General features: G+C 71.9%; 95 protein-coding genes, 1 pseudogene and 1 riboswitch (1 of these 97 only partly in view). Of the genes and pseudogenes, 46 read left to right on the forward strand and 50 right to left on the reverse strand.

Annotated features, from left to right (window positions below; all coding sequences use genetic code 11):
• Positions 1 to 938 carry the 3' portion of a bifunctional phosphoribosylaminoimidazolecarboxamide formyltransferase/IMP cyclohydrolase gene (purH, locus tag BMY61_RS12660; RefSeq protein ID WP_042456383.1) on the forward strand. The gene continues 646 nt to the left of window position 1, outside the view, so the window shows 938 of its 1,584 coding nt (coding positions 647-1,584); its start codon lies beyond the left edge, outside the window; it ends in the stop codon at positions 936 to 938.
• Positions 939 to 1,039: 101 nt separating this feature from the next.
• Here purH and BMY61_RS12665 read toward each other — a convergent pair whose 3' ends face one another.
• Positions 1,040 to 1,726 carry an RDD family protein gene (locus tag BMY61_RS12665; RefSeq protein WP_042456386.1) on the reverse strand — a complete coding sequence of 229 codons (687 nt, stop codon included), beginning with the start codon at positions 1,724 to 1,726 and terminating at the stop codon, positions 1,040 to 1,042.
• A gap of 77 nt (positions 1,727 to 1,803) precedes the next feature.
• Entirely contained in the window at positions 1,804 to 2,262 is a 459-nt protein-coding gene (locus tag BMY61_RS12670) for a DUF2752 domain-containing protein (protein WP_201777635.1), read from the reverse strand.
• A 253-nt stretch (positions 2,263 to 2,515) separates the two neighbouring features.
• Here BMY61_RS12670 and BMY61_RS12675 point away from each other — a divergent pair, with 253 nt between their 5' ends.
• The 3 genes from BMY61_RS12675 to BMY61_RS12685 all read left to right on the forward strand — a co-directional run bounded on the left by BMY61_RS12675 (position 2,516) and on the right by BMY61_RS12685 (position 5,017).
• Positions 2,516 to 3,370 (forward strand): bifunctional methylenetetrahydrofolate dehydrogenase/methenyltetrahydrofolate cyclohydrolase, encoded by an 855-nt coding sequence (locus tag BMY61_RS12675; protein ID WP_042456389.1) that lies wholly within the window; start codon positions 2,516 to 2,518, stop codon positions 3,368 to 3,370.
• A complete protein-coding gene (locus tag BMY61_RS12680) occupies positions 3,354 to 3,803 on the forward strand; it encodes a DUF3017 domain-containing protein (protein ID WP_236656585.1) in 450 nt (149 codons plus the stop codon). The genes BMY61_RS12675 and BMY61_RS12680 overlap by 17 nt, the downstream gene beginning before the upstream one ends.
• A gap of 224 nt (positions 3,804 to 4,027) precedes the next feature.
• Positions 4,028 to 5,017 carry a malate dehydrogenase gene (locus BMY61_RS12685; protein ID WP_042456392.1) on the forward strand — a complete coding sequence of 330 codons (990 nt, stop codon included), beginning with the start codon at positions 4,028 to 4,030 and terminating at the stop codon, positions 5,015 to 5,017.
• Here the strand turns inward: BMY61_RS12685 and BMY61_RS12690 are convergent.
• Positions 5,010 to 5,456, reverse strand: coding sequence for a hypothetical protein (locus BMY61_RS12690; protein ID WP_042456396.1), 447 nt, complete (start codon positions 5,454 to 5,456; stop codon positions 5,010 to 5,012). The genes BMY61_RS12685 and BMY61_RS12690 overlap by 8 nt on opposite strands.
• A 26-nt stretch (positions 5,457 to 5,482) precedes the next feature.
• A riboswitch (ZMP/ZTP riboswitch) is annotated at positions 5,483 to 5,573 on the forward strand.
• A gap of 55 nt (positions 5,574 to 5,628) precedes the next feature.
• Between BMY61_RS12690 and BMY61_RS12695 the strand changes: the two genes are divergently transcribed.
• Complete coding sequence (locus BMY61_RS12695) at positions 5,629 to 6,882, forward strand: serine hydroxymethyltransferase (protein WP_042456399.1); 1,254 nt, start codon at positions 5,629 to 5,631, stop codon at positions 6,880 to 6,882.
• 28 nt (positions 6,883 to 6,910) lie between these two features.
• Positions 6,911 to 8,203, forward strand: a complete 1,293-nt coding sequence (locus BMY61_RS12700) for a hemolysin family protein (RefSeq protein ID WP_042456401.1) — start codon at positions 6,911 to 6,913, stop codon at positions 8,201 to 8,203.
• Positions 8,204 to 8,287: 84 nt separating this feature from the next.
• On the opposite strand, the gene BMY61_RS12705 is transcribed toward BMY61_RS12700, so the two are convergent.
• Positions 8,288 to 9,691 (reverse strand): glycosyltransferase family 2 protein, encoded by a 1,404-nt coding sequence (locus BMY61_RS12705; protein WP_052439282.1) that lies wholly within the window; start codon positions 9,689 to 9,691, stop codon positions 8,288 to 8,290.
• Between the two features lie 157 nt (positions 9,692 to 9,848).
• Between BMY61_RS12705 and trpS the strand changes: the two genes are divergently transcribed.
• The 4 genes from trpS to BMY61_RS12725 are packed head-to-tail and all read left to right on the forward strand — an operon-like array spanning position 9,849 to position 14,433.
• The gene (gene trpS / locus BMY61_RS12710) at positions 9,849 to 10,865 is read left to right on the forward strand and encodes a tryptophan--tRNA ligase (protein ID WP_269083985.1); all 1,017 of its coding nucleotides are present in this window, start codon (positions 9,849 to 9,851) and stop codon (positions 10,863 to 10,865) included.
• A 2-nt stretch (positions 10,866 to 10,867) separates the two neighbouring features.
• On the forward strand, positions 10,868 to 11,425 hold the full coding sequence (locus tag BMY61_RS12715; RefSeq protein ID WP_042456403.1) for a 2'-5' RNA ligase family protein: 558 nt from the start codon (positions 10,868 to 10,870) through the stop codon (positions 11,423 to 11,425).
• A 52-nt stretch (positions 11,426 to 11,477) separates the two neighbouring features.
• Entirely contained in the window at positions 11,478 to 13,661 is a 2,184-nt protein-coding gene (locus BMY61_RS12720) for a bifunctional glycosyltransferase/CDP-glycerol:glycerophosphate glycerophosphotransferase (RefSeq protein ID WP_042456406.1), read from the forward strand.
• 25 nt (positions 13,662 to 13,686) lie between these two features.
• Positions 13,687 to 14,433, forward strand: a complete 747-nt coding sequence (locus tag BMY61_RS12725) for a hypothetical protein (protein WP_143094304.1) — start codon at positions 13,687 to 13,689, stop codon at positions 14,431 to 14,433.
• On the opposite strand, the gene BMY61_RS12730 is transcribed toward BMY61_RS12725, so the two are convergent.
• From BMY61_RS12730 to BMY61_RS12760, 7 genes are all read right to left on the reverse strand, one after another.
• Positions 14,360 to 15,526, reverse strand: a complete 1,167-nt coding sequence (locus BMY61_RS12730) for a glycosyltransferase (RefSeq protein WP_042456413.1) — start codon at positions 15,524 to 15,526, stop codon at positions 14,360 to 14,362. The genes BMY61_RS12725 and BMY61_RS12730 overlap by 74 nt on opposite strands.
• Positions 15,523 to 18,408 carry a bifunctional glycosyltransferase/CDP-glycerol:glycerophosphate glycerophosphotransferase gene (locus BMY61_RS12735; RefSeq protein ID WP_143094305.1) on the reverse strand — a complete coding sequence of 962 codons (2,886 nt, stop codon included), beginning with the start codon at positions 18,406 to 18,408 and terminating at the stop codon, positions 15,523 to 15,525. The genes BMY61_RS12730 and BMY61_RS12735 overlap by 4 nt, the downstream gene beginning before the upstream one ends.
• A 206-nt stretch (positions 18,409 to 18,614) precedes the next feature.
• A complete protein-coding gene (locus BMY61_RS12740; RefSeq protein WP_042456419.1) occupies positions 18,615 to 19,454 on the reverse strand; it encodes a TylF/MycF/NovP-related O-methyltransferase in 840 nt (279 codons plus the stop codon).
• Positions 19,455 to 19,613: 159 nt separating this feature from the next.
• Complete coding sequence (locus BMY61_RS12745; RefSeq protein ID WP_042456422.1) at positions 19,614 to 23,537, reverse strand: bifunctional glycosyltransferase/CDP-glycerol:glycerophosphate glycerophosphotransferase; 3,924 nt, start codon at positions 23,535 to 23,537, stop codon at positions 19,614 to 19,616.
• A 64-nt stretch (positions 23,538 to 23,601) separates the two neighbouring features.
• Entirely contained in the window at positions 23,602 to 25,449 is a 1,848-nt protein-coding gene (locus BMY61_RS12750) for a hypothetical protein (RefSeq protein WP_075003875.1), read from the reverse strand.
• Between the two features lie 77 nt (positions 25,450 to 25,526).
• Positions 25,527 to 27,182: a hypothetical protein gene (locus BMY61_RS12755; protein ID WP_052439283.1), complete on the reverse strand. Its 1,656-nt coding sequence runs from the start codon at positions 27,180 to 27,182 to the stop codon at positions 25,527 to 25,529.
• Between the two features lie 140 nt (positions 27,183 to 27,322).
• Entirely contained in the window at positions 27,323 to 28,357 is a 1,035-nt protein-coding gene (locus BMY61_RS12760) for a decaprenyl-phosphate phosphoribosyltransferase (protein WP_236656586.1), read from the reverse strand.
• Positions 28,358 to 28,564: 207 nt separating this feature from the next.
• On the opposite strand from BMY61_RS12760, the gene dprE1 reads away from it, so the two are divergent.
• From dprE1 to BMY61_RS12775, 3 genes are read left to right on the forward strand one after another with little or no spacing between them, the layout of a single operon-like run.
• Positions 28,565 to 29,905 carry a decaprenylphosphoryl-beta-D-ribose oxidase gene (gene dprE1 / locus BMY61_RS12765; protein ID WP_042456433.1) on the forward strand — a complete coding sequence of 447 codons (1,341 nt, stop codon included), beginning with the start codon at positions 28,565 to 28,567 and terminating at the stop codon, positions 29,903 to 29,905.
• 15 nt (positions 29,906 to 29,920) lie between these two features.
• Entirely contained in the window at positions 29,921 to 30,676 is a 756-nt protein-coding gene (dprE2, locus tag BMY61_RS12770) for a decaprenylphospho-beta-D-erythro-pentofuranosid-2-ulose 2-reductase (RefSeq protein ID WP_042456436.1), read from the forward strand.
• A 19-nt stretch (positions 30,677 to 30,695) separates the two neighbouring features.
• Positions 30,696 to 31,613 (forward strand): YihY/virulence factor BrkB family protein, encoded by a 918-nt coding sequence (locus tag BMY61_RS12775; protein ID WP_042456439.1) that lies wholly within the window; start codon positions 30,696 to 30,698, stop codon positions 31,611 to 31,613.
• A 113-nt stretch (positions 31,614 to 31,726) separates the two neighbouring features.
• On the opposite strand, the gene BMY61_RS12780 is transcribed toward BMY61_RS12775, so the two are convergent.
• On the reverse strand, positions 31,727 to 32,803 hold the full coding sequence (locus tag BMY61_RS12780; RefSeq protein ID WP_042456441.1) for an LPXTG cell wall anchor domain-containing protein: 1,077 nt from the start codon (positions 32,801 to 32,803) through the stop codon (positions 31,727 to 31,729).
• A gap of 242 nt (positions 32,804 to 33,045) precedes the next feature.
• Between BMY61_RS12780 and BMY61_RS12785 the strand changes: the two genes are divergently transcribed.
• Both BMY61_RS12785 and BMY61_RS12790 read left to right on the forward strand, forming a co-directional pair.
• Complete coding sequence (locus BMY61_RS12785) at positions 33,046 to 33,327, forward strand: SCO4848 family membrane protein (protein WP_042456444.1); 282 nt, start codon at positions 33,046 to 33,048, stop codon at positions 33,325 to 33,327.
• Positions 33,328 to 33,374: 47 nt separating this feature from the next.
• Positions 33,375 to 34,151 (forward strand): hypothetical protein, encoded by a 777-nt coding sequence (locus BMY61_RS12790; RefSeq protein WP_143094306.1) that lies wholly within the window; start codon positions 33,375 to 33,377, stop codon positions 34,149 to 34,151.
• Between the two features lie 65 nt (positions 34,152 to 34,216).
• Here the strand turns inward: BMY61_RS12790 and BMY61_RS12795 are convergent, their stop codons facing one another.
• The 6 genes from BMY61_RS12795 to BMY61_RS12820 all read right to left on the reverse strand — a co-directional run bounded on the left by BMY61_RS12795 (position 34,217) and on the right by BMY61_RS12820 (position 39,484).
• The gene (locus tag BMY61_RS12795; RefSeq protein ID WP_042456447.1) at positions 34,217 to 34,999 is read right to left on the reverse strand and encodes a succinate dehydrogenase iron-sulfur subunit; all 783 of its coding nucleotides are present in this window, start codon (positions 34,997 to 34,999) and stop codon (positions 34,217 to 34,219) included.
• The gene (gene sdhA / locus BMY61_RS12800; RefSeq protein ID WP_042456450.1) at positions 34,999 to 36,753 is read right to left on the reverse strand and encodes a succinate dehydrogenase flavoprotein subunit; all 1,755 of its coding nucleotides are present in this window, start codon (positions 36,751 to 36,753) and stop codon (positions 34,999 to 35,001) included. The genes BMY61_RS12795 and sdhA overlap by 1 nt, the downstream gene beginning before the upstream one ends.
• Before the next feature lie 28 nt (positions 36,754 to 36,781).
• Positions 36,782 to 37,252, reverse strand: a complete 471-nt coding sequence (locus BMY61_RS12805; RefSeq protein ID WP_042456453.1) for a succinate dehydrogenase hydrophobic membrane anchor subunit — start codon at positions 37,250 to 37,252, stop codon at positions 36,782 to 36,784.
• A gap of 8 nt (positions 37,253 to 37,260) precedes the next feature.
• Positions 37,261 to 37,638 carry a succinate dehydrogenase, cytochrome b556 subunit gene (gene sdhC, locus BMY61_RS12810; RefSeq protein WP_042456456.1) on the reverse strand — a complete coding sequence of 126 codons (378 nt, stop codon included), beginning with the start codon at positions 37,636 to 37,638 and terminating at the stop codon, positions 37,261 to 37,263.
• A gap of 303 nt (positions 37,639 to 37,941) precedes the next feature.
• Entirely contained in the window at positions 37,942 to 38,478 is a 537-nt protein-coding gene (locus tag BMY61_RS12815) for a 2-oxo-4-hydroxy-4-carboxy-5-ureidoimidazoline decarboxylase (RefSeq protein WP_042456531.1), read from the reverse strand.
• A gap of 259 nt (positions 38,479 to 38,737) precedes the next feature.
• Positions 38,738 to 39,484, reverse strand: coding sequence for an SDR family NAD(P)-dependent oxidoreductase (locus tag BMY61_RS12820; RefSeq protein WP_075003876.1), 747 nt, complete (start codon positions 39,482 to 39,484; stop codon positions 38,738 to 38,740).
• Between the two features lie 123 nt (positions 39,485 to 39,607).
• Between BMY61_RS12820 and BMY61_RS12825 the strand changes: the two genes are divergently transcribed.
• The 8 genes from BMY61_RS12825 to BMY61_RS12860 all read left to right on the forward strand — a co-directional run bounded on the left by BMY61_RS12825 (position 39,608) and on the right by BMY61_RS12860 (position 50,389).
• A complete protein-coding gene (locus BMY61_RS12825) occupies positions 39,608 to 41,191 on the forward strand; it encodes an acyl-CoA mutase large subunit family protein (RefSeq protein ID WP_042456459.1) in 1,584 nt (527 codons plus the stop codon).
• 160 nt (positions 41,192 to 41,351) lie between these two features.
• A complete protein-coding gene (locus BMY61_RS12830; protein WP_082015498.1) occupies positions 41,352 to 42,596 on the forward strand; it encodes an amidohydrolase in 1,245 nt (414 codons plus the stop codon).
• A 313-nt stretch (positions 42,597 to 42,909) separates the two neighbouring features.
• Complete coding sequence (locus tag BMY61_RS12835; RefSeq protein WP_042456465.1) at positions 42,910 to 43,995, forward strand: BMP family lipoprotein; 1,086 nt, start codon at positions 42,910 to 42,912, stop codon at positions 43,993 to 43,995.
• Between the two features lie 170 nt (positions 43,996 to 44,165).
• Positions 44,166 to 45,767, forward strand: coding sequence for an ABC transporter ATP-binding protein (locus BMY61_RS12840; RefSeq protein ID WP_042456468.1), 1,602 nt, complete (start codon positions 44,166 to 44,168; stop codon positions 45,765 to 45,767).
• Positions 45,764 to 47,149: an ABC transporter permease gene (locus tag BMY61_RS12845; protein ID WP_063773375.1), complete on the forward strand. Its 1,386-nt coding sequence runs from the start codon at positions 45,764 to 45,766 to the stop codon at positions 47,147 to 47,149. Before BMY61_RS12840 ends, BMY61_RS12845 begins: the two co-directional genes overlap by 4 nt.
• Positions 47,146 to 48,462 (forward strand): ABC transporter permease, encoded by a 1,317-nt coding sequence (locus BMY61_RS12850; RefSeq protein WP_052439285.1) that lies wholly within the window; start codon positions 47,146 to 47,148, stop codon positions 48,460 to 48,462. Before BMY61_RS12845 ends, BMY61_RS12850 begins: the two co-directional genes overlap by 4 nt.
• A gap of 9 nt (positions 48,463 to 48,471) precedes the next feature.
• Complete coding sequence (locus BMY61_RS12855; protein WP_174514567.1) at positions 48,472 to 48,855, forward strand: cytidine deaminase; 384 nt, start codon at positions 48,472 to 48,474, stop codon at positions 48,853 to 48,855.
• 247 nt (positions 48,856 to 49,102) lie between these two features.
• Positions 49,103 to 50,389: a thymidine phosphorylase gene (locus tag BMY61_RS12860; protein WP_042456474.1), complete on the forward strand. Its 1,287-nt coding sequence runs from the start codon at positions 49,103 to 49,105 to the stop codon at positions 50,387 to 50,389.
• 13 nt (positions 50,390 to 50,402) lie between these two features.
• Here the strand turns inward: BMY61_RS12860 and BMY61_RS12865 are convergent, their stop codons facing one another.
• Both BMY61_RS12865 and BMY61_RS12870 read right to left on the reverse strand, forming a co-directional pair.
• Entirely contained in the window at positions 50,403 to 50,960 is a 558-nt protein-coding gene (locus BMY61_RS12865) for a Uma2 family endonuclease (RefSeq protein ID WP_042456477.1), read from the reverse strand.
• A gap of 27 nt (positions 50,961 to 50,987) precedes the next feature.
• Entirely contained in the window at positions 50,988 to 52,157 is a 1,170-nt protein-coding gene (locus BMY61_RS12870) for a phosphodiester glycosidase family protein (RefSeq protein WP_042456478.1), read from the reverse strand.
• A 138-nt stretch (positions 52,158 to 52,295) separates the two neighbouring features.
• On the opposite strand from BMY61_RS12870, the gene BMY61_RS12875 reads away from it, so the two are divergent.
• The gene (locus BMY61_RS12875) at positions 52,296 to 53,168 is read left to right on the forward strand and encodes a haloalkane dehalogenase (RefSeq protein ID WP_075003877.1); all 873 of its coding nucleotides are present in this window, start codon (positions 52,296 to 52,298) and stop codon (positions 53,166 to 53,168) included.
• Between the two features lie 28 nt (positions 53,169 to 53,196).
• Here the strand turns inward: BMY61_RS12875 and BMY61_RS12880 are convergent, their stop codons facing one another.
• A complete protein-coding gene (locus tag BMY61_RS12880) occupies positions 53,197 to 54,477 on the reverse strand; it encodes an MFS transporter (RefSeq protein WP_042456481.1) in 1,281 nt (426 codons plus the stop codon).
• 51 nt (positions 54,478 to 54,528) lie between these two features.
• Here BMY61_RS12880 and BMY61_RS12885 point away from each other — a divergent pair, with 51 nt between their 5' ends.
• The 4 genes from BMY61_RS12885 to BMY61_RS12900 all read left to right on the forward strand — a co-directional run bounded on the left by BMY61_RS12885 (position 54,529) and on the right by BMY61_RS12900 (position 58,858).
• Positions 54,529 to 55,509, forward strand: a complete 981-nt coding sequence (locus BMY61_RS12885; protein ID WP_082015499.1) for a LysR family transcriptional regulator — start codon at positions 54,529 to 54,531, stop codon at positions 55,507 to 55,509.
• Positions 55,510 to 55,608: 99 nt separating this feature from the next.
• Positions 55,609 to 56,955 carry a methyltransferase gene (locus BMY61_RS12890; RefSeq protein ID WP_236656587.1) on the forward strand — a complete coding sequence of 449 codons (1,347 nt, stop codon included), beginning with the start codon at positions 55,609 to 55,611 and terminating at the stop codon, positions 56,953 to 56,955.
• 163 nt (positions 56,956 to 57,118) lie between these two features.
• The gene (locus BMY61_RS12895; protein WP_042456484.1) at positions 57,119 to 58,240 is read left to right on the forward strand and encodes an adenosine deaminase; all 1,122 of its coding nucleotides are present in this window, start codon (positions 57,119 to 57,121) and stop codon (positions 58,238 to 58,240) included.
• A gap of 150 nt (positions 58,241 to 58,390) precedes the next feature.
• Positions 58,391 to 58,858, forward strand: a complete 468-nt coding sequence (locus tag BMY61_RS12900; RefSeq protein WP_042456487.1) for a hypothetical protein — start codon at positions 58,391 to 58,393, stop codon at positions 58,856 to 58,858.
• A 45-nt stretch (positions 58,859 to 58,903) separates the two neighbouring features.
• Here the strand turns inward: BMY61_RS12900 and BMY61_RS12905 are convergent, their stop codons facing one another.
• The 5 genes from BMY61_RS12905 to BMY61_RS12925 form a co-directional block, all read right to left on the reverse strand.
• A complete protein-coding gene (locus BMY61_RS12905; protein WP_042456490.1) occupies positions 58,904 to 59,095 on the reverse strand; it encodes a PspC domain-containing protein in 192 nt (63 codons plus the stop codon).
• 57 nt (positions 59,096 to 59,152) lie between these two features.
• Positions 59,153 to 59,776 (reverse strand): VanZ family protein, encoded by a 624-nt coding sequence (locus BMY61_RS12910; RefSeq protein ID WP_177240378.1) that lies wholly within the window; start codon positions 59,774 to 59,776, stop codon positions 59,153 to 59,155.
• Between the two features lie 119 nt (positions 59,777 to 59,895).
• Positions 59,896 to 60,627 carry a hypothetical protein gene (locus BMY61_RS12915; protein ID WP_075003879.1) on the reverse strand — a complete coding sequence of 244 codons (732 nt, stop codon included), beginning with the start codon at positions 60,625 to 60,627 and terminating at the stop codon, positions 59,896 to 59,898.
• 10 nt (positions 60,628 to 60,637) lie between these two features.
• Positions 60,638 to 62,182 (reverse strand): ATP-binding protein, encoded by a 1,545-nt coding sequence (locus tag BMY61_RS12920; protein WP_082015628.1) that lies wholly within the window; start codon positions 62,180 to 62,182, stop codon positions 60,638 to 60,640.
• A gap of 38 nt (positions 62,183 to 62,220) precedes the next feature.
• A complete protein-coding gene (locus tag BMY61_RS12925; RefSeq protein WP_143094308.1) occupies positions 62,221 to 62,898 on the reverse strand; it encodes a response regulator transcription factor in 678 nt (225 codons plus the stop codon).
• A 198-nt stretch (positions 62,899 to 63,096) separates the two neighbouring features.
• Here BMY61_RS12925 and BMY61_RS12930 point away from each other — a divergent pair, with 198 nt between their 5' ends.
• Positions 63,097 to 63,759: a SigE family RNA polymerase sigma factor gene (locus BMY61_RS12930; RefSeq protein ID WP_082015625.1), complete on the forward strand. Its 663-nt coding sequence runs from the start codon at positions 63,097 to 63,099 to the stop codon at positions 63,757 to 63,759.
• A 146-nt stretch (positions 63,760 to 63,905) separates the two neighbouring features.
• Here the strand turns inward: BMY61_RS12930 and BMY61_RS12935 are convergent, their stop codons facing one another.
• The 4 genes from BMY61_RS12935 to deoC all read right to left on the reverse strand — a co-directional run bounded on the left by BMY61_RS12935 (position 63,906) and on the right by deoC (position 67,985).
• On the reverse strand, positions 63,906 to 64,592 hold the full coding sequence (locus BMY61_RS12935) for a uridine kinase family protein (protein ID WP_042459228.1): 687 nt from the start codon (positions 64,590 to 64,592) through the stop codon (positions 63,906 to 63,908).
• 66 nt (positions 64,593 to 64,658) lie between these two features.
• A complete protein-coding gene (locus BMY61_RS12940; RefSeq protein ID WP_042459231.1) occupies positions 64,659 to 65,564 on the reverse strand; it encodes an aldehyde dehydrogenase family protein in 906 nt (301 codons plus the stop codon).
• Complete coding sequence (locus tag BMY61_RS12945; RefSeq protein ID WP_042459235.1) at positions 65,557 to 66,993, reverse strand: aldehyde dehydrogenase family protein; 1,437 nt, start codon at positions 66,991 to 66,993, stop codon at positions 65,557 to 65,559. The genes BMY61_RS12940 and BMY61_RS12945 overlap by 8 nt, the downstream gene beginning before the upstream one ends.
• 5 nt (positions 66,994 to 66,998) lie before the next feature.
• Positions 66,999 to 67,985 (reverse strand): deoxyribose-phosphate aldolase, encoded by a 987-nt coding sequence (gene deoC, locus BMY61_RS12950; RefSeq protein ID WP_082015626.1) that lies wholly within the window; start codon positions 67,983 to 67,985, stop codon positions 66,999 to 67,001.
• A 142-nt stretch (positions 67,986 to 68,127) separates the two neighbouring features.
• Between deoC and BMY61_RS12955 the strand changes: the two genes are divergently transcribed.
• Positions 68,128 to 68,805, forward strand: coding sequence for a PH domain-containing protein (locus tag BMY61_RS12955; RefSeq protein ID WP_042459241.1), 678 nt, complete (start codon positions 68,128 to 68,130; stop codon positions 68,803 to 68,805).
• 219 nt (positions 68,806 to 69,024) lie between these two features.
• Here the strand turns inward: BMY61_RS12955 and BMY61_RS12960 are convergent, their stop codons facing one another.
• The 8 genes from BMY61_RS12960 to BMY61_RS12995 form a co-directional block, all read right to left on the reverse strand.
• Positions 69,025 to 69,846: a tyrosine-protein phosphatase gene (locus BMY61_RS12960; RefSeq protein ID WP_042459244.1), complete on the reverse strand. Its 822-nt coding sequence runs from the start codon at positions 69,844 to 69,846 to the stop codon at positions 69,025 to 69,027.
• Positions 69,847 to 69,863: 17 nt separating this feature from the next.
• Entirely contained in the window at positions 69,864 to 71,576 is a 1,713-nt protein-coding gene (locus BMY61_RS12965) for a phospho-sugar mutase (protein ID WP_042459247.1), read from the reverse strand.
• Between the two features lie 230 nt (positions 71,577 to 71,806).
• Positions 71,807 to 72,637, reverse strand: coding sequence for a purine-nucleoside phosphorylase (locus tag BMY61_RS12970; RefSeq protein WP_042459250.1), 831 nt, complete (start codon positions 72,635 to 72,637; stop codon positions 71,807 to 71,809).
• 170 nt (positions 72,638 to 72,807) lie between these two features.
• Complete coding sequence (locus BMY61_RS12975; protein WP_042459253.1) at positions 72,808 to 73,584, reverse strand: LAETG motif-containing sortase-dependent surface protein; 777 nt, start codon at positions 73,582 to 73,584, stop codon at positions 72,808 to 72,810.
• Between the two features lie 143 nt (positions 73,585 to 73,727).
• On the reverse strand, positions 73,728 to 74,780 hold the full coding sequence (locus BMY61_RS48350; protein ID WP_042459255.1) for an NlpC/P60 family protein: 1,053 nt from the start codon (positions 74,778 to 74,780) through the stop codon (positions 73,728 to 73,730).
• Between the two features lie 16 nt (positions 74,781 to 74,796).
• Positions 74,797 to 75,279, reverse strand: a complete 483-nt coding sequence (locus BMY61_RS12985) for a poly-gamma-glutamate biosynthesis protein PgsC/CapC (protein WP_042459258.1) — start codon at positions 75,277 to 75,279, stop codon at positions 74,797 to 74,799.
• Complete coding sequence (gene pgsB, locus BMY61_RS12990; RefSeq protein ID WP_042459261.1) at positions 75,276 to 76,802, reverse strand: poly-gamma-glutamate synthase PgsB; 1,527 nt, start codon at positions 76,800 to 76,802, stop codon at positions 75,276 to 75,278. Before pgsB ends, BMY61_RS12985 begins: the two co-directional genes overlap by 4 nt.
• Positions 76,803 to 76,852: 50 nt before the next feature.
• A complete protein-coding gene (locus BMY61_RS12995) occupies positions 76,853 to 79,063 on the reverse strand; it encodes a HAMP domain-containing protein (RefSeq protein ID WP_042459264.1) in 2,211 nt (736 codons plus the stop codon).
• A 227-nt stretch (positions 79,064 to 79,290) separates the two neighbouring features.
• On the opposite strand from BMY61_RS12995, the gene BMY61_RS13000 reads away from it, so the two are divergent.
• Positions 79,291 to 81,171, forward strand: a complete 1,881-nt coding sequence (locus BMY61_RS13000) for a glycosyltransferase family 39 protein (protein WP_042459267.1) — start codon at positions 79,291 to 79,293, stop codon at positions 81,169 to 81,171.
• A 365-nt stretch (positions 81,172 to 81,536) separates the two neighbouring features.
• Here BMY61_RS13000 and BMY61_RS13005 read toward each other — a convergent pair whose 3' ends face one another.
• Positions 81,537 to 81,974 carry a gamma-glutamylcyclotransferase family protein gene (locus BMY61_RS13005; RefSeq protein ID WP_042459270.1) on the reverse strand — a complete coding sequence of 146 codons (438 nt, stop codon included), beginning with the start codon at positions 81,972 to 81,974 and terminating at the stop codon, positions 81,537 to 81,539.
• Between the two features lie 49 nt (positions 81,975 to 82,023).
• On the opposite strand from BMY61_RS13005, the gene BMY61_RS13010 reads away from it, so the two are divergent.
• Together BMY61_RS13010 and BMY61_RS13015 are read left to right on the forward strand one after the other, a co-directional pair.
• Positions 82,024 to 83,469 carry an NAD(P)H-quinone dehydrogenase gene (locus BMY61_RS13010; RefSeq protein ID WP_042459272.1) on the forward strand — a complete coding sequence of 482 codons (1,446 nt, stop codon included), beginning with the start codon at positions 82,024 to 82,026 and terminating at the stop codon, positions 83,467 to 83,469.
• Positions 83,470 to 83,649: 180 nt separating this feature from the next.
• Complete coding sequence (locus BMY61_RS13015; RefSeq protein ID WP_042459275.1) at positions 83,650 to 84,504, forward strand: DeoR/GlpR family DNA-binding transcription regulator; 855 nt, start codon at positions 83,650 to 83,652, stop codon at positions 84,502 to 84,504.
• A gap of 3 nt (positions 84,505 to 84,507) precedes the next feature.
• On the opposite strand, the gene BMY61_RS13020 is transcribed toward BMY61_RS13015, so the two are convergent.
• Positions 84,508 to 84,927 (reverse strand): DUF3224 domain-containing protein, encoded by a 420-nt coding sequence (locus BMY61_RS13020; RefSeq protein WP_052439472.1) that lies wholly within the window; start codon positions 84,925 to 84,927, stop codon positions 84,508 to 84,510.
• 146 nt (positions 84,928 to 85,073) lie between these two features.
• Positions 85,074 to 86,849: an acetyl/propionyl/methylcrotonyl-CoA carboxylase subunit alpha gene (locus BMY61_RS13025; protein ID WP_042459278.1), complete on the reverse strand. Its 1,776-nt coding sequence runs from the start codon at positions 86,847 to 86,849 to the stop codon at positions 85,074 to 85,076.
• A gap of 184 nt (positions 86,850 to 87,033) precedes the next feature.
• Between BMY61_RS13025 and BMY61_RS13030 the strand changes: the two genes are divergently transcribed.
• On the forward strand, positions 87,034 to 87,465 hold the full coding sequence (locus tag BMY61_RS13030) for a hypothetical protein (RefSeq protein WP_042459281.1): 432 nt from the start codon (positions 87,034 to 87,036) through the stop codon (positions 87,463 to 87,465).
• Here BMY61_RS13030 and BMY61_RS13035 read toward each other — a convergent pair.
• Positions 87,410 to 88,165 (reverse strand): hypothetical protein, encoded by a 756-nt coding sequence (locus BMY61_RS13035; RefSeq protein ID WP_042459284.1) that lies wholly within the window; start codon positions 88,163 to 88,165, stop codon positions 87,410 to 87,412. The genes BMY61_RS13030 and BMY61_RS13035 overlap by 56 nt on opposite strands.
• An 84-nt stretch (positions 88,166 to 88,249) precedes the next feature.
• The gene (locus tag BMY61_RS13040) at positions 88,250 to 88,849 is read right to left on the reverse strand and encodes a nucleoside triphosphate pyrophosphatase (RefSeq protein ID WP_042459287.1); all 600 of its coding nucleotides are present in this window, start codon (positions 88,847 to 88,849) and stop codon (positions 88,250 to 88,252) included.
• A 60-nt stretch (positions 88,850 to 88,909) separates the two neighbouring features.
• On the opposite strand from BMY61_RS13040, the gene BMY61_RS13045 reads away from it, so the two are divergent.
• Positions 88,910 to 89,692 carry an alpha/beta hydrolase family protein gene (locus tag BMY61_RS13045; protein ID WP_143094309.1) on the forward strand — a complete coding sequence of 261 codons (783 nt, stop codon included), beginning with the start codon at positions 88,910 to 88,912 and terminating at the stop codon, positions 89,690 to 89,692.
• Between the two features lie 3 nt (positions 89,693 to 89,695).
• On the opposite strand, the gene mmpB is transcribed toward BMY61_RS13045, so the two are convergent.
• The 3 genes from mmpB to BMY61_RS13055 all read right to left on the reverse strand — a co-directional run bounded on the left by mmpB (position 89,696) and on the right by BMY61_RS13055 (position 91,776).
• Entirely contained in the window at positions 89,696 to 89,821 is a 126-nt protein-coding gene (mmpB, locus tag BMY61_RS48355; RefSeq protein WP_269083993.1) for a morphogenic membrane protein MmpB, read from the reverse strand.
• 103 nt (positions 89,822 to 89,924) lie between these two features.
• A complete protein-coding gene (locus tag BMY61_RS13050; protein WP_042459292.1) occupies positions 89,925 to 90,134 on the reverse strand; it encodes an acyl-CoA carboxylase epsilon subunit in 210 nt (69 codons plus the stop codon).
• A 46-nt stretch (positions 90,135 to 90,180) separates the two neighbouring features.
• Entirely contained in the window at positions 90,181 to 91,776 is a 1,596-nt protein-coding gene (locus tag BMY61_RS13055) for an acyl-CoA carboxylase subunit beta (RefSeq protein ID WP_042459294.1), read from the reverse strand.
• A gap of 118 nt (positions 91,777 to 91,894) precedes the next feature.
• Here BMY61_RS13055 and BMY61_RS13060 point away from each other — a divergent pair, with 118 nt between their 5' ends.
• Together BMY61_RS13060 and BMY61_RS13065 are read left to right on the forward strand one after the other, a co-directional pair.
• Positions 91,895 to 92,776: a biotin--[acetyl-CoA-carboxylase] ligase gene (locus tag BMY61_RS13060; RefSeq protein WP_042459297.1), complete on the forward strand. Its 882-nt coding sequence runs from the start codon at positions 91,895 to 91,897 to the stop codon at positions 92,774 to 92,776.
• Between the two features lie 142 nt (positions 92,777 to 92,918).
• Positions 92,919 to 94,061 carry an adenylate/guanylate cyclase domain-containing protein gene (locus BMY61_RS13065; RefSeq protein ID WP_042459299.1) on the forward strand — a complete coding sequence of 381 codons (1,143 nt, stop codon included), beginning with the start codon at positions 92,919 to 92,921 and terminating at the stop codon, positions 94,059 to 94,061.
• Between the two features lie 38 nt (positions 94,062 to 94,099).
• On the opposite strand, the gene BMY61_RS13070 is transcribed toward BMY61_RS13065, so the two are convergent.
• A complete protein-coding gene (locus tag BMY61_RS13070; RefSeq protein ID WP_236656644.1) occupies positions 94,100 to 94,651 on the reverse strand; it encodes a barstar family protein in 552 nt (183 codons plus the stop codon).
• A gap of 63 nt (positions 94,652 to 94,714) precedes the next feature.
• A complete protein-coding gene (locus tag BMY61_RS13075) occupies positions 94,715 to 95,437 on the reverse strand; it encodes a WXG100 family type VII secretion target (RefSeq protein WP_042459302.1) in 723 nt (240 codons plus the stop codon).
• Positions 95,438 to 95,597: 160 nt separating this feature from the next.
• Here BMY61_RS13075 and BMY61_RS48765 point away from each other — a divergent pair, with 160 nt between their 5' ends.
• The 3 genes from BMY61_RS48765 (at position 95,598) to BMY61_RS13090 (ending at position 99,646) form a co-directional block, all read left to right on the forward strand.
• A complete protein-coding gene (locus BMY61_RS48765) occupies positions 95,598 to 97,337 on the forward strand; it encodes a GGDEF domain-containing protein (RefSeq protein ID WP_052439474.1) in 1,740 nt (579 codons plus the stop codon).
• 99 nt (positions 97,338 to 97,436) lie between these two features.
• Positions 97,437 to 99,278, forward strand: coding sequence for a hypothetical protein (locus tag BMY61_RS13085; RefSeq protein WP_042459305.1), 1,842 nt, complete (start codon positions 97,437 to 97,439; stop codon positions 99,276 to 99,278).
• 2 nt (positions 99,279 to 99,280) lie between these two features.
• Entirely contained in the window at positions 99,281 to 99,646 is a 366-nt protein-coding gene (locus BMY61_RS13090; protein ID WP_042459308.1) for a hypothetical protein, read from the forward strand.
• A 5-nt stretch (positions 99,647 to 99,651) separates the two neighbouring features.
• Here the strand turns inward: BMY61_RS13090 and fdhD are convergent, their stop codons facing one another.
• Positions 99,652 to 100,470: a formate dehydrogenase accessory sulfurtransferase FdhD gene (fdhD, locus tag BMY61_RS13095; protein ID WP_042459311.1), complete on the reverse strand. Its 819-nt coding sequence runs from the start codon at positions 100,468 to 100,470 to the stop codon at positions 99,652 to 99,654.
• A 102-nt stretch (positions 100,471 to 100,572) separates the two neighbouring features.
• Between fdhD and hutH the strand changes: the two genes are divergently transcribed.
• The 5 genes from hutH to BMY61_RS13120 all read left to right on the forward strand — a co-directional run bounded on the left by hutH (position 100,573) and on the right by BMY61_RS13120 (position 105,584).
• Positions 100,573 to 102,129, forward strand: coding sequence for a histidine ammonia-lyase (gene hutH, locus BMY61_RS13100; RefSeq protein ID WP_042459315.1), 1,557 nt, complete (start codon positions 100,573 to 100,575; stop codon positions 102,127 to 102,129).
• Between the two features lie 158 nt (positions 102,130 to 102,287).
• Positions 102,288 to 103,199 (forward strand): MurR/RpiR family transcriptional regulator, encoded by a 912-nt coding sequence (locus tag BMY61_RS13105; protein WP_042459321.1) that lies wholly within the window; start codon positions 102,288 to 102,290, stop codon positions 103,197 to 103,199.
• Positions 103,196 to 103,963, forward strand: a complete 768-nt coding sequence (locus BMY61_RS13110) for a GNAT family N-acetyltransferase (RefSeq protein WP_236656645.1) — start codon at positions 103,196 to 103,198, stop codon at positions 103,961 to 103,963. The genes BMY61_RS13105 and BMY61_RS13110 overlap by 4 nt, the downstream gene beginning before the upstream one ends.
• Before the next feature lie 66 nt (positions 103,964 to 104,029).
• The gene (locus BMY61_RS13115; RefSeq protein ID WP_052439476.1) at positions 104,030 to 104,584 is read left to right on the forward strand and encodes a hypothetical protein; all 555 of its coding nucleotides are present in this window, start codon (positions 104,030 to 104,032) and stop codon (positions 104,582 to 104,584) included.
• A gap of 49 nt (positions 104,585 to 104,633) precedes the next feature.
• Complete coding sequence (locus BMY61_RS13120; protein WP_042459324.1) at positions 104,634 to 105,584, forward strand: hypothetical protein; 951 nt, start codon at positions 104,634 to 104,636, stop codon at positions 105,582 to 105,584.
• A 13-nt stretch (positions 105,585 to 105,597) separates the two neighbouring features.
• Here BMY61_RS13120 and BMY61_RS13125 read toward each other — a convergent pair whose 3' ends face one another.
• Positions 105,598 to 105,936 (reverse strand): hypothetical protein, encoded by a 339-nt coding sequence (locus BMY61_RS13125; RefSeq protein WP_042459327.1) that lies wholly within the window; start codon positions 105,934 to 105,936, stop codon positions 105,598 to 105,600.
• A 180-nt stretch (positions 105,937 to 106,116) separates the two neighbouring features.
• Between BMY61_RS13125 and BMY61_RS13130 the strand changes: the two are divergent.
• Positions 106,117 to 106,430: pseudogene (locus BMY61_RS13130) on the forward strand (urocanate hydratase); the annotation flags it as partial.

The following is a 106,430-nucleotide window of genomic DNA, read 5'->3' on the forward strand; positions in this document are numbered from 1 at the left end:
TCCCGCAGTTCCTCGGCTCGACGTACCAGCGCGAGAACGTGCTGCGCTACGGCGAGAACCCGCACCAGGCCGCGGCGCTCTACGTGGACGGCAGCGGAAAGGGCATCGCCGCCGCCGAGCAGCTGCACGGCAAGGAGATGTCCTACAACAACTACGCCGACACGGACGCCGCGATCCGTGCCGCGTTCGACCACGCCGAGCCGTGCGTGGCGATCATCAAGCACGCCAACCCGTGCGGCATTGCCGTCGGCGCGGACGTCGTCGAGGCGCACCGCAAGGCGCACGAGTGCGACCCGGTCTCGGCGTTCGGCGGCGTCATCGCCGTCAACCGCCCGGTGACGGTGGCGCTGGCCGAGCAGATCGCGCCGATCTTCACCGAGGTCGTCTTCGCCCCGGACTTCGAGCCGGGTGCGGTCGAGGTGCTCGCGCAGAAGAAGAACATCCGCGTGCTGCGTGGCACCCCGGCGCTGCCGACGGTGGAGACGCGTGCGGTGACCGGCGGCGTGCTGCTGCAGCAGGCCGACCGGATCGACGCGGCCGGTGACGACCCGTCGACCTGGACCCTGGCCTGCGGCGAGGCGCTGTCCGAGGCGGAGCTGGCCGAGCTGGCCTTCGCCTGGCGGGCCTGCCGGGCCGTCAAGTCCAACGCGATCCTGCTGGCCAAGGACGGCGCCTCGGTCGGCGTCGGCATGGGCCAGGTCAACCGCGTCGACTCGGCGAAGCTCGCGGTGACGCGCGCAGGGGAGCGGGCGCAGGGTTCCTTCGCCGCCTCCGACGCCTTCTTCCCGTTCCCGGACGGGCTGGAGGTGCTGATCGAGGCCGGCGTCAAGGCCGTGGTCCAGCCCGGTGGTTCGGTCCGCGACGACCTGGTGGCCGAGGCCGCGAAGGCGGCCGGCATCACCATGTACCTCACCGGCACCCGGCACTTCTTCCACTGAGTGCGCGTGATCGTGTGAGGGCATGACGAAGGCCCGCCGCTCCTCCTCGGTGCGGCGGGCCTTCTGCGTTCCCGCGTTCGACAGTCCTGGGACCCTGAGGATCAGGAGGACTTGACGACCACGGTGCTCATGATCTTGTCAGCGAAGGTCTGCTTCTTCGCGTCCCACAGCGGCCACAGGTAGCCGAGGCAGCACAGGAAGTTGTCGAGGATGTGGGCCAGACGCCGGACGAAGGCCGCACCGAAGCCCAGGTACTGACCGTCCGCCTCGCGCACCACGCGGATGTTGACGGAGCGCTTGCCGATCGTCTGACCGGTGGTGCCCTCCATGTAGGCCAGCCACAGGCTGCCGGCGAAGATGATCAGGTAGCCGAGGATGACCAGCACGCCGCCGAAGCTGTTGCCACCGGTGGTGTCGTAGGTGCCGGTGTTGGGGTCGTAGGTGGTGGACCCGACCGACATCGCGCCACCGGCGATGATGAGGATGATCGGGACGATGCCGATGATCAGGCCGTCGATCAGCGTGGCCACGACGCGGGAGCCCCAGCCGGCGTAGGTGTTCTGCACGTAGCCCGCGTACGGGTCGGTGCCCGGGTAGCCGGGGTACTGCGGCTGCTGCGGGTAGCCGTAGGCCTGCTGCTGCTGGGCCTGCGCGTACGGGTCCACCGGCGGCTGCTGCGGGTACCCATAGGCCGGCTGCTGCGGCGGCTGCTGCGGGTAGCCGTAACCAGGCTGCTGGGGCTGCTGCGGCTGGCCGTAGGGGTTGTTCGGGTCGGGCGGGTAGCTCATGTTCGTGCCTCCGGGCAGGGATGCGTGGTGTGAGTGATGCGCTGACAGGCGGTGAGATTATCGGAGTGGGGTGACGCTCAGGAGGGCAGAAAGTCGAACCGGTGGAGTTGCCACAGCCAGGAGACCAGCAGCACAGGGATGATGACGGTCAGTCGGCTGCGGTTCGACAGGCGCTGCCATCGGGCGCCGCCCCCGAGCGGGGCGAACAGGAGGCAGAGACCGGCCAGCACCGTCACCGGATTGGCGGCGATCGCGGCGCCGACATGTCCGGCGCCGAGCTCCATGAACACCGTGGTGCTCCCGCAGAGGGGACACGGGACCCCGGTGAAACGCCTCAGTGGGCACAGCACACCGGGATCGTGGGTCCGGTGCACCTCCGCCGCGACGATTGCGACGACCGCGGCACCGGCGCCGCGGAGCAGCACGCGCAGCGGCCCCCCGTGGCGTCCGGCCGCGACCGAGGCCCAGCGGCGCTCCCACAGGGCGCGCCGGTCCAGGGCGACGGCCTGGTCGGCACTCGCGGCCCCCGTGTCCACAGCCGCGGCATGCACAGCCCCCGTGCTCACGTCCCCCCGTGCCCCCGTTTCTTGCCCCTTACCGCTCTTACCGGCACCTATCGTCGCGAGCGCCGGGCGTCATGTCCACCTCGTTCGCAGGTCCCGCACATGGTTGTGGCGGATTTGCAACCGGATCAGAACAGTCCATGTGCGACCATGTCGGGTCACCCGGTGCCGTCCGCGCACCCGCCCGGTGGCCACGTCCGCTTCCACGATCCGGGAGAATGGCGCCATGACCGCCCAGATTCTCGATGGCAAGGCCACCGCCGCAGCGATCAAGTCCGAGCTCGTCACCAGGATCGAGGCGCTGAAGGCGCGGGGCGTCAACCCCGGCCTCGGCACCGTCCTGGTCGGCGACGACCCCGGCAGCCACGCCTACGTGCGCGGCAAGCACCGCGACTGCGCGCAGGTCGGCATCGCCTCCATCCAGCGTGAACTGCCCGCCGACGCGACCCAGGAGCAGGTCGAGGACGTCGTGCGGGAGCTCAACGCCGATCCGGCCTGCTCCGGCTACATCGTCCAGCTGCCGCTGCCCAAGCACCTGGACGAGAAGCGGGTGCTGGAGCTGATCGACCCGACCAAGGACGCCGACGGCCTGCACCCGATGAGCCTGGGTCGCCTGGTGCTGGGCGTCGAGGCGCCGCTGCCGTGCACCCCGTACGGCATCGTGGAGCTGCTGCGCCGCCACAAGATCGAGCTGGACGGCGCGAACGTCACCGTCGTCGGCCGCGGCATCACGGTGGGCCGGTCGATCGGTCTGCTGCTGACCCGCCGCAGCGAGAACGCGACGGTCACCCTCTGCCACACCGGCACCCGCAACCTGGACGAGCACCTGCTCGCCGCGGACATCATCGTCTCCGCCGCGGGCGTGCCGCACCTGATCAAGCCCGAGCACGTGCGCCCCGGCGCGACGGTGCTGGACGTCGGCGTCAGCCGCGTCGACGGCGTCTACACCGGTGACGTCGACCCGGCCGTGGCCGAGGTGGCCGGCTGGATCTCCCCGAACCCGGGTGGTGTCGGCCCGATGACGCGCGCGATGCTGCTCGCGAACGTGGTCGAGGCGGCTGAGCGTGCAGCCCGCGGCTGAGGGCGCCGACGAGATGGCCCGCCGCAAGGCGAAGGCGCAGCACCGGCCGCCGGCGAAGACCACCGGGACGTTCCGTCCCGAGGGTGGTTCGGCGGCGGCCGGGCGGGACAAGCCGGTGCCGGTGCGGCAGTGGCCGATCGTGCTGGTGCTGACGATCGTCGGCGTCGGGCTGCTGGTGACCGCGCTGGACGCGTGGCGGGCGGGCATCGTCACCATCGGCGTCGGCATGCTGGTCGGCGCCGTGCTGCGGGCGGTGCTGCCGGAGGTCGGCATGCTCGCGGTGCGCAGCCGGTTCACCGACATCGTGGTGATGGGCGTGATGGGGGCGCTGATCGTCGTCCTCGCGCTGGCCGCGCTGCCCGATCCGGTGATTCACCTCCCGTTCGTGGGTCGGCTGGGCAGCATGGTTCACAGCGACAGCGGTGGCGACTGAGGGTTCACAGCCCGTCGCGCGGAGGCCGTGTCGGGCTCGCGCGGACGTGGTGAGACCGCTGTGAACTGGGTTGATGCCGCTTCGGCATGACCACGGCGGAAACGTGACGAAGGACTCCCGGAGGCGTGGTGACGCCGCGCCTCCGGTCCGGTCCGGTTGCGATAGCCTGACGCTGGTTCTCTCGATGTCGAGAGACGCGTCGGCGACTGCTGGAGAAGGTAGAAATGACCCGCACCCCCGTCAATGTCACCGTGACCGGCGCGGCCGGCCAGATCGGCTACGCGCTGCTGTTCCGCATTGCCTCCGGCCACCTGCTGGGCGCGGACGTGCCGGTGAAGCTGCGTCTGCTGGAGATCCCGCAGGGCGTCAAGGCCGCCGAGGGCACCGCCATGGAGCTCGACGACTGCGCCTTCCCGCTGCTCAAGGGCATCGACATCTTCGACGACCCGAACGCGGGCTTCGCCGGTGCCAACATCGGCCTGCTGGTCGGCGCCCGTCCGCGCACCGCGGGCATGGAGCGCGGCGACCTGCTCTCCGCCAACGGCGGCATCTTCGGCCCGCAGGGCAAGGCCATCAACGACAACGCCGCGGACGACATCCGCGTCCTGGTCGTCGGCAACCCGGCCAACACCAACGCCCTGATCGCCCAGAACCACGCCCCGGACGTCCCGGCCGACCGCTTCACCGCGATGACCCGCCTGGACCACAACCGCGCCGTGGCGCAGCTGGCCAAGAAGCTCGGCGTCGGCGTCGACGACGTCAAGCGCCTGACCATCTGGGGCAACCACTCCGCCACCCAGTACCCGGACATCTTCCACGCCGAGGTCGCCGGCAAGAACGCCGCCGAGGCCATCGCCGACGAGAAGTGGCTGTCGGACGACTTCATCCCGACCGTCGCCAAGCGCGGCGCCGCCATCATCGACGCCCGTGGCGCCTCCTCCGCCGCCTCGGCCGCCAACGCCGCCATCGACCACGTGTACACCTGGGTCAACGGCACCGCCGAGGGCGACTGGACCTCCGCGGGTGTCGTCTCCGACGGCTCCTACGGCGTGCCGGCCGGTCTGATGTCCTCCTTCCCGGTCACCGCGAAGAACGGCACGTTCGAGATCGTCCAGGGTCTGGACATCAACGAGTACTCCCGCGCCCGCATCGACGCCTCCGTGCAGGAGCTCGTCGAGGAGCGCGACGCGGTCAAGGGTCTCGGCCTCATCTGAGGTCCGGGTCTCGGCTGACCTTCCCCTGCCTGCGTTTCGAGGCCCGGCGGCTCATCGTCCGCCGGGCCTCGAACGTTCCCACGGGTGTGCCGTGGCCCTCGCCGACGCCGCGGCCGGCGCACCACCACAGCACCTGCTCGCCCTCGCTGCGCGGGTGCACGCCGAGCCCGTGCTCGGGGCAGACCGGCCAGGTGCGCCACAGGAACTCCATGGCCGACTCCTGCGCCGCGTCGGCGATCTGGTGCAGTCCGGCCTCCGGTTGCTCCGGCAGCGCGTTGCCTTGCGCGCCCCAGGAGGGGAAGCCGACGTAGACGCCGTACTCGTTCAGCAGCAGCGCGAACGGTTCGACGCCCGGCTCGCTCGCGGCCAGGTCCCGGTTGAGCAGGTCCAGCGCGTCGTGCCAGTCGGGGTAGAAGTCTCGATCCGTGAGCGTCTCCACCGGCGCAGACTAGCCCCCTTGTAGGCTGGGCGGGCCGCGACTGGCGCACGGGGAGGGAACCCCGAGGGAGCGGCGAGGCGCATCACCGCCGGACTGCCGTACGCCTGGGCAGCCGGGTCGGACTGGACCACGACGGACGTGGAGCCAGTGAGAGACCCGGAGGAGTGCCCTGATGTCGCATCTTGCCCACGTGGACCCCGAGATCGCCGCGCTGGTCGTCGCCGAGGAGCAGCTGCAGGCCGACACGCTGCGCCTGATCCCCAGTGAGAACTACGTCTCCCACGCGGTGCTGGAGGCGACCGGCACGGTCCTGCAGAACAAGTACTCCGAGGGCTACCCCGGCAAGCGCTACTACGAGGGCCAGCAGAACATCGACCAGGTCGAGACGCTGGCGATCGAGCGGGCGAAGTCGTTGTTCGCGATGGACCACGCCAACGTGCAGCCGTACTCCGGCTCGCCCGCCAACCTCGCCGTCTACCTGGCCTTCCTGCAGCCCGGCGACACCGTGATGGGCATGGCGCTGCCGATGGGCGGTCACCTCACCCACGGTTGGGGCGTCTCCGCGACCGGCACCTGGTTCCGCGGCGTGCAGTACGGCGTCGAGCAGACCACGGGCCGGATCGACCTCGACAAGGTGCGCGACCTCGCGCTCGCCGAGCGGCCCAAGGTGATCTTCTGCGGTGGCACGGCCGTGCCGCGCACCATCGACTTCCCCGGCTTCGCCGAGATCGCCCGCGAGGTCGGCGCGGTGCTGGTCGCCGACGTCGCGCACATCGCCGGTCTGATCGCGGGCGGGGCGCACCCGTCCCCGGCGGGGCACGCGGACGTCGTCTCCACCACCACCCACAAGACGCTGCGCGGCCCGCGCGGCGCGATGCTGCTCTCCACGGCGGAGCACGCCCGGGCGATCGACCGCGCCGTCTTCCCCGGCCTGCAGGGCGGCCCGCACAACCACACCACCGCGGCGATCGCGGTGGCGCTGAAGGAGGCGGCCGGTCCGGAGTTCCGCGCCTACGCCCACCAGGTCGTCGCGAACGCGCAGGCACTCGGCGAGCAGCTGGCGGCCCGCGGCTTCGAGCTGGTGTCCGGCGGTACCGACAACCACCTGCTGCTGATCGACCTCAGCGGCAAGGACGTCCCGGGCAAGGTCGCCGCCAAGGCGCTGGACCGCGCGGGCATCGTGGTGAACTACAACACCGTGCCCTACGACACCCGCAAGCCGTTCGACCCGTCCGGCATCCGCATCGGCACGCCCGCGCTGACCTCGCGCGGCATCCCCGCGAGCGCGATGACCTCGGTGGCGGAGTGGATCGACCTGGTCGTGGCAGCGGCGAAGGCCGGGGACGAGGAGACGATCACCAAGGTCCGCGCGGACGTCAAGGCACTGATGGACGCCTACCCCGCGCCGGGTCTCCCGGTCCGGTAGCCCCTCGCGTCATCCCTAGACTGGCCCGGTGAGCGAGACGTTGCGCGACGCCGGGCTGGTCCTTCTCTTCATCGTCATCGGCGGGATCTTCAACATCGCGGAGATCTCCCTGATCTCCCTGCGTGAGGGCCAGATCCGGGCGTTGGCCGAGCGCGGCACCAAGCGCGCCGCGCGCGCGGCGCACCTGGCCTCGGACCCCAACCGGTTCCTCGCCTCGGTGCAGGTCGGCGTCACGTGCATGGGATTCCTGTCGGCGGCGTTCGGCGCGGACACCCTCGCCAAGAAGCTCTCGCCGGTTTTCGTCAGCTGGGGCATGGACAGCGGCGTGGCGGACACCCTCTCGCTGGTGCTGCTGACGCTGTTGATCTCCTACGTCTCGCTGGTGCTGGGTGAGCTGACCCCGAAGCGGATCGGCCTGCAGCGGGCCGAGTCGATCGCGCTGGCGGCGGCGCCGCTGGTCGACGTGATCTCGCGGGTGCTGCGCCCCGTCATCTGGCTGCTGTCGGTCTCCACCAACCTGATGGTCCGCCTGCTCGGCGGCGACCCGAAGGCCGGCCGGGACGTGATGAGCCCCGAGGAGCTGCGCGGTCTGGTGGCCGCCAACACCGAGCTGGGCTCGGACGAGCGCCAGCTGATCGGCGAGGTCTTCGCGGCGGGCGAGCGGCAACTGCGTGAGGTGATGGTGCCGCGCACGGAGGTCACCTTCCTCGACGCCTCCCGCACGGTCGCGGAGGTCCGCGACGAGGTGCGGGCGTATCCGCACTCCCGGTACCCCGTCGTGGACGGCTCGTACGACCTGGTGGTCGGCTTCGTCCACGTCCGCGACCTGTACCGCTCGGACACCGTCGGCACGGTCCGCGACATCGCCCGCCCCGTGAAGCTGCTGCCCGCGACGAAGCGGGTGCTGCCGTCGATGTCGGAGATGCGACACGAGGGCCACCACCTGGCCATCGTGGTCGACGAGTACGGCGGCACGGCCGGCATCGTCACGCTCGAGGACCTCGTCGAGGAGGTCATCGGCGAGATCCGCGACGAGTACGACTCGCAGGAGCTGTCCACGACGCGGCGGCTGGCGGGCGGCTCGATCGAGGTGGACGGCCTGCTGAACCTCGGTGACTTCGAGGAGGAGACGGGCGTCGAACTCCCGGAGGGCCCCTACGAGACGGTGGCCGGGTACCTGGTCGCGGAGCTGGGACGCCTGCCGCTGGTGGGTGACCGGATCACGACGGGGGACGGCTACCTCCTCGAAGTCGCCCGCCTGGACGGCCGCCGGGTGGACCGTGTCCGAGTGACCGCTCCGCCCGCTGCGGCTACGGAGTAGCCGTCAGGGGCGCGAGGAACTGCGCGAGAAACCACCGGCGTGCGGATGGCCCTGCGCGTTCGGGGAGTCCGCTCCTGGGGTGGCTTATCGCGCAGTTCCTCGCGCCCCTGGATAGTGCAACTGTCTCTGGATGCGCAGCTTGATCACCCGGCGGAAGCTGATCCGGGCCGCCCACACCTCCAGCTCGCCGTTCGGGCCGGGCTTCGGGGTGAGCCGGTAGCAGTGGCCGCCGAGCCAGACCTTGCGTTGGGTCAGCGCGGCGTCCGGGGTGATCTGTGCCGGGACGCTGCGGCCGGCGAAGCTCGCCTCCAGGCGGACCGTGCTGCGCTGCCGCGGCAGGAGTTCCCGCAGCGGGATGACCGTTTCGTCGGCCGTGGCGACGCGCCCGACGGTGTCCGACAGCCAGGTCACCGGCTCCGGGACCAGGCCGGGCAACGCGCGGGAGGTGTGAACACGCAGGCCGTCCGCGGACCAGGACGCCGTCGCGGTCACCGGTTCGGGCAGTCCGCCGTGTTCACACTCGTGCCGGACCAGGGCCGTCAGCTCGTCTGTGAACCCGCCCTGCAGGCAGTGCAGCTTGAGTCGCTGCGGTTCGTCGCAGCGCGCGCGGATCGCGTCCGTGAGGTGTGAACGCACCAGCTCCCCCGCGGCCTGGACCAGCCCGGCACGCTCCTCGGCCTCCAGCAGCAGGAAGTCGCGGCCGAAGAGATTCACCAGGTCGCTGCGGATGTAGCGGTCGTTGACCTCGTCCCGGACCGGGCCGGGGACGGCGAAGCGGGTCGCGACGGCCACGCCCGCGGCCGTGCCGCGGAGGCGGTCGGCGAGGCGGGAGCGGGTGGTGATGTTGCTGCGGTCGTCGCGGGCCAGCAGGTAGTAGTAGTCGTAGTCGGCCAGGACCGAGATCCGGCGGGCCCGGAAGAAGGCCTCCAGGACGAACGGGGTGTCGCTGTAGACCGGCAGGTCCTCCGGGAAGCGCAGGCCGTGACGCTCCACCAGCTCGCGGCGGAACAGCTTGGCGGGGGAGAGGGACCAGACCAGCGAAGCGCCGGGGAAGCGCACGTCCTCGTCCGTCTGCCGGAACAGCTCGGGGGAGACCCAGCGGCCGTTCACGCCCACGACGCGGCCGACGACCACGTCCGAGCCGGTCCGATCCGCCGCCGCCGTCAGGCGGGCCAGTGCCTCGGGGCCGAGGCGGTCGTCGGAGTCGAGGAAGAAGACGTACCGGCCGCGGGCCTCGCGCAGCGCGGCGTTGCGGGCACGGGCGGGGCCGCCGCGGTCCGGCAGGGTCAGCACCGTGAGCGTCCCGGGCCAGGCCGCCGCCAGGCGGGCCAGCTCCGCGCCGCTGCCGTCGGTGGAGCCGTCGTCGACGGCCACGACCTGCAGCTCCACGGGGTCGAGCGTCTGGGCGCGCAGCGAGGCGTGCCAGGCGTCGAGATAGTCCCGCGTGTCGTGGACGGGTGTGATCACCGTCACCAGGGGTGGGGTCATCGGGCCGATCCTCCCGGCGTCGTCACAGGTCCACCGTTGGGAACAACGCGCGGGGCGGGTCGAAGGTCGCGCCAGGACTGGTGTCCGAACGAATCGGGGGCCGTCCGTCCCTCGGAGAGACGCGAAAGATCGCTTACGCACCTGCGAGAATGAGCGCATGGCCAACGACCGTCTCCGCGTGCTCTCGGGCATCCAGCCCACGTCCGGCTCCTTCCACCTGGGCAACTACCTCGGCGCCGTGCGCCAGTGGGTGGCCCTGCAGGAGTCGCACGACGCGTTCTACATGGTCGTGGACCTGCACGCGATCACCGTGGCGCAGGATCCGGCCGTGCTGCGTGAGAACACCCGCGTCTCGGTCGCGCAGCTGCTCGGTGTCGGGCTGGACCCGGAGCGCTGCACGCTCTTCGTCCAGTCGCACGTGCCGGAGCACGCGCAGCTCGCCTGGGTGATGAACTGCCTCACCGGCTTCGGCGAGGCCTCGCGGATGACCCAGTTCAAGGACAAGTCGGCCAAGCAGGGCAGCGACTCCACCACCGTGGGCCTGTTCACCTACCCGATCCTGCAGGTCGCCGACATCCTGCTGTACCAGGCCGACCAGGTGCCGGTCGGCGAGGACCAGCGCCAGCACGTCGAGCTGACCCGGGACCTCGCCGAGCGCTTCAACACCCGGTTCGGGCCGACCTTCACCGTGCCGAAGCCGTACATCCCCAAGGAGACGGCCAAGATCTTCGATCTGCAGGACCCTGCGGCGAAGATGAGCAAGTCCGCCTCCTCGCCCAAGGGCCTGATCAGCCTGCTGGACGACATCAAGGGCAGCGCCAAGAAGTTCAAGAGTGCCGTCACCGACACCGACACGGTGATCGCCTACGACGAGAAGGAGAAGCCGGGCGTCTCCAACCTGCTCTCCATCTACTCGGCGATCAGCGGCCGCTCCGTCGAGGAGCTGGTGGAGCACTTCGACGGCAAGATGTACGGCGCGCTGAAGACCGAGCTGGCCGACTACTACAGCGAGTGGGTCGCGCCCATCCAGGAGCGCACCCGCACCTACCTGGAGGACCCGGCCGAGCTCGACAAGGTCCTGGCGCAGGGCGCGGAGAAGGCGCGGGCCGTGGCCGCGCCGACGCTGGCGCAGGCCTACGACCGGATCGGCTTCCTGCCCCCGGTGGCGCTCTGAGCATGGGCGGCGACGGCGGGGTCATAGGCGGCAGCGTCCTGATCGGGGTCTCCCTCGCGGTGCCCGAGCCCTACGGCTCGCAGATCCAGGACGCCCGCACCGGCTACGGCGACACCCGGGCGCACGGCATCCCCACGCACGTGACGCTGCTGCCGCCGACCGAGGTGCCGCTCGCGGCCCTGGACGGGGTGGACGGCCACCTCGCCCGCGCCGCCGCCGGCCATCGGCCGTTCCCGGTGTCGCTGCGCGGCACCGGGACCTTCCGGCCGGTGTCGCAGGTGGTCTTCGTGCAGCTGGAGCAGGGTGTGCGGGAGTGCCGGGCGCTGGAGGCGTCCGTGCGCTCCGGTCCGCTCGCCCGCGAGCTGGCCTTCCCCTACCACCCGCACGTCACCGTCGCCCACGACGTGCCGGCCGAGGCCCTGGACCGGGCCTACGCCGACCTGCGCGGCTTCGAGGCGCGGTTCACGGCGGCGGGGTTCAGCCTGTACCGGTTCGGCGCGGACGAGGTGTGGCGCCCGGTGCGCACCTACGGGTTCCCGCAGGTGGCGACCGCGCGCTGAACGGGCGGTGAGCGTGCGGTGGCCGGCCCGGGGAGTAGTAGGGTCGGGAACCGTGCCCAGGTTCAGCGTCATCGTTCCCGCGTTCAACGTGCAGGCCTACCTCGGGGAGTGCCTGCAGTCCGTGCTCGACCAGTCCTTCCGGGACTTCGAGCTGATCGGTGTGGACGACGCCTCGCCCGACGGCTCGGGGCGGATCTTCGACGAGTTCGCCGAGCGGGACGCCCGGGTCCGGGTGCTGCACCTGCCCGAGAACGTGGGGCTCGGCCGGGCCCGCAACGCCGGCCTGGAGGTCGCCACCGGCGACTACCTGATCTTCCTGGACAGCGACGACACGCTGACGCCCGGCTCGCTCCAGGCCGTCGCGAACCGCCTGGACGCCACCGGCGAACCGGACATCCTCGTCTTCGACTACGCCCGCACCTTCTGGGACGGCCGGGTGGTCCGCAACCAGGACTCGGCGATGCTGCGCGAGTGCCAGGCCGCGCCGGACGCGTTCGGCACCGCCGAGCGCGAGCAGTTGCTGCGGATGCTGATGGTGGTCTGGAACAAGGCCTTCAAGCGTGAGTTCGTCGAGCGGAACGGCTTCACCTTCCCGCCCGGCTACTACGAGGACACCCCCTGGACCTATCCGACCACGCTGGCCGCGGACACGATCGCGCTGCTGGACCGGGTCGTCGTCCACTACCGCCAGCGCCGCATGGGCGGCAACATCCTGGCGACCACCTCGCGCAAGCACTTCGAGATCTTCGACCAGTACGACCGGGTCTTCGCCTTCGTCGACTCCCGCCCCGAGCTGCACTCCTGGCGTCCGTTCCTGCACCGCCGGATGGTCGAGCACCTGCGCGCGATCGGTTCACACCCGGACCGGGTGCCGATGGGCGACCGCCGCGCGTTCTTCGCGAAGGCCGCCGAGGCCGAGCAGCGGCACCGCCCCGAGGGCGCCGCGGCGATCGAGGTCTCGATGCCGTTCAAGGCGAGCGCCGTCGGCGACGTGGTGCGTCGCGCGAAGAACGCGGCGGTCGCGGCCCAGCCCGGAGTGAAGCGGGCCGTCTCGCGCCCGCTGGTCGGCGGCTTCGCGCAGGTGCAGCGGCAGCTGCCGATCGACGACGACCTGGCGGTCTTCGCCGCGTACTGGAACCGCGTCCCGGCGTGCAACCCCGCCGCGATCGAGGCGAAGCTGCGTGAACTGCGTCCGGAGATGCGGACGGTGTGGGTCGTCGAGGCGGGCCGCAAGCGGGACGTCCCGGCCGGGTACACGACGGTGGCGCCGGGATCGCGCGGGTTCTGGGAGGCCATGTCGCGGGCCCGCTACCTGGTCAACAACGTCAACTTCCCCGACAGCGCCAAGAAGCGCCCCGGCTCGGTGCACCTGCAGACGCACCACGGCACGCCGGTGAAGAAGATGGGCCTGGACCTGCGCGACTACCCCGCGGCCGGCCTGACGATGGACTTCGACAGGCTGATGGAGCGGATCGACCGCTGGGACTACAGCCTCAGCTCCAACCGCTTCTCCTCGCTGATCTGGGAGCGCGTCTACCCGGCGCACTACCGCACGTTGGAGTCCGGCTACCCGCGCAACGACGTCTACGTGACGGCGGGCGCGGAGCAGGTCCGCGCGGCCCGGCGGGAGCTCGGCATCCCCGAGGGCGCGAAGGCGCTGCTGTACGCGCCGACGATGCGCGACTACCGGGTGGGCTACGAGCCGCAGTTGGACGTGGCGAAGCTGGCCGCGCGGCTGGGCGAGGAGTACGTGATCCTGCACCGGGCGCACTACTCCTACGACTCGGGCGCCAAGCTGTCGGGCGCGCGGGTCATCGACGTCTCCCGCCACCCGTCGATCGAGCAACTGGCGCTCGCCGCCGACGCGTTGATCGCGGACTACTCGTCGCTGACGTTCGACTACGCGAACCTGGACCGCCCGATCGTGGTGTTCGCGGACGACTGGGACGTCTACAAGGAGACCCGCGGCGTCTACCTCGACCTCGTCTCCGGCAAGCCCGGAGAGACGCCGGGTGCGGTGGCCCGGACCGAGGGGGAGCTCGCGGAGGTCTTCCTCGGCGGCGCGTGGCGCGACCCGGAGTCGACGGCGCTGCGGCAGGCGTTCCGTGAGCGCTTCTGCGAGTTCGACGACGGCCGGGCGGCGGAGCGGGTCGTCCGCACCGTGTTCCTCGGCGAGCAGACCCCCCTCCCGGTCGTCCCGCTGCACCAGCGCACGCCCGCACCGCTGACAGCCTGACCCCGCGGCCCTACCCTCGAGAGCCATGGGGGGATTACGTGTTGTGGGCCGGTGGCTGCACCTGCTGCCGCTGCTGGCCGGATTGCTCGCGGTGGGCTACTACTGCTTCGCGCTGACGCATGTGGGCGAGCAGGACGCCCTGCTGCGGACGTACCGTCAGGCGCAGCCCTGCCGCGCGGACCAGTCGGTGGCGGACGGGTGTTACGCCTGGTTCCCCGGGCGGGTGACGCGGGTGCAGCAGCCCACGGCCCAGGACGCGGCAACGGTCGTCACCGTGCGGTTCACCGACGGGCAGTCGGCGCGGCTGGAGCTGTGGCGGCCTCCGGCGTCCTTCGACGGACTCGGGGTCGGGGAGGCCGCCTCGGTCGGGACCGTGCGCCTGGGGTGGTTCATGGACCTGCGCCGCGACGTCCCGGGCGCGGTGATGCACGGTCCGGACTATCCGGGCTTCTGGGACGCGGTGTTCGTCAACGACGCCGTGTTCGGGGTCGCGTTCGGTCTGCCGCTGGTGCTGTGGGGCCTGTTCGGGCTGCTGCGCCCGCGGGGGAGGTATCCGTGGTGGGCACTGTGCATGGCGGTGGCGTCCGCGCTGCCGGCGATCAACGCGGGGGCCGAGATGGACGACGCCCCGCACCTGTTCGCGTGGGGCGCCTACCTGCCCACGGCCGTGGCGGCGGCCGTGGGCCTGCTGGTCGGACTCATCGCTCCAGCAGTGCGAAGAGCTCTTCCCACTTCTCCAGGATGGTCTCCTTGGAGTAGCGGGCCACGTTGACCCGGGCGGCCTCGCCCATGCGGTCGCGCAGCTCCTGGTTCGACGTCAGTCGGACCAGCTGCCTGGCGAGTTCCGCCGTGTTGCCGGGCGCGGCCAGCAGGCCGTCGACGCCGTCGCGGATGATCTCGCGGACGCCCGGCGCGCAGTCGAAGGCCGCGCAGGGCACGGCGAAGGCCATGGCCTCCAGCAGTGCCAGCGGGAAGCCCTCGCCGCGGGAGGACTGGACGAAGACGCTGCTGTCGCGCAGCGCGCCCGGCACGTCGGAGGTCTGGCCCATCCACTCGACCGAGCCGTCCAGGCCCAGGCGCGTGCACTGGGCGCGCAGTTCGGCCTCGTCCTCGCCCTTGCCGTAGAGCTTGAGGGTCCAGCCCGGCGCCTGGGGAGCGGCGACCGCCCAGGCGTCGAGGAGCATGTCGATGCCCTTCTGGTCGTCCAGGCGGCCGATGCAGGCGACGGTCTTCGTCTCCCGCTTCGACGGCTCCTCGGGCCAGACCGGCAGGGGGTTGGGCATGAAGCCGACGTTGTTCAGCTTCTCGAGGATCCACAGGTCCGCGTCCTCCTGCGTGAGCAGCAGGAGACGGTCGGCCTCGGGGTAGTACTTCTTGACGCGGGCGAAACGCGAGGAGTCCTTGGAGTACTCGTACGACTCGTGGCTCATCCCGATGAGCGGGATGTCCTTGCGGTCGGCGAGGCGGACGAACTCCATCGCCCAGACCTGCGTGACGATGATCATCGCGCCGGGTCGGGCCGCCGCGAAGAGCGCGTCGAGCTTGGCCTTCATGCCGCGGATCGCGGCCTCGCGCTGCGCGTTGCGAGCGTAGCCGGAGACCTTCAGGCGCTGCTTGAGACCGTGCGGGCTGAAAGGCGAGGGGACCTTGCCCGGGTGCAGCGTCGTGGTCGGGTAGGGCAGGTTCGTGCCCAGGTCGGCGGGGGTGTCGGTGTCGCAGATGCCGAGCACGTGCACGTGGTGCCCGCGCTCGGTCAGCATCCGGGCCATCTGGTGGGACCAGGTGGTGACACCGCCGAGCTCGTCGACGCTGTTGGAGATGAGGAAGATGTCACGGCCGGTGGTCACGGCGGCGTCCGCGCTCATGCCTGCTCGCCCTTCTGCTGCGTGCCGGCCGCGGGGCCGAAGAACCTGTCGACGATCTGGGCCGCCGCGCGGCCCTCGTCGTACTCGCCGAACCGGGCCGCGAAGCCGCGGCGCTTCTCCGCGTACGCGTCGGCGCCCTCGCGGACCTCCTCGATCGCGTCGAAGAGCTGCTCCTGGGTCTCCACGAAGGGACCGGGCGCGGCCTCGCGCAGGTCGAAGTAGGTGCCACGGGCGGCGCCCGCGTACTCCTCGTAGTCGTACGCGTAGAAGACCATCGGACGGTCCAGCAGCGCGTAGTCGAACATGACGGAGGAGTAGTCCGTCACCAGCGCGTCGGCCAGGCCGAGCAGCGGGGTGATGTCGGGGTAGTCGGTGACGTCGACGACCTTGCCCTTGAGGGTGCGGGGCACGGCGAGGCGCTGCATGTAGTGCGAGCGCACCAGCAGCGTGGTGTTCTCACCGAAGCGCTCGGCGAAGGCGACCGGGTCGAGGACCAGCTCGGGGGCCTTCTCCCGGAAGGTCGGCGCGTAGAGCACGATGGTGCGGGCCGGGTCGATGCCCAGCTCCTTGGCCAGCGGGCCGCGCTCGCGCTTCCCGGTCAGCACCTCCTCGCGGCGGGCCGCGACGAGGGCGTCGTTGCGCGGGTAGCCGACGCGCAGCACCTTGGACTCGGGCAGCCGGTAGGCGCGCACCAGGGTGTCCACGTCGTGCTCGGTGCGGACCACGAAGTGGTCGAACCGGTCCAGCGCCTGCTGGTACTCGTCCTGCTTGTGGCGCGGCTGCATCCGGTACTCGGCCATGTCGAAGCCCATGCGCTTGAGCGCGGAGCCGTGCCAGGTCTGGATGTAGGTGGTCTCCGGGCGCTTGCGCAGCGCCAGCGGGTAGCCCTGGTTGTCGATCCAGTACTCGGCGCGGGCCAGCGCGTACAGGTACGGCCAGCTCCAGCGCTCGACGACCTCGACGTCCTTGCCGGGCTTGGGGAAGCCCTTGGGCGGCTTCTTGCCCTCGTAGGACCAGACGGCGTGGATCGGCAGACCGCGGCGGCGCATCTCCTCGTAGATGGCGCGCGGGCTGTCGCTGTACTGCTTGCCGAGGTGGCTCTCGAAGACGACCAGGCCCTTCTTGACGGGCATCCGGGTCATCGCGCGGTGGTACCAGCGCACCTTGCTGTCGGCGGCGTTGAGGTCGCGGCCGGCCTTCAGCACGCGCTTGGCGGAACGCTTGAGGGGCGCGCCGGCCGGGCTGCTCATCAGGTCGAAGAGCAGGCCGCGGCCCTTGGATGCGGCGGGGCCGACGGCGGTGAGCTGGAAGGCGAGGTGGCCCGGGCGGGACACCTCCGGCTCCAGGCGGTCGGCGAGCAGCCGGGTGAGCCGGGGCCGGGCGGCGAAGTCCCCGTCGAGGTCCAGCTGGTCGACCGACAGCGGCGGGCGGGTCTTCTTCTTGTCGACCTCGAGGTTCAGCCAGACGTCCCAGATGGTGTCGACCAGGCCGAGCGGGCGGACCGTCCTGCTGATGTCGAGGGTGGACTCCCACTCGACGTAGTCGCCCTGGTGCGTGAAGGAGGTCACCGGGAAGGTGAAGGTCTGCAGGCCCTTGCGGCGGGCCTTGACCTCCAGCCGGCCGGAGAGCTTCGCGCCGGCCGGGATCAGGCCGAGCGGGTTGACCGTGCGGGCGGTGACCTTGACCGAGTTGCCGTCCTGCGGAACCCAGCTGAGCAGCTGGGTGCGCGGCATGGACTCGGACAGGCTGCGCGCCTGGAAGCCGACCTCGGTGACGTCGAGCATGCGGCGCCCGATCTCGTCGTCGAGGTGCTCGGCGCAGAAGTAGATCCGGCCGTCCCGCTCGACCAGCGGCATCGGGGTCTTGCGCGGGTTGCGCAGCCAGTCGATGGCCGGGAGCAGGTTCGCCCAGTCCTCCTTGATCAGGAGGTAGGCGCAGACGCGGTGCACGGGCTGGCACTCGTCGAAGACGTCGTACGGGATGGTGGCCAGGTACTCGCGGCTCAGCTCGGCGAACTGGTGCTGCCACTTCGGGCCGTGCTGCGGGAACTCGCGCAGGTAGAGCGGGATGTCGTGCTTGAGGAACTTGAGGTCCTTGGCACGGCGCAGCCCGGTCTTGCCCTTCTCCTCGAGCAGGGCGTCGATGCGGCGGTGGATCTCGATGCGGTCCGAGAAGTTGCGGATCTCGTCGCGCCGGTTGGTGATCGACTTGTCGGCCTTGGCGACGTTCTGCCGCATGTACCACTTGTAGACCTGATTGGGGATCAGGGCGATGCGGTCGGCCGCCAGGTACGCCTGGGCCGAGTAGAGCAGGTCCTCGTAGAGCAGGCCCTTGACGAAGGTCAGCTTGTTGTCGAGGAGGAAGTCGCGGCGGTAGCACATGTTCGTCGACAGGGTGTCGAAGACGAACAGGTCGGGCAGCTCGGCGACGTCGTCCAGCACCTGGTGGCGCTGGTAGAGCCAGCGGTACCAGGGCTGCTCGCGCTGGTTGCGGGTGTCGATGTAGATCTGCGTGCTGAGACCCGACACCAGTTCGGCGCCGGTGCGCTCGGCGGCCTCGACCATGTTGCGGCAGGCGTTGAGCTCGAGCTCGTCGTCGCTGTCGAGATACATGACATAGGTGCCGAGCGCCTCGGCGATACCGCGGTTGCGCGGCTCGCCGCAGCCCTTGCTGTTCTCGGGCAGCTGGAACGCCCGCACCCGGCCCGGGTGCTGGGCGGCGAGCCGCTGGGCGACCTCGAAGCTGCCGTCGGTGCTGCAGTCGTCGACGATCACCGCCTCCACACCGTGGAGGGTCTGGTCGAGTACGGACTGGACTGCTCGTGGAAGGCGCTCGGCGTCGTTGAAGACGATGACGATGACGCTGACGTCGGGCGTACTCAAGGCGCTGATCATGACCTGTTCGTGAGGGTGCCGATCCCCGCTGCTGACTGCGGCACGCACGTTCGATTATGAGATTGCTTGCAGCTCATACCTTAATACATGCAAACATCAGCCAACGTGGCGGCGACATTCGACCGAACGGTCAGACAGAACAACCGGTAAGAAAAACGGGAACAGCGGGTAAGAAAAACCGGAACGGCAGCGGCTCAGGACGGCTTGACCGCGATGCGCCCCTCGTCCATGCGCGTCAGCAGAAGCCGGGCGCCGGTCTCCTCCAGGAACTCGTCCACCGCCTGGCGTGAGCCCTGCCAGTAACCGTAGTCGTCGAGCAGCAGCACGCCGCCGGGCACCAACCGGTCGTAGAGGTGGATCAGCTCGTGCTTGGTCGAGCTGTACCAGTCGGTGTCCAGGCGCAGGATCGCGATCTGCTCCGGGGCCTGCTCGGGGATGGTGTCCTCGACCTTGCCCTGGACGTAGTGCACGCGCTCGGCCGGGTAGTCGAGGCGGGAGAAGCCGTCCTGCACGTCGTCGAGGGTGGCCAGCGCCCAGATCGGGCGGTCCTTGGACTGGGTGGCGAGCAGATCGGCGGCGCTGGCGCCGTCGACGCGCTTGTCCTCCTCGGTGGGCTCGCTCATACCTTCGAAAGTGTCGAACAGGTACAGCTCGCGGTCGGTCACGCCCAGCGACAGCAGCGTGCGGGCCACCGCCTGCATCGATCCGCCGCGCCACACGCCGCACTCGACGATGTCGCCGGGCAGCTCGTGCCGGGTCACGTAGCGAACGGACTGGACGAGTGCGTTCAGGCGCTCGATCGAGGTCATCGTCCACGGCTTGACCGCGGTGATGATCTCCTTCGAGCTCTCGTCGTAGTCCGCGGGGAACTTCAGCGGCTTGGGCCCGGTCGGGGCGGCCGGCTGGGGCTGCTTCGGTGCCGCGTTCCGCGCCGCGTTCTGCGTCGCGACGACGGGGCGGTGGCTCTGGGCCCGGCGCAGTTCATAGCCGGTCAGCTGCCGCAGCGTGGTGTTCACAGTCATGCGCCAGGTCATGCATCCGGAGGCTACGCCTCCGTCCTGCCCCTGTCTGTAGGCCCGAGAACCTTTCCAGCGGGTTTTCACCGATCCGAGACTGGACGTTCACCCGCTTGTTCACTCACGCGCCGGTTCGGCACCCGGACCCCGCCGCGGAGCGGGGTCCGGGTGGACGGGTCAGCCGCCGAGCTCCAGCATCCGGTCGACCACGCGGGCGGAGGCCACGCCGTCGTCCAGGTCGCAGTAGGTCTTGCGGAAGACCTCGTACGCGCTGCGGTAGGCCTCGACCGCGGCGGGGAGGTCGCGCAGCGCGGCCACCACCTCGGCGGAGGTGCGCAGCAGCGGGCCGGGCGCCTGGGCCTCGAAGTCGAGGTAGAAGCCGCGCAGCGTGTCCCGGTACAGCTCCAGGTCGTAGGTGAAGAAGAGGATCGGGCGACCGGTGACCGCGAAGTCGAACATCGCCGAGGAGTAGTCGGTGATCAGGACGTCCGCGACCAGGTAGAGGTCCTGGATGTCCGGGTAGCTGCCGACGTCCCAGACGAAGCCGTTGCCCGCTCCCGGCACCGTGTCGACCACGTGCGCGTGCGGGCGCACCAGCAGCACGTGGTCCGGCCCGAGCGCGCGCCGCATGTCGACGACGTCGAGGTGCAGGTCGAGGTGGTGGCCGCCGTGGTGGAGCCGGACCTGGTGCTCGCGCCAGGTCGGCGCGTACAGCACCACCCGCTTGCCCGGCGGCAGGCCCAGTCGCTCGCGGACGACCTGCGCCCGCTGCTCGCGGTCGGCCGCGAGCAGCATGTCGTTGCGCGGGTAGCCGGACTCCAGGATCTCGCCCTCGTAGTGGAACGCCTGCCGCAGGATCGGCGTGCTGAACCGGTTGGGGGAGAGCAGCACCTGCCACTGCTTGGCCTCGTGCTCCAGCCGACGCAGGTAGTCGGTGTCGGTGAACCAGTCGTTGTCGAAGTCGAAGCCGATCCGCTTGAGCGGCGTGCCGTGCCAGGTCTGCACCACGACCTGGCCCTGGCGGCGCTCCAGCTCCTCGGGCAGGTGGGTGTTGCCGACGATCCACCGGCTGCGGGCCAGCGCCTCGTACCACTCGGCCGAACCGATCAGCACGGTGCGGGCGCCGGGCGGGGTGGGCATCCGGTAGTCGAGCACGGCCCACAGGTGGGCCACCCTCCCGTCGCCGCGGCGCAGCATCTCCTGGTGCACCGCGCGCGGGGAGCAGGAGTAGGAGCGGCCCTCGAAGACGTCGTAGAGGACCTGGGGCAGCAGCGGTCGGCGGCGGGCGGCGGGCAGCTCGCGGGTGTGCAGCAGCCGCTGGTGGTAGTCGCCGCGCTCCAGCGGGCTGAGCGCGGAGCCGACGTGCAGCAGCATCCCGTCGTAGCCCTGCCGGGTCAGCCGCACCGTCTTGCCGCGGGCCTGGACCGGGACGGGGGTGCCCGCGTGCGCGACGGGTGAGAGCCGGGCCTGGCACTCCAGCGGCTTGGGCGTTCCCGGGGCCCGGTCGACGGGCGCGGGACGGCGCACGAACAGCTGCCACTCGCCCCCGGCCAGCGGGACCTCCCCGGCGTAGCCGGAGACGGGCACGGCCGGGAGCAGGGTGTCGATCCGCCCGTCGACGGCCTCGAAGGGGTGGACCTCCGGCCGGGCCTGGGTCGGGTGACGCAGCACCAGCTCCAGCGGATGGCGGCCGGGGAGCGGGTAGCTGCCGGTGAGGCGGAACGCCTCCTTGGGCAGGTCGGCGACGATCTGCTCGAAGAGCGGCTGGGTGGGCTGGTCGACCAGCTGGAGGTAGCCGGTCGGCGAGCGCTTCACGCACACCACCCGCCGCGCGTCCCCGTCGCCGGGCAGCGGCACCTGGAACGCCTCGGGCTGGGTGCGCTCGTCGTGGACGAGCCGCAGCGACCCGCTCTCCTCGTCCTCCTCGTCGTCCGTGTCCAGCCGCAGGTCGACCGCCCAGCGGTGCCCGTGGTCCGCGGCGACGTGGGAGCGGACCGCCGTGTACTCCTCCCGCGCCGTGTCGAGCTCGGCCAGGTCCAGGGTGGCGGAGAACGGCACCCAACCGTCGAGCCCGTCGGGCCCTGCCGTGAGCCCCGCGTCGGGCAGGGACGGCGCCGCGTCGTTGTCCGCCGTGCCGTTGTTCGCCGCTCCGTTGCCGTTGACCGGGTTCACAGCCCCGGTGCGCAGGGGCGCCGTCGTCACGCCGGGGCCGCTGACGGGCCCGGCTCCGGCCGGGCCCGCGAGGGCGGTCCCGGCCGGGGTGGCCGTCCCGGTCACCGGTACGTTCACGCCCAGCGCGCGCAGGGCGTCCTCGCGGCCCGCGAGATAGGCGTCGGCCTCCGCGCCGGCCTCCTCGGCGGTGGTCGCGGTCGAGCCCGCGGCCGCGAAGGTCACCGGCAGCTCGATGACCGCGGCGGAGCCTTGCTCCAGGTGTCGGATGCGCAGCGACTGGACCCGGCGGGCGACGGCGGCCCGGATCCGGCCGGTGAGCTCCAGCTTGCCCGCGTGTTCGTGGACCGCGCCGGCCAACGCGTGCGCGTGCTCGACCCGCAGGTACAGGTGCTGGTCCCGGATCTCGGGCACCAGCCGCACGTCGTCGGCCACCCAGCTGGAGCGTGGGCTCTGCCCCGACGCGTGGTGCCCGGCCTTGATCCTGCTGCGGCGCGGACGGCCCGCGCCGACCACCGCGACGGTGACCCGCCAGGTGCCGTCCACCCAGCGGCCGTCCTGGCGCAGCCGCTTCGGGTCGACGCCCACGGCGAAGCCCGCCAGGTCGCAGTCGCGCAGCAGCTGACCGTGGTCGGCCGTCACCTCCGGCGTGCGGACCGTCTTCGCGGGCAGCAGCACGGTGCGGCGGCTGTGCGTCTCACGCAGCATCACCATCTTCAGTGCGCTGTGCCGCGCCGGGGCGCCCAGGTGTGTCGGGTAGGCGAAGCCGGTGAGCCGCAGCACGCCCTTGGCGTCCCAGTCGGCGCCGCCCAGCTGCGTGCGGACCACCAGCTCCGGGCCGAGCCGGAGCACGCTCGCCGGGATCGGCGCCCGGTCCTCCAACACCGGATAGGCGGCCCGCGGCCGCAGCGCGCCGCGGACCGGGATCGCGCCCTTGTGGTCCCACTGCCAGCGCAGCAGGGCGAGGAAGTCCTCGATCCGCCGCTCGGCGATCAGGTGGTAGCGCAGCCGGTGCGGCACCGGCAGCCGGTTGATCTGCGCCGGGCCGATCTCCGTCAGCAGCTTGCCCACGTGGTCGGCGAAGACCTGGTGCAGTTCCGCGTCGCCGTCGATCGCCGCGCCGAAGAAGAGCGGGATCTCCTCGGCCAGCGCGTTGCGGTCGTAGGCGCGCAGGTAGTCGCGGTACTCCTGGCCGGACTGCGCGATCAGGAACTCGCGGACCAGCCGCATCGAGGCCACCCGGTCCGTCAGGCCGCGCGGGTCGCTGCGGTTCTGGGTGATCGAGCGCTCGCCGGTCTCCCGCTCGCGCCAGTTGTAGATCGGGTCGCTGAGGATGTCGACCTTGTCGGCGAGGTAGTGCAGCGGCACGCTGACCGGGGCGTCCTCGTAGAGGATGCCCGGGTAGCGCAGGCCGTGGGCGTCGAAGAAGGAGCGCCGGTAGACCTTGTTCCACGCGGTGCGGTCGGTGATCAGCGCCGGGAACTCACTGATGTGGGTGCTCAGCCGGGTGCGGGCGAACGGCCGTGCGTGCACCGGCGACTGCCGCTCTCCGGCGATGCGGAACCGCTTGACGTTGCCGGCCACGAAGTCGGAGCCGGTCTGGTCGAGGGTGGTGAGCATCAGCTCGTACGCCGTCGGCGGCAGCGTGTCGTCGCTGTCGACGAAGGCCAGGAACTCGGTGCCCGGGGTCAGTTCGTCGATGCCGGTGTTGCGGGCCGGGCCGAGTCCGCCGTTCTCCTTGCGCACGGTCCGGAAACGGGGGTCGCGCATCGCCCACGCGTGCGCGATCGCGCCGCTGCCGTCCGTCGACCCGTCGTCGACCATGACGACCTCGAAGTCGCCCATGGTCTGGGCCGCCAACGAGGCGAGGCACTCGTCGAGATACCGCTCGACGTTGTAGATCGGGACGACGACGGAGAGACGCGGGGGCATCCGCTCGGGCCTTTCGGATCGGGGACGGGTCGTGAGGCGGGGTCGGCGGGGTGGGCCGTCGGGGTCAGGGGATCGGCGCGTTCTGCACCTGGTTCAGCCAGTCGGTGCTGTGCGCGGGCAGACGGATGTGGGTGCCGTAGTAGTCGTCGATGCAGGAGGCGACCCAGTCCGGGCGCCCGCTCCGGGTGTACGCGTCGCGCATCCGGCCGATGTAGGAGGGCACGTACGTCGGGTTCTTGGCGCCGGCCCGGATCTGGGCCTCCAACTGCCGCTGCTGCGCGTCCCAGTGGTGGGCGCGCACCCGCGTCTGGTGCACCACGGCGACGGCCGGCTGCGCCAGACCGACGAGCGCGAACCCGACCAGCGCCGACAGCAGCGCCGCGGCACCACGCCGCCGCGGTACGCCGGGCACGGGGGCGACGGCCTTTCCGAGCAGCCGTCCGGCGGCGACACCGACGCCGGCCAGGAGCAGGGTGTAGGGCAGGCGCCAGTCGTTCCAGGTGCGGACCATGTACCAGATCCAGGACCCGAAGACGGCCTGCACCAGCTCGGTCACCAGCAGGCTGCCCAGCAGGACGGCCGCCGTCGCCCACAGCAGCAGCCGGAGCGGCGAGCGCACGGCCAGCGCAGGCGGGGGAGCGTCACCGGTGGCTGCCACCGTGGCGGCACCCCCGGCGTCGGCGCCTGCGGCGCCGGCCGGGGCCGGGCCGACTGTGGGGGCGTCCGCGCCGCTGTCCGGGCTCCCCGCCGCTGCCGTCGGCGCAGCGCCGACGGCCTGGCCGGCCGCGAGCGCGTCCGCGTCCGCGGTCGCGGTCGCTCCCGAGTCGTCCGTTCCGGCTGCGACCCGGCCGCCCGCCGCCGCGCCGACGTGGGCCGGAGTCAGGTCCTCGGTGCGTTCCGGTTCCGTCGTGTCGGCCGCACCGGCCGAGAGCGCCGTGGGCGTCGGCCTGGCCCACGGGGTCGCGCCGCGGAGGAGGCGGGGGCGGGACGCCGTCTCGGCCGTGAGCCGGCGGCTGGTCAGGCCGAGGACGACGCCGGCCAGGACGACGGCGGCGTAGTCCCAGCTGGAGACGGTCGCGGCCAGGTCGCCGACCCAGGTGACCACGCCGTCGCGCAGGCGGTGCAGCAGTTCCGCGCCGTGCGGGACGCCGAGGCCGGCGCTGCGGGCGTGCATGCCGGGGGAGAGGTACTCCACGAGCAGGCCGCCCGCGGATCCGACGGCGGCGGCGAGCGCACCGAGGCGGGCCGCGCGGCGGGCGGGCCGGTCGGCGCAGACGTCGCCCGCACGCAGCCACAGGGCGACCGCCAGGACGCCGACGACCAGCGCCATCGCCTCGGAGACCAACGCGATGAAGGCGAAGCCCAGCAGCAGGACGAGCGCGGCCGTCCACCGGCCGAGCAGCCCGGCGCGCCCGCGGCGGCCGGGCAGGCAGAGCACGGCGGCGACCAGCGCGGTCGACAGCACCGCCGGGACGGTGTGCGAGATGCCGCCGGAGGCCCAGTAGGTGGTCTGGTAGGGCTGTGGGCAGACCAGCAGGAACACCAGCGACGCCGTGGCGGCCGTCAGCAGCTGCACGGCGACGGGCGCGTGACGACCGGCCAGTCGGGTGAGGCGGGCGACGAGCAGCCACAGCGAGCCGAGCAGCAGCGCGACGACCACGACGGGGTAGAGCTGCAGGCCGAGCGGCCCGAGTCCGTGCACCCAGGCCAGCAGGACGGCGTTGCCGGCCCGGCCGTTGCTGTCCTGGTAGAGGAAGTGGACGAACTGACGGACCGACATGGTGCGCATGTTCGTCTGGTAGCACCAGTCGTCGGCTGCGGGGCGCACCCAGGCGCCACCGACCGCGAGCAGGGCCAGCAGGGCTGTGGCGAAACCGGCGAGCGGGGCCGCGTATCGTGCGAGGGCTTTCATTTCGAAAAGCAATCCTGGGGTGGTCCGGCGCGAATTGCAAAATAGCCACGAATTCGCCGGGAAAAATAATTGTCCGACTATCTTGGAATCGTCGACGGAATGGCACAGGTCGTCAGCGGGGAGGTGGCCCGCTGCTGTTCGAGCACGGGGACCTCATGGTGCGCCCAGCTCTGCAGCGCCGCGAGTCGAGCCGGGGAGGTGACCGCGTCGGCGCGGACCCAGTCGCTGTCGAACGCGCTCGGGCCGGAGTCGGCGCCCGAGTCGTACAGTGGCAGGTAGCCCGCCGCGCGCAGGGTCCGCGGCAGCAGGCCGGGACTGCTCGCCCATGGCCCGTGCACGTGCACGAAGGTCGGCCGCACCTCGTGGAACACGTACGACCGCACCGCCGCCATGTCGTCGGCCCCGTAGGCACGGGCGATCACCGGGTCGGTCAGGCCGGCCAGGTCGACCACGCGCAGCCCGCTGGTCAGCAGCGTGCCGCCGAGGTCGGGCAGCAGCAGGCTGCTGGTCCGGCGGGGCAGGCCCAGGCGGTCGGCGTAGGTGTTGAACAGCAGGCCGTATCGCTGCGCCACACTGCACATCGACAGCGTCGGGTAGCGGCGGAACCCGGCCGCCGACGCGGCCTGCGGTACAGCGGAGACGGCGAGCGCGACCGACGCCGCCAGGGCGAGCAGGGCCCGGGCGGCCGGTATCGGCACCGCCGACGGCCACCGCGCCTGCCAGGCGCGGGTCAGCGCGAGCGCGCCGAACAGCGCGCCCGCCGTCCACAGCGGGGTGGCGAACCGGTACAGCGCCATCCAGTCCGGCCGCAGCACCGCGAATCCCACCAGCGCCAGCAGCGGCGGCACCCCGGCGGCCACCAGCTCCGCCCGCCCCGATCCGGGCCGCACCAGTACCAGGGCCGCCGCCACCAGCACCACCGCGACGCCGGCCCAGCCCGCATAGCCGAGCACGTCGACGGCGCGGTCCCACATCTCGCCCAGCCCCGGTGCCCCCTGGGACTTGGCCACGGCCGTGTTGGGCACCCACTGCCCGAACTCGGCCCGCCGCCAGAGCAGGAACACCCCGTAGGGCAGGCCGAACACGGCGACCTCCAGCGCGGTCGGACGCAGCAGCCGGGCGACGAGCCCCGAGCGCGTCAGCGCCGCCCGCGGCACCGTCAGCAGCAGTGCCAGCGGATAGGCGCCCGCGTACAGGACGCCGTCCGGGCGGGTCAGGGCGGCGACCAGGGCCAGCAGCCCGGCGCCGACCGCGGTCCGCACGCCCGGCAGCTCGTCGCGCGCTGCGGCACGGGCCAGCAGTGCCGCGAGGCCGGCCACGAGCAGTCCGTAGAGCGGGTTCTCCAGGCCGGAGAAGGCCCAGATGACGAACGACCAGTTGGTGGCCAGCACCGCCGCGGCCACCAGGGTGGCCACGGACGAGCCCGTCGTGGCCCGCACGCACCACAGCACGCCGAGGACGCAGAGCAGCGCCAGCAGCTTGGGGAACCAGACCAGGTCGCCGACCCCGAACAGCGATCCGTGGTCGAACACGCCGAGCCCGTGACCGAGGATCAGCACCACCAGCCAGCTCGGGTTCGAGTAGCCCTCGACAGGGGGCGCGCCGGCCTGCTGGACCGGTCCGAGGCCGTGCGCGACGCTGCGGGCGTAGGCGAAGGTGATCGCCGCGTCGTCGACGATCCAGGCCCGCAGCCGTGCCGCCTGCGCGGCGACCAGCGCGGTCCCCAGCAGCACCGACGCCGGCCCGGCCAGGCGCCGTTCCGCGTTCGGGCGTTCTGGTCGTGCTCCGCCTCGGCTCCGTTGCGGCCGGGTGCCTTCCTCGCCCGTGCCTCGTTCGGGCGGCCCGAAGCCTTCACTGCGCCTGGGCTCCGCGCTCACAGGCCCGCCACCGAGAAGCCGTACAGCACCAGCCAGGTCGCGGCGGCGATCTGCAGCGGACGGTCGCGCAGCACGACGTCCTCCGGGGCGCCCGACTCGGCGCGGTCCGCGAACACGGCGTAGCGCAGCAGCACCACCAGGAACGGGATGATCGACAGCGGCCGCCACGGCAGTACCGCGCCGGCGGGCACGTGCGGCGACTCGGGCGGGCTGCCGAGCGCCCACAGGCAGTAGCTGAGCATGGTCACCCCGGCCGCCAACTGCCAGACGAAGCGCAGGTACTCGGTGGAGTACGCGGCCAGCAGCGGCCGGGTGCGGCCGCTGCCGCCCTCGCCCGCGCGCTCCGAGTAGCGCTTGGCGGCAACCAGGAACAGTGCGCCGAAGCCCGCCGTGATCAGGAACCAGCGGCTGAGCGGGACGCCGATCGCGGTGCCGCCCGCCATCGCGCGCAGCAGGAAGCCGCTGGCCACCACCATCAGGTCGACCACCGGCAGGTGCTTGAACCAGGTGCAGTAGAGCAGTTGCATCACCAGGTACGAGCCGATGACCAGCGCCGTCGCCGTGCTGCAGACCAGCGTGGCGCCCGCGAGGGCGAGCGCGGCCAGCACCAGGCCGGTGCCGTACGCGAGCGGGACGGGCACCAGCCCGGCGGCCACCGGGCGGAAGCGTTTGGTGGGATGGGCCCGGTCCGCGGCCACGTCCTTGGCGTCGTTGACCAGGTAGATGGCGGCGGAGGCGCAGGTGAACAGGGCGAAGCAGGCGGCCAGCCGCGCGGGCACCCCGGGGGAGGCCAGCTCGCCCGCGGCGGCGGGGGCGGCGAGCACCAGCACGTTCTTGATCCACTGGCGCGGGCGGGCCGTCCGCAGCAGGCCGCGGGGGACCGCGAGGGGACCGCTCGGGAGGGGGCGCCCCGCTGCGCCTTTCGGGGGTCCGCCGTCCGGGGTACGGCTGCGGGCGCCGTCCGCGGCGCCGCCGGATTCGGTCACGGGTTCGGTCGCGGGTTCGAGAAGACCGGTGCGGGGGGTGGTCACGGGGGGCTCTTCCGTCATGCGCGTACCTCGCCGTCAATTCGCTGTCGCAGCTGTCACTCACCCGTTCGGGTGCGCTCCGCGACCTGCTCCCGCGCTCGGGACCGTGCGTATTCCGCGTGCCTAACCGGCCGGTTGGCGCTTTGGTCACGAATCACCGTGCCGCGCGCCCCCTGCGCGGTGTCGGTGGCCGGGCTTAGCGTCGCTGGCATGGAAGGACGACTCACGGGGTGGGGCCGCACCGCGCCCACGACCGCCCGGCTCAGCACGCCGACGACGGCCGCCGAGGCGCGTGCCGCCGTGCGCGCCGCCGACGAACGCGGCCTGCTCGCCCGCGGCCTGGGCCGTAGCTACGGCGACGCCGCACAGAACGCGGGCGGCACCGTCCTGGACATGACGGCGCTCACGCGCGTGCTCGCGCTCGACCTGGAGCGGGGCCTGGTCACCTGCGAGGCGGGGGTCAGCCTGGACCGGCTGATGCGCCTGCTGCTGCCCTTCGGCTGGTTCGTCCCGGTCACCCCCGGCACCCGCTACGTCACCGTCGGCGGCGCGATCGGCGCGGACATCCACGGCAAGAACCACCACGTCAGCGGCAGCTTCGGCCACCACGTCACCCGGATGCGGCTGCTGACGGCCGGCGGGGAGGAGGTCGAGCTCACCCGGGGCGAGGAGCTGTTCGACGCCACCACCGGCGGCATGGGCCTGACGGGCGTGATCCTCGATGCCACGATCGAGCTGCTGCCCGTCACCACCTCGCTGATGTCCGTCGACACCGAACGCGCCACCGACCTCGACGACCTGATGCAGCGCCTGGAGTCCACCGACCACCGCTACCGCTACTCGGTCGCCTGGATCGACCTGGTCGCGCGCGGCGCCGCCACCGGCCGCGCGGTGCTGTCGCGCGGGGAGCACGCCACGCCCGACCTGCTGACCCCCAGGCAGCGCCGGGACCCGTTGGCCTTCCACCCGCGCAGCCTCCCCGCGGCGCCGCGCGGCATCCCCGGCGGCCTGCTGCGCACCGGCACCGTCGGCGCGTTCAACGAGCTCTGGTTCCGCAAGGCGCCGCGCGAGCGGCGCGGCCAGCTCCAGCGGATCGGCGCCTTCTTCCACCCGCTCGACGGCGTGCCCGAGTGGAACCGCGTCTACGGGCCCAGCGGCTTCCTGCAGTACCAGTTCGTCGTCCCCTACGGGCAGGAGCCGGTGCTGCGCTCGATCGTCGAGCAGCTCAGCCGGCACGGCTGCCCGTCCTTCCTCGCCGTGCTCAAGCGCTTCGGCGAGGGCGGTCCGGGCTGGCTCTCCTTCCCGATGCCCGGCTGGACGCTCGCGCTGGACCTGCCCGCCTCCGTTCCCGGCCTCGGCCCGCTGCTGGACCGCCTCGACGAGCAGGTGCTCGCCGCCGGCGGCCGGATCTACCTGGCCAAGGACTCCCGGATGCGCCCGCGGACGCTGACGGCGATGTACCCGCGGCTCGCCGACTTCCGGGCGCTGCGCGAGCGCATCGACCCGACCGGCGCCTTCACCTCCGACCTCGCCCGCAGGCTCGCGCTCTAGAAAGGCCCCTTTCTCATGATGAACGCCCTGGGCGACCCCCAGACCCTGCTCGTCCTCGGCGGTTCCTCCGAGATCGGGCTGGCCACGGCCCGACGGCTGGTCAGGTCCCGGGTCGAGACCGTCCACCTCGCCGGGCGCCCCTCGCCCGCGCTGGACGCCGCCGCGGCCGAGCTGCGCGGCCTCGGCGCGCAGGTGCACGTCCACGACTTCGACGCCGCCGCTGTCGACACCCACGAGACGGTGCTCGGCAAGATCTTCGCGGAGGGCGACATCGACGTGGCCCTGCTCGCCTTCGGCGTCCTCGGCGACCAGGAGCAGGGCGAACGCGAGCCGATGGCCGCCGCCGCGGTGGCCCAGGTCAACTACCTGGGCGCGGTCACCTCCTCGCTGGTCTGCGCGCAGGCCCTGCGCCGCCAGGGTCACGGCGCCCTGGTCGTGCTCTCCTCGGTGGCCGGCGAACGCGCCCGCCGCTCCAACTTCATCTACGGCTCCACCAAGGCCGGTCTCGACGCCTTCGCCCAGGGCCTCGGCGACGCGCTGCACGGCAGCGGCGCCCGGGTGATGGTGGTCCGCCCCGGCTTCGTCCGCACCCGGATGACGGAGGGCATGCCGGAGGCCCCCCTCGCCACCACGGCCGACGCGGTGGCCGAGGCCGTGGTCACGGGTCTGCGCCGCGGCAGCGAGACGGTCTGGGTGCCGGGCGCGCTGCGCTACGTCATGTCCGGCCTGCGACACGTTCCGCGCGCGGTGTTCCGCAAGCTCCCCGTCTGAGCGGGGTACGTTCTGGGGCGTGGACAAGCTCACCCGAATGCCCCTGATCGGACCGGTGGTGGCCTGGGTGACGCGTACCCGGGCCTACCGCGTCTACGAGCACTTCAACGACGTCGGCTCCAACCGCCTGGCCGGAGCGGTGACCTTCTTCGGATTCCTGGCCCTCTTCCCGCTGCTGACGGTCGCCCTGGCGGTCGCAGCGGCGATCCTGACGGACAGCAGGGTCAACGAGCTCCAGCAGAAGATCGGGGAGCAGATCCCCGGCCTGTCCAAGCAGCTGAACCTCCACGACGTCGCGGCGAACGCGGCCACGGTGGGTCTGGTCAGCGGTGTCATCCTGCTGATCTCCGGCCTCGGCTGGGTCGACACCGCCCGTGTCTCCATCCGCACCTCCTGGTACCTGCCGATCGAGCCCGGCAACGTGGTCGTCCGCAAGGCGTGGGACACGCTCGTGCTGATCGGCCTCGGCCTGGTCGGCGCGGTGTCGCTCGGCGCGAGCACGGCTGCGGGCTCACTCACCGGCCAGGTCGCCAAGTGGCTCGGCCTCGACCACTCGACGGCGGGCCAGGTGACGCTGGGCATCGTGGCGTTCGCCCTCGCGGTCTGCGTGGACCTGATGGTCTTCGCCTACCTGCTGGTCGGCCTGCCGCGGATCTTCGGCCAGCCGCGGAAGGTGGTCCTGCAGGCCGCGCTGCTGGGCGCGGTCGGCTTCGAGATCCTGAAGCAGGCCCTGGCCGCATACGTCGCGGGGGTCGCGACGAAGAGCGTCTACGGGGCGTTCGGCACGCCGATCGCGCTGCTGCTGTGGATCAACTTCATGTGCCGCTGGCTGCTGTACTGCGTCGCCTGGACGGCGACGTGGGACCCGGCAGCAGCGAAGTCCCGCGCGCGGGACCGGGCACGGGAGACGCTGGAGAAGGTCGACGAGGACCTGTAGGTGCACCACCTCCAGGGGGCGAGGAACCGCCCGAGCAACCACCGACGGGCGGATGGTGCTCAACGCGCAGGGCCATCCGCACGGGCTGGTTTCCCGCCCAGTTCCTCGCGCCCCTATGGGCGCCTGCGGCGCCGTCGCCGGACCAGGGCGCCCGCCGTGCCGGCGACGAGTGCGGCTGCCACGCCCGCCGCCGCGTACGTCGTCGTGGACGACCCCGCCGGCTTGGAGGACGCCGCAGGCCAGGTGCCGGCCGAGGCGCCGCCGGGCTTGGCCGGGGCGGAGGGGCGGGTGGCGTCCGTGGACGTGGACTTCGTCGCGTCGAGGGTGCCGAGCGGTTGCGTGTGGCCGTCGGCCGCGAAGCCCCAGTCGAGCAGGGCGCGGGCCTCGTGGTAGACCTCGGCGTAGGCGTGGTTCTGCGGGTTCATCACGGTGACCAGCAGGGTGCGACCGTCCCGGTGGGCGGCCTCGATCACGGTGTTGCCCGCATTCGTGGTGTAGCCGTTCTTGACGCCGAGCAGGCCCGCGTAGCGGCCGCCGACCCCGTCGAACCCGGTGAGCAGGCGGTTGGTGTTGTCGATCTCGAAGGGCTTGCCCTTCGTGCTCGGGCCGCCGGGGAACTTCGCGATGGCGGTCCCGCAGTCCTTGGCGAAGACGGGGTTCTTCAGGCCGTCGCGGGCGAACAGGGTCAGGTCGTACGCCGAGGAGACCTGGCCGGGCATGTCGTAGCCGTCGGGGGTGACGACGTGCGTGTCCTTCGCGCCGAGTGCGTCCGCGCGCGCCTGCATCTGCTGGACCGTCGCGGCGACACCGCCGTTCATCGCGGCGAGCACGTGCACCGCGTCGTTGCCGGAGCGCAGGAAGACGCCGAGCCACAGGTCCGCGACGGAGTACGTCTGACCGGGCATCACCCCGACCTCGCTGCTGCCCGCGCCCATGCCGTCGAAGTCCGACTCGACGACCTTGTGCGTCGTGTCCTGCGGGAACTTGGGCAGCACCGTGTCCGCGAAGAGCGTCTTCAGCGTGCTGGCCGGAGGCAGCGCCCAGTGCGGGTTCTGCGCGGCGAGGACCTCGCCCGTGTCGGCGTCCGAGACGATCCACGACAGGGCGGAGAGCCCGCCCGGCAGCGCCGGCGCGCCCGCACCCGTCTGCGGGCCGGGGCGGCCGAGCGCGTCGCCGCCGACGGTCGACATCTGCGCGGGCGGTTGTCTGACGGGGCTGCCGCTCGGGCTCGGGGCGTGCCCCGCCCCGGCCAGTGAGAGCACAACCCCAGCCGCCGCCGCAGTGGCGAGCGTTCCCCGTACCGTCCGGCTGTCGCGGACACGATCACGTAGCTGCACGGGCTCGACCGTACCCAATCCATTCTCGGTCCGGTCCTAAAAGCAGACAGGACCCCTCGTCCGGGTGCGGCCGGACGGCCGACCATACTGACCTTATGAGACTGAGCCGACGCGCTTCCTGGTTCCTGACGGCCTTCGGCGTCTGGTCGATCTGGATCTGGGTGACGTTCTTCAAGAATTTGTGGGCCGACCACGAGGGCCTCGCCTTCACCCACGGCGACCACGGCAAGCCGACCGCCTACTTCTGGATCCACGCGCTGCTCGCGCTGAGCTCCCTCGTGCTCGGCGTCGTCGTCGGCTCGCTCGGCGTGCGCAGCCTGCGCGCCACCCGCAAGATCACCAAACCGGTGGAGGCCGCCGCGGGCGGTGATCTATAAAGGCTCCACACATCCACCCCAACGGTGGATCACCTGCTTGGAGCACCATGCGCATTCGCATAGCCGCGCCCGCTGTCGTGGGCGCGCTCGCCCTGGCCGCCGTCGCTGCCCCTGGCACCGCCTTCGCGGCGAGTTCGCCGGTGGTCAAGGTCTCCGCCTCGGCCGCGTCGTTCACCATCGGGCTGACCAACCCGTACACCTTCCAGGTCACCGTCAGCGCCTCCACGCTCAAGGGCATCAAGAGCATCAAGGCGGAGCCCTGGACGGCTGCGGGCAATCCGGCGTTCCACGGTCCGAACGCCGCGGCCGTCGCCCAGGAGAGCCTCGACCTCAAGACGCTCCGCCGGACGGCCACCTCGCTGACGGTCGGTTACACCGAGCACGACAGCTCCGCCACGAACCGTCCGCCGAACGCGATCGCGGGCACCTGGGAGCTCGCCGTCCTGGTCACCACCAAGGACGGCCGCACCGTCTTCGAGCCCCGCGCCGCGCACTTCACCGTCAAGCGGGCCGACGTGCTCTCCGCCAAGCCGTCCGCGGCCACCGTCCGCAAGGGCGCCGCACTGACCGTCAAGGGTCAGCTGAACCGCGCCGACTGGAACAAGGGCGTCTGGGCCGGCAACGGCGGCCAGTGGGTCCAGGTCCAGTTCCGCAAGGCGGGCACCAGCACCTGGGTGACCGTGGCCGTCGCGAAGACCGCCGCCAATGGCTCCGTCAGCGCCTCCGTGCGTGACTACGCCTCCGGCAGCTGGCGCCTCGCCTACAACGGCAACGCGGTCAGCAGCGCCGCAGTCTCCGGCGCGGCCGGCGTGACCGTCAAGTAGCGCCCGAACGACGTGAGGCCCGGCCCCCTTCAGGGGCCGGGCCTCACGTCGTCAGCGGATCAGGCTCAGTAGCGACGCGTGATCAGCGCGCGCTTCACTTCCTGGATCGCCTTGGTGACCTCGATGCCACGCGGGCACGCGTCGGTGCAGTTGAAGGTGGTGCGGCAGCGCCACACGCCCTCGCGGTCGTTCAGGATCTCCAGCCGCTGCTCCGCGCCCTCGTCACGCGAGTCGAAGATGAAGCGGTGGGCGTTCACGATCGCGGCCGGACCGAAGTACTGGCCGTCGTTCCAGAACACCGGGCAGGAGGAGGTGCAGGCGGCGCAGAGGATGCACTTGGTGGTGTCCTCGAAGCGCTGGACGTCCTCCTCCGACTGGATCCGCTCACGCGTCGGCGCGTTGCCCTTGGTGATCAGGAAGGGCATCACGTCGCGGTACGCCTGGAAGAACGGGTCCATGTCCACGACCAGGTCCTTCAGGACGGTCATGCCCTTGATGGCCTCGATCGTGATCGGCTTCTCGGGGTTCACGTCCTTGATGAGGGTCTTGCAGGCAAGACGGTTCTTGCCGTTGATCCGCATCGCGTCGGAGCCGCAGACGCCGTGGGCGCAGGAGCGACGGTAGGTGAGCGTGCCGTCCTGCTCCCACTTGACCCGGTTGATCGCGTCGAGGACGCGCTCCTTCGGGTCCACCGTGAGCTGGTAGTCGACCCACACCGCGTCCGGGTGCTCCTCCGGGTTGAACCGGCGGATCCGGAGCGTGACGGTGATCAGCTCGACCTTGCCCGACTCGGCGGCGTCCAGCGCGGCGGAGTGCGGGTTGGCTTCGTCGATGGTGGGGGTGCTCATCAGTACTTACGCTCCATCGGCTGGTAGCGGGTGACCACGACCGGCTTGTAGTCCAGACGCACACTGGTGTCGCCGTTCGCGTCGACCTCGCGGTACGCCATGGTGTGGCGCATGAAGTTGACGTCGTCGCGGGTCGGGAAGTCCTCGCGGAAGTGACCGCCGCGCGACTCCTTGCGGGCGAGCGCGGAGACCGCGGTCACCTCGGCCAGGTCGAGCAGGTTGCCCAGCTCGACGGCCTCCAGCAGGTCGGTGTTGTAGCGCTTGCCCTTGTCCATCACCGAGATGTTCTTGTAGCGCTCCTTCAGCTCGGCGATGTCGGCCACCGCCTGCTTCAGGGTCTCCTCGGTGCGGTACACGGACACGTTGGTGTCCATGGACTGCTGCAGCGCCTCACGGATCTCGCCGACGCGCTCGGTGCCGTTCGAGGTGCGGATGGTCTCCAGCATCTCGACGACCTTGGCGGCCGGGTTCTCCGGGAGCTCGACGAACTCGGCGGTCTCGGCGTACTTCGCGGCGGCGATGCCGGCGCGGCGGCCGAAGACGTTGATGTCGAGCAGCGAGTTGGTGCCCAGGCGGTTGGCGCCGTGGACGGACACGCAGGCGACCTCACCGGCGGCGTACAGGCCCGGGACAACGGTCGTGTTGTCGAGGAGGACCTCGGACTCGTTGTTGGTCGGGATGCCGCCCATGGCGTAGTGCGCGGTGGGCTGGATCGGGATCGGGTCCGTGTAGGGCTCGATGCCGAGGTAGGTGCGCGCGAACTCGGTGATGTCCGGCAGCTTGGCGTCCAGCTGCTCCGGCGGCAGGTGGGTGAGGTCCAGGTAGACGTGGTCGCCGTTGAGGCCACAGCCACGGCCGGCCCGGATCTCCGAGTAGATCGCGCGGGAGACGACGTCACGGGACGCGAGGTCCTTCATGACCGGCGCGTAGCGCTCCATGAAGCGCTCGCCGTCCTTGTTGCGCAGGATGCCGCCCTCGCCGCGGGCGCCCTCGGTGAGCAGGATGCCCATGCGCCAGATGCCCGTCGGGTGGAACTGGAAGAACTCCATGTCCTCCAGCGGCAGGCCACGGCGGTACGCGGCGGCCTGGCCGTCACCGGTCAGGGTGTGCGCGTTGGAGGTCACCTTGAAGAACTTGCCGTTGCCGCCCGAGGCGAAGATGACCGACTTCGCCTGGAAGACGTGCACCTCGCCGGTGGCCAGCTCGTAGGAGACGACGCCGGAGACCTTCTTGACGCCGTCGACCTCGACCAGCAGCAGGTCCAGGACGTAGAACTCGTTGAAGAACTCCACGCCCTCCTTGACGCAGTTCTGGTACAGCGTCTGGAGGATCATGTGGCCGGTGCGGTCCGCGGCGTAGCAGGAGCGGCGGACCGCCGCCTCGCCGTGGTTGCGGGTGTGGCCGCCGAAGCGGCGCTGGTCGATCTTGCCCTCGGGGGTCCGGTTGAAGGGCAGACCCATCTTCTCCAGGTCGAGGACGGCGTCGATCGCCTCCTTGGCCAGGATCTCGGCGGCGTCCTGGTCGACCAGGTAGTCACCGCCCTTGACGGTGTCGAAGGTGTGCCACTCCCAGTTGTCGTCCTCGACGTTGGCCAGGGCGGCGGCCATGCCGCCCTGGGCCGCGCCGGTGTGGGAGCGGGTCGGGTAGAGCTTGGTCAGGACCGCGGTGCGGCTGCGCTTGGTGGCCTCGACGGCCGCACGCATGCCCGCGCCGCCGGCGCCGACGATGACGGTGTCGTACTGGTGAATCTTCATGTCTGTGTCGCTGCCTCGTCCGTCCGCGTCAGCTGATGTTCGGGTCGAAGGTGAAGATCACCAGGGTGCCCAGCAGCACGGTGAAGACCGTGGCGACCACCAGCAGGACCTTCAGCCAGAAGCGGGTGTTCGCGCGCTCGGCGTAGTCGTTGATGACCGTGCGCATGCCGTTGGCGCCGTGGAGCATCGCCAGCCACAGCATGAGCAGGTCCCAGCCCTGCCAGAACGGCGAGGCCCAGCGGCCGGCCACGAACGCGAAGGAGATCTTCGTGACACCGCCGTCCAGCACCAGCTGGATGATCAGGTGGCCCAGCACCAGGAAGACCAGCACGATGCCGGACAGGCGCATGAACAGCCACGCCAGCATCTCGAAGTTGGTCCGGCTGCGACGGCCGGCCGTGGTCTTGGTGCGCTTGCGCGGCGGCTCGATCAGGAAGGCCGTCGGGTCGGCGGGCGTCGTGTCGGTCAACTCGACGTTGCCGATGGAGTCGGTAGCCATCTCTCGCCTCACCCGAACCACTTCTGCAGGGTCGCCTGCAGGACGGGGTAGAACGCCCCGGCCATCAGCAGGACCCAGACGGTCACGACGGTCCACAGCATCTGCGCCTGGTACTTCGGCCCCTTGGCCCAGAAGTCCACCGCGATGACCCGCAGGCCGTTCAGCGCGTGGAAGAGGATGGCGGCGGTCAGGCCGTACTCCATCAGGTTGACGAGCGGCGTCTTGTACGTCGCGATCACGCTGTTGTAGGCCTGCGGTGAGACGCGGACCAGTGCGGTGTCGAGGACGTGGGCGAACAGGAAGAAGAAGATGAGGACGCCGGTGACTCGATGAGCCACCCACGACCACATGCCTTCCCGGCCGCGGTACAGCGTTCCAGCCGGCACGGAAGAACCCTCCGGGAGCGGGGCGGGGGTCGCCCGATCAGCTCGGCGGCATCGTCGTCGGTGTCGGTCGGCCCGGCCGGATACGGTCCACCGGCCGCGGCCATCGTAGCCAGGCCGGAGGCTCGTGGGCCTGTCGGGGCCCCTGCGTCGGCCCGAGATCCACTCCGATGATCTGCCTGTGACCTGCCCGTGACCGGCCACAAGGGGCCCATCCCCGGTGTTTTCCCAGACAGGGCCCGCCTTCGCGCTGGCGGGCAGTCAAAGACGCAGGTTCCGGATGTGGGCGATCTCACCCTCGCGGTCTCACGAAGACGCCGAGGCGTGAGACGAGACCAGGTGGGTGAGCCGGCTCAGGGTGATCCGCCGCAGCTCCTCGGCGCTGGTGCTGCGCTCCTCGTCCGGATCGTTGCCCAGGCGGGCGCGGATGCTGACGAGGACGGTGTCCAGCATCTCGTCCGGCGGACAGTCCTCGAGGCTCACCACGAACACGTGCCCGAAGCGCGCCTCGTACGCGGCGTGGGCGGCGCGCAGCGCGGTCCGGGCGGCGTTGCTGCCCGGCGCGCGCATGCCCAACAGGGGCTGCGGCATGCAGCTCTCGTCGGCGAGGGCCTCCGTCAGGTCCCGGTGCGACATGTCGTACGACGCCTCGCTGGCCGCGGCGAGCAGCGCGCCCACATCCGGGTAGGGCCGGTGCGCGGCCATCCTTATCGCCCACCGCCGGCTCCCGCAGCAGGCCAACAGCGCCTCCTCCGCGGCACCGGGCGCCGCGTCGTTGAGGCGTGAGAGCCCCGGCAGGGGCGACTGTGGTGCGGACGGCGACGGGATCGGCGACCTGGCCAGCGGGTCCTCCTCGAACAGCGGCTTGGAGCCCTTGAGGTTAGGGGGTACGACCGACTGCGTCGGCACTGTACGAGACGCCGGAGGCGGTGCTGCAACGACGCCTGACACAAGGATTCACTCGTACGGGGGATTAAGTCGAGAGTTGTGCGCCCGCAATGTGAGACAGCGTCAGCTCTTTGCTCCCGTATGTGGTGGCACGACCCAGGGGCGCGGGGCTCCGCCGATATGCGGCGGAGCCCCGCGCCCCTGGGTCGTGCCACTACTTGCGGTGCACCTTGTGCTGTGCGGCCTGGGCGCGGGGGCGGACGACCAGGAGGTCGATGTTCACGTGCGGGGGCCGGGTGGCCGCCCAGACGATGGTGTCCGCGACGTCCTCCGCGGTGAGCGGGTCCGGCACGCCCGCGTAGACGGACGCGGCCCGTGCGGCGTCGCCGCGGAACCGGGTGAGCGCGAACTCGTCCGTCTTGACCATGCCGGGCGCGATCTCGATCACGCGGATCGGCTCGCCGACCAGCTCCAGGCGCAGCGTCCCCGCGATCGCGTGCGCGCCGGCCTTGGCCGCGACGTAACCGCCGCCGCCCTCGTACGCGGCGAACGCCGCGGTGGAGGACAGGACGAGCACGGTGCCGTCGCCGGAGGCGCGCAACGCCGGGAGGAACGCCTGGGTGGTGTGCAACACACCCAGCACGTTGACCTGGTACATCCGCAGCCAGTCCGCGGGGTCGCCCGCCTCGACCGACTCGCTGCCGAACGCCCCGCCGGCGTTGTTGACCAGGAGGTCCACCCGGTCGATCGTCGCCGCGAACGCGTCGACCGCCGCCCGGTCCGTCACGTCGACCGCGTGGACGCTCGCCGCCTCGCCGATCTCCTTCGCCAACGCCTCGAGGCGGTCGGCGCGCCGTGCGACCAGCGCCACGCGGTACCCGGCCGCGGCCAGTCCCCGTGCCGTTGCCGCCCCGATACCGCTGCTCGCGCCGGTCACGACCGCGACCTTCTGCACTGTCATCTGATCCGTTCCTCCCATGGCGTTGCCCCGGCGTGGGCAACCTCCCAGATGATGCGACTCCTGCCCGCCCGCGCGCATCATTACCGTACGTAGCGATTTGGTCGCCCAGCCGCGGAGGACCCCATGGCCCGCCTGTCCGAGTCCGGTCTGCCCATCGAGCCCGTCTACGGGCCGGCCGCCCAGGAGGGCTGGGATCCGGCGACCGAGCTCGGCGAGCCGGGGCGGTTCCCGTTCACCCGCGGCGTCTACCCGACGATGTACACGGGCAAGCCGTGGACCATGCGGCAGTACGCCGGCTTCGGCACCGCCGCGGAGTCCAACGGTCGCTACCAGCAGCTGATCGCCAACGGCACCATGGGCCTGTCCGTCGCCTTCGACCTGCCGACCCAGATGGGCTACGACTCCGACGCGGCGATCGCGCACGGCGAGGTCGGCAAGGTCGGCGTGGCGATCGACTCGGTCGAGGACATGGGGGTGCTCTTCGGCGGCATCCCGCTGGGTGAGGTCTCCACCTCGATGACCATCAACGCGCCCGCGTCGCTGCTGCTCCTGCTCTACCAGCTGGTGGGCGAGGCCCAGGGCGTGCCGTCCGCCCGGCTGACCGGCACGATCCAGAACGACGTGCTGAAGGAGTACATCGCCCGCGGCACCTACATCTTCCCGCCCAAGCCCTCGCTGCGGCTGATCGCGGACATCTTCAGGTACTGCAGGGCCGAGATCCCACGCTGGAACACCATCTCCATCTCCGGGTACCACATGGCCGAGGCCGGGGCGACGCCCGCGCAGGAGATCGCGTTCACCCTCGCCAACGGCATCGAGTACGTCCGCACCGCGCTGGCGGCCGGCATGGACGTGGACGACTTCGCGCCGCGCCTGTCCTTCTTCTTCGTCTCGCGCACCACGATCCTGGAGGAGGTGGCCAAGTTCCGGGCCGCCCGCCGGATCTGGGCGCGGGTCATGAAGGAGGAGTTCAAGGCGGAGAACCCGAGGTCGATGATGCTGCGGTTCCACACCCAGACCGCCGGCGTGCAGCTGACCGCGCAGCAGCCCGAGGTGAACCTGGTGCGCGTCTCGATCCAGGCGCTGGCCGCTGTGCTGGGCGGCACGCAGTCGCTGCACACCAACAGCTTCGACGAGGCCATCGCGCTGCCGACGGAGAAGTCCGCGCGTCTCGCACTGCGCACCCAGCAGGTGCTGGCGTACGAGAGCGACGTGACCGCGACGGTGGACCCGTTCGCGGGCTCCTACGTGGTGGAGCGGCTGACCGACGAGGTCGAGGCGGCGGCCCTGGAGCTGATGGCCAGGATCGAGGAGATGGGCGGCGCGGTCGCCGGTATCGAGCGCGGCTACCAGAAGTCCGAGATCGAGCGCAGCGCCTACCAGGTGGCGCTGCAGACGGACTCCGGTGAGCGGACCGTCGTCGGCGTCAACCGCTTCCAGCTGGACGAGGAGGAGCCGTACGCGCCGCTGAGGGTCGACCCGGCGATCGAGCGGCAGCAGGCCGAGCGCCTGGCGAAGCTCCGCGCGGACCGCGACAACGCGGCGGTGGACCGCGCCCTGTCCGCACTCAGGCGTGCGGCGGAGACCGCCGACGAGAACGTGCTGTACCCGATGAAGGAGGCGCTCGCCGCCCGTGCCACGGTCGGGGAGACCTGCGACGCGCTGCGCCAGGTCTGGGGGACGTATGTGCCCGTCGACAGCTTCTGACGCCTCGCCGCGGCTCGCCGCCGACGGTTCCTGCAACCTCCGGCCTGCTCGCTCGTTGATCCTTTGAGCGAGCAGTGCGGGAGGCAGCGTGAAAAAGAACCCCTACCCCGTCCGGGGCGGCTCATGCGCCGAGCGGGCGACAACTTTCTCGTCCGGCGGTATGAATTTCGGTGATCCCCTGCCCCAACCGCCCCAGGGCCGTAGCCTTGTCGAGGTGAACCAGTCCCATGAGCTGCGGTCCCGCGTCGACGCCCTCCAGTCCGAACTGATCGCCTTCCGGCGTGATCTGCACATGCACCCGGAGCTGGGCCGGCAGGAAGTACGCACCACCGGGCTCATCAAGACCAGGCTCGAGCAGGCCGGCCTCGCGCCGCGCGTGCTGCCGGGCGGCACGGGGTTGCTCTGCGACATCGTTCCGGCCGGTCTCTCCGCCGAGCGCGGCGTGATGGGCTTCCGCGCCGACATCGACGCGCTGCCGATCGACGACGCCAAGCCGCTCGACGTGCCCTACCGCTCCACCGTGCCCGGCGTCTGCCACGCCTGCGGGCACGACGTGCACACCACCGTCGTCCTCGGCACCGCCGTCGTGCTGGCCGAGGCGGCCCGGCAGGGCCGGCTGCGCCGGCCGGTGCGCCTGGTGTTCCAGCCCGCCGAGGAGCAGATGCCGGGCGGTGCGCTGGACGTCATCAAGGCGGGCGTGCTGCCGGGCCTGGAGCGGATCTTCGCGGTGCACTGCGACCCGCGGGTCGAGGTGGGCCGGATCGGTCTCAAGGTCGGCGCCATCACCTCCGCCTGCGACCTGCTGAAGCTCAGCCTCGACGGCCCCGGCGGTCACACCGCCCGCCCGCACCTGACCACCGACCTGGTGATGGCCGTCGCCAAGACCGCCACCGAGCTGCCGGCGGCGCTGCAGCGGCGGATGGACCCGCGCTGGGGCGTGAGCCTGGTGTGGGGCCGGATCGAGTCCGGTTCGGCGGCCAACGCGATCCCGCAGCACGCCGAACTGGAGGGCACCGTCCGCTGCCTGGAGACGGCCGGGTGGCGCGAGGCGCCGGGCGCGATCGACGAACTGGCCGGGCAGATCGCGGAGACCCACCGGGCCAAGTGGGTGCTGGACTACCGCCGCGGTGTGCCGCCTGTGGTCAACGAGGCGGAGTCGATCGCGCTGCTGGAGCGGACCATGACGGAACGGTTCGGCGCGGACGCGGTCGAGCCGACCGAGCAGAGCCTGGGCGGCGAGGACTTCTCCTGGTACCTCCAGGAGGTGCCGGGCGCGCTGGCCCGTCTGGGCGTGCGCGCGCCGGACGAGCAGGGCGTGCGCGACCTGCACCAGGGCACCTTCGACGCGGACGAGCGCGCGATCGGCATCGGCGTGGAGCTCTTCAGCGCCCTCGCGCTGGGCTGAGTCGGCCGACCCGATCGCTGGGCTGTTCGAAACCGACACGCGGACAAACGACGTCGACCCTCCAGGGCGGCGTCGTTTGGTGTCTCATGGTGTTGACAGGTGTGCGCCGAGCGAGCGAAATCGGAGTGGCCAAGTCCGTTTCATTCGACCTCTTCGCCGGGCTCGCGAGGGGAGAAATGCGACGATCTGATAACGGCCCTGTGGCCGTAATCCAAATGTGTTCTACGCGCGTTAACCTCGCATCCAATCGGTTGAGCAAAGCCGCTCCCTGCCCCCGGGCTCTGCGATGTCGGCTCCGTGTCTGGAGGATTTGATGAACAAGCCCGTTGGCCTGGCCGTCATCGCGACAGTGGTCGCCCTGACCGCCACGGCGTGCGGTTCGAAGCCTGTGTCGACCTCGGGTTCCAGCAGCTCCGCCCAGGCCGGCGGCAGCTTCAAGGCGTGCATGGTCACCGACACCGGCGGTCTGGACGACCACTCGTTCAACGCCGAGTCCTGGGCCGGCATGCAGGACGCCGCCAAGGCCAACCCCAACATCCACGTTCAGAACGCCACCTCGGCGACGGAGAACGACTACACCAGCAACATCGCCGGCTTCGTCTCCGCCCAGTGCAAGCTGATCGTCACGGTCGGCTTCGCCATGAACACCGCCACGGTCGACTCGGCCAAGAAGAACCCCAACCAGCACTACGCGATCGTCGACAACACCTCGACCAAGCCGCAGGTGCAGGGCCTGGAGTTCAACACCGCGCAGGGCGGCTTCCTCGGCGGCTACTTCGCGGCCGGTATGACCAAGACCGGCAAGGTCGCCACCTTCGGTGGCGCCAACTACCCGACCGTCACCGTCTACATGGACGGCTTCTGGGAGGGTGTGCAGTACTACAACCAGAAGCACGGCACCCACGTGCAGGTCCTCGGCTGGGACGAGACCAAGCAGCAGGGCACCTTCGACCCGACCCAGTCCTTCACCGACCAGGCCGGTGGCAAGCAGATCGCCGCGACCTTCCAGTCCGAGGGCGCCGACATCGTCTTCCCGGTCGCCGGCGGCACCGGCATCGGTGCGCTGACCCAGGCCCAGTCCTCGGGTGGCAAGCTCAACGCCATCTGGGTCGACGACGACGGCTTCGTCTCCAACCCGCAGTACGGCTCCGTCATCATGACGTCCGTCACCAAGGGCATCGCCACCGCCGTGAGCACCTCGGTGCAGGCGGCCGCGGCGGGCAACTTCACCGCCACCCCGTTCGTCGGCACGCTGGCGAACAACGGCACCGGCCTGGCTCCGTTCCACGACTTCGCGTCCAAGGTGCCGGCCAGCCTGACCTCCGAGCTCGCGACGGTCAAGCAGGACATCATCAACGGCACCATCAAGATCCAGTCCAAGAGCCAGCCGACCGGCTGATTCCGGACGGTCCGGGGCGGGTGTGCGCGAGCGCACCCGCCCACCGGCCTGTCGGCACCTGGACGCGGCGTCCCCGGACGGACCTGCGCCCAGGGTCTGGCGGGTCCGTCAAGTCCTCGATAGCTTCCGCCGATCGACTCTGATGCCCGGCGTGAGGAGTGTGTTCACAAGTGCGTCTGGAACTTCGCGGCATCACCAAGCGATTCGGTTCGCTGGTCGCCAACGACCACATCGACCTGACGGTCGAACCTGGTGAGGTCCACTGTCTTCTGGGTGAGAACGGTGCCGGCAAGTCCACGCTGATGAACGTCCTGTACGGACTTCACCAGCCCGACGAGGGCGAGATCCTCGTCGACGGCGTCGCCAAGACCATCACCAGCCCGCGCGACGCCATCGCCAACGGCATCGGCATGGTGCACCAGCACTTCATGCTCGTCCCCGTCTTCACCGTGGCCGAGAACGTGGTCCTCGGTGACGAGGTCGAGCTCGGTGCCAGCCGCGGCCCGCTGGGCCTGCTGGACCGCCGCCGCGCCCGCAAGGACGTGCAGGAGGTCTCGCAGCGCTACGGCCTGCCGGTGAACCCCGACGCCGTGGTCGAGGACCTGCCGGTCGGTGTCCAGCAGCGCGTCGAGATCGTCAAGGCGCTGGTCCGCGACGCCCAGACGCTGATCCTGGACGAGCCGACCGCCGTGCTGACCCCGCAGGAGATCGACGACCTCTTCGTCGTCATGAACTCGCTGCGCGAGGCCGGCAAGTCGATCGTCTTCATCACCCACAAGCTCAAGGAGGTCAAGGCGATCGCCGACCGGATCACCGTGATCCGGCGTGGCGCGGTCGTCGGCCAGGCCTCGCCGACCTCCAGCGAGCAGGAGCTCGCCTCGATGATGGTCGGCCGAAGCGTGCAGCTGGTCGTCGACAAGGACGTCAGCAAGCCCGGCAAGGCCTCCTTCCAGGTCGAGAACCTCACCGTGCTCGACGCCAACGGCCAGGCCGCCGTCGACGACGTCTCCTTCACCGTCCACGACGGGGAGATCCTCGGCATCGCGGGTGTGCAGGGCAACGGGCAGTCGGAGCTGGCCGAGGCGATCCTCGGCCTGGTGCCGGCCGCCGCCGGCACCATCTCGCTGGACGGCAAGTTGCTGACCGGGAGGACTCCGCGTCAGGTGCTGGACGCAGGCGTCGGCTTCGTCCCCGAGGACCGCGGTCACGACGGGGTCGTCGGCGACTTCAGCATCGCCGAGAACCTGGTCCTCGACCTGTACAAGAAGGCCCCCTTCGGGCGCGGCCTGTCGATCGACCTGGACCAGATCGCCAAGAACGCCGACGCGCGGATCAAGGAGTTCGACATCCGGCCGGCCGTTCCGCAGCACCCGGCGGGCAAGCTCTCCGGCGGCAACGCGCAGAAGGTCGTCGTCGCCCGCGAACTCTCCCGCCCGCTCCGCCTGCTGGTCGCCTCGCAGCCGACCCGCGGCGTCGACGTCGGCGCGATGGAGTTCATCCACAAGCGCATCGTCGCCGAGCGCGACGAGGGCCGACCGGTCGTGGTCGTCTCCACGGAGCTGGACGAGGTGCTGGCGCTGGCCGACAAGATCGCCGTGATGTACCGCGGCAAGATCGTCGCCACTGTCCCGCCGACGACCTCCCGCGACGAGATCGGCCTGCTGATGGCCGGCATCACCGGTGACAAGCAGGGCAACGGCCAGGGCAATGGCCAGGCCGACCCCCAGGCCGACGCCGCCACCACCACGACCACGGAGGAGGCGGACTCGTGAGCACGCCCGAACCTGAGAAGAACGAGCCCGCCGCCGAGCCGGCGAAGGACGCCGCGGCAGCCGCGTCCGCCGCGCCCGCCGCGACGAAGGCCCCGAAGCCGGAGCGTCCGCCCCGCGACTGGGGTGTGATCATCCGGAACGTCTTCACCGCGGAGAACTCCGCGACGGTGACCTTCCTGGCCATCGTGCTCGCCCTGGTCGTCGGCGCGATCATGATCGTGCTGTCGAACACCGAGACGATGAACAAGCTCGGCTACTTCTTCGCCTCGCCGGGCGACTTCCTCTCCGCGGCCTGGAACGACATCTCGAGCGCCTACTCCTCGCTGTTCAAGGGCGCGATCTTCGACCCGGCGACGATCTCCGGCACCCCGGAGCAGTTCTTCGGCCCGATCTCGAACACGCTCGAGTACGCCACCCCGCTGATCTTCGGCGGCCTGGCGATCTCCGTCGCCTTCCGGGCCGGCATGTTCAACATCGGTGGCCAGGGCCAGCTGATCGTCGGCGCGATCTTCGCCTCGTACGTCGGCTTCTCCTGGACCGCGCTGCCCGGTCTGCTGCACATGCTGGTGGCCGTGCTGGCCGGCGTCGTCGGCGGCATGCTCTACGGCGGCATCGTCGGCTGGCTGAAGGCCTACCGCGGCGCCCACGAGGTGATCGTCACGATCATGCTCAACTACGTCGCCTTCCTCTTCCTCGGTGGCTGGCTGCTGAACACCTCGGTGTTCCACGACGCCGCCGCGGCGGGTCAGGCGGTCGGCAAGCCGGCCACCCCGAGCGCGGTGCTGCCGCACCTCTTCGGTGACCAGCTCTTCACCGACATCGGCCTGGTCTTCGCGCTGCTCGCGACCGTCGCCGTGGCCTGGTTCTTCCAGCGCAGCAAGCTCGGCTTCGAGGTCCGCGCGGTCGGCCTGCGGCCGAGCGCCGCCAAGACCGCCGGCATCAACGTCAGCCGGGTGCAGATCGCGGCCATGCTGATCTCCGGCGGACTGATGGGCCTGATCGGCGTCACCCAGACCCTGGGCCTCGCCAACCCGAACAACAACTCGCTGAGCCCGAACCTCGACGCCGGCCTCGGCTTCACCGCGATCACCGTCGCCCTCCTCGGCCGTACCAAGCCGTGGGGCGTCGTCTGGGCCTCGCTGCTGTTCGGCGCGCTGCAGGCGGGCGGTGCCCTGATGCAGACGCAGGCACAGGTCTCCATCGAGGTCATCACGGTCATCCAGGCCCTGATCGTCATCTTCGTCGCGGCGCCGCGGCTGGTGAAGGAGATCTTCCACCTGCGCGCCCACAAGATCGACACAGGCGCCAAGGGTGAGGAAGCCCCGCCGCCCGTCGACCCGTTCCACACCGACACCACGACCGCTGCCGGAGGCGAGGCATGAGCACGGCATCCACCGCTACCGGTAAGCCCGGAGCGAGCGAGGGCACCCTCTCCCTCGCCGACGCCGCCGAGCGTCGGTCCCGGCTGGTCAGCGGGATCGCGATGGCGGTCATGGGCGCCCTGGGCCTGTGGGCCTTCGGCCTCACCTCCCGGGTCTCCGGGGCCGCACACACGATCTTCGGCCTCAAGGAGGACCCGAACGCGACGGGCGGCCTCGGCCCGATCTCGGCGCCCTCCCAGGAGCTGGCGATCGCGCTGATGTCGGTTGCGATCCTCTGCGGCCTCGCCCGCGCCTTCGCGCCGGTCTCGAAGACGGTCCAGCTCTGGCTGTCCGGGATCTACTTCGCGGCCTACACGATCGGGTTCCTGGTCTGGGCGGCGGCCGGCTCGGCCGTCGGTCTGAACGTCCCGGTGATCCTGCTGCAGACCGCGCTGGCCGCGGTCCCGCTGGTGCTGGGCTCGCTGAGCGCGCTGCTCTGCGAGCGGTCCGGCGTGGTCAACATCGCGGTCGAGGGCCAGTTCCTCTTCGGCGCGTTCGCGGCGGTGCTGACCGCCTCCACCACCGGCTCGCTGTGGGCCGGTGCGATCGCTGGCTGCCTCGGCGGCGCGCTGATGTGTGTGCTGCTGGCCGTCTTCGCCAACCGCTACCTGATCGAGCAGGTCGTCCTCGGCGTCGTCCTCAACCTGCTGGCCTCCGGCGTCACCGGCTTCCTCTACGACCGACTGATGTCCACCAACGGCGGCACCTACAACAAGGCGCAGGGTTTCAGCTCGATCCGGATCCCGGGTCTGGCCTCGATCCCGATCATCGGCCCGCTGTTCAACCAGAACATCCTGTTCTACCTGGCCTACCTGCTGGTGCCGGTGGTCTGGTTCCTGCTCTTCCGCACCCGCTGGGGCCTGCGCACCCGCGCGGTCGGCGAGCACCCGACCGCCGCCGACACGGTCGGCATCAAGGTCATCGGCCTGCGCTACCGCAACGTCATCACGGCGGGTCTCCTCTCCGGCCTGGGTGGTGTGTGGCTGACGCTCGGGCTGGCCAGCCAGTTCGGCAAGGACATGAGCTCCGGCAAGGGTTACATCGCCATCGCGGCCCTGATCGTCGGCCGTTGGTCGCCGATCGGTTCGCTGGGCGCCGCGGTGCTGTTCGGCTTCGCGACCGAGCTGCAGGTGGCGCTGACGTCGCTGGGCACCCCGATCCCGGGCGCGTTCCTGGCGATGGCGCCGTATCTGGTGACCATCTTCGTCGTGGCGGCTCTGGGCGGTCTCTCCCGTCCGCCGGCGGCGTCCGGCAAGCCGTACATCAAGGGCTGAGGCCTCATCATGGAGATCGACTGGGACGAGCTGCGGGCCGCGGCCCGCGAGGCGATGTCCCGTGCCTACGCGCCGTACTCCGGCTTCCCGGTCGGCGCCGCCGCGCTGGTCGACGACGGTCGCGTCGTCTCCGGTTGCAACGTCGAGAACGCGTCCTACGGGCTCGCCCTGTGCGCGGAGTGCGGGCTCGTCTCCGCGCTGCACGCCTCCGGCGGCGGGCGGCTGGTGGCGTTCACCTGCTGCGATCGCAAGGGTGAACCCTTGATGCCGTGCGGGCGCTGCAGGCAGCTGCTGTGGGAGCACGGGGGAGCGGAGCTGATCGTGGAGTCCGTCTCCGGGATCCGGCCGCTCTCCGAGCTCCTCCCGGACGCCTTCGGCCCCGAACGGCTCTAGATTTCGCTCCCGCCTTTGGTTGCAAGCTCCTCAGGGGCGCGAGGAACTGCGCGACAGGCCACCGTGTGTGGCGGGTCGCTCAGCGAGCAGGACCATCCGCACGCGGTGGTGGCTCGCGCAGTTCCTCGCGCCCCTGTTGTGGTTGCTCGCAGCGCGCCCGTTCCCCGCGCCCCGGAACGTTTGCAACGGACTGTTACGCGCGTAGAGTTCTCTCTGTCTCCCCTCTTCGCACAACCATGGAGTGCACGTGGACGCCATCTCCGTCATCCGCGCGAAGCGCGACCGCGCCGAGTTGACCGATGCTCAGATCGACTGGGTGATCGACGCCTACACCCGCGGTGAGGTCGCCGACGAGCAGATGTCCGCGCTGGCCATGGCGATCCTGCTGAACGGGATGAACCTGCGGGAGATCTCCCGCTGGACCGACGCGATGATCCGGTCCGGCGTGCGGATGGACTTCTCCTCGCTGCCGCTGCCCACCAGCGACAAGCACTCCACCGGCGGCGTCGGCGACAAGATCACGCTGCCGCTGGCGCCGCTCGTCGCGGCCTGTGGTGCGGCCGTGCCGCAGCTCTCCGGGCGCGGGCTCGGGCACACCGGCGGGACGCTGGACAAGCTGGAGTCCATCCCCGGCTGGCGGGCGCTGCTCTCCAACGACGAGATGATGGACGTGCTGCGCGACGCCGGCGCGGTCATCTGCGCCGCCGGTGACGGCCTCGCGCCCGCCGACAAGAAGCTCTACGCCCTGCGCGACGTCACCGGCACGGTCGAAGCGATCCCGCTGATCGCGTCCTCGATCATGTCGAAGAAGATCGCCGAGGGCACCGGCGCGCTGGTCCTGGACGTGAAGGTCGGCTCCGGTGCCTTCATGAAGAACCTCGCCGACGCGCAGGAGCTGGCCCGCACCATGGTCGGGCTGGGCAAGAACGCGGGCGTCAACACCGTCGCGCTGCTGACGGACATGAGCACCCCGCTCGGCCTCACGGCCGGTAATGCGCTGGAGGTGCGGGAGTCGGTGGAGGTCCTCGCCGGCGGCGGTCCCGCGGACGTCGTCGAGCTGACGATCGCGCTGGCGCGCGAGATGCTCGCCGCTGCGGGCGTCACCGGTGGCAAGGACCCTGAGACCGCGCTGCGCGACGGCTCCGCGATGGACCACTGGCGCCGCATGATCGCGGCGCAGGGCGGCGACCCCGACGCGGCGCTGCCGGTCGCGCGCGAGCAGCATGTCTTCACCGCGCCGGCCGACGGCGTGCTGACGGGGCTCGACGCCTACGCCGTCGGCGTCGCCGCGTGGCGTCTGGGCGCGGGCCGCGCACGCAAGGAGGACCCGGTGCAGGCCGGCGCAGGCGTCGAGATCCACGCCAAGCCGGGCGCCGTCGTCACGGCGGGCCAGCCGCTGCTGACCCTGCACACGGACACCCCGGAGCGCTTCGCCTACGCCCTCGAGGCCCTCTCGGCTCCTGACGCCGTCACCATCGGCGCCGAAGGCGCGGACTGGAAGCCGACCCCGCTGATCCTGGACCGGATCGCGTAGGGACGGCTGAAGGTCAGGGCCCGTAGGTCAGCAGGACACTCGTGTCCAGCTGCCACGGGCCCACCTTGATCGTGTCGCCGAAGGCGAAGCGTTCGACGCTCGCGTACTTCGGCCCGGAGTGGACGATCCCGGTGCCGACCCGCGGATCGACCAGCAGGTAGAGCGGGATGCCCATGGCGGCGTAGTCGCGGACCTTCTCCTCGTAGTCGTTCTCGGGGTTCGACTTCGAGACCACCTCGACGACGAGGATCACGTCGGAGGGGTGGAAGGCGGCATCCTCGTCCATGAGCGAGGCCTCGGGGAAGACCATGATGTCGGGTCGACGCAGGCGCCCGAGGCCGACGTCCTCCAGGTCGGCGCCCCCGTGCGCGATGTAGCCGGGGTGGGTGTCCGGCAGCTGGTCGTTCAGCTGCCGAGCGAGCTTGAGCACAGCCAGCTCGTGGCGCTTGACCGGCGACATCATCATCACGATCTCGCCGTGCGCGATCTCCACACGCCCTATCCCCGGGATCTGGGGCAACTGGTTCGCGATCTCCCGGAGCCTGGCGTAGGTGTCTGCGTCAATGCTCATGCACCGAGTGTAACGACGGGGTGTGACTCACGGTCGGGCGTAGACGGCGACGAAGTCGCGGCTGGAGTAGTCGTAGTAGCGGGTCGCGTCGCGCACGAAGTTGACCAGGTTGTGCGGGGCCGGGTCGTGCGGGTTCTTCGTCGCGTCGTAGGAGATGAACGACGGCCAGCTGAGGTTGATGTCCAGCATCATGCCCGTCACCGCGCCCGCCCGCTGCAGCAGCGTGGCGAGGGACTGGACGGTGAGCATGCGGCCGCCGACGTAGACGATGTCGCCGTTGCGGTCGACGCCGACGCCCGAGCGGGCGACGGCCGCGTTGCCGCCGTCGGTCAGGCCCCAGGTGTCGACGCCGCCGTTGTAGGCGTCGCCGGTCACCTGCCCGTTGCGGACCAGCGGGACGAGGCACTGCCGGACCCCGACCACGTTCGGGGCCATCCGCACGTCCTCGTTCCAGACGCCGACGGTCAGTGAGCCGTCGCGGTGGAAGACCTCGGACGCCGCGCCGGTGCGCAGCTCGCCGATGGTCTGGCCGTTCAGGTAGAACCCGCCGTGCGAGTCGCCGTTGGAGACCTTGAAGCCGCCGTTGTAGGCGGCGACCAGGCCGGTGCGCTCGGCCGGGGTGATGGTCGCCGGAATCGTCCAGGTGCCGCCGGGTTCCGAGACGCCAGGGTGCATCTGGAAGCGGAGCGCGTGCTGCTTCATCCACACCACGCCGACCGGGAACTCCGTGTCGTAGGGGTCCGGCCGCAGGATCGCGCTCTGGATCACCGGGCGGCCCTTCTCCCTGACCAGCGCCGTGAACACCCCCTCGCCCTGCTGCGCCGGGCTGACCAGCGGCCGGACCGGTGCGTGCAGCGGGATCGGCGGGAGGGTCGGCGTCGGCCTCGGCCGTGGGCGCGCGGGGGTCCGGTGGGCGACGACCGCGGTCGCTCCGCAGGCCGCGGTGGTGGTCGCGCGTTGGTGCCGGTTGTCGACCAGGTTCACCACCGGGCCGAGCCCGTGACAGCGTCCCCAGCGCGCGAGCTTGGTCTGTGTCCCGCCGGGGCCGGGCGCGGCCAGTGCGTCGTGCACGCAGAAGCCGGCCACGACCGCCAACGCCACGGCGCTGCTTCCCAGCGCCCAGGCCAGGCGCTTTCCGTGCCGGGAGGCGACGGGCGGGCGGGTGTCGGGCTCGTTCGGCTCGGTGCGCAGTGGCATGAGGGGAGAGGTACCCGGTCGAAGCCTGCGCGGGCGCCCTTTCACTCGGGGGGAGCAGTTCAGAGAAGATAGTAGCCATGGCTATAGAAGCCATGTACTGTAAATGTGACGGAGTGGATCGGATGAGGGGACCGCACCATGACTGAGATCACTGCTTCTGAGATCGCTGTGCTCGACTCGACCATGCACTACCTGGAGGGCGGGAGTGGAACGCCGATCGTGTTCCTGCACGGCAACCCGAGCTCCTCGCACCTGTGGCGCGAGATCCTGCCCGCCGTCGGCGGCGGCCGGCTGCTCGCACCCGACCTGATCGGCATGGGCGGCTCCGGCAAGCCGGACTCCGCGTACCGGTTCGCCGACCACGCCCGCTACCTCGACGCCTGGTTCGACGCGCTGGGCCTCGACGGCGTCGTGCTCGTCGGTCACGACTGGGGTGGCGCCCTCGCCTTCGACTGGGCCGCGCGGCATCCCGAGCGGGTGCGCGGCCTCGCCTTCCTGGAGACCATGGTCAAGCCGCTTGCCTGGGAGGACGTCTCCCCGCAGGCCCGCGCCCGTACGGAGCTGCTGCGCAGCCCCGCCGGGGAGGAGATGGTGCTCGATCAGAACGCGATGGTGCGGCAGGCGTTCACCGGCGGCGTGCTGACGCCGCTGTCCGAGGAGCGGCTCGCGCCCTACCTGGCGCCGTACGCCCAGTCCCGCGAGAGCCGGCGACCGCTGCTGGAGTGGGCGCGCCAGATGCCGATCGGCGGCGAGCCCGCCGAGCTGGTCGCGCGGATCGAGGCGTACGACGCGTGGCTGGCCAAGAGCGAGGACGTCCCGAAGCTGCTGATGACGTTCGAGGGCTCACCGACGCTGATGATCAGTGCCGAGACGGCGGCGTGGTGCGCGGAGAACTTCGCCGCCCTGGAGTCCGTCCACCTCGGCCCGGCCGGCCACCACGCCCCGGAGGACAAGCCGGCCGAGATCGCGGCAGCGATCTCGGAGTGGGCCGACCGGCACGCACTGCGCTGAGAGGGCCCCGCACCCCTGGGCGGTGCAGCTATCGCGCCGTTGCCAGCGCGCGGTGCGCCGAGACGGTGCCCCAGGCGGTGACGCCCGCGGCGAGCAGCATCGCGGTCAGAGCCACCGAGACCGTCCCGGTCCAGCCGCTGCCGTGGTAGGCGTCCGCGCCCACCGCGCCGCCGAGGCTGTTGCCGACGTAGTACGCCGCCAGGTACAGCGCCGAGGCCTGGGCGCGGCCGTGGGTCGCCGTGCGGCCGACCGCCGCCGAGGCCACGCAGTGGCCGGTGAAGAAGCCCGCGGTGATGAGGACCAGGCCCAGCAGGGTGAGCGGGAGCGACTCCGGCAGGGTCAGCAGCAGGCCCGCCGAGGTCGTGGTGATCGCCGCGTACAGGGCGCCGCGGCGGCCCAGTCGGGCGCCGATGCGGGCGCTGGCCGCCGAGGCGACCGTGCCGACCAGGTAGACCACGAAGATGGACGAGGCCAGCGCCTGCGGCAGACCGAAGGGCGCGGCGACGAGCCGGTAGCCGAGGACGGTGTAGACCGCGCCGAAGACCGTCATGAACAGCAGGCCGAGCGCGAAGAGCCGGGCCAGCAGCGGGTTCGCGACGTGGCCGGTGACGGTGTGCCACAGGGCGCGCGGGTTGACCGGGCCGGGCCGGAAGTTCCGGGCGCGGGGGATGAGGACCCGGAACGCCACCGCGCACAGCAGCGCCGCGAGGGCGACGGCGGCCAGGCCCGCGCGCCAGCCGTACGCTCCGGCCACGACACCGGACAGCAGCCGCCCGCTCATGCCGCCGATGCTGTTGCCCGCCACGTACAGGCCCATCGCCGAGGGCAGCGCCGAGGGGTGGACCTCCTCGGCGAGGAAGGCCATCGCGGTGGCGGGCAGGCCGGCGAGGGCGACGCCCTGGAGGGCGCGCAGCGCGGTCAGCGTGCCGAGGTCGCCGGTGAACGGCAGGACCAGGGCGATGGCGACGGCGGCGAAGACCGCGAGCGTCATGATCCGGGTGCGGCCGAAGCGCTCGGACAGGGCACTGATCGGGATCACCGCGACGGCCAGCCCGATCGAGGCGGCGGAGACGGTCCAGCTGGCCTGGCCCGGCGTCAGGTGCAGGTTCGCGGAGAGGTTCGGCAGCAGTGCCTGGGTGGAGTAGAGCAGCAGGAAGGTCGCCAGGCCCGCGCCGAACAGCGCGAGTTGGGTGCGTCGCAGGCCGGGGGAGCCCGGCAGGTGGCGCGGGTCGGTGGTGCCGGACGTGGACGTCGGCGTGTCGACGGCGGTGAGGAGGGGACGGCTGGCTGTGGCAGGCTCCGCTGGCATGCTGCAGACGTTAGGACTGTGCAACTGATGCGTCCAATACATGGATGAGGGATGATCCATGCTGTGGCGTATGACTCCAGTTCGGACCAGGTGAACCTTCCCGTCGAGCAGGCGGAGCTGTCGTCCACGTCACCAGCGGCCCGGCTCTCGCCGCTGCTCGCGCAGTTCGCGGCGGTGGCGCGCGGGGAGCACGTGACCCGGGCGGCGGCCGAGCTCGGCATGCCGCAGCCGACGCTGAGTCGGGCCGTCGCCCGGCTGGAGGCGGAGCTCGGCGTGGTGCTGCTCGCTCGCGAGGGCCGCACGGTCCGGCTGACCCGGGCCGGGCGGATCTTCCTGGCCTCGGTCGAGCGGGCGCTCGCCGAGCTGGAGCGCGGCGCCGACGCGGCCCGCGCGGAGGCGGACCCGACGGGCGGCCGGGTGGCCTTCGGCTTCCTGCACACGATGGGCTCGGAGGCGGTGCCGATGCTGCTGCGCGGCTTCCGGGCACAGCTGCCGAGGGTGCGGTTCCAGTTGGTGCAGGACTACACCGACTCGATGCTGGCCCGGCTGCGGGAGGGCGAGCTGGACCTGTGCCTGCTCTCGCCCCGACCGGACGCCCCGGACCTGACCGCGCGTCGGATGGGCGAGCAGCGGCTGCGCCTGGTCCTGTCCACCGACCACCGGCTCGCCGGGCGGCGCCGGGTGCGGCTGGAGGAGGTGGCCGAGGAACCCTTCGTCACCCTGGAGCCGGGCTACGGCCTGCGCCGGATCACCGACGCGCTCTGCGCGGAGGCCGGTTTCTCGCCCCGCATCTCCTTCGAGGGAGAGGAGGCCGAGACGCTGCGCGGGCTGGTCGCGGCCGGCCTTGGCGTCGCGGTGCTGCCGCCGGCCTCGGTGCCGCGTCCGGACGTGGTCGAGCTGACGCTCGCCTCCCCGTCCGCTCGGCGCGAGCTGGCGCTGGTGTGGTCGTCCACCCGGCCGCTCCCGCCGCCGGCGGTCGCCTTCCGCGACTACGTGCTCTCGGAGCGGGACCGACTGCCGCTCCACAGCTGAAGTCGGCTGAACAGCCGGAAAACTCCCTATTGTCTGGCTTGTGACCATTCTGTGCGAGCGGGACGCTGTTCCTGTACCTCTGAAAGGGGGTTGGTCAGCATGACGTTCGTACAGGTCATTGAATACGAAACCAAAGACGAGGACCGCGTCGACCGGATCATGAACGAGTGGCTCCGGCTCACCCAGGGGAAGCGCACCGCCCACCACTCCACGATGGGCAAGGACCGCGACAAGCCCTCCCACTTCATGCAGATCGTCGAGTTCCCCTCCTACGAGGAGGCGATGCGCAACAGCGACCTCCCGGAGACCCGGCAGTTGGCCGACGAGATGCGGGAGGCCTGCGACGGCGACCCGCGCTTCGTCAACCTCGAGGTCACCCGCGACGAGATCCTCGACGAGGACGCGATGATGAGCCTGATGGGCCGGGTCGTGACCGACTTGGGGGCGGTGGCGTTGGCGCCCTCGTTGGTGATCGGCGAACGGCTCGGGCTCTTCGCCGCGATGGCGGACGGCACGCCCCGCACCTCGGCGGAGGTGGCCGCGGCCACCGACTGCAACGAGCGCAACGTGCGCGAGTGGCTCTCGGCGATGGCCGCCAGCGGCTACGTCTCCCTCGACGCCGACGGCCGGTTCCGGCTCACCCCCGAGCAGGTCGTCGCCTTCTGTGACCAGGAGAGCCCCTACTACGCACTGGGCGGCTTCCAGTCCTTCAGCGCCGCCGCCTCGTTGGAGACCCGCGCCAAGCTGCAGCAGGCCTTCCGCACCGGAGAGGGGCTGGGCTGGGACCAGCACCACCCGGAGCTCTTCTCCGGCACCGCGCGCTTCTTCCGGCCGGGCTACGCGACCTTCCTGGTGGACATGTGGCTGCCCGCCATGACGGACACGGTGGCGCGGTTGCGCGCCGGCGGCAGCGTCGCCGACATCGGCTGCGGCTTCGGCTACTCGACGCTGATGATGGCGCGGGCCTTCCCCGAGGCGCGCTGCACCGGGTTCGACTACCACGGGCCCTCCATCGAGGCGGCGCGCCGCCAGGCCAAGCAGGAGGGGCTCACCAAGCACTGCGACTTCGAGGTGGCGGGCTCCGCGGACTTCGGCGGCGGCCCCTACGACCTGATCACCTTCTTCGACTGCCTGCACGACATGGGCGACCCCGTCGGCGCCCTCTCGCACTGCCGGGCGCGGCTGACGGAGGGTGGCGCGGTCATGGTCGTCGAGCCGCAGGCGGCGGACGACATCGCCGACAACATGAACCCGCTGAGCCGCGCCTTCTACGCGGCCTCGACGGTGATCTGCGTCCCCGCGTCGCAGGCACAGCCGGTCGGCCGGGCGCTCGGCGCGCAGGCCGGTGAGGCGCGGACCCGCGAGGTCGCGGCCGAGGCCGGCTTCGGGCAGTTCCGTCGGGCGACGGAGACGCCGTTCAACATCGTCTACGAGATGAGGAGTTAGTTGCACGCCCCAGGGGTGCGGGGAACTGCGCGACGAACCGCCCTGTGCGGTGACGCGCCGTACGAGCAGGGCCATCCGCGCCGGGTGGTTGCTCGCGCAGTTCCTACGCGCGCCCCTGGGTTGTCGGTGGTGCATCTACGCGCGTAGGAGCTAGGATCGGGAAATGGTGACCCACAACCCCACAATCCCCGCCGCCACCGCGGAGCAGATCCGCCGTGCGCCCAAGGTGCTGCTGCACGATCATCTGGACGGCGGTCTGCGCGCCGAGACGATCATTGAGCTGGCCGACGCCGTGGGATACGACGCCCTGCCGGAGCGGGACCCCGCCAGGCTCGCCCAGTGGTTCCGCGACGCCGCCGACTCCGGCTCGCTGGAGCGCTACCTGGAGACCTTCGCGCACACCTGCGCGGTCATGCAGACGCGCGACGCGCTGATCCGCGTCGCCGCCGACTGCGCCGAGGACCTGGCACGGGACGGCGTCGTCTACGCCGAGGTGCGGTACGCGCCCGAGCAGCACCTTGAGGGCGGGCTGACCCTCGACGAGGTCGTCGAGGCCGTCAACGAGGGCTTCCGCCTGGGCGAGCAGCGGGCGCGGGACAACGGCGACCGGATCAAGATCGGCACCCTGCTCACCGCCATGCGGCACGCCGCCCGCTCGCGTGAGATCGCCGAGCTGGCCAACCGCTACCGCGACCACGGCGTGGTGGGCTTCGACATCGCCGGCGCCGAGGCCGGCTACCCGCCCACCCGGCACCTGGACGCCTTCGAGTACCTCGCGGGCGAGAACAACCACTTCACCATCCACGCCGGTGAGGCGTTCGGCCTGCCCTCCATCTGGGAGGCGATCCAGTGCTGCGGCGCCGACCGCCTCGGGCACGGCGTGCGCATCATCGACGACATCACCGTCAAGGACGACGGGCAGGTCGAGCTCGGCCGGCTCGCCGCCTACGTCCGGGACAAGCGCATCCCGCTGGAGATGTGCCCCACCTCCAACCTGCAGACCGGGGCCGCCGCCTCCTACGCGGAGCACCCGATCGGCCTGCTGCGCCGCCTGCACTTCCGGGTCACCGTCAACACCGACAACCGGCTGATGAGCGGCACCAGCATGAGTCAGGAGTTCCAGCACCTGGTGGACGCCTTCGGCTACACGCTGGACGACCTGCAGTGGTTCACCGTCAACGCGATGAAGAGCGCCTTCATCCCCTTCGACGAGCGACTTGCCATGATCAACGACGTGATCAAGCCCGGCTACGCCACCCTCAAGGCGGAGTGGCTCTTCGCCTGAGCAGGCGTCGGCTCCTCGTCAACACCCCGAATCCCGGTACTCCGATCGTGGGACCGGGATTTGGGGTGTGTCGGAACTCGTGGATACGTTGGGCCGCCAGTCGGGCACGCGCTGTGATCGCCGTGCTCGCAGGACACGAGGAGACTGCTCATGAAGAAGGCCACCCTGCAGGCGGCCGGGACGGCCGTGCTCGGTGTCGCGGCGGTCACCGCCGTCGCCGGACCGGCCGCGGCGGACCCGCTCGGAGGGCTTGGGCAGGTCAGCTCGCTGACCGGCTCGGCGTCGTCGCTGACCTCCACGGCCGGCGGCCTGCACGACGTGACCTCCACGGCTCAGGGCGTCATCAACAACGCCGCGCCGACCGTGCAGGGCGCGACGGGCTCCCTGCCGATCGCGACGCGCGCCGTGCAGCAGGCGGTGCCCCAGTCCGTCGTGCCCCAGTCGGTTCTGCCGCAGTCCGTCGCGCCGCGGTCCGTGGCACCGCAGCAGCGTGACGGCGGCCTCCCGGCCGTGGGCGGGACGCTGGGCAGCCTGCCTGCCCTGGGGAATCTCCCCACCGGGCACGCGCTCGACGCGCTGCACCAGAACCTGCCGCTGAAGCCCCCGTCGATCAGCTGATGCGTTGAGCAGCCGAGCAGCCGACCGACCGAGTCGGTCGGCTGCTCAGTACCCGGCCGGAAGCAGCAGCCACAGGGCGAGGTAGACGAGGACCTGCGGGCCGGGCAGCAGGCACGAGAGCAGGAACAGCACGCGGACGGTGAGTGGGCTCACCCCGAAGCGGTGGGCGATACCCGCGCAGACACCACCGATCATGCGGCCGCTGCGGGGGCGGGCGAGAGTGGCGGTCGCGGACATGGCTTACTCCTGTCGCTGTGGGCCGCCCCTCTCGGGACGGGCCGTCGGCTTGATGTCTCAAGCCTCCCGCGCAGGAAGCGCGGTGCCGTCAGCCCGGCCGATGATTCGGACCCTGCCCGGACCCGGGTTCCGCAGCGCCCTGTTCTCAGGGGCGCTCTCAGGGTCGGTCTCAGGGGCGCGTGCCGTGCCGGGCGCCGGGGCGACTGCCCGGCGACGCAGCCAGGCACGGGCGGCGGGGACCGCCGCCAGGTGGGACAGGGCGATCCCGATGCAGGCCAGCAGGATGTCGTCGACGTTGAGCAGTCGTAGCGACAACGTGGTCTGCAGGACTTCCAGCCCGGTCGCGGCCAGCCCCCCGGCCAGCAGCGTGCGGGTGAACGAGCCGAGCAGCGGCGCGTCCCGGCGCCCGCCCGCGAGCGGCAGCAGCACTCCCAGCGGGGCGAGCGGCAGCAGGCCGCCCAGCAGCTCCAGCCAGGCGCGCCCGGTCCCGGCGGCGAGCTCGGCGTGGACCGAGGCGAAGGGCGTGAGGTTGCTGTCGGCCAGCCAGCCCGAGGGCGTGCTGCGCAGGGTGACCCAGAGCAGCACCGTCAGATGGACGCCCAGCAGCAGCAGGCCGAGCCGTCGGGTGCCCGCGTGGACGGCGAACGGGTGGGGGTCGGCGCTGCTCTCTGCGTGCTGCACGCCAGGAGGGACGCGCATGGTGGTGCGGATGGTTGCGAGGAGATGTGTGCGCGCCGTCACGCTGCGCTCCCGCGCGGTCGGCACGTCCACCGAGCCCGTGCCGACCCCACCCGCGCCGGTCAGGGCGAGCCCGTGGCCGAGGCCCCGGCGCAGTTTTCCGGGTTGAAGCCGGATGAGCCGGACGCGGCGGAGGTGACCGGTGCCGGGGTGACCGAGGGTGCGGCCGCCGCCGGGCGGGTGGCGCGGGCACCGCGCGTCGAGGTCGCTGCCCGTGGTGATGCCGAGCCATGACCGGCCCGGACCGACCCCGAGACGCTCGCCGCCGCGGAATCGCCCGAGCCGCCCACGCCGCCGGCGTCCGGGCCCGCCGGGAACGCCGAGCTCAACACCGCCCACGAGGTCTCGGACGCGAAGTCCGTCGGACCGGCGGGCATCCCGTAGCCGGGCGCCGGGCTGGCGACCATGGCCGGCCCCTCACTGCTCCCGCCGCTCCCGGCGGACGTGGTCGGCGGCGTCTGCGGGCAGGCCGTGCGCGAGGCCGGCAGACCGGCGTCGACGGGCACCGCGGTGCTGCGGATGCCACAGCCGCTCAACGTGGCCGCCGCGACCGCCGCGACCGCGGCGGCGGCCACCGCCAGGGTCGCCGCGCGCCCGCGGCCGCGGCTCGACAGTGCGGGCCCGGCGGCGGGCGTGGCCCGGCGCAGTGCCTGCCGCCGATAGGCGTGCCGCCCGTACGCGGTGCCGCCCGGACGGCGGTCGGTGACCACTCCGGCCGAGGTGGGGACACCGGTGTCGCGCGAGTCGGTGATTTCGGGCGAGTCGGTGGGATCGGTGGGTTCGGTGGTGCTCATGCGGTGCCGCTCATTCGGTGCTGCCGTCCTTGGTCGGCGGGGTCTTCGGCAGGCGCAGCGTGAAGACGGCGCCGACGCCGTTCGCCGCGTTGGCCGCTGTGATGGTGCCGCCGTGGATGCGGACGTTCTCCATCGCGATGGAGAGGCCGAGGCCGCTGCCCTCCGAGCGGCGTCGCGAGGCGTCCGCCTTGAAGAACCGGTCGAAGACATGCGGGAGGACGTCCTCGGGGATGCCGGGGCCGCCGTCGGCGACCTCGACGACCAGCCACTCGCCCCCCGCGTCCGACTCCTCGCGGGCGCGGACACGGACGGGGGAGCCGCCGTGCTTGAGGGCGTTGCCGATCAGGTTGGCCAGCACCACGTCGATGCGACGCGGGTCCACCCGGACGAGCAGGCCGCGCGGCGCGTCCAGCTCTACCGCGTCCAGCCAGGCGCGCGCGTCGATGGTGGAGGTGATCAGGTCGGCGATGTCGATCTCGTCGATCACGACCTTGGCGGTGCCCGCGTCGAAGCGGGTGACCTCCATCAGGTTCTCCACCAGCTCGGTCAGCCGTCGGGTCTCACTGACGACGAGGCGGACGGCCGGCTCGATCATCGGGTCGAGGGAGTCCGCCTCGTCCTCCAGGATGTCCGTCACCGCCGTCATCGCCGTCAGCGGCGTGCGCAGCTCGTGCGACATGTCGGCGACGAAGCGGCGACTGGCGTGCTCGCGCGCGCTCAGCTCGTCGACCTGGGCCTCCAGGGCGGCCGCGGTGTGGTTGAACGTCCGCGACAGCTCCGCCAGCTCGTCCTGGCCGGTGACGTCCAGGCGGGTGTCGAGGTTGCCCTCGCCCAGGCGGCGCGCCGCCTCCGCGAGCCGGGCGACGGGCTTCAGCACCGTCGCCGCCGCGGCCTGCGCCAGCAGCGCCGCCCCGACCAGGGCGAGCAGTGTCGCGATGCCCAGCGACCAGGCCAGCGAGTCCAGGTCACGCTGTTCGTCGTCGAGGGACTTGAACATGTAGGCCGTCGGCCCGTCCGGCAGCACCTTGGTGCCGCCGATCAGGTACGGCACGCCGTTCAGGTTCACCCGCTGCCAGAACAGGTGGTACTGGCCCGGCGAGGTGGTGCAGTGCATGCACGGCTGCTCGACCTGCTGCTTCAGCACCGCCGGCACGACCGCCGCCGTGTACTGGGCGTGCAGCGACGAGACCGTGCAGGTCGGCGAGGTCATCGCGACGTCGTAGCGGAGCCCGGTGGAGGCCACCACGTTCGCGGCCACCTGCAGGTCCTGGCAGCTGGGCTGCAGCGGCATCGCCGTGACGGTTCGGTCGAGCTGGTTGCGGAAGTCGGCGAGGGCCGTGTCCTGGGTGCGCTTGAGCACCGCGTCACGGTTCAGCCAGTAGGCGATGCCGGAGGAGGAGACCGCGGCGGCCAGGGCGACCACCGAGCAGACGGCGATCATCCTTATCCGCAGCGAGGTCAGCCGCAGCCGCCCGGCCAGGCGGCGCGCCCGCGGGTGGGCGGCGGGCCGGTCGGTACGGTCCGGGCGGTCGTCCTGCGGCGCGGAGGCGGGCATGCCTTCGGCGGCGGACACAGTGGTCGTGGAACGGTCGGTCACGCCGGGGCGTCCAGGCGGTAGCCGACGCCGCGCACGGTCCGGATCAGGGTGGGCGCGGACGGCACGTCCTCGACCTTGGCGCGCAGGCGCTGGACGCAGGCGTCCACCAGGCGCGAGTCGCCGAGGTAGTCGTGCTCCCAGACCAGGCGCAGCAACTGCTGCCGCGAGAGCGCCTGACCGGGGCGGCGGCTCAGCTCCAGCAGCAGCCGCAGCTCGGTCGGGGTGAGCTGGAGCTCGGTGCCGCGCTTCGTCACGATCATCGCGTTGCGGTCGATCACCACGTCGCCGAAGGCCGCCGAGTCGGAGCTCTCCCGCTCGCCGCGGCGCAGGACCGCGCGGATGCGCGCGTCCAGGACGCGCGGCTGCACCGGCTTGACGACGTAGTCGTCGGCGCCGGACTCCAGGCCGACGACGACGTCGATGTCGTCGGAGCGCGCGGTGAGCAGGATGATCGGCAGCTGGTCGGTGCGGCGGATCCGCCGACAGACCTCGAAGCCGTCGATACCGGGCAGCATGACGTCGAGCACGATCAGGTCCGGGCGCTGCTCCTTGAAGAGCCGCAGGCCGTCCTCGCCGGAGGCGGCCACGGAGACCCGGTGACCCTGGCGGGTCAGCGCGAGCTCCAGACCGGTGCGGATCGCGTCGTCGTCCTCGATGAGCAACAGGTGAGACACGCGGTTCATTGTGGCGCACCGCCCGCGCGGGATCGACCCTCGTGTGCGCCGGTGTACATCGTGACGGGCTCTGTGACACGTCTGTGACAGTCGGCGGACAGGGCGATGAAAACCCCCGGGCAGGATTTTCCATGTCGGGCGGAACCAGCAGCCCGGCAGCCAGCACCGAGCACCGACCGGAACCCGAAGGAGTACGCGATGAACGCAGTCATCGAGGCTCACGCCGACAAGGCCGCCGCGACCCTGCCTCACCAGACGTACTCCGTCCGTCACCTTCACGCGGTGGGACGCCAGGAGGACGGCCACGGTTCCACGGCCACGGCCACGTGGGACGCCCACGCCGAGGACTTCACCGCCTACGTGAAGGAGCGGCGCGCGTCCCTCTACGCCACGGCCTACCACCTGACCGGCGACCGCTTCGCGGCCGAGGACCTGCTGCAGAGTGCGCTCTTCAGCACCTACCGGGCCTGGGACCGGATCTCGGACAAGGCGGCGGTCGGCGGTTACATGCGCCGCACCATGACCAACCTGCACATCTCGGCCTGGCGCCGGCGCAAGGTCAACGAGTACCCCACCGAGGAGATGCCGGAGACCGTCGGCGACACCGACGCGATGTACGGCACGGAGCTGCGCACGGTGCTGTGGCAGGCGCTGGCCAAGCTCCCGGAGAACCAGCGGACCATGCTGGTGCTGCGGTACTACGAGGGCAAGACGGACCCGGAGATCGCCGACGTGATGGGGATCAGCGTCGGCACGGTCAAGAGCGGCATCTGGCGCGCACTGCGTCGGCTCCGCGAGGACGAGACGCTGGCGGCGCAGGACGGGGACCTGGGGCACGCCTTCGGCGAGCTGGTCGCCTGAGAGGACTTTTCTGAGGGGGAGGCTGTGGGCACGGGGGTAGCCCACAGCGGCATGGGGCCTGGACTTCGGCGTTGGGGGATGCCGGGGTCCAGGCCTTCTGTTTTGAGCCCCCACTGACGTGAGCGGGGTGCCGCCGGTTCGGTGCTCTACACCGCGGCCGGTTGTTCGCGCCCCGCGGCGGAGCCGCTGATCGGTGCAGCCTCGCGCCCCTGATGGTGCAGCCCACTGATGCGCGAGAAGGCATCCCGGCCGTTGCACGGAGCGGCGCCCAGGTCGCGCTGGCGGGTGACCACCGCGCGCTCGGCGCGCATCAGGCGGTAGCCGCGGCGGAGCAGGTACGGGACGGACTTGCGGGCCTCGCGCACGTCGCGCAGGAAGCGGCGGTAGGCCGTGGTGAAGGCGTGGTTGCGCAGGCAGATCGCATCGGCGAGCAGACCCTCGGCCTCGCAGGCGCGGACGATCTCGGCCGCGAAGATGCCCTCGGCGATGAAAACCGGGGTGTCGACGGCCAGGGGGCGTGAACCGACCGCGCCGTTGGCCGGGATGGAGTAGATCGGGACCTCGGCCGCGCCGGTGTCGCACAGCGAACGGATCGCCGCGACGGCCTGGTCGAAGTGCCAGGACCGCGGGTGGTCCCAGTCGACGCTGCCGTCGGGCAGGCGCGGGAGCGTGGGGTCGTCGCCGTTCTTGTAGAAGTCGTCGAGCTGGAGGACCGGGAGACCGGCGCGCTCGGCGAGGGTGGACTTGCCGGAACCGGAGGGGCCGCAGAGAAGGATCACGCGGGCCGGCGAAGGGTTCACGGAAGAGGTAGCCACGGGACACCAGTGTGACATCAGAAAGTAAAGAACGGGCACGTGCTCACGGCGAGAGAGCACGTGCCCGCGTCTTTGAGAGGGGACTCACATCCCCATCGGGTGCCAGACCGTCTTGGTCTCCAGGAACGTCAGCAGGCGGTCCGTGCCCGGCGCGGTCGTCCAGTCGTAGGACGCCGACTCCGGGCGCAGCACGCGCTTGAGCGTGTCCGCGGCCGCGACCTCCAGGGACTTGGCCGAGGCCGGGCCCTCCTCCGCGACGACGCCCGCGAGGTCCAGCGCGTTGACGTCCGCGTGGGAGGCCAGGGTCGGGGCGATGTCCTCGGTGCGGCCCGAGATCAGGTTGACCACGCCGCCCGGCAGGTCCGAGGTGGCCAGCACCTCGCCCAGCGAGAGGCCCGGGAGCGGGGCGCCCGGGGCCAGGGCCACGACGGCGGTGTTGCCGGTCGCGATGACGGGAGCCAGCACCGAGACGAGGCCGAGCAGCGAGAAGCCGTTGCCGCTCTGCGGTGCGACCACGCCGACCACGCCGGTGGGCTCCGGGGTGGAGAGGTTGAAGTACGGGCCGGCGACCGGGTTGGCGTTGCCCGCGATCTGGGCGACCTTGTCCGTCCAGCCCGCGTACCAGACCAGGCGGTCGACGGCGGCGTCGACGAGCGGCGCCGCCTTCTTGGCCGTCAGGCCCTCGGAGACCGCGACCTCGGCGATGTACTGCTCGCGGCGGCCCTGGAGCATCTCGGCCGCACGGTAGAGGATCTGGCCGCGGTTGTACGCGGTCGCGCCGGACCAGCCGCCGAAGGCCTTGCGCGCGGCGGAGACCGCGTCGCGGGTGTCCTTGCGGGTGCCCTGGGGGGCGTTGGCGAGCCACTCGCCGGACTTGCGGTCGGTCACCTCGTACACCCGTCCGCTCTCGGAGCGCGGGAACTTGCCGCCGACGAAGAGCTTGTAGGTCTTGTAGACGTCAAGGCGGAGAGCACTGGTGGGCTCAGACATCGAGGTAGGCCTCCAGACCGTGGCGACCGCCCTCGCGGCCGTAGCCCGACTCCTTGTAGCCGCCGAAGGGCGAGGTCGGGTCGAACTTGTTGAAGGTGTTGGACCACACCACGCCGGCGCGGAGCTTGCTCGCCATCCACAGGATGCGCGAGCCCTTCTCGGTCCAGATGCCGGCCGACAGCCCGTAGGGGGTGTTGTTGGCCTTGGCGACGGCCTCCTCCGGGGTGCGGAAGGTCAGCACGGACAGCACCGGGCCGAAGATCTCCTCGCGGGCGATCCGGTGGGTGGCGGAGACGTTGCTGAAGACCGTCGGCGCGAACCAGTAGCCGGCGGACGGCAGCTCGCACGCGGGGGACCAGCGCTCGGCGCCCTCGGCCTCACCGGCGGCGGTCAGCTCCTGGATCCGCGCGAGCTGCGCGGCGGAGTTGATGGCGCCGATGTCGGTGTTCTTGTCCAGCGGATCGCCCACGCGCAGCGTCGACATGCGGCGCTTGAGAGCGTCCATGACCTCGTCGTGGACCGACTCCTGGACCAGCAGGCGGGAACCCGCGCAGCAGACGTGGCCCTGGTTGAAGAAGATGCCGTCGACGATGCCCTCGACGGCCTGGTCGACCGGCGCGTCGTCGAAGACGATGTTCGCGGCCTTGCCGCCCAGCTCCAGCGAGAGGCGCTTGGTCGTCCCGGCGAGAGTGCGGGCGATGGCGCGGCCGACCTCGGTCGATCCGGTGAAGGCGACCTTGTCGATCTCCGGGTGCGCGGTCAGCGCGGCGCCGGTGCGCCCGTCACCGGTGACGATGTTGACGACGCCCTTGGGCAGACCGGCCTGGCGGCAGATCTCCGCGAAGCGGAGAGCGGTGAGGGGAGTCGTCTCGGCGGGCTTGAGGACGACGGTGTTGCCGGTGGCCAGCGCCGGGGCGATCTTCCAGGCCAGCATCAGCAGCGGGAAGTTCCACGGGATGACCTGGGCGGCCACGCCCACCGGGCGCGGGTTGGACCCGTAGCCGGCGAACTCCAGCTTGTCGGCCCAGCCGGCGTAGTAGAAGAAGTGCGCGGCGACCAGCGGCAGGTCGACGTCGCGGGTCTCCTTGATCGGCTTACCGTTGTCGATCGACTCCAGCACCGCCAGCTCGCGCGAGCGCTCCTGGATGATCCGGGCGATGCGGAAGAGGTACTTGCCGCGCTCGGCGCCGGGCAGGGCGGACCAGGAGGTGAACGCCTTGCGGGCGGCCGCGACGGCGCGGTCCACGTCGGCCTCGGTGCCCTGGGCGAACTCGGCGAGGACCTCCTCGGTGGAGGGGTCGACGGTCTTCAGGGCCTCGGAGCCGGTGGACTCGACGAACTCGCCGTCGATGAAGTGCCCGTACGTCGAGGCGATGTCGCCGGCGGCGGCGCGCGACTCGGGTGCGGGGGCGTAGTCGAACAGTGCCATGGTGATCAGTCCACCGTCACGTAGTCGGGACCGGAGTAGCGGCCGGAGGCCAGCTTCTGCCGCTGCATCAGCAGGTCGTTGAGCAGGCTGGAGGCACCGAACCGGAACCAGTCCGGGGAGAGCCAGTCGTCACCGAGGATCTCGTTCACCATGACCAGGTACTTCATGGCGTCCTTGGTGGTACGGATACCCCCGGCGGGCTTCACTCCCACCTGCACGCCGGTGGCGTTCCGGAAGTCGCGGACGGCCTCCATCAGCACCAGGGTGTTGGCCGGCGTCGCGTTGACGGTGACCTTGCCGGTGGAGGTCTTGATGAAGTCGGCCCCGGCCAGCATCGCCAGCCAGGAGGCGCGGCGGATGTTGTCGTAGGTGACGAGCTCGCCGGTCTCGAAGATCACCTTGAGGTGGGCGGCGGTGCCGTCGGGGCGCTCGCATGCCTTCTTGATCTCGGCGATCAGCTCGAAGATCTCCAGGTACCGGCCGGAGAGGAAGGCTCCCCGGTCGATGACCATGTCGATCTCGTCGGCCCCGGCGGCGACGGCCTCGGCGGTGTCGGCCAGCTTGACCGGCAGCCCCGCCCGGCCGGAGGGGAAGGCGGTGGCCACGGCGGCGACGTTGATCGGCGCTCCGCCGAGGGCCTCCTTGGCGAAGGGGACCATGTCCGGGTAGACGCAGACGGCCGCGGTGTGCGGGACGTCCGGGTTTCCGGGGTCGGGGTTCTTGGCCTTCTGGCAGAGCGAGCGCACCTTGCCGGGGGTGTCCGCACCCTCCAGCGTGGTGAGATCGATCATGGAGATGGCCAGATCGATGGCATAGGCCTTGGCGGTGGTCTTGATCGACCGCGTGCCGAGGCCGGAGGCCCGCGCCTGCAGGCCGACGGCGTCGATGCCGGGCAGCCCGTGCAGAAAGCGTCGCAGGGACGCCTCGGAGGAGGCGACGTCTGCGAGCCCGCTCGCGGCGAGGTGCCCGCTGGCAGTGGAGGAGGAGGACATGCTCACCAATGCAGCATATCTACACGCGTAGCGTTTCGTCAGGGGGGCGTCCGTGTGACATCGTGCGATTGACGGGTCCGATGCCATACCGAGACCCGCGCCCCAGTGGTGATCGGCGTGAACTGGGGCAGAATCGGAAACCATGAGCGACACCCCGGCCCGTGCGAACACGGCTCCCACCTATCACGACAAGATCTACCGCTCGGTCAGCGCCGTCGTCAGCGGTGTCTTCCTGCTGGCCCTGCTGCTCTGGCTCTCCATCGACGCGATGGTCACCGGCTCGGGCAGCGCGCCCGTGCTGGCCGCGTCGGTCCTGGTCCTGGGTGTGCCGCTGATCGTCGCGTTCACGCTGTGGCCGCAGGTCCGTGCGGGCGAGAACCGGCTGCTGGTGCGCAACCCGTTCCGCACCGTCGAGACCCGCTGGGACGGCGTGGAGTCGCTGGTCTCGGCGCTCTCGGTGGAGCTGCGGGCCGGTGGGCACAAGTTCGTGATCTGGGCGCTGCCGGTGTCGCTGCGCCAGCGGAAGAAGGCCAACCGCCGTTCGATGATCGCCGCGGGCGACCGCGGCACGATCTCCAACACGCCGCGCCCGAGCATGTTCGGCAGCTTCGGCGGCGGCAGCACGCAGGACGACAGCGGGCCGACGCAGGCCATGGCCGACAAGGCCGTGGCGGAGCTGAACGAGCGGGTCGAGAAGTACCGCCAGCAGCTGCCGGCGGACGCGGGCACCCCCGAGGTCAAGGTCACCTGGACCTGGTGGCTCATCGCCCCGATCGTCGCCGGCGCGCTGGCGGGGATCATCACTCTCGCCGTGGGCTGAGTCGCACCACCTTCAGCCGCACCACCTCAGGGGCGCGCGGCTCTGCCTGAGCGGCTCCGCCGCGCGTGGGCGCGAGAAACCACTGTGTGCGGATGGACCTGTGCGTTGCGGACCATCGGCTCATCAGTGGCTGGTCGCGCCCACGCGGCGGAGCCGCAAATCGGCAGAGCCCCGCGCCCCTGAGGTCGTGCCACTGCCTGTGGGAGCGAACGCTCAGGGTCAGAGGAAAGCGGCCCGGAGGGTTTTCAGTTCCGACTTCGTGACGCCGTGGGCCAGCAGGTACTGCGTGGCGTCGCCGTGGGTCGCGCGGAGGGAAGCGAGGAAGGCGAGGATCAGGCCCTCGTGGACCGGGCGGGACCGCCGCTCCGTGCCGTGCTCGTCGACGTAGAAGACCGGCCCGCGGTCCAGGCCGAGGCCGGTGTTGGAGAGGTGGTAGTCCGCGACGATGTCGGCGTCCGAGACGCCGAACGCGGACAGCAGGGTGGCCACCGTGACGCCGGTGCGGTCCTTGCCGACCGCGCAGTGGACCAGCGCCGGCAACGCGTCGGGCTGGGCCAGCGCGCTGACTGTCGCGGCGATGGCCGGACCGGCCGTGGCGGACATGAAGGCGTAGAGGGCGTCGAGGGTCTCCTCGCCCGCCTCCGCGTCCCGCTCGTCGCGGGCCGCCGCACGTTCCTGGGACGGCTCCTCGGACCGCTCCTCGGACCGCTGCGCGGCCGCGTCCGCGGCGGCGTCCTCGGCGTGCTCGGCCGCGCTCTCGCGCACGGGGAAGGTCGGCAGGTGCAGGAAGCGGACCTGCTCGCCGAACGGGCGGTCCGGCCAGACCTCCAGCTCAGGCGCGGAACGCAGGTCGATGACCGTGCGCAGCCCGAGCTCGGCCAGCCGTGCGGCGCCCTCCGGGGTGAGCTCGTGGAGGGAGCCGCCGCGATACAGCAGGGCCTCGGCGACGCGGCCGCCGTGCTCGGTGGGGAAACCCCCGGCATCGCGCAGGTTGCGCATGCCGGGGATGAGGATCAGACGTTCGGCACCGGTTGTCGACACCCGGCCAGCATGTCAGATCAGATGCCCGCCGCGGTGGCCAGATCCGTCTTGAGAGATGTCAGCAGGGCCGTGGCCCGCTCCCGGGCCGCGCCCAGCTCGGCGACGCCGCCGACGGGGACGACGACCTCCAGGTAGCACTTGAGCTTCGGCTCCGTCCCGGAGGGGCGGACCACCACGCGCGCGCCGGAGACGCCCTCGCCGGACAGGTGGTACCGCAGGCCGTCCGTCGGCGGCAGCGCGGCGGAGCCCGCCTCCAGGTCCTCCGCGGAGTCCACGTGCAGGCCGGCCAGCCGCACGGGCGGGTGCTCGCGCAGGCGGGCCATCGCGTCGGCGATCACACGCAGGTCGGCGACGCGGACGGAGAGCTGGTCGGTGGCGTGCAGGCCGTGGGTGGCGGCCAGGTCGTCCAGCAGGTCCTGCAGGCTGCGGCCCTGGGACTTGAGTGTCGCGGCGAGCTCGGCCATCAGCAGGGCGGCGCTGACGCCGTCCTTGTCGCGGACCGCGTCGGGGTCGACGCAGTAGCCGAGCGCCTCCTCGTAGCCGTAGCGCAGGCCGTCGACGCGGGAGAGCCACTTGAAGCCGGTCAGCGTCTCCTCGTAGCCGAGGCCCGCGGACTCTGCGATCCGGCCGAGCAGCGAGGAGGAGACGATCGTCGTGGCGAAGGTGCCCTTGGCGTGCTTCGCGACCAGGTGCGCGGCCAGCAGCGCGCCGACCTCGTCGCCACGCAGCATGCGCCAGCCGGAGGCATCGCCCGGGTCGCCGGAGGGGATCGCGACGGCGAGGCGGTCGGCGTCCGGGTCGTTGGCGATGATGATGTCGGGTTGGCGCTCGGCGGCCGTGGCGAAGGCGAGGTCCATCGCGCCGGGCTCCTCCGGGTTGGGGAAGGAGACCGTCGGGAAGGCCGGGTCCGGGTCGCCCTGTGCGGCGACGACCGTCGGCGCGGGGAAGCCGGCCCGCTCGAACGCGGCGAGGAAGGTGCCGCGGCCGACGCCGTGCATGGGCGTGTAGACGACGTCGAGGTCGCGCGGCGCGTGCGCGTCGACGACGGAGGCGACGCGGGTCAGGTAGGGCTCCAGGACGTCGGCCTCGCTCAGCATCTCCCACCCCTCGACAGCAAGCGGCACCTCGTCGAGCGTGCCGACGGCGTCGATCTCGGCGGCGATGCCGGCGTCGTGCGGCGGGACGATCTGCGAGCCGCCGAAGTCGCCGCCCAGGTAGACCTTGTAGCCGTTGTCGCGCGGCGGGTTGTGGCTGGCGGTGACGGCGACGCCGGCGGCCGCGCCGAAGTGGCGGACGGCGAAGGCGAGCACGGGCGTCGGCAGCGGGCCGGGCAGGAGCGCGGCCTTGAGGCCCTGGGCGACCATCACGGCGGCGGTGTCGCGGGCGAACGCCTCGGAGTTGTGGCGGGCGTCGTAGCCGACGACGACGAGCCCGGCGGTGGCGCCGCGCTTGAGGTAGGCGGCGAGGCCGGCCGCGGCGCGGATCACCACGGCGCGGTTCATCCGCATGGGGCCTGCGCCCATCTCGCCGCGCAGGCCGGCCGTGCCGAACTGGAGCGTGCCGGAGAAGCGGTCGGCCAGCTCGGCCCAGGCCTTCTCGCTCACCGAGTTGGGGTCGCCCTCGGCGGCGGCGAGGAGCGCGGAGAGCTCCTCACGGGTCTCCGGGTCCGGGTCCTCGGCCAGCCAGGTGCGGGCCCGGGAGAGCAGATCGCCGTCGTGGTGGGCAGTCATCGCGTCACGTCCTCGTCCTCGGTGCGGGAGCGTTGGAGGGCCCGACAGGAGGGGGCGGCGTCGCGACGCCCGGACTCGGCCCGCTGCGGACAAGCCGCTCCGCGGCGGGCGCTCCTGCAGCCGGCCCCCTCCTGCCGGGCCCTCCTAGCTGTGAAAAAGCCGTACAAAAAGCATGGCATCCGGCGTGCGAACCGTCGGATGCCATGCGGTGGATCGAAGAAAATGCGGCGTCAGATCCGCTCGAGGACCTTGGCCAGCAGCGCGCCCATGCGGGTGGCGGAGCTGCGGCCGGCCTCCAGGACCTCTTCGTGGTTGAGCGGCTGGCCGGTGATGCCGGCCGCCAGGTTGGTGACCAGCGAGAGGCCGAGGACCTCGGCGCCCGCCTCGCGGGCGGCGATGGCCTCCAGCGTGGTGGACATGCCGACGAGGTCGCCGCCGATGGCACGGACCATGCCGATCTCCGCCGGGGTCTCGTAGTGCGGGCCGGGGAACTGCACGTAGACGCCCTCCTCCAGGGAGGGGTCCACCTCCTGGCACAGGGTGCGCAGGCGGGAGGAGTACAGGTCGGTCAGGTCCACGAAGTTGGCGCCGACGATCGGGGAGGCGCCGGTGAGGTTGATGTGGTCGCTGATCAGTACCGGCTGGCCGGGCTCCATGCCCTGGCGCAGACCGCCGCAGCCGTTGGTCAGCACGACCGTGCGGCAACCGGCCTCGACCGCGGTGCGCACGCCGTGGGCGACGGCGGCGACGCCGTGGCCCTCGTAGTAGTGGGTGCGGCCGAGGAAGACCAGGGCGCGCTTGTCGCCGACCCTGATCGAGCGGATCTTGCCCGCGTGCCCGGCGACGGCCGGCGGCGGGAAGCCCGGCAGCTCGGTGATGGCGAACTCGTAGTCGGGCGTGCCCAGTTCGTCGGCGGCGGGGACCCATCCCGAGCCCATCACGAGCGCGACGTCGTGCGGGTGCCCGTCCGTGAGCTCGCGCAGACGCGCGGCGGCGGCGCGGGCCGCCTCGTAGGGGCTGGCGGGGGTGGAGCCGGCGTCCGGCTGGGGGAAAGCGTTCACGGAACGAGGATAACCAGAAACTCCTACGCGCGTAGAGCACAAACGGATGACATTCCGGACGATCTGGTGTTGATCTTCGGATGAACGCACGAAGAAGCGTCGAGAGCCCGTCGCGGCAGGGGTGCCGAGCGGGCTCCCGACGCCGCCGGTGCGCGGATGGGAGGGTGCGCTCAGAGGCGGCTGCCACGGCGCCGGGTGAACGCGAGGGCCCCACCGCCGAGGACGACCAGCGCGACACCGCTGCCGATCAGCAGGCCGGTGTCGGAGCCGCCACCCGTGTCGGCGAGGCCGGTCCCGGTCGCGCTGGGCGCCGGGGTCGGCGTGGCCGAGGCCCCGGCCTCGGGCGCGGCCACCACCGTGAAGCGGTTGTAGGCGGCGGCGTTCGTCCCGTAGCAGCCGCTGCCGCTCGGCGGCACGCTGGTGTGCGCGGTGCTGCCCGTGGGCTGTGCGCTGAAAGCGACGCCGGTGAGCTGGTAGGTCCCCGCCGGTGCGCCCTTGGGCACGGAAAGGCGCAGCGGGACGGTGTCGACGTTCCCGGCCTTGAGCGTCTCGGAGCCGGTGGCCCAGGACAGCGGCAGGAACGGGTACGGGTCACCCTTCTGGTAGCGGTAGGGCACGACGGACCAGGTGCCGTCGTGCTCGGCCTCCACCACGACGACCTTGTTCGGGTAGGGCTTGACCGGGTCGTCCTTGATCTGGCCGCTCGTCAGGCCCTCGAAGTATTTGGGCAGGGCCTTCCCCGACACGTTCTTGAAGACGACCGTTCCGTTCACAGCCGGGCCGCCGGCCGTGAGGGTGCGGCCTGTGAACCCGGTCAACGAGACGTTCAGTGCGCAGGGCCCGGAGCCGGGCGGCGGTGCGGGTGTGGCGGCGACGGCCGGAGCCGCGCCGAGCACCCCGAACGCGGCCGCCGCGGTCAGTGCTGCGGCAATTCGATGCTTGTGCACGGGCTTGTCCCCCTCCTGTGGGCAGGCTGTGATCGCAGGAGGCTAGCGATCCGCGTGCGCACGGATGGACGGAAACCGGGAACCCGTGGGAAGGAACGGGTAAGAGCGATTTCGTTGGGGGCGGAGGCGGGGATTCTCGTCGGTCACAGCCTCCGGGCCGCGCGGAAGCCGGTGGCGTAGAAGCCGGGGCCGTCGAGGCGGGCGGCGCCCGCCTTGTCGCCCATGGTGGGCCCGTTGGCCTGGCTGCGGCTGGAGAGGAAGCGGGGGTGGCCCTCGGTGTCCGGGCCGAGGTACATGCCGCAGTGGTCGATGAAGTTCGGCTCGCCGATGTTGATCGAGAAGAAGACCAGGTCGCCCGGCTGCAACGGGCCGAGGTCCGACGGCCGGGCGTGGGTGTTCGGAATGACCAGCACGCCGGGCGCGTAGGCCGCGATCGCGTAGGCGCGGCGCGGCAGGCCGACGCCGCGGGTGTTGGAGACGTGCATGGGGTAGCCGTTGCGGTAGCCCCAGACCAGACGCAGGTAGCCGGAGCAGTCGACCATGCCGTAGCGGGCCTTCTCCGGATCGCGGTGGCCGTCGGGGAAGTTCCACGGGATGCCCAGGTAGTCGTAGAAGTCCGACCGTTCGTCCCGGCTGTGGAAGGAGTCCGCCGACTGGCCGGGGATGCGCGGGCCGAACGCGGCGTCACCGGCGATCCGCAGGCCGTGCGCGTCGCGGATGTCCGGGGCGCCGTCCCCGTACTGGAAGGCGATGCCGAGGACGTCGGGGCTGCGGTCGGCCAGAGCGGTCGGGAACCAGCCGCGGAACCAGCCGGTCCGCTCCCGGCCGACGTGCCATGCGGTGGGCATCAGCCGCACCCAGGCGGTGCTTTCGACCACGGCGGTCGTGGTCCGCGGCTCGGTCCAGGTGCGGCTCGGGCCGGTCAGCAGTGCGGTGCGGGCGCCGTCGGTGAGGACTGCGAGCTGGTTCCCGTCGGCGTCGCTGACGACGGTGCGGTCCGGGCCGGTCTGCCGGGTGAAGCCCAGGCTGCCGGTGGCGACCGGAGCGGGGGAGGCCGAGGCCGCGTCGACGGGGCCGGGGGAGGCGGCGGCGGCCGACCGGTCGTGCAGCTCGACGCCGAGGGTGGCGGCGACGCCCGCGAGCGCGACGCCCGCGGCGCCGCCCAGCAGTCGGCGGCGGGACAGGGGCGGGGCCATGGTCACTCCTTCGGGCTCAGGCGGTGGGCAGCGCGCCGAGCAGCAGCCCGGCGGCCAGGACGACGTACGTGCCGAGGGTGACCGCGCCGGTGGCGATGGCGGTGGCGGCCTTCGGCTGGCGGACCAGCTGGTAGGCGATCAGGCCCGGAACGATGAAGCCGAGCGTCTGGCTGGTCCAGAGCAGCGGGAACTCCTGCTGCAGGGCGATGACGACGGTCATCTGGATCAGCACGGCGCTGAGTACGACCGCGGCGAACAGCCGCTTGCCGTAGAGGATCACCGCTCGCTGCAGCGCCTTGGTGGCCAGGTAGGTCAGCACCGTCACCGCCAGCACGAGCAGCGCCCGCTGGACGTCGGTGACGAGGGTGAGCGCCAGCCAGCCCGGGGTGATCATGCCGCCGGGGGAGAGGTTGGTGGTCAGGTAGCAGACGAGGGAGAAGACCAGCCCGAGGGCGATGCCGAGCGCGGCGATCTGCGGGGTGAGCGCGGCGGGGATCACAGGGGGTACCTCGTCCGGTCGTTGGCGTTGTCGTTGGCGTTGTCGTTCTTGTGGTCGTGGCGGTGGCCGTCGTCGGGGTGGGTGTCCGGGGCGGCGGCGGGCTGCCGGGGCAACCGCAGGGTGAGGGTGGTCGAGCCGTCGGCGGCGGCCGGAGCGTCGAAGCCGTCGAAGCGTTCCGGCCCGTCCAGTGCGTTCACCTCGCGCGGGTCCCGCGCCTGACCGGGCCGGGCCGCAGCCCCGCGGGGGGTCGCGCTGCGGGTCTGCGCGAGGTACACCCCCTCGTCGTAGCCCCATTCGTCGTCCCACTCGACGGGCTCCGGTCCGGCGGCGGCGGACGTCTCCTCGTCCGGCTCCAGCTCGGCCAGGTGCTCCAGGAGCAGTTCGCCCTGGCCGTGGATGTTGCCGATGGCGACCAGCGACGCCTCGGGTGGCAGCTCGGCCAGCAGGCTCTCGGTGAGCAGCCCGGCGTCGCGCCTGTCGCCGCCGAGGTCGACGACCCGGCCGCGGAAGGAGGCCGGGACGGCGTCCGCCGCGCTCCTGGTCGGGTGGCCGATCAGGAAGACCAGGTCGGGGGCGAGGTCGGGGATGATCGCGCCCATCTGGGCGTTGCGCTCCACCCGGTCCGGCCGGCAGTTGATCACGACGGACAGCGGTCGCCGGATCGCGCCGAGGTCCAGCAGCTGCCGGACGTTCATCAGCGTCGACTCCGGGTCGTTGGCCGCGAAGACGTTGGCGAAGCGCAGCCGCCCGCCCTGCGGGGTGCGATAGCGCTCGACGGACAGCACACCCGGGTCCGGCGGCGCCTCCCACATGCCGCGCAGCGCGGTCTCCCGTTCCACGCCCAGCAGTTCGGCCACGGCCAGGGCGATCGCGACGTTCTCCTTGAAGGTGAACCAGGAGAAGCCGCGCAGCTCGGCGTCGCTGACGGTCTCCGGATCGACCGCGACCAGCCGGCAGTTCCGCTTGTCGGCCTCCTCCTGGAGGATCGCCAGGCGGTCCTTCTCGGCGGTCACGCAGACGCCGCCGACGGGCATCGAGCGCGAGAGCGAGCGGGCCACGTCGTCCAGGGTCGGACCCATCTCGGCGAGGTGGTCCTCGCGGACGTTGCACAGCACCCCGATGGTGGAGCGGATCAGCTTCTCCTGGTTGATCTCCTGCAGCGCCGGCATGACGGCCATGCACTCGATGACCAGGGCGTCGGGCCGGTAGGTGGCGGCGCGGCGGACGATGCCGATCTGCTCCACGACGTTCGCCAGGCCGAACTTGCGGTAGACCGGCTCCTCGGTGGCGTCGGGGTGGATGAAGCGGGCCGCGGTGCCGGTGGTCTTGGCGACGGTGGTGAGCCCGCCGCCGCGCAGCGCGCCCGCGCACAGGCGGGTGATGGAGCTCTTGCCGCGGATGCCGTTGACCAGCACCCGCACGGGTATCTGGTCGAGCGAGGAGTTGTGGCGTCGCTGCTCGACCACGCCGGCGACCAGCAGGACGAGGCAGCAGAGCAGGAGCACGAAGTACAGGAACAGCACGTGCGGTCTTCTTCCTTCGCTGAGCCCTTCCGGGGAAGGGCCGTCAGACGTCAGGTCCTGGCGGTGGAGCGGTCGCCCGGCCGGCCGGTGCGTCGTGCCGGGGCAGTCCCGAGCTGCTGGCGGATCAGTTCGAGGCTGCGCGTGACCGAGCCCACCTCGTCGTGGTGGACGGGGTAGCGGACGGTGCGGCGGTCGCCGCCGGCCAGCCGTTCGGCCGTCTCCGCGAGGTCGCGCAGCGGACGGACGACGAGCACGTGCAGCCAGCCCAGGCAGCCGGCCACGGCGGTCAGCCCGAGCAGGCCGGCCAGCAGCGTCAGCCGCTGGGTGCGGTAGGCGCCGAGGTCGAGCCAGGAGGCGTTCTGTGAGCTGACGATCTGCCAGCTCTCGGAGGTGTCGGTGCCGGTGACGGCCCCGAGCGGGGCGGCGGCGGCCAGCAGCTGGTCGCTCCCCTGCGGCAGCAGCCGCGACTGCGGGCCGGTCGCGGCGTCCTGGGCGAGCCCGGTCAGGGCCGGCGAGGGCAGGCTCTCGTAGGCGCGGAAGCCGTTGCGGGAGGCGATGACCTTCTGCCGGGCGTCGACCAGCCAGACGCTGCCCATGCCGGGCTGGTCGAGGGCGGTGTCCAGGGCGGAGATGTCGAACTCGGCGACCACCGCGACCGGCGTGAAGTCGCCGAGGTCGATCGGCTGCTGACCGGGGACGGCCGGCCGTGCGGCCGGGACGGGGGCCCACGCGGCCAGCACCGGGATCCGGCCGGCGGTGTTGACCTGCACCAGCCCGCCGCTGCCGGTCAGCCGGTGCAGCGCCTGGCGGGGCGTGCCGCCCGCGGTGGTGAGCACCTGGCCGTCGCGGGCGAGGACGTAGACGGAGCCGTAGCGGCCGTGCTGGTCGAGCCAGGCGGACAGCACGCCCTGGGCCCGTTCCGGGGTGCTGGCGCCGTCGAGGGCCGAGGCCATGGTGGTGACGTCCTGGACGCCCTCGGCCAGGGTCTCCCGCACCCGGGCCGCCGCGGCGGAGGTGCGGGTCTGCTGGTCAGCGACGAGCTGGTGCGGGACGGCCGAGGCGCTGACCGGACGGGTGGAGATCAGCAGCAGCGGCGCGGACCAGGCCGCCAGCACCACGCCGCAGCTGACCACCAGCGCGCCGGCGCCGAACCGGCGGCGGAGCGGACGGAACAGCTCGGCGGGTTCGCCCAGCAGTTGGCGGCGCAGGCCGTCCAGGGCGTGGCCGATCCGGGCGGCCTCGCCGGAGCGGGGCAGCGGCGCGGGGCGGGAGAGGTCGCCGCGGGCGATCCGGACGCCGCCGAGGTGCAGTTGCAGCAGCGGGCGTTGCAGCCGGGTCACCAGCAGCAGCGTCACCACGAGGGTGGCGAGCAGCAGTCCGGCGGCGGAGGAGAGGGCCAGCAGCGAGTTGCCGCTGACGTCCGGGGCCTGCGGGGTGTTCACGACGACCACGACGACCAGGCCGAGCGGGTGCACGGCGGTGTCGGTGGCCGGGACCAGGTCGGCCCAGCCCGCCACGGTCCGCCGACCGTCGCGCAGGTCGCCCAGGAGGAAGCCGGAGTTGCGGGTCTGGCCGACGCCGCCGCCGAGCCCGGTCGAGGCCCGGGCGGAGGAGGCGGGGATGCGCTGGTCCTGGGTGCCGACGAGGGCCGGCCCGAGGGCGGCGACGGTGCGGCCGCGGCCGTCGACGATGAGCACGCCGCGGCTGGTGTCCCCGCCGGGGGCGGTCAGCCGCAGCGTGTCGGTGGTGACCAGCAGCCGGTTGTCGACGGTGGCCCAGAAGGACAGCCGGGCCTGGCCGTCCGGCAGGGTGATCAGGGTGGGGCGGGGACTGTTCCGGGTGCCGTCCGCGTTGGTGGCGGCGGAGGTCCGCTGCGCGGCCTGCACGGCCGCCGCAGGGACCGGCTCGCCGCCGACGGCCAGTACGCGTCCGTCGGTGCGGTCGGCCACGACGACGCCGCTCCACGGGTGGCCCTGGGCGAGGGCGGCCGGCAGCGCGGCGTCGGCCGGCTGCGCGGAGCCCGGGGTGCTCAGCGCGGTGAGTTCGGCGGCCTGGTGGCGCAGCGTGTCGAGGTCGCGGTCCACGGTCGCGCGCAGCGCGCTCGCGGCGTCCTCGGCCAGGTGTTGTTGCGAGGTCAGGACGGCGGGGGCGACGTCGATGGTGACGTTGCGACCGAGGGCGAGGGCGGTGATCGCCGCGACCGCGAGCAGGGTGCACAGCAGCGCCGCGACGGGTGGCCGGACGCCCCCGAGCAGGGGCATGTCAGCCCGCAGTCGCGTTCGGTGACGTCGCGGGTGATGCGTGGTCAGAGAAGGTCCTCTCGTGGAGATTCCGAGAGCCCATGGGGAGCCTATTGGGTGGATAATCACATAATGATCATGGTTCGGTAGTACTTTCTTACCCAATTCCCGTACGTCCCGGTGCAACGCACAGGTCGCACATCTCCGACTGTTCCCTCAGAACACACTGTTCTCCGAGAGGTATTGTCATGGCCAGTGCCGTACTGCCGGGTAGCGACACGACCGTCCGCAGGCGCGGAGGCCGTCGCCGCCGGGCCGCCGAGCCGACGCCCCCGTGGCTGCGCGCCGCCCTCGCGGTCGTGCTGCTGACCGCGGCCTGGCTGTACGGCTGGGGGCTCGACGGCGCCTCGCTGCACCCGTACTACACGGCCGCCGTCCGTGGCATGGCCGGCAGCTGGCACGCCTTCCTCTACGGCTCGCTCGACTCCGGCGGCACGATCACCGTCGACAAGCTGCCCGGTGCGCTCTGGCTCCAGGCGCTGTCCGTCCGTCTCTTCGGCCTGCACATCTGGGCGGTGGCGCTGCCGCAGGCCGTCGAGGGCGTGGCCACCGTGTGGGCGCTGTTCCGGATCGTCCGCGCCTGGGCGGGGCCGGTGGCCGGCCTGCTGGCCGCCCTCGCGCTGCTGGTCACGCCGATCGCCGCCGCGCTGGCCCGCCACAACATCGCCGACACGCTGCTGACCCTGCTGCTGGTGCTGGCCGCCGGGGCGGCACTGCGGGCCTGCCGCACCGGTCAGTCGGGTCCGCTGCTGGTCTGCGCGCTCTGGGTCGGGCTGGCCTTCCAGGCCAAGATGCTCCAGGCGTGGCTGCTGCTCCCGGTCTTCGGCGGCCTGTACCTCTACGCGGCGCCCGGCCCGTTGCGGCGCCGCGTCGTCCAGGTGCTGGCCGCCGGTGCGACCACGCTGCTGGCCTCCTGCCTGTGGGTGCTGCTGGTCTGGTTCACCCCCGCCGCCGACCGCCCCTACGTGGACGGGACCACCGGGAACAACCCGTTCGCGCTGGTCTTCGGCTACAACGGGCTGAGCCGCTTCGGCGGCGGCAACGGCTCGGGCCTCGGCTCCGTGGCGGGCACCGCCGCGTCCCGGCCCACCGGCGGCGCCGGGCTCACGGCCCTGACCAGCCACAGCGCCGCGCCCCAGATCAGCTGGTTCCTGCCGGTGGCCGTGCTGGCGCTGGTGCTCGGCCTGCTGGCCCGCCGCGGCCGGGAGCGGACCGACGGGGTGCGGACCGGCTACCTGCTCTGGGGTGGCTGGGTGCTGGTCAACTACCTCGTCTTCGCCGCCTCGTCGGGCATCCACGCCTACTACACCGTCGTGCTCGCCCCCGCCTTCGCCGCCCTCGCGGGCGCCGGGGCCGTCGCCGCGTGGGAGCGGTTCGGGGCGGCGCGGACCCAGCAGCAGCGCTATCCGATCCTCGGGGTGGTCGTGTCCGGGGTGCTGTGGGCGGTGGTCGTGGACGGCCACTTCTCGACGTTCCACCGATGGCTGGTGCCCGTCGTGGGCGCGTTGGGCCTCGCCGGGGTCGGGGCACTGGCCCAGGGGCGCGACTGGGGCGTCTGGCCCTCGCTGGCGGCGGTCGTGCTCAGCCCGCTGCTGTGGTCGCTCTCGGTGCTGACGCCGCAGTTCGCCGGCAGCGCGACCTCGCCGATGGCCGGCCCGGTCGGCAGCGGCTACCTGGCCGCCAAGTACCAGCGCGCCGCCGCGCCGGTCGCCTTCGCGGCGAAGGCGGGCCGGTACGCGCACGTGCTGGACTTCCTGCAGAAGCACCAGGGAACCGCGTACTACCTCGTCGCCACCCAGAGCGCGGAGCCGGCCGAACCGCTGCTGCGCGGCAGCGCCGCGCCGGAACTGGTGATGGGCGGCTTCACCGGCAACACCCCGTTCCCCACGGCGGAGGCGCTCGCCGCGGAGGTGGCCTCCGGCCGGGTGCGGTACGGCCTGCTGATCGCCAACCGCCCGCAGACCGATGCGAGCCGCTGGATCGCCGCGCACTGCCGAGTGGTCCCCCCGGCGACCTACGGCGAACCCGGCCCGGGCACGACCACGCTCTACGACTGCGCGAAGGGTTAGCTGACCGCCCCAGGAGGCGCAGCCTCCGGGGGCCCGGGGAACTGCGCGAGAAACCACTGACGAGCGGACGGCCCTGCGCGCCGACGACCCCCTGCACGCCCGTGGCTTGTCGCGCAGAGCCCTGCGCACCTGAGCGAGGCGTGCTGTCGTGCGGGAGCCGGGTTGGCGCGCTCGCGCCCAGGCGGCGGAGCCCTGCGCCCTGTGCGCGCTGTCGCCCGGAAGCCGCGCTCGCGCGCATGCGGCGGAGCCTCGCGCCCCTGAGCGTGTGGGAGCCTCTTTGGCGCTGCTCGCGCCCACGCGGCGGAGCCGCGAAGCGGCTGGGCCTCGGGCCCCCGGACGGGGCGACCTGCCCTCTGTGAAAGGGGTCAGCAGGGGCGTTTGCGCAGGTCCATGACGTAGTCGTGCGGGGCGCCCGCGGATTCCGCCGCGTCGGCGATGATGCCGAGGTAGCGGGCCGAGGGGAGGCCGCCCTCGTAGTCGTTGAGGATGTACGTCCACGCGGTGACGTCGCCGTCGAGGGTGTGCACCCGCACCCGGAGCTTGCGGTAGAAGCCGAGCGGGACGCCCTCCCAGCGGTCCAGGCCCTGCTCGTCCATCGGTGCGATGTCGTACAGCGCGACGAAGACCTGCTCCTTCTCGTCCTCGACGATCGTCGCGATCGACCCCTCCCAGCCGAACTGCTCGCCGCCGAAGGTGAGCCGCCAGCCGTCCATCCAGCCCGTGCCGCGGAGCGGCGAGTGGGGGGCACGGCGGCTCATCTGCCGCGCGTCGAGGTTGCTGGCATACGCGGCGTAGAGCGTCATGGGTCCTAGCCTACGGGCCGGTGCAAGGTCCGACCGAATGTGCGGGACAATGGGCTACGTGACTCGGATTGTGATCATCGGTGGCGGACCTGGTGGCTATGAGGCGGCGCTGGTCGCCGCACAACTCGGCGCGGAGGTGACCATCGTCGACCGCGACGGCCTCGGCGGCGCCGCGGTGCTCACCGACTGCGTCCCCTCCAAGACGCTGATCGCGACGGCCGAGGTGATGACCACCTTCGACAGCTCCTACGAGGAGCTCGGCATCGTCGTCGCCGACGGCGCGAACCTGGCGAACGAGCGCTTCATCGGCGTGGACCTCGGGAAGGTCAACCGACGCGTCAAGCGGCTCGCCGTCGCCCAGTCGCACGACATCACCCAGTCCGTCACCCGCGCCGGAGTCACCGTGGTGCGCGGGTCCGGCCGCCTGGAGGGCGGGCAGGCGCTGGACGGCTCGCGCGCCGTCATCGTCGAGACCGCCGACGGGGAGCAGCAGGAGCTGCGCGCCGACGTCGTGCTGCTGGCCACCGGCACCCACCCGCGTGAGCTGCCGGACGCCGAGCCGGACGGCGAGCGGATCCTCACCTGGACCCAGGTCTACAACCTGGAGGAGCTGCCCGAGGAGCTCATCGTGGTCGGCTCCGGCGTCACCGGCGCCGAGTTCGCCGGCGCCTACCAGGCGCTCGGCTCCAAGGTCACCCTGGTCTCCTCCCGCGACCGCGTGCTGCCGGGCGAGGACCCGGACGCCGCGACCGTCCTGGAGGACGTCTTCCGCCGCCGCGGCATGAACGTCATGGGCCGCTCCCGCGCCGAGGCCGCGCGCCGGGTCGGCGACAAGGTCGAGGTGACCCTCGCCGACGGCCGGGTCATCACCGGCTCGCACTGCCTGATGGCCGTCGGCTCCATCCCGAACTCCGAGGGCCTCGGCCTTGCGGTCGCCGGGGTCAGGACCTCCGACTCCGGTCACATCAAGGTCGACCGGGTCTCCCGGACCTCCGCGCCAGGCGTCTACGCCGCCGGTGACGTCACCGGCGTGCTGCCGCTGGCCTCCGTCGCGGCCATGCAGGGCCGCATCGCGATGTACCACGCGCTCGGCGACGCCGTCGCGCCGCTGAACCTCAAGACGGTCTCCTCCAACGTCTTCACCGACCCCGAGATCGCCACCGTGGGCTACAGCGCCGCGGACGTCGAGTGCGGGAAGATGGACGCCGTCTGCGTCAAGCTGCCGCTGCGCAGCAACGCCCGCGCCAAGATGCAGGGCATCCGCGACGGCTTCGTGAAGCTCTACTGCCGCCCGGGTACCGGCATCGTCGTCGGCGGCGTGGTCGTGGCCCCGAAGGCGAGCGAGCTGATCCACCCGATCTCGCTGGCCGTGGACCTCAACCTGACGGTCGAGCAGATCGCCAACGCCTTCACCGTCTACCCCTCCGTCTCGGGCTCCATCGCCGAGGCCGCGCGCCAGTTGCACGTGCGCAAGCGTGCGGCGGAGGAGAGCTGACGAGCCGACGGCGCACACGGGGAGCGCGTTTCCGGCAGTGAGCGGCGCACAGTGTAGAGCCGTGCGCCGGTCCACTGCGGGCGTTTTGGGCAAGTAGGCGCAATCGCCTGAAAGCTAACGGTCGTGCACGTTACCGTCTGTTTCGTGTTCGCAGCAGAACGTCGCCAGTTGATCCTCGAAATGGTGCGCGCAAACGGAGCGGTGTCGCTCCGGGAGCTCGCACGCGTCGTCCAGACCTCCGAAGTGACCGTACGCCGAGACGTACGCGCCTTGGAGGCCGAGGGCCTGCTCGACCGCCGACACGGGGGCGCGGTGCTCCCCGGCGGTTTCTCGCGGGAGCCCGGATACCCCCAGAAGACTCATCTCGCCGCCGCCGAGAAGAGCGTCATCGCCGACCTCGCCGCCACGATGGTCGCCGAGGGCGACGCCATCGTCGTCGGTGCCGGCACCACCACGCAGGAGCTGGCACGCCGCCTGGCCCGGGTCCCGGGCCTGACCGTCGTGACCAACTCGCTGCTGGTCGCACAGGCGCTGGCGCACGCGAACCGCGTCGAGGTGGTGATGACCGGGGGGACGCTGCGCGGGTCCAACTACGCCCTGGTGGGCAGCGGGGCGGAGCAGTCCCTGCAGGGCCTGCGGGTGACCAGGGCCTTCGTCTCCGGTAGCGGGCTGAGCGCGGAGCGCGGCCTGTCCACGACGAACATGCTCAGCGCCTCGGTGGACCGCGCGCTCGTCAACGCCGCGGCGGAGGTCGTGGTCCTGGCGGACCACCTCAAGCTCGGCCACGACACGATGTTCCAGACGGTCTCCAGCGAGGCGATCACGCACCTGGTCACGGACGAGCAGTCGTCGCTGATCGAGCCCGCGGCGCGTGAGCTGGACGCGCTCGCGGACCGCGGTGTCCAGGTCCACGTCGCCCCGATGACGCCGCCCACGAGCTTCCCGGCGTCATCCCCTCAGGAAGCACCGCGCCGCCCGGCCACCTTCCCGGGCCAGCGCCGGGGCCCTGTCCCGGTGGCGTCCGGGCGGCGCTGAGCGCTACTCGAACCAGATGTCGAGCGTGACCTCGGCGTTCTCGCCGAGGTTCGCCCGGAATCCGCCCGTGCCGCGCAGCCCGGTCAGCTCTCCGGTGCCGCTGCCCGGCACGACGAACCACTCGCCGTGGACGACGGCGCCCTCGACGACGCCGGAGTCCTGCAGCAGGAAGGATCCGCTGCGGCCCAGTACCGAGCCGGTCACCCGCTCGATGCCGACGAAGCTCGCCGAGCCGTCGGCGCGGGCCGCCTGCAGGAACTCGACGACGCCCTCGCCCTCGATGTCGCCGCTGAAGCTCTCCTCGACGTGGATCCGGTTGAGCACCGGCCCCTGCTCGGGCTGGTCGTAGGCGACCGGCTCGTACGTGTGGACCGTGATGACGGCGGTCGCGTGCTGCTTCGCCTGCGTCGGGACGTCACTCATGGTTCCCCCTGTCACTGTGGTGAGTTGACGTCCCATTAGATCATCGCGGGCCCGCCGTTCGGCGCCGAAACGGGTCGACGCCCGCCCGGCGTTGCGCGGTGCGCGCGGCCGGACGGGCGTCGACTGTGGTGCTGCAGGCGTTCCGGTCAGTCCTTGATCTCGCAGATCACGGCACCGGAGGTGACCGTGGCGCCGACCTCGGCGGTGATGCCGACGATCGTGCCCGCCTTGTGGGCGTTCAGCGGCTGCTCCATCTTCATCGCCTCCAGGACGACGACCAGGTCGCCCTCGGCGACGGTCTGGCCCTCCTCCACGGCGACCTTGACGATGGTGCCCTGCATCGGCGAGGCGAGGGTGTCACCGGAGACGGCGGAGCCGCCCTTGCCGGCGACGGCGCGGCGCTTGGCCTTGCCGCCCGCGGCCTTGGCCGGAGCCGCCGAGGAGACGCCCAGACCGGCCGGGAGGGAGACCTCGATGCGCTTGCCGCCGACCTCGACGACGACGGTCTCGCGGCCGCCCTCGCCCTCCTCCTCGCCCGCGCCGGCACCGGCGAACGGCGGGATGGTGTTGTCGAACTCGGTCTCGATCCAGCGGGTGAAGACCGTGAACGGCGCGTCGCTGTCGCCGAGCTCGGGCGCGAACGCCGGGTCGACGACCACCGCGCGGTGGAACGGGATGGCCGTGGCCATGCCCTCGACGTTGAACTCGGCCAGCGCGCGGGCGGCACGCTGCAGCGCCTGCTTGCGGGTGGCGCCGGTGACGATCAGCTTCGCCAGCAGCGAGTCCCAGGCCGGGCCGATGACGCTGCCGGACTCGACGCCGGAGTCCAGGCGGACGCCGGGGCCGGACGGCGGGGCGAACAGGGTGACCGTGCCGGGAGCCGGCAGGAAGTTGCGGCCCGGGTCCTCGCCGTTGATGCGGAACTCGAACGAGTGACCCCGCAGCTCCGGGTCGTCGTAGCCGAGCGCCTCGCCGTCGGCGATGCGGAACATCTCGCGGACCAGGTCGATGCCGGTGACCTCCTCGGAGACCGGGTGCTCGACCTGGAGGCGGGTGTTCACCTCGAGGAAGGAGATCGTGCCGTCGTTGGCGACCAGGAACTCGCAGGTTCCGGCGCCGACGTAGCCGGCCTCCTTCAGGATGGCCTTGGAAGCCCGGTACAGCTCCTCGACCTGCGCCTCGGAGAGGAACGGCGCGGGGGCCTCCTCGACGAGCTTCTGGTGGCGACGCTGCAGCGAGCAGTCGCGGGTGGAGACGACGACCACGTTGCCGTGGGTGTCGGCCAGGCACTGGGTCTCGACGTGACGCGGCTTGTCCAGGTACCGCTCGACGAAGCACTCGCCGCGACCGAACGCGGCAACGGCCTCACGGACGGCCGACTCGTACAGCTCGGGGATCTCCTCGAGCGTACGGGCGACCTTCAGCCCGCGACCGCCACCGCCGAAGGCGGCCTTGATGGCGATCGGCAGACCGTGCTCCTGGGCGAACGCGACGACCTCGTCCGGGCCCGCGACCGGGTCCGGCGTACCGGCGACCAGCGGCGCACCCGCGCGCTGCGCGACGTGACGCGCGGTGACCTTGTCACCGAGGTCACGGATGGCCTGCGGCGGCGGGCCGATCCAGATCAGCCCGGCGTCCAGGACGGCCTGGGCGAACTCGGCGTTCTCGGAGAGAAAGCCGTAGCCCGGGTGGATGGCGTCCGCGCCGGAGTCGGCGGCGGCCTTGAGCACCTTCGCGATGTCGAGGTAGCTGGTCGCGGGGGTGTCGCCACCCAGCGCGTAGGCCTCGTCGGCAGCGCGGACGTGCAGCGCGTCCCGGTCCGGCTCGGCGTAGACGGCGACGCTGGCGATCCCGGCATCGCGGCAGGCACGGGCGACGCGGACGGCGATTTCTCCGCGGTTGGCGATGAGCACCTTGCGCACCTTGGCTCCCTTCTTTGAACCCCGGAGAGTCTAGGGAATCGCGAGGTGTACCCACGAGTCCGTCCCGGTGGTGACCTTGCCCACACGCTGGGTGAGCAGTGCTTTCCACGGTACGCCGTCCGGGTAGTGGCTGGCTCGAGCCCACGGTCTTCCGCCGTTGACTACTCCTCAGTAAGGTGCGCCCATGCGGAGATGGACAGCGGTCGCGGCGACGGTTCTGGTGGTCCTGGAGGCGGGGGTTTCGGCGCTCGCCGCCCTGATCCTGGGCGGGGTGGCGAACCGGCAGCACATGCAGTTCGCGGGCGTTTCCTACCGGGCGATGGCGGACGCCGCCTACCTCGGGCTGGGCCTGCAGGCGGCGTTCCTGCTGGTCGTCGCGGGTGTGTTGGTACGCGTCGCGATACGCGCCCAGGACCGCGCGTTCGGGCGTCCGACCCGTTTCGTGCTGATCGGCGCGGCGGTGTTCCACGCCGTGCTGGCCGCGATCGTGCTGGCCCTGTCGGGGGTGTGGACCTTCCTGGTCGTGGCGCTCACGCTGACGCTGCTGGTGCTGCTCTTCTTCACCCGGCCGGAGCAGGGACCGGTGCCTTCGGCGCCTGCTGCGCCTGCTGCGTGACATCCGCCACGAACTCGATGACGTCCGGTCCGTAGTTGTCCGGCTGGAGCACCTTGTAGAGCAGCGCGAAGGTGCTGTCCGTCCCGTGCTTGTGACTCAACTCACGGTACGAGCGGCGCAGATGACGGACCGCCGCGAGGTTCGACACGGCCGTCTGGCCGCAGACCAGGAACGTCGGCCGACCCTGCGCGCCGACGGAGATGCGGGCCAGCAGCACGTAGTCCGCGACGCCCCGCTGCCAGGCGTAGGTCTCGCTGCCGACGACGAACTCGATCCGCCGGACATCCTGCTCGACGGGGTGGACGGGGAACTCGAAGCCGGGGAACTTCAGCTTCAGATGCGCCGCGGTGCGCTCGTTGGTGGAGGGGCCGGCGATGCAGAACTCGGCGCGGTCGCCGATTCCTTGGCGGATCTGGTGGGCCGGCTGGACCGTGTACTGCGCGCCGCACTCGTAGACCAGTGCGGCGAGCTCCATCAGCGCGTACGCGTCCAGCTGCGCGATGATCCGGTCGTTGTCGGTGGAGCCCGCCTTCCGTGGCACCACGAGCAGCGCCTCGGAGCCGGCGGGCAGCCCGAAGAAGGCCCGCTCGCGGTTGATCCGCCGACGCCGCAGGAGCGCCTGCAGCAGCCAGGCCGCCACGGCGGAGACGGCGCTGGAGGCGACGCCGAGGACGATGTTCCATATGTCACTGCTGTTCACGGCTGCGCCCCCGAACGGAAAGTGAGACTCCGACAGGAAGCATGCACCAATACCAGGGGCGCGGGGAACTGCGCCCCTTCCGGGCTACGCCCAGAGGTCGGTGATCCGGACGTCGACCTCCGCCAGCAGGCGGCGGAGCAGGGGGAGGGAGAGGCCGATGACGTTGCCCGGGTCGCCCTCGATGCCGTCCACGAACGGGGCGCTGCGCCCGTCCAGGGTGAACGCGCCGGCGACGTGGAGCGGCTCGCCGGAGGCGATGTAGGCGTCGATCTCGGCGTCGTCGGGAGTGCCGAAGTGGACCGTCGTGGAGGCCGTCGCCGAGGCGCGGGCGCCGCTGCGGGTGTCGATGACGCAGTGGCCCGTCTGCAGGACGCCGCTGCGGCCCCGCATGGACATCCAGCGGGCGCGGGCGTCCGCGGCGTCCGCGGGCTTGCCGAGGGCGACGCCGTCCAGTTCCAGCACGGAGTCGCAGCCGACGACCAACTCGCCGTCGGCCAGTGTCGCGGCGACCGCCGCGGCCTTGGCCTCCGCGAGGACCAGGGCCAGCTCGGCCGGGGTGGGGGCGGAGAGCGCGTCCTCGTCGACGCCGCTGACGATGACCTTCGGGTCCAGCCCGGCCTGCCGCAGCAGGCCCAGCCGGGCGGGGGAGGCGGAGGCGAGGACGAGGGTGCGCTTGTCGGTCATGGGGTTCAGACTAGTGCGGCGTTCGGTGGTCTTGTCGGGGGAGAGGACGGGGGAACGACCATGCGGAGAACGGCGACGGCCGCGGTGTACGCCGTGGCGGCGGCGGTGGCGTTGACGGGGTTGACGGGGTGCGGCGGCAGCGGCAGCGGTGGCAGCGGCGGTTCGCCGCAGGCGACGGCCGTCGGGACGGCGAGTGCGAGCGCGAGTCCGCTGGGGTACGGGTGTCTGACGCCGGCCCAGGCGCCCGGTGCCTTCCAGCTCGAGGTCGGTGACCAGCCCACCACCACCACGACCGACGCCTTCGCCGCCGGGCACGGCCCTGTGGGCGTCGTCTTCGCGCACATGGCCGGGGAGTCGGTCTGCGAGTGGGCGCCGTACGTGTCGAGCTTCGCCGCGAAGGGCTATCTGGCGCTGACCTTCACCAGCGTCGGGTCGACGGACCAGGAGATCGCCGACGCCGTCGCGGAGCTCAAGCGGCGCGGTGCGCGCCGCGTGCTGCTGGTGGGCGGGTCGAAGGGCGGCACGGGCGTGCTCGTGGCCGCGTCGCGGCCGCTCGCGCTGCCGGTGGTGGCCGTGGTGAGCCTGAGCGGGCCGACGGCCTACGCGGGGATGGACGCGTCCGCCGCCGTCCCACGGCTGACCGTCCCGGTGTTCTTCATGGCGGACTCCGACGACGAGCCGTTCACCGACGACGCCAGGACCCTGGCGGCGGCCGCCGTCCACGCGCCGGTGCACCCGCTGAAGCTCTATCCGGGCTCGAACCACGCCAGCGCGGTGCTGGGCGACAGGGCCGCGCTCGCGGACTTCGACGCGTTCGTCGCCCGGTACGCGCCTCCGGGCTGAGCCTCAGACCATGACCACGATCATCGCGAGCGAGGAGCAGAGCGCGATGAGGATGCCCACCCGGCGCAGCAGCTCGCGCATCCGCGCGGCCTCCGCCGGGGTGTCGTCCGCTGGGTCTGACCAGAGCATGCGTCCACTGTGCGCCGCGGGCCTTGCGCGGCGCATGAGTACGGGTACTCAACTTGCGCCGCACAAGGCCCGCCTGTCGGTGGCTCCGCCGCCGGGCGCGGTCCTAGCGGCCGGCCCAGGCGGAGGTGCGCCAGGCGTTCGGGCCGGGCTGGGGCATGCGGCGCACCAGCGCCGCGCGGGAGCGCCAGACGTTCGCGCCGGGTGCCTCCGGGGCGGCAGCTGCGCCGGCTGCCGCCCGGGCCGAGACCACCGCCAGGACGGCGGCGAGCTCCTCGGGGTTGGGCTGCCCGTGCAGCACGCGGATGGGGGCCATCAGGCCGGTACCTCTTTCTGCATTCTGCGGAAGCGACGACGGGCGACTACAGCGGGATGTTGCCGTGCTTCTTCGGCGGCAGGGACTCGCGCTTGTTGCGCAGCGCGCGCAGGCCCTTGACCACGTGCTGGCGGGTCTCCGACGGCAGGATGACCGCGTCGATGTAGCCGCGCTCGGCCGCGATGTACGGGTTGAGCAGGGTGTCCTCGTAGTCCTGCATCAGCTCGGCGCGCTTGGCCTCCGGGTCGTCCGCCGTGGCGAGCGCGCCGCGGTGCAGGATGTTGACCGCGCCCTGCGCGCCCATGACGGCGATCTGCGCGGTCGGCCAGGCCAGGTTGAGGTCGGCGCCCAGGTGCTTGGAGCCCATGACGTCGTAGGCGCCGCCGAAGGCCTTGCGGGTGATGACGGTGATCAGCGGGACCGTGGCCTCGGCGTAGGCGTAGATCAGCTTGGCGCCGCGGCGGATGATGCCGTCCCACTCCTGGCCGGTGCCGGGCAGGAAGCCGGGCACGTCGACGAAGGTCAGCACCGGGATGTTGAACGCGTCGCAGGTCCGCACGAAGCGGGCGGCCTTCTCGGAGGCGTCGATGTCCAGGCAGCCGGCGAACTGCATCGGCTGGTTGGCGACGACGCCGACCGGGTGACCCTCGACGCGGCCGAAGCCGGTCAGGATGTTCGGCGCGAACAGGGACTGCGTCTCCAGGAACTCGCCGTCGTCGAGCACGTGCTCGATGACCTTGTGCATGTCGTACGGCTGGTTGGCCGAGTCCGGGACGATGACGTCCAGCTCCTCGTCCTCCGCGGTGGTGGCGAGGTCCGCCTCCTCCGGGAAGGCCGGGGGCTCCTCCAGGTTGTTGGAGGGCAGGTAGGAGAGGAGCGCCTTGACGTACTCGACGGCCTCCTTCTCGTCCGCGGCCATGTGGTGCGCGACACCCGACTTGGAGTTGTGCGCGCGGGCGCCGCCCAGCTCCTCCATGCCGACGTCCTCACCGGTGACGGTCTTGATGACGTCCGGGCCGGTGATGAACATGTGCGAGGTCTGGTCGGCCATCACGATGAAGTCCGTGATCGCGGGGGAGTAGACCGCGCCGCCCGCGCAGGGGCCCATGATCAGCGAGATCTGCGGGATCACACCGGAGGCCAGCACGTTGCGGCGGAAGATCTCGCCGTACAGGCCGAGGGAGGCCACGCCCTCCTGGATGCGGGCGCCGCCGGAGTCGTTGATGCCGATCATCGGGCAGCCGGTCTTCAGGGCGAAGTCCATCACCTTGACGATCTTCTCGCCGAAGACCTCGCCGAGGGAGCCGCCGAAGACGGTGAAGTCCTGGGCGAAGACCGCGACCTGCCGGCCGTCGACGGTGCCGTAGCCGGTCACCACGCCGTCGCCGTAGGGGCGGTTCTTCTCCTGGCCGAAGTTGGTGGAGCGGTGCCGGGCGAACTCGTCGAACTCGACGAAGGAGTCCTCGTCCAGCAGCTGGCGCACCCGCTCACGGGCCGTCATCTTGCCCTTGGCGTGCTGCTTCTCCACGGCGCGCGCCGAGCCCGAGTGGACCGCCTCGTCGATGCGGCGGCGCAGGTCGGCGATCTTGCCGGCGGTGGTGTGGATATCCACGTCGGCATTGGCGTGGTCGGCGGAGGACATGGGTCGGCGGCTCCCGTCAGGAGGGGTAGTACCGATGGCGTTCCTTCTCAGGGGATACGCGCGGTACCAACGGGTGGGTTTCCGATCAGTAGGTTAGCCACCACGACGTGGCTCGGATATGGCGAGTGACAGGGGTCATACGCTAGGTGTCGTGAGCGAATCCCCGTGGAGTGACCTCGACCGCCCGCCCCTGCGGGCCGCGCAACTGAACCGCGATCCCGGGCGGCTCGGCGCTCTGTGGAACAGCGTCGACGTGGTCGTGGAGACCGGCTCGACCAACAGCGACCTGGCGGATCTCGCCACCAAGGGCGTCCCGCAGGGCGCGGTCCTGATCGCCGAGGAACAGACGCACGGCAAGGGCCGACTGGACCGCACCTGGTCCGCCCCGGCCCGGTCCGGCATCTTCGTCTCGGCGTTGCTCCGCCCGAGTGACGCGGGCGTGCCGCGCGACAACTGGAGCTGGATCCCGCTGCTCGTCGGCGTGGCCGCGTCCACCGCGCTCAGCCGCGCCGCGGAGACCCCGGTGCGGCTGAAGTGGCCCAACGACCTGCTCGTCACGGTCGGGGAGGAGGAGCGCAAGCTCGGCGGCATCCTCACGGAGCTGGCGGACAACGGCCGGGCGGTGATCGCGGGCGTCGGCGTCAACGTGTCGCTGCGCGAGAACGAGCTGCCGGTGCCGACCGCGGGCTCGCTGGCGCTGGCCGGGGCGCCGGTGACGGACCGGGAGATCCTGCTGCGCGAGCTGCTGCGGACCCTCTCCGAGCTCTACGAGGAGTGGTGCGCGGACGGCGGCGACCCGACCGCGACGCGGTTGCGCGAGGCCTACCTCTCCCAGTGCGCCACCATCGGCAAGCACGTGCGGGTCCTGCTGCCGGGCGACACGCAGGTGGTCGGCGAGGCGGTCGACGTCGACGACCTCGGCCGGCTGGTGCTGCGCGAGCCCAGTGGCGCGGAACACGCCGTCAGTGCGGGCGACGTCATCCACGTCCGCGGGGTGTGAGGCCCCGGCCCGTGGTTCTCACCGGGGCGGATGCCCCGGACAGCCCGATTCCGTGCGAGTATCACTGGGCGAGGTGTGAGCAAGGACACGCCCGTCGCCGCGGCACGGGAGCGTCACGAGGACGGACGGGACGGACGGACAGGTGGGCGACGGGGAGCGGGAGCGGGATCGGCACGGTGCGGAGCAGCAGCACCGCGACTCCGTGGCCCTGCAGCTGGAACAGCTGATCCTGGACTCCGAGCGCCAGTACACCCCGTACCAGGCGGCGCGGGCCGCCGGCGTGTCGATGGAGCTGGCCTCGCGCTTCTGGCGCGCGATGGGCTTCGCCGACATCGGGCAGTCGCGCGCGCTGACGGAGACCGACGTCATCGCGCTGCGGCGGCTCGCCGGCATGGTCGAGGCGGGCCTGCTCAGTGAGCGGATGGCCATTCAGGTCGCCCGCTCCACCGGCCAGACCACGGCCCGGCTGGCCGAGTGGCAGATCGACACCTTTCTGGAGCACCTGACGGCTGCCTCCGAGCCGGGCCTGACCCGGGCGGAGGTCGCCTACCCGCTGGTGGAGTTGCTGCTGCCGGAGCTGGAGCAGTTCCTCATCTACGTGTGGCGCCGCCAGCTGGCGGCCGTCACCGGCCGGGTCGTCCAGGCCGAGAACGACGAGGAAATGCAGAGCGGTCGGCTGGCGGTCGGCTTCGCCGACCTGGTGGGGTTCACCCGCCTGTCGCGCCGTCTGGAGGACGACGAGCTGGGCGAGCTGGTCGAGAACTTCGAGTCCACCTGCGCCGACCTGGTCGCCGGGCGGGGCGGCCGGTTGGTCAAGACCCTCGGCGACGAGATCCTCTTCGTCGCGGACGAGGCGGCGACCGCCGCCGACATCGGTCTCTCCCTGGTGGAGACCCTCGGCAAGGACGACTCCATGCCCGCCCTGCGGGTCGGCATCGCCTTCGGGACCGTCACCACCCGCATGGGCGACGTCTTCGGAACGACCGTCAACCTCTCCTCCCGCCTCACCTCCATCGCCCCGAAGGACGCCGTCCTGTGCGACGAGGAGTTCGCCGCCGCCCTGGAGCGGGAGGGCGCGGCCCCGGCCACGGACGCGGGCGGCCCGGACGCCCTGCAGACCATCTCCTCCGTCGGCGTCCCGGGCCTGGGCGAGACCACCCACGTCCAGCCCCCACTCCCGGACGCGGAGTACCGCTTCGCCCTCCAGCCGATGTGGCGCCGCCCGGTCCGCGGCCTGGGCCTGGTCGAACCCTGGCTGCTGACCCGTCGCCCGCCGGAAGTGTGACGGCACGGATTCACAGCCGGCGAACTCGCTCAACGGAATCAGGCCCAGACCTCAGGGTTCAAGGTGACGGTGAGCAAGGTGTCGCTCAGATCGAGCAGCAGGTCGGGGTGGTCGAGCCGGGCGGCGAGGCTCGCGGTCGGGTGGTCGTCCAGCAGGAAGAGCCAGTGCTGGGCGTGGGCAGGCCGGTCCAGGGGATCACCGTCCAGATCCGTCTCGGCGTTGGCCCGGGCCGCGCCCTGGCAGAGGACCGAGACGAGGACGCGCAGGAACGGCGTGTCGACGAGCGCGTCCGCGCGGTCGACCACGCCGGTGATGCCGATGCCGTCCGTCGCCACCGTGCACAGGTCGCCCAGGCAGTCGACCACCGCGTCCCAGTTGTGGCCGAAATACCCGGGGAAGGCGAGCCGCGCGGCGAACTCCCGGTGGACGGCCTGCTCGTCGTGGAGGTCGGTCGCCCGGAAACGGTGGATCCGACCGCCGCCCGCGGCGAAGGCGCGCAGCGCCGCGTCGACGACATCCGCGTCCTGCCGAGCGAAGACGACCCAGGGCTCGCGTCCCCGGCCGAGGTCCAGGGGGTGGCCGCTACTCACAGCGAGAAAGGGTAGAGCTCGGCGGACGTCTCCGCGTCGTCCCGCTTGCTCGGATGTCCCGGGCTACTCGAAGCTCATGCCGGCGAGCTTGCCGGACAGGGCCTGCGCGTGGCCCTGGACCGTCTCCGCGTGGACGGCGAAGAGCTGGGCGTGGGCGGTCAGGTTCTCCGGGTGGACCATGAAGCCGTCACCCGGACCGCTGCCGCTGACGCCGAGCATGTCCTCCAGCGCGGAGTAGCTCATGCCGGCGACGGCCTTCTCCACGACGCCGAGCAGCGGCGTCAGCGCCGCCTCGACGACCTGGCCGACGATGTACTGGACGAGCTGCTGCTCGAGGTAGTCGACGGCCTGTTCGGCGAGCTCCACGATCGCCGCCTCGGCGGCCTCGGCGAGGCCGAGGGTGGCCACGGCCGCCGCCTGGTCGGCGACGAAACTGGCTGCGAGGCCGATGAGTTCGCCGATGCAGTCCATCTTCATGCCGACGATGTAGTCCGCGCCCGCGTCCAACGCGGTGGCCAACACGTGGCAGGCGTCCAGGAGTTCCTGCATGTGGCCCTGGGAGAGGTGGGCCCACTTGGAGACCAGCAGCTCGTAGGAGTTGCCCTGGTAGTGCTGGCCCATGGCGTTGACGGTGTCCGTCGCCTGCTGGTGGGTGCTCTCGATGTTCGTCGCGAACTCCCTGACGTGGGAGGCGAACTCGCGGACCTTGTCCTCGTTGATCTGCGGCCAGTTGACGCCGATGAACTGCAGGAACGAGACGACCTCGCCGGGAAGTTCGATGGCCATGCATGCCCCCGTGACTGATCGGAGTGGTGCCGCGTTCGGTCACGGTAGCAGCGCCCACCGACGGCCCGCGTCGGCGGCATCCGATCGCCTACGTGGTATTTGTCCTGTTTATCCGTACCCTCGGTGGTAAGAGGACCGCCTCCCGGGAACGAGGAGAACCGTGCAGGCCAGTGCCAGTGAGGACGCCCCGCCGACCGATCCGGTTCCGGGTGCGCGGTTGCGCGCGGTGGTCGCGCTCGCGCAGGCGATGGCCGCCGCGCCGGACGGGCGGGCCGCCGCGCAGGCGGCCGCCGGGCTGACGCGCGAGGTGCTCGGTGCCGAGTTCGCCGCGATCTCCATGTGGGAGCGGGAGCGGGGCCGGCTGCGGGTCCTGGTCAACGACGGCCTGCTCGCCCCCGGCGAGGAGGCGCTGCCGGCGGACGAGTCCTACCCGCTCGGCGAGTACCCGGAGATCGCCCGGTTCCTGGCCGAACGCGGCCTCGGCGAGATCTTCACCCAGGACGGGCTGCCCCGCGCCTGGGTGCAGAGCGCGGAGGGGGGCTCCGCGAACGGGCCCGTGAGCAGCGGTCGGGCCGCGTCCCTGCGGCGGCGCGGCCGCGCCTGCTGCCTGGTCGCGCCGATCCTGCTCGGCGGCCGGGCCTGGGGCGAGCTCTACCTCGCCCGCACGGCCGGCCGGCCGGTCTTCGACGACAGCGAGGCGGAGTTCGCCACCGTCCTGGCCGCCCAGCTCTCGGCCGGGCTCGCCCAGAGCGAGCGTCTGGAGGAGGTGAGCCGGCTCGCCTTCACCGACCCCTTGACCGGCCTCGCCAACCGTCGGGCCGTCGACGCGCGGCTCGACGCCGCCCTGGAACAGCACCGCCTCGACGGCACCGTCGTCTCCCTCGTCGTCTGCGACGTCAACGGCCTCAAGCGGGTCAACGACGAGAAGGGCCACGAGTGGGGCGACCGGCTGCTGGAGCAGTTCGCCAACCAGCTCTCCCTGTGCGGCGCCATGCTGCCGGGCGCGCTGGCCGGACGTCTCGGCGGCGACGAGTTCTGCCTGGTCGCCAGCGGGCCGAGCGCGGACGAGGTGGTCCGCGTCGCCGAGGAGCTGTGCGCCCAGGCGCTGAGCATCGAGCAGGGCGAGGGCGTCGCCTGCGGCGTGGCCTCCACCGGCGACCCGATCGGTCCGGTCACCACCGCCGACCGGCTCTTCCGGCTCGCCGACGCCGCCCAGTACCGGGCCAAGTCCGGCCCGGCCGCCCAGCCCGTCGTCGCCGGGCGCGGCAGCCTGCCCGACCCCACGCTCAGCCTCGCCGACACCGGTCCGCGGCCGGCCGGGGGCCCCCGCACCGAACGTCGCCGCTTCCGCGGGGCCCGCCACACCGCCGACCCGGGCCAGTTGCTGGCCGCCGTCACCGCCGCGCTGGACGACCGCCCCGGCCCCACCGGCTCGCTGGCCAGGCTGGAGACCGTCGCCGAGATCGTCTCCCAGCTGCTGGACGCCGTCGGCTGGTGGGTCTCCTTCGTCCCGCCCGGCTCCACGACGATGCACACGGCGGGCTACGGCGTCCGCCGGATGACCCGCGGCCCCGGCAGCGTCCGCGCGCAGGTGCAGCGCGCCATGAACGAGGCCCCCGACGCGGTCTTCGACCTCTCGGCCTACCCGCTGACGGCGCTGGCGATCCGCGGCGGCAGCTTCGGGCTGCGCACCGGCGTCCCCGGCAACGACCCGGCGGAGGAGGCCGTCCTCGTCGTCGGCGGGTACCGGGCGATGGTCGCGGCGGGCGGCGCGAACCCCGCCGGTGGCTGGCTGCTGGAGTTCTTCGCCGACGAGTCGACGCTGTCGCTGTCCGGTGTCGGCCCGACCCTGCGCGCGCTGGTCGCGGTGGCGCTCAGCGGACCGGCGAGCCCCCCGTGAACTGACGCGACGTCAATACCCTTTGTAGTCAGTTGACCTGGATGGCATGGCTGAATCATGCTGAGGATCCGGCATGGACTCGGGGGAGAGCTGACGCGGATGGCCATCACCAACACCACAGGTGGCGCGGATGTCCCCGCCGGGACGTCCGCCGACGGCAGACCCTGGTGGATCGACTACCACGCCGGACCCGGGGGCGGCGCCGCCACCCGCCACCTCCAGGCCGCCGCGCACCTGGACCGGACCTTCCGCGACCGCGTCATCACGGAGCTGGTCGAGGAGCGCCACCGCGTGCCTGCGCCCGCGCCCGGCATCGCCGCCGACCACGTGCTGGCGGAGTGCCTCCGGGCCCGCCGGCTGAGTCTGTGGACGGCGGCGGCCTGCACGCTGCTGCTGGTGATCGGGCTGGCCGCCGACTGGGCCTCCGCGCTGGTGTCCGCCGCGGTGGTCGTGGGCGTGTTCCTCTACGGCGCCTGGGTGCGGTTCGCCGAAGGCGTGATCGTCCGGTTCTTCCCCTTCTACGACTCCGGCGTGCGCCGCCGTCGGCTGCGACTCGCGCTCCGGCTGACCCCGGGGGTGATCTACCTCGGCGCCTCGGCCGTCGCGTTGATCGCGGCGCTGGTCACGGCGCTGTACAGCGGCGGCAGTGGCGGCAGTCCGCTCGATGGCCAGAACCCGTTCGGCCCCGGCTCCTCCGACGGCGGTGGCGGCGGTGGCGGCGGTGGCAACTCGGGCTGGGTGCTGCCGTTGGTGCTGCTGGTGGGCTGGATCCTGATCGGCGCGGTCTCCCGATTCCTGCGCCACCAGCGCCTCTCGGAGCTCGCCGACCCGGCCCGGACCCCGTCCTTCGGTCCCACCCCGGCGAGCCTCGCGGCGGTCTTCGAGCGGCTTCGCACCAAGGCGGCCGAGACGGACACCGTCTACGGTGACTTCCAGCCGTTCGTCGGTTCCGGTGTCTCCGTCGGCGAGTGGTCGCTCCAGACCGAGCTGCGTCCGGCCACCGTCGGCGCCGAGCCGGGGCGGCTCACGGTCAGTCAGTTGCACGAGCAGATCGCCGCCTGGGTGCGGGGCCTCTCCAGCGGGGTGGAGTACCCGGGGGATGCGTTGCACTCTCTCGCGGTCGGCGACCGCGTCCTTCGCTCGGGGTTGCGCATGGAGCCGCACGAGGCGTGGTTCGACAAGCTCACCCCGGCCGCGGCCGCGTCGGCGGCGGGAGCCTCGAACGGCGGCGTGGTTCCGGCGGACGGTGGCCAGGCCATGTACCGCGGCTGGATCCGCGAGCTCGACGCCGACGCACATCCGGGTCTGCGCCACTACGTGGAGAGTCGTGCGGAGCTGTGGAACGGCCAGTTGGTCGTCTCCACCTTCGTTCGCGTCAGCATCCAGGGGCACCAGCTCTACGTGGAGGGCCTGGAGTACGTGCTGCCCCCGGTCGCCGCCCGCTACCGCGCCGTGGACCTCGTGCTGACGCCCGACGGCCTCGACGCGGTCCGCGCACTCTGGGCGGCCACCACGCACATCGGCCGTGACCTCGGTGACAACCTCGCACAGGTCGTCACCACCGCCGCCTCCCTGGTCCGCGGCTGGTTCCGCCGGCGCTGGCGTGAGCGGATGCTCGCGGCCGGGCGCAAGGTCCAGCAGGGTCCGCGCGTCAGCGTCCGCGAGTTGGGCGCGGAGGACACCTTCGAGGTGCTGTTCCAGTTCCTGGACTCGCAGCGGGTCCTGTCCGCGGTGCGCGAGCGTGCCCTGACCGCAACGCTGTCGCTGCTCAAGCAGCAGGGCTACAACACCGAGCAGTTCGAGGCCGGGGCGCAGAACATCAACATCAACAACGGGATCCAGAACTACGACAGCGAGGTTTCGGGCGCTCAGGCGGCCGGGAGCGGTGCCCGGGCCCGTTCCAAGCCGTCGGTGCCGAAGCCGCGGATGGGGGCTGACTGAGGATGACGTCGCAGTCCAACTGGGGCATCCAGAACAACAACAGTCCCAACTACGGGGCACAGGCGGCGGGAGCCGGAGCGACGGCGTCCGTCGGGGATCCCGTCTCGGCGAACGCGCTGGCTCAGGCGGTGGCGGCCCTCGCGGCGACCTTGCCGTCGCTGGAGCTGGACACCGCGACGGCGGAGGACGCCTCCGCACACCTGGAGGATCTCCGCGTCGAGGCGACCGCGGCGCAGCCGAGCCAGGGGCGGATCCGCCGAGCGCTGAGCGGTCTGACGACCTTGCTGGGCGGTGCGGCCGCGGCGGCGACGGCGCTCGCCGCCGTCGAGAAGGCGGCGGAGCCGTTGCTGCGCGCTCTTGGCACGTAGCGCCGTCAGCTGATCCTGTCGGCTCCGGTGTACACATTTCCTCCGCGGCCGCGGAGGAAACCGACGAGCGTCATGCCCGCCTCCTCCGCCAGGTCCACCGCCAGTGCGGACGGAGCGGAGACCGCGGCCAGCATCGGGATGCCCGCCATCGCCGCCTTCTGGACCAGTTCGAACGACGCGCGCCCGCTGACCATCAGGACGTGTCCGCGAAGCGGCAGCAGGTCCTCCCGCAGGGCCCAGCCGATGACCTTGTCCACCGCGTTGTGGCGGCCCACGTCCTCGCGGACGCAGAGCAGGCGGCCGTCGGCGGTGAAGAGGCCCGCCCCGTGGAGGCCACCGGTGGAGTCGAAGGCGCGCTGGCCGGCGCGGAGGGTGTCGGGGAGGGAGTAGAGGACGTCCTCGGTGACCACGAGGGGGTCGTCGCCGAGGTCGGCGGGAAGCCGCTTGCGGACGGCGTCGACCGTCTCCGCGCCGCACAGGCCGCACGCGCTGCTGGTCAGCAGGGAGCGGTACGCCGAGACGGGAACGGTCTCAGGACGCGACACCCGCGCGTCGACGACGTTGTAGGTGTTCACGCCCTCCGCGTTGGTGCCCGCGCAGTAGCGCAGCGCCGGGACGTCCTCCGCCCGCGCGGCGATGCCCTCGGCGACGAGGTAGCCGGCCACGAGGTCGAAGTCGTGGCCGGGGGTGCGCATGGTGACGGTGAGCGCGCGGCCGCCGACGCGGATCTCCAGGGGCTCCTCCGCGGCGAGCGCGTCCGGTCGTGCGTCCCTGCGCCCGTCGCGCAGACGTGTGACGCGGCGGCGTTCGGTCACCCGACCCATGGGTGCCCCTCCTTCGGTACGGCTCTGCTGGGTCAACGGTACTCGGGAGGCCGACTCCTGTTGTCATAGGGCCATTCACATGATGTGATTTCGCATATGGATATGCACAACGTCGTCATCGGCAAGGCCAACGTGGGCCCGGCCGACGTCATCGCGGTCGCGCGCGGCAACGCCAAGGTGGAGCTCTCCGGGGACGCGCTGGCCGAGATGGCCGCGTCTCGCGCGCGGATCGACGCGCTGGCCGCCGAGCCGCGCCCGGTGTACGGGGTGTCCACCGGCTTCGGCGCCCTGGCCGTCCGCCACATCAGCCCCGAGCTGCGCGCGCAGCTCCAGCGTTCGCTGGTCCGCTCGCACGCGGCCGGCATGGGCCCGCAGGTCGAGCGCGAGGTCACCCGCGCGCTGATGCTGCTGCGCCTGAAGACCCTGGCCTCCGGCCGCACCGGCGTGCGCCCGGTCGTCGCCGAGACGATGGCGGCGATCCTCAACGCCGACATCACCCCGGTCGTGCACGAGTTCGGCTCCCTCGGCTGCTCCGGCGACCTCGCGCCGCTCTCCCACTGCGCCCTGACGCTGATGGGCGAGGGCCTCGCCTACGGCCCGGACGGCACCGTCCGCGACGCCGGCGAGCTGCTGGCCGAGCACGGCATCGCGCCGATCGAGCTCGCCGAGAAGGAGGGCCTGGCCCTCATCAACGGCACCGACGGCATGCTCGGCATGCTGGTGATGGCGATCGCCGACCTGGCCCGCCTGTTCACCGTCGCCGACGTCACCGCCGCCATGTCGCTGGAGGCGCTGCTCGGCACCGAGCGCGTGCTGCTGCCCGAGCTGCACGCCATCCGCCCGCACCCCGGCCAGGCCGCCTCCGCCGCCAACATGCTGAAGGTGCTGGAGGGTTCCGGCCTCACCGGCCACCACCAGGACGACGCGCCGCGTGTCCAGGACGCCTACTCCATCCGCTGCGCCCCGCAGGTCGCCGGCGCCGGTCGTGACACCCTCACCCACGCCCAGCTGGTCGCCGACCGCGAGCTGGCCGCCGCCGTCGACAACCCGGTCGTGCTGCCCGACGGCCGCGTCGAGTCGAACGGCAACTTCCACGGCGCGCCCGTCGCCTACGTGCTCGACTTCCTGGCGATCGCCGCGGCCGACCTCGGCTCGGTGGCCGAGCGCCGCACCGACCGCCTGCTGGACAAGAACCGTTCGCACGGCCTGCCGCCGTTCCTCGCGGACGACCCGGGCCTCGACTCCGGCCTGATGATCGCCCAGTACACGCAGGCCGCGCTGGTCAGCGAGAACAAGCGCCTCGCCGTCCCCGCCTCGGTCGACTCCATCCCGTCCTCGGCGATGCAGGAGGACCACGTCTCCATGGGCTGGTCGGCCGCGCGCAAGCTGCGCCAGGCCGTGGACAACCTGGCCCGCGTGCTGGCCGTCGAGCTCGTCGCCTCGGCCCGTGCGCTGGAGATCCGCACCTACAGCCACACCGGCGGCGACAGCCCGCTCGCCCCGGCCACGGCGGCCGCCGTCGCCGCGGCGCGCGAGGCCGGCGTCGGCGGCCCGGGCGCGGACCGCTTCCTCGCCCCCGACCTGGAGGCCGCCTACCGCTTCGTCCGCGGCGGCGCCCTGGTCACCGCGGTGGAGACGGTCACCGGCCCGCTGGCCTGACCGCCGGTCCGACCCACCCGCCCGACCGGTGCGTCCGACCCGCTCGAACGTTCCGTATCGGGTTCATACCGGCAGGTGAGAAGGGACTTGCCGACTCTGCATGCGGTCATGCAGAGTCGGCACCTACTGAATCGCCTGCCCGCCCGCTGGAGGCGCACATGAGCGTGACACCGCCCCAGTCGGTGGAGGCCCCGCCGAGCAGCGGGCCCTCCAGCAGGCTGCTCCGGCTCTTCGAGGGCTACCGGCTGACGCCGACTCAGCGGCGGATCGCGCACTGCCTGGTCCGCAACGCCGCCGAGGCCCCGTTCCTGTCCAGCGTCGAGGTGGCCGAGCTGGCCGGCGTCAGCCAGCCCTCCGTCACCCGCTTCGCTGTCGCCCTCGGTTTCGACGGCTACCCCGCGCTGCGGCGCCGGCTGCGGGAGCTCGGCCTGGCCGAGCCGGGCGGCGAGCCCGGCGTCCGCGTCGGCGGGGTGCGCGAGACGGCCGGCGAGATCGTCCGCAACGAGCAGCAGCAGGCCGTGCTGAGTGAGATCGCCAACCTGCAGCACCTGGCCGCGGTGCTGGCGGACCCCGAGCCGGTGCTCCAGGCAGCACGCGTGCTGGCCGCCTCCCGGCCGCTCGTCGTCCTCGGCCTGCGCGCCGCCTCGGCCCAGGCGCACGGCTTCGCCTACTTCGCGGGCAAGGTCCATCCGGACGTCCGACTGCTCGACGAGGGCGGCTCCATGCTGCTCGACCGGATCGAGCAGGCCCGCATCGCGGGCGCGTCCGCCCTGATCTGCTTCGCGCTGCCGCGCTACCCGCGCGAACTGCTGGACGCCCTGAACGCGGCGAAGGCCGCCGGGCTCACCGTCGTCACCGTCGCCGACAGCGCGTTCGCGCCGGTGGCCTCCGTCTCCGACCTGCTGCTGCCGGCCGCGGTCGGCTCCAGCCTCGTCTTCGACACCGCCTGCGCGCCGATGATGCTCGGCCGGGTGCTGCTCCAGGCGATGTGCGACGAGCTGCCGGGCTCGGTGCTGCGGCTGGAGGAGTTCGAGCAGCAGGCGGCGACGCGCGGGCTGTTCCTGGGATGACGCAGCCTGGGGCGGCGCAGCCCGGGATGACGCCGCCCGGGACGGCGGTGGAGATCTTCTCGGTCGAGGAGCTGCTCGGGCTCACCGACGACACGCTGGTGCTGTGGACCGCCCAGGGACTGACGGGCGGTGGGCGTGCCTGGGCGGGGGAGGACGCGGTCATCGCCGCGGCGCCCGGGATCTCGACGCGCGACCGCGTCGGCGTGTGGGCGCGCTCCCCGCAGGCGGCGGTCGCGCTCGCCCGCGAGGTGCTGCCGCAGTTGCCGCGCAGCTTCCGCCCGTTCGGCGAGCGCCCGCTGATCGCGGCGATCGCCGCCGCCGTGCCGGGCCTGGAGGTCGTCGGCCACTTCGGCTGGATGGACGCCCGTGAGACGTCCCCGGCGGAGTCCCCCGCCCCCTGGCTCGACGACACCACCGGCGTCAACGCCCTCCTCGACCTCGCCTACCCGGCCTCCTACGCCCGTGCGGGTGTCCCCGGCGTCGAGCGCTGGGCCGGCTTCCACGACGACGCCGACCGCCTGCTCGCCATCGGCGCCCTCGCCTGGTCCTCCCCGCAGGTGGCCCTGCTCAGCGGCATCGCGGTCGCGCCGGACGCCCGCGGCAAGGGCCTGGCCCTGCCGATCTGCGCCACCCTCGCCCAGGCGGGCCTGGCGGAGCGCGGCACGGTGGCCCTGATGGTGGAGGACCACAACACCACCGCCCGCCGCGTCTACGACCGCCTCGGCCTGCGCCACCGCCCGGTGTCGGCGGCGGCGTTCACCTGACCCCGGGCGCAGATCAGGCCTGCACGCCTCAAGACAATTCTCATCCGGCGGAGTTATCGTCCCGCCATGCTGCGTGGGACGTATGCGCGCGCCCGGGTCGTCGTCGTTCGCGAGGCCGTGGCGCGCACGCTGATGTGGATCGGGGCGGTCGGCGCCCTCGCCGGGCTGCTGATCCCCAGCCTGACCGGGCTCGGGCTCGGCGCGTTGATCGGGGCCGGGTTGTTCGTGCTCGGGCTGCTGGTCGGCCTGCTCCAGCGACGGCGCTGGTTCGCGGTGCAGGCCGCGGCCGCCGAGAAGGCCGCGTTCGCGGTGACGCTGGAGCCGCCGCACGAGACCCGGCAGCGGCTCGCGCGCGGCCACGCCCTCTGGCTGCTGATCGGGATTGGCGCGACCGCCGCGCTCGGCGTGGTCGCCGGGCCCGCCGCCGGGCTCGGGGTGCTGGGCTACGGCGTCGGCATGCTGCTCTCCGCGCTGCGGCTGGCCCGCTGGGAGCGCCGCGAGGAGAAGCTGCTGTGGGCCCGCACCGACGACGGCCGCCTGTTCGGCCGTCGCAGCGCCGTGGCGGAATTCGTCACCACCGGCCCGGCCGGCGGGAACGTCAAGGCGGTCGTGCACGGCTGAGTTCCTCCACTAGAGTCCCCTGGTTCGCACGACTGATCGGGGGACAGCAGTGAACAGGGACAGGGAGATCGACCCGGCGGCGGACTCGCTCGCCTGGCGCGAGGCGCACCTGCCGGAGCTGACACCGGCGCGCGTCGCGGCGCTGAAGAAGGCCGGGTTCGACGCCGACAGACTGCGGCACCTGGCGCGGACCACGTACGGGCGCTCGCTCGCCGTCAGCGTGCTGGTCTGCTTCACCGACGCCTACCCGCAGGCCGCCTCGGTGCAGGACGTCGCTCGGGCGGGCGAGGCGAACCGGCGGATCACCTCCCGCAGCAGCGCGCAGTTCGAGAAGGCACTCGCCGCGCACGGGCTGCACAGTCAGGGGCCGCGGTCGGACGCCGCGGCCGGTTCCGTCCTGCCTCCGCTGCTGCCGGGCCGACGGCCGACCACCTCCCGGCGCTGGTGGCTGGGCTGGTCGCTCGCCTTGCTGCTCGCGCTCTTCGGCACGACCCTCCTCGCCTCCCTGGACTTCGGCATCGGCGCCGTCCTGGGCGCGGTCCTCCTGGCCGTCGGCTGGCTGCTGCTGGTTCGGCGGCTGGCCTACGGGCCGTATCGGAACCAGGTCCCCAAGCGGACCCGACTGCTGTACGCGGCCGCGGCGGTCGCGTTCGTGATCGGCTCGGCCGGGGCCGCCGACGCGGTGATGCTCTGCTTCGGTCAGCACGGCGTGGGGCGGGTCGACTCGGCGACGCAGGAGACCGGCACGCACGGCACCGTCTACACCCAGTGCTCGGTCGACGAGCCCGACGGCTCCTGGGCCGAGCTCCGCTTCGGCGGCGCCTGCCCGGGGCCGGAAGGCACGCCGGTGCCGATGTTCTACTTCGCGGGCGGCGACGACAGCACTCCCTGGCGGCCGGTGCCGGGCACGGCGGGATCGGTCGCGCCCCTGGTCGCCCTGTGGGGCGTCGGCACGCTGGTGGGCTGCGGCCTGCTGACGCGGGCGGCGCTGACCCCCTGACCGACCCGTCCGGTCAGTCCGCCTCCGGGACCACCCGGACCGACGCCGCGACCCGCCCGCGCGCGGCCTCGAACGCGGCCGTCAGTTCGGCTGCCCAGACGTGCTCGACGAGCAGCAGCAGCGCCGACTCGTCCTCGTCGAGCAGCTCCTGCGCCTCGGTCACGTCGTCCTCCGTGATCAGCCCGGCCTCGCCGGGCTCCGCGATCACGGCGCCGGACCGGCCGCGGCGCAGCTTCCGCACGTCCAGGACCCGGACGCCCCCGTCGCGCCGCAGTCGTTCCAACGGTTCCAGGACGGTCGCGCCGATCCCGTCGCACGGGAAGGCGAGGACCAGGAACTCCACCGGGCCCACGCGGCTCTCCTCTCGGTCGTCCGTGTCGTGTCAGCATAGGTGCCGAATGCTTACAAAGCGGACAAAAGAGAATCCTGGTCGGCGGCTCTGGTGGAGCGCGGTGTGAACGGCTACATTCAGACTCGTCGATGGTGAATGAATCTATCCACATCGCCGATCACCGAAGAGAGGACGCGAACGATGGCGCAGCAGCAGAGCGGCCCGCGCACGGTCCGTGCCGCGCGTGGCACTGAGCTGAGCACCCTGGGCTGGCAGCAGGAGGCCGCCCTGCGGATGCTGAACAACAACCTCGATCCGGAGGTGGCGGAGCACCCGGAGAAGCTGGTCGTCTACGGCGGCACGGGCAAGGCCGCGCGTGACTGGCGTTCCTACGACGCGATGGTGCGCACGCTGCAGACGCTGAAGCAGGACGAGACGATGCTGGTGCAGTCCGGCCGTCCCGTGGGTGTGATGCAGACCCACGAGTGGGCGCCGCGGGTGCTGATCGCGAACTC

The organism is Streptacidiphilus jiangxiensis, from assembly GCF_900109465.1.
Taxonomy (GTDB): domain Bacteria; phylum Actinomycetota; class Actinomycetes; order Streptomycetales; family Streptomycetaceae; genus Streptacidiphilus; species Streptacidiphilus jiangxiensis.

Excerpts from the sequence above, each read along its gene's own strand:
- BMY61_RS12825 (WP_042456459.1), top strand. The coding sequence starts at position 39,608 with ATGGCCCGCCTGTCCGAGTCCGGTCTGCCCATCGAGCCCGTCTACGGG.
- BMY61_RS12725 (WP_143094304.1), top strand. The coding sequence starts at position 13,687 with ATGGGGGGATTACGTGTTGTGGGCCGGTGGCTGCACCTGCTGCCGCTG.
- BMY61_RS12830 (WP_082015498.1), top strand. The coding sequence starts at position 41,352 with ATGAATTTCGGTGATCCCCTGCCCCAACCGCCCCAGGGCCGTAGCCTT.
- BMY61_RS12875 (WP_075003877.1), top strand. The coding sequence starts at position 52,296 with ATGACTGAGATCACTGCTTCTGAGATCGCTGTGCTCGACTCGACCATG.
- BMY61_RS13110 (WP_236656645.1), top strand. The coding sequence starts at position 103,196 with ATGACGCAGCCTGGGGCGGCGCAGCCCGGGATGACGCCGCCCGGGACG.
- BMY61_RS12880 (WP_042456481.1), bottom strand. The coding sequence starts at position 54,477 with ATGCCAGCGGAGCCTGCCACAGCCAGCCGTCCCCTCCTCACCGCCGTC.
- BMY61_RS12870 (WP_042456478.1), bottom strand. The coding sequence starts at position 52,157 with ATGCCACTGCGCACCGAGCCGAACGAGCCCGACACCCGCCCGCCCGTC.
- BMY61_RS13075 (WP_042459302.1), bottom strand. The coding sequence starts at position 95,437 with ATGGCCATCGAACTTCCCGGCGAGGTCGTCTCGTTCCTGCAGTTCATC.
- BMY61_RS12850 (WP_052439285.1), top strand. The coding sequence starts at position 47,146 with ATGAGCACGGCATCCACCGCTACCGGTAAGCCCGGAGCGAGCGAGGGC.
- BMY61_RS12865 (WP_042456477.1), bottom strand. The coding sequence starts at position 50,960 with ATGAGCATTGACGCAGACACCTACGCCAGGCTCCGGGAGATCGCGAAC.
- BMY61_RS12790 (WP_143094306.1), top strand. The coding sequence starts at position 33,375 with ATGCGCATTCGCATAGCCGCGCCCGCTGTCGTGGGCGCGCTCGCCCTG.
- hutH (WP_042459315.1), top strand. The coding sequence starts at position 100,573 with ATGCACAACGTCGTCATCGGCAAGGCCAACGTGGGCCCGGCCGACGTC.
- BMY61_RS13005 (WP_042459270.1), bottom strand. The coding sequence starts at position 81,974 with ATGACGCTCTACGCCGCGTATGCCAGCAACCTCGACGCGCGGCAGATG.
- BMY61_RS12805 (WP_042456453.1), bottom strand. The coding sequence starts at position 37,252 with ATGGCTACCGACTCCATCGGCAACGTCGAGTTGACCGACACGACGCCC.
- BMY61_RS12695 (WP_042456399.1), top strand. The coding sequence starts at position 5,629 with ATGTCGCATCTTGCCCACGTGGACCCCGAGATCGCCGCGCTGGTCGTC.
- BMY61_RS12995 (WP_042459264.1), bottom strand. The coding sequence starts at position 79,063 with ATGCCCCTGCTCGGGGGCGTCCGGCCACCCGTCGCGGCGCTGCTGTGC.
- BMY61_RS12935 (WP_042459228.1), bottom strand. The coding sequence starts at position 64,592 with ATGTCACACTGGTGTCCCGTGGCTACCTCTTCCGTGAACCCTTCGCCG.
- BMY61_RS12795 (WP_042456447.1), bottom strand. The coding sequence starts at position 34,999 with ATGAGCACCCCCACCATCGACGAAGCCAACCCGCACTCCGCCGCGCTG.
- BMY61_RS13055 (WP_042459294.1), bottom strand. The coding sequence starts at position 91,776 with ATGTCCTCCGCCGACCACGCCAATGCCGACGTGGATATCCACACCACC.
- BMY61_RS12895 (WP_042456484.1), top strand. The coding sequence starts at position 57,119 with ATGGTGACCCACAACCCCACAATCCCCGCCGCCACCGCGGAGCAGATC.
- BMY61_RS13105 (WP_042459321.1), top strand. The coding sequence starts at position 102,288 with ATGAGCGTGACACCGCCCCAGTCGGTGGAGGCCCCGCCGAGCAGCGGG.
- BMY61_RS12885 (WP_082015499.1), top strand. The coding sequence starts at position 54,529 with ATGATCCATGCTGTGGCGTATGACTCCAGTTCGGACCAGGTGAACCTT.
- BMY61_RS12930 (WP_082015625.1), top strand. The coding sequence starts at position 63,097 with ATGAACGCAGTCATCGAGGCTCACGCCGACAAGGCCGCCGCGACCCTG.
- dprE2 (WP_042456436.1), top strand. The coding sequence starts at position 29,921 with ATGATGAACGCCCTGGGCGACCCCCAGACCCTGCTCGTCCTCGGCGGT.
- BMY61_RS48350 (WP_042459255.1), bottom strand. The coding sequence starts at position 74,780 with ATGGCCCCGCCCCTGTCCCGCCGCCGACTGCTGGGCGGCGCCGCGGGC.
- BMY61_RS12945 (WP_042459235.1), bottom strand. The coding sequence starts at position 66,993 with ATGGCACTGTTCGACTACGCCCCCGCACCCGAGTCGCGCGCCGCCGCC.
- BMY61_RS12675 (WP_042456389.1), top strand. The coding sequence starts at position 2,516 with ATGACCGCCCAGATTCTCGATGGCAAGGCCACCGCCGCAGCGATCAAG.
- BMY61_RS12920 (WP_082015628.1), bottom strand. The coding sequence starts at position 62,182 with ATGCCCGCCTCCGCGCCGCAGGACGACCGCCCGGACCGTACCGACCGG.
- BMY61_RS13020 (WP_052439472.1), bottom strand. The coding sequence starts at position 84,927 with ATGAGTGACGTCCCGACGCAGGCGAAGCAGCACGCGACCGCCGTCATC.
- sdhA (WP_042456450.1), bottom strand. The coding sequence starts at position 36,753 with ATGAAGATTCACCAGTACGACACCGTCATCGTCGGCGCCGGCGGCGCG.
- BMY61_RS12915 (WP_075003879.1), bottom strand. The coding sequence starts at position 60,627 with ATGAGCACCACCGAACCCACCGATCCCACCGACTCGCCCGAAATCACC.
- mmpB (WP_269083993.1), bottom strand. The coding sequence starts at position 89,821 with ATGCTCTGGTCAGACCCAGCGGACGACACCCCGGCGGAGGCCGCGCGG.
- BMY61_RS13000 (WP_042459267.1), top strand. The coding sequence starts at position 79,291 with ATGGCCAGTGCCGTACTGCCGGGTAGCGACACGACCGTCCGCAGGCGC.
- BMY61_RS12685 (WP_042456392.1), top strand. The coding sequence starts at position 4,028 with ATGACCCGCACCCCCGTCAATGTCACCGTGACCGGCGCGGCCGGCCAG.
- BMY61_RS12955 (WP_042459241.1), top strand. The coding sequence starts at position 68,128 with ATGAGCGACACCCCGGCCCGTGCGAACACGGCTCCCACCTATCACGAC.
- BMY61_RS13040 (WP_042459287.1), bottom strand. The coding sequence starts at position 88,849 with ATGACCGACAAGCGCACCCTCGTCCTCGCCTCCGCCTCCCCCGCCCGG.
- deoC (WP_082015626.1), bottom strand. The coding sequence starts at position 67,985 with ATGTCCTCCTCCTCCACTGCCAGCGGGCACCTCGCCGCGAGCGGGCTC.
- BMY61_RS12780 (WP_042456441.1), bottom strand. The coding sequence starts at position 32,803 with ATGTCGACCGTCGGCGGCGACGCGCTCGGCCGCCCCGGCCCGCAGACG.
- BMY61_RS12905 (WP_042456490.1), bottom strand. The coding sequence starts at position 59,095 with ATGTCCGCGACCGCCACTCTCGCCCGCCCCCGCAGCGGCCGCATGATC.
- BMY61_RS13085 (WP_042459305.1), top strand. The coding sequence starts at position 97,437 with ATGGCCATCACCAACACCACAGGTGGCGCGGATGTCCCCGCCGGGACG.
- BMY61_RS12750 (WP_075003875.1), bottom strand. The coding sequence starts at position 25,449 with ATGAAAGCCCTCGCACGATACGCGGCCCCGCTCGCCGGTTTCGCCACA.
- BMY61_RS12785 (WP_042456444.1), top strand. The coding sequence starts at position 33,046 with ATGAGACTGAGCCGACGCGCTTCCTGGTTCCTGACGGCCTTCGGCGTC.
- BMY61_RS13060 (WP_042459297.1), top strand. The coding sequence starts at position 91,895 with ATGGCGAGTGACAGGGGTCATACGCTAGGTGTCGTGAGCGAATCCCCG.
- BMY61_RS13050 (WP_042459292.1), bottom strand. The coding sequence starts at position 90,134 with ATGGCCCCCATCCGCGTGCTGCACGGGCAGCCCAACCCCGAGGAGCTC.
- BMY61_RS12900 (WP_042456487.1), top strand. The coding sequence starts at position 58,391 with ATGAAGAAGGCCACCCTGCAGGCGGCCGGGACGGCCGTGCTCGGTGTC.
- BMY61_RS13045 (WP_143094309.1), top strand. The coding sequence starts at position 88,910 with ATGCGGAGAACGGCGACGGCCGCGGTGTACGCCGTGGCGGCGGCGGTG.
- BMY61_RS12745 (WP_042456422.1), bottom strand. The coding sequence starts at position 23,537 with ATGCCCCCGCGTCTCTCCGTCGTCGTCCCGATCTACAACGTCGAGCGG.
- BMY61_RS12665 (WP_042456386.1), bottom strand. The coding sequence starts at position 1,726 with ATGAGCTACCCGCCCGACCCGAACAACCCCTACGGCCAGCCGCAGCAG.
- BMY61_RS12965 (WP_042459247.1), bottom strand. The coding sequence starts at position 71,576 with ATGACTGCCCACCACGACGGCGATCTGCTCTCCCGGGCCCGCACCTGG.
- BMY61_RS12890 (WP_236656587.1), top strand. The coding sequence starts at position 55,609 with ATGACGTTCGTACAGGTCATTGAATACGAAACCAAAGACGAGGACCGC.
- BMY61_RS13115 (WP_052439476.1), top strand. The coding sequence starts at position 104,030 with ATGCTGCGTGGGACGTATGCGCGCGCCCGGGTCGTCGTCGTTCGCGAG.
- BMY61_RS12820 (WP_075003876.1), bottom strand. The coding sequence starts at position 39,484 with ATGACAGTGCAGAAGGTCGCGGTCGTGACCGGCGCGAGCAGCGGTATC.
- dprE1 (WP_042456433.1), top strand. The coding sequence starts at position 28,565 with ATGGAAGGACGACTCACGGGGTGGGGCCGCACCGCGCCCACGACCGCC.
- BMY61_RS12730 (WP_042456413.1), bottom strand. The coding sequence starts at position 15,526 with ATGAGCGCGGACGCCGCCGTGACCACCGGCCGTGACATCTTCCTCATC.
- BMY61_RS12715 (WP_042456403.1), top strand. The coding sequence starts at position 10,868 with ATGGGCGGCGACGGCGGGGTCATAGGCGGCAGCGTCCTGATCGGGGTC.
- BMY61_RS12740 (WP_042456419.1), bottom strand. The coding sequence starts at position 19,454 with ATGACCTGGCGCATGACTGTGAACACCACGCTGCGGCAGCTGACCGGC.
- BMY61_RS13090 (WP_042459308.1), top strand. The coding sequence starts at position 99,281 with ATGACGTCGCAGTCCAACTGGGGCATCCAGAACAACAACAGTCCCAAC.
- BMY61_RS12940 (WP_042459231.1), bottom strand. The coding sequence starts at position 65,564 with ATGTCTGAGCCCACCAGTGCTCTCCGCCTTGACGTCTACAAGACCTAC.
- fdhD (WP_042459311.1), bottom strand. The coding sequence starts at position 100,470 with ATGGGTCGGGTGACCGAACGCCGCCGCGTCACACGTCTGCGCGACGGG.
- trpS (WP_269083985.1), top strand. The coding sequence starts at position 9,849 with ATGGCCAACGACCGTCTCCGCGTGCTCTCGGGCATCCAGCCCACGTCC.
- BMY61_RS12835 (WP_042456465.1), top strand. The coding sequence starts at position 42,910 with ATGAACAAGCCCGTTGGCCTGGCCGTCATCGCGACAGTGGTCGCCCTG.
- BMY61_RS12855 (WP_174514567.1), top strand. The coding sequence starts at position 48,472 with ATGGAGATCGACTGGGACGAGCTGCGGGCCGCGGCCCGCGAGGCGATG.
- BMY61_RS13030 (WP_042459281.1), top strand. The coding sequence starts at position 87,034 with ATGCGGAGATGGACAGCGGTCGCGGCGACGGTTCTGGTGGTCCTGGAG.
- BMY61_RS13015 (WP_042459275.1), top strand. The coding sequence starts at position 83,650 with ATGGTGCGCGCAAACGGAGCGGTGTCGCTCCGGGAGCTCGCACGCGTC.
- BMY61_RS13010 (WP_042459272.1), top strand. The coding sequence starts at position 82,024 with ATGGGCTACGTGACTCGGATTGTGATCATCGGTGGCGGACCTGGTGGC.
- BMY61_RS12705 (WP_052439282.1), bottom strand. The coding sequence starts at position 9,691 with ATGACCCCACCCCTGGTGACGGTGATCACACCCGTCCACGACACGCGG.